Here is a 114,276-nt window from a genome sequence, read left to right as displayed (position 1 = left end):
GGTGCGCATGGAGGTACGCAGCTTAGCGTCCAGGTTGGACAGAGGCTCGTCCAGCAGGAAGACTGCCGGGTTACGGACCATTGCACGGCCCAGAGCGACACGCTGGCGCTGACCACCGGACAGAGCCTTGGGCTTGCGGTCCAGCAGGTGCTCGATCTCCAGGATCTTAGCAGCCTCGTGGACACGGCGGTCGATCTCGTCCTTCGGGGTCTTGCGCAGTTCCAGACCGAAAGCGATGTTCTTGTAGACGGTCATGTGGGGGTACAGAGCGTAGCTCTGGAAGACCATGGCGATGTCGCGGTCCTTCGGGGGAACATCGTTGATGAGGCGGCCGCCGATGTACATCTCGCCCTTGGAGATCTCCTCCAGACCGGCGATCATGCGCAGGGTGGTGGACTTACCGCAGCCAGAGGGGCCGACGAAGATGATGAATTCCTTGTCCTGGATCTCCAGGTTGAAATCGGTGACGGAAGGAGCCGTAGCACCGGGGTAGATCTTGTAGATATGCTGGCAGCTGATAGAAGCCATAAAGCTTTTTCCTCCATTGATGTTGTTGCACTCAAAGGCTCAGCTTGACGATGAGCCGTTTCATTGCTATTATAATATCAGATTATTTTGTGTTATAAAATAGCATTTTATTGATTTGAGGTGTCAGATATTGATTTACTCTCCCAGCACGACTGCCGCCCTCGGCATCGTGGAGGATGCCCAGCCGGAAGAGCCCCTCACCCTGCGGGGCGAAGGGCTCTGGGTCTGCCTCATTTCCAGCGGAAAATGTGTCGTCTCGCTGTCCGATCTCGAACTGATGCCGGCAGGTTCTGCCCTGTTGCTGCCGCCCCAGAATGCCGCAGCGGGCCATCTCGTGCTGAGCCGGGGGCCGCTGACCCTCGCGCCGGAAAACGAGTGCCATCTGCTCTGCGTCCAGCTCACCGGGCAGGCAGCTGAACAGTTCCTTGCAGGGCTTTCCGAGATGCCCTTCCTCGCCCGGGGCGAGACCTGCCCGGCGGCGGCAGAGCTGATGGGGCGCCTTGCCGAAGAGCAGGACGCCTCGGAGCGGGTACGCAGTCAGCTGGCCTTCGCGCTGCTGTGCGAGCTCTCAGACGCCGACAGCGCCGCCCCTGCCCTGCCTCCGCTGGTGGCCGCCGCCATCGAGGACATCCGCAGGAACTACGCCGGGCTCTACGGCGTGGAAGAGCTGAGCGAGCGGCTGGGCGTCTCCAAGAGCCACCTCGTCCGGGCCTTTACAGCAGCGCTGGGCGTCTCGCCGGGGCGGTATCTCACCAGCGTCCGCATAGAAGCCGCCATGCGTCTGCTGCTCCACCGGGAGTACACGCTGGACGTCATCGCCAGCCTCTGCGGTTTCTCGGGGGCCAACTACCTCTGCCGCGTCTTCAAAAAAACGACCGGCCGATCTCCCACACAGTGGCGGGCGATGGCCGGTCGGGGCGCACTGCCCGAGCTTTCGCCCGAGCAGCAGCGGGTGGGACAGGAATTGTTTATTTAATTTTTTCGCTTCAGCAGGAAGAGGGTCAGGCAGGCCGTGATGGCCTCAGAGGCCGGGGACGCGGCCCAGACGCCGGTCATCCCGAAGAGGGCGCTCAGCACCAGAGAGCAGGCCACGATGGCCACGATGCCGCGGGAAAGCGACGTCGCAGAAGCCTCTGCGGGACGGTCCACCGCGCCCAGATAGCCGGCGGCCACGATATTGAAGCCCGCGAAGAAATAGCCGAGGAAGTAGATGCGCATCCCGCTGAAGGCATACTGCGCCATGAGGGCCGAGTTCTCACTGTTGAAGACCGCGACGATCGGCCCGGTAAACCCGAACAGAACTGCATACAGTGCCGCCGCCAGCGCAAGCGCTGTTCCGCTGCCCAGCAGCAGGAGCTTGCGGGCACCGGCGGCATCGTTTTTGCCGTAGCACCTGCTGACCAGCGGCTGCGCGCCCTGGGCCACGCCGTTGAAGATCGCCGTCGCCACCAGCGCGTAGTTCGCCACGACGCCGTAAGCCGCCACGGCCACATTGCCCGCCAGACGCAGGAGCAGCAGGTTGAAGACGGTGGTGGTCACGCCGGAGGACATCTCTCCCACAAAGCCCGAGACGCCCAGCTGGCAGCTCTGGGCCAGCAGCTTCGGCGAGGGCAGCTGCCGCACAAGGCGGACGGTGCTGCTCTTTTTGAAGAAGTGGCGGCTGCAGATCGCAATGCTCAACACGGGCGAGACTGCCGTCGCCAGCGCCGCGCCGGGCAGACCGAGACCCATGGGGAACATAAAAATGTAGTCGAACACCACATTGAAGAGACTTCCGCAGAGGGTCGCCACCATGGCCAGCGAGGGGTCGCCGTCGTTCCGGACAAAGGCCGAGACGATGTAGTTGCACATGAAGAAGGGCGTGAACAGCAGGAAGATGCGGGCGTACCCCACGCCCAGGGCAACGATCTCCGCGTCGCCGCCCATGAACCGCAGCAGCACCTCGGGGCAGAAGATGCCCGCCAGCATGAAGGGCAGAGCGAACACCAGCGCCCAGAGCAGGGCGTTGGAAAAATAGCACTCCGACCGCTCGTCGCCCTGCGCCCGGAGGATGGCGTAGCGGGTGGCTGCGCCGAGGCCCAGCATGGAGCCGATGGCGAAGATGAAGTTGTAGATGGGCAAGCAGAGGTTCAGCAGAGCCACACCGCTGGTGCCTGCCGCCTGCGAGATGAAATAGGTATCGGCCAGGATGTAGCAGGACGTCCCCAGCAGGCCGAAGATGTTCTGGCTGACGTATTTGAAATACTGTTTGGTAAGGCTCATGTTCTCCTCGTCAAATGTCACATTTTTATCATTCAAATTTCAGATATACTGCCATATTTCGTCAGTTTATCACAATCCGACCGAAGCTGTCAAGCTCTCCATTTGCACAAACGCCCGGATGGGTGTATACTGTAGTTTGTTTTTGAAAACAGGCAGAAGGGAGGGTGCATCATGCCGGGCAAGACTTTATACTGTCTGGGCGAAGCGTGGCTGGAATTGAACAGCACCGCGCCGCTGGCATCGGCAGAGACGTTTTCTCCCCGCATGGGCGGAAGCGCCGCCTCGCTGGCACTGGCTTATGCCGCACAGGGCGGCAGAGCCTCTCTTTTAACGCAGCTTGGCGAGGATGCTTTCGGACACCGCATCGCAGACGCTTTATCTGCTGCCGGTGTGGACATCAGCCGGGTCTGCTTCACCTCCCGCGCCCCCACGCCGCTGCTGTTCGACGGCGGCGGCGAACAGCTAGGCTGCCGCACCCGTTCTTCGGAGCTGCTCTATGCACCCGAACAGCTGGGCGCTGACTGGGCCGCAGATGCTGAAATGCTGGCCTTTTCCAGCGCCTGCCTCGTGGACAGCCCCTGCCGCTACACCCACCTTGCCGCGCTGGACACCGCCCGCACCGCCGGTGTGCCGGTCTGCTTTGTCCCCTCTCTCCGCCCGGCTCTCTGGCCCGGCGAAAAGACTCTGCGGGACACGGTGATGCAGTTTCTCCCCTTCGCGGACATCCTCCTCCTCACCGCCGACGAGATGGAGCTTCTGCTGGACACCCGGGAGTATCAGGTCGGGCTGTTCGCCCTGCTGCGGGGGCATACCCAGCTGGTGGTGCTTGAGACAGAAGAGGGCGTCCACGCCTTTACCCGGGCAGTACACGCATTCCGGCCCGGGCTTTCTGCCCCGCCCGAAGAGCTGGCCGCACGGCTGCTGTATCAAATCTCTCAGCAGGAGCTGACCCTGAAAAAGCTCATGAAATGCAGTGCTCCGGCACTTCAGACACTTCTATAACGCCGGAAAGCCCCCGCCTTTGCAGGCGGGGGCTTTCCGTTTATTCTGTCATCCGGAGGAGAATGAGCTGATCAGTGAATGAACACCGGGCCAAGCGGGTTGGTGATGGGGCTGACGTAGCCTCCCAGCAGCTTGGGGATCGCGAGGCTGATGTCAGGCACGAAGGTCAGCAGCAGCAGAGCGATGAACATGCACAGATAGAACGGGAGAGTAGCCTTGACGACCTTCTCCATGGGGCGCTTCGCAACGGCAGAGCCGATGAACAGAACCGCGCCGACAGGGGGAGTCAGCAGGCCGATGCCGCAGTTCAGGACCATGATGATACCGAACTGGATGGGGTCGATGCCGATGGAGGTGGCGATGGGCAGCAGGATGGGGGTAGCGATCAGGATGATGGGAGCCATATCCATGATCATGCCCAGCACCAGGATGATGAGGTCGATGAGCAGTGCGATGATGTAGGGGTTGTTGGTGACGCTGGTGATGGCGTTTGCAGCCAGATCAGGCACATGCAGCATGGTCAGGCAGTTGCCGAACACGGCAGAGGTGGCGATCAGGATGAGGACGATGGACAGAGTGTTGACGCACTCATCCAGAGCGTGCCAGACGCCCTTCCAGTCAAGGCCCTTGTAGACAAAGACGGAGACCAGCAGAGAGTAGATAACTGCGATAGCAGCGGACTCGGTAGCGGTGAACACACCGCCGACAACGCCGAACACGACGATGACGACTGCGGCCAGAGCCCAGATGGAGGTACCCAGCTGCTTGATGAAGCCTTTGATGGTGAAGGGAGAGCCCTTGGGGTAATTCTCCTTGACGGAGATGATGTAGGAGCCGATCATCAGGACGATGGCCAGCAGAGCGCCGGGCAGGTAGCCAGCCAGGAACAGGCTGCCCACGGAGATGCCGCCGGCGGTGGTGGCGTAGATGACCATGTTATGGCTCGGGGGGACCAGCAGGCCCTCGCAGGAGGAGGTGATGGTGACAGCGGTGGAGAAGTCGGCGTCGTAGCCCTGATCGACCATCATGGGGATCATGATGGAGCCGATGGAAGCGGTATCTGCGGAAGCAGAACCGGAAATGCCGCCGAAGAAGTAGGAAGCAACGATGTTGACCATTGCCATGCCGCCGCGCATCCAGCCGACGCAGGCATCAGCCAGAGCGATCAGCTTTTCGGAGATGCCGCCGCTGCCCATGAGGACGCCCATGGTGATGAAGAACGGGACGGCCATCAGGCTGAAGGACGAGATGCCCTTGACCATCAGACGGCAGACATCGGTCAGTGCCTGGCCCTGCACCATCATGCACAGCACGCTGGACAGACCAACGGCGTATGCGATGGGGAAGCGCAGGAAGATCATGACGAAGAAGCTGACAAGAAGGACAACGATTGCCAGTGTCTGGACTGTCATATTAGTTCTCCTCCTTTACAAAAATGCTCTTGATGTGGTTGTACAGTGCCTCGATCTCGAAGATGATCATGGCGACACCGGCCAGAGGCACGGGGAAGTACATCCAGAAACGGCTCAGCCAGGGCATCGAGACATAGAAGCCGCGGCCGCCCAGGGTGGTGGCGTAGTTCCAGCCCACAACCAGCATGATGAGGCCGAGGATGCAGACCGCCAGATCGGCGAGGATGTCCAGCACCTTGACGGCGATCTTGGGCAGATAGACGTCAAATGCGGTCATGCGGATGTGTGCGCCGCGGCGGATGGCCAGAGCAGCACTCAGCACGGCCATGTAGCTCATGCAGGTCAGAACGACTTCTTCAGACCATGCGGGGTCCGGGATGAACGGGACGTAACGACCAATGACCGACATTGTGGTGATGAGAATATCTGCGATCAGCAGCAGCTTGCAGATAAACAGGACCACTTTGTAGGTGACGTCGTACGCCGGCTTGATCTTATCCAGAGTGGTAAAGATTTTCGGCATAGGATCTCCTCCATACTCTTATAAAAAGCCCGGCGGGTCTGCGGGCGTATCCCGTAGTCCCCCGCCGGGCTATGTACTACTTCAGGATAAAGGCGCTTTTATCAGGCCTTCATATCCAGCAGCTGCTGATACAGCTCAGCCTGATCCGAGGTGTTCTCGCTGATGACCTTAGCGCAAGCCTCCTGCCAGGGAGTCTTATCGGGGACATCGACGACGTTGCAGCCGGAAGACTTCAGCTCGTCGAGGACCTTGTTCTCAGCGGTCTCGGACAGGTCAGCGTTGAAGGCCTGCGTATCCGCAGCCGCCTCCATGACGGCAGCCTGCTGGTTCTCGGTCAGCTTGTTCCAGGCGTTGTCGGTGATGACAGCCTGCACAGCGCCCAGAGTATGGCCGTCGAGGATCAGGTTGTTAGCGACCTCGGGGAAGGCGTTGGACTTGTAGTTTGCGATGGGCTGCTCAGCGCCATCGACAACGCCGGTCTGCAGTGCGCTGTACAGCTCGCCGAAGGAGACGACGGTGGGGTTAGCGCCCAGACCCTCGACCATGCCGTTCATGACGGGGTCGTTGGACACGCGCAGCTTCAGGCCCTTGAAATCAGCGATGCCGGAAACGGGCTTGACCGTGAAGAAGTGACGGAAGCCCTCCTCGCCGTAGAAGATACCACGAACGGGCAGGCCCAGCTCCTGGGGCTCGTTCAGGAACTCAGGTGCCAGCTCGCTGTTGGCGAAGTTCCAGAAGTGTGCGCGGTTCTCGAAGGTGAAGGGGATGGACAGCAGCTTGGACTTGTTGCAGCCGTAGCTGGTCAGTGCGAAAGCGGAGATACGGCTGATGTCGATGGAGGTGGAGCCGCCGAGGATAGCGTCCAGAACGTCGTTCTCAGAGCCCAGAACGCCGGAAGCCTGCACATCGACGACGACGGAGCCGCCGGTCAGCTCCTCGACCTTCTCCTTGAAGTGAGAACCGGTCTGGCCGACGATGGTATCCAGCGGGTTGACCTCGGCGTAGACCAGAGTCACCTTCGGGTCGGAAGCAGCAGCTGCGGCATCACCAGCGGGAGCGGTGGAAGCTGCAGCAGAGGACGCGGTAGAAGCAGCAGTGCTGTTGCCGGAGCCACCGCAAGCGGTCAGTGCCAGAGCAGCGGCGGAAACACCAGCTGCTGCCAGAAAGCTGCGACGAGAAATCTTCTTCATGATAAAATCCTCCTTAGATTTTCCTCATTCAGGGCGGTGTGCTCTGCACGGGTCGCACACCGTCCGTTCATTTACTGTACACACTTTAGCAAAATTTTTTAGTCAGAACAAGGGCTTATGAAAAATGTCCTGTTTTTCAAAAAAATGTGAGAAACACTTTTGTGCATTTCTTACAAGCCACGGTGCAGTTTGTTCAGCACACTGCCCAACAAGATGAATACAATGTAATATCTCTTGCGCTTTTTCAGGCTTCGCGGATGCGCTGGATGAGGCGGCTCTGCTCCTCAAAAGCCGCGTACATAGGCTCGACTGCCGCCCGGAAGCGGGCTTTCTCGGCGGCGGAGAGGGTCGTCACCTCCACGCCCCATTCCCGCATATGCTTCTCGGCGCTGGCCTCCCGCTCCGCCCAGAGGCGGCGTTCGGCCAGAGCGCTCTCCTTTCCGCAGGCGCGGATGATGTCCGGGAAGCGCTCGTCCAGCTCTGCCAGCTTTTCCATCGCGGCCTCGCTGGCCAGCTGCAGCTCCGGCACACGGGTGTGCTCATCCTTTAAGAAATAGGGGGCCACCTCATAGTGGCCCATGGCCTCATAGCTGGGCCAGTTGTTTTCCGCGCCGTCTATCTCGGCGTTGTGCAGGGCTGCATAGACCCGGCTGTAGACCACCTGCGCGGGCTTTGCGCCGAGGTCCAGTATCATCTCGCTCATCATGTCCGACTCCTGCACCCGGAGCGTCAGCCCCGCGAGGTCCGCCAGCGTCTCCACCTTTTCGCGGGTGTAGAAGCTGCGGACGCCGGCGTCGAACCACGACAGGCCCACGAGGTCTATCGCGCCGAGGCCGGAGAGGAATTCATCGCCGATCTCACCGTCCAGCACCCGCCACATCTGGGGCGCATCGGTATAGAGAAAAGGAAGCTGCAATACGCTCAGGGCCGGCTGATACTCGGACAGCTGGCTCAGAGAGACGCGGGCAAAGTCGATGCCGCCGTACTGCATCTGCTCGATGACGCTCTGTTCGGCCCCCAGCTCCCCGCCGCTGTAGACCACGACTTTGACCCTCCCCTCCGTCCGCTCGGCCACGAGGTCGGCGAAGGCCAGAGCGGCCTGAGTGGTGGGATAATCCTCGGGCTGGTTCTCGGCGTAGCGCAGGATGAGCTCCGGTCCGTTGTACTCTTCCGTCTTGCTGCAGCCCACAGCGCCCAGCGCCGTACAGGCGGCCAGCGCCAGCACACTGCGGCGGGAAATCATCCGCCCGCTCACAGCCCGGCCTCCGGGTCGGCCTTTGCCTTCTGGCCGGCCTGACGGCGGTACTGGGTGGGGGTCATGCCGGTGCGTTTCTTGAACGCCCGGGCGAAGTAGCTGGCATCCTCGTAGCCCACCATCGACGCCACCTCCGCCGAGGAGCGGAAGGGGTCGGCCAGCAATTCCTTTGCCGCGTTGATGCGCAGCTCGGTGAGGCAGTCGAGGAAGTTCATCTTCTGGTATTTCTTGAACTGCGCCGACAGGTAGGCCGGGCTGATGTGCAGGATCTCGCCCACGCTGTCCAGCGACAGATCGAACATATAATTATCCTCGAGGTAGCGGCGGACGTGGGCCATGACAAGGGCCGTCTGGCTGTTCTCGCTCTCCTCGGGGGCGTCTTCCGCCTCTTCTTCGGTCTCCGTCTGCTCCGGCTGGGGCCGGGCAGCGGCCAGCTCTTCCAGCTTCCGCTCCGTCTCGATCTGCCGCATCGCCCGGCGCACCGAGGCTTCCAGCTCGTCGGGGTCCACCGGCTTGAGCAGATAGTCGCAGGCCCCCAGATGCACCGCCTCATGGGCATACTGGAACAGACTGTAGGCTGTGACGAAGATGACCCGGCAGGAAGGCCGCTGGGCCAGCACGGCACGGGCAGCGTCGAGACCGCTCATGCCCGGCATCTCAATATCCATCAGGATGAGGTCCGCGCCCCACAGCACCGCCGTGTCGGCAGCTTTGCGGCCATTTTCCGCCATCTCCAGGACCACTTCCCGCTCAAAACGGCGCTGGACCAGCTCCGCAAGCGCCTCCCGCTCCAGCTTTTCGTCATCCGCGATCAACAAGCGTATCATCGTCCAAATCCTCCTCCAAAAGTTCTACAAGGGGCAGGTACATACTGATGGCCGTACCCCGGCCCGGGTGAGAGCGGATGACCAGCCGCCCCCGTTTATCCAGAAGCCGCAGCCGTGCGGCCACGTTATAGACGCCGATATGCTCCCAGCGCTCCCCGGGCTGGGCCAGCGCGGCTTTCAGCTGGGCCAGCTGTTCGGGCTGGATGCCCACGCCGTTGTCGCAGACGCTGATATAGAGCAGCCCCTTATCCCGCAGCGGGTTGATGCGGATGCGCACCACGCCGCCCTCTTCCTTGGGCGAGATGCCGTGCTTGAAGGCATTCTCCACAATGGGCTGCAAGATGAAGGATGGCACCATCGTCTCCGTCAAATCGAGGGAGTCGGAGATGCGCCACACCATCTTCACCCGGTCGCCGAAGCGGACGTGATAAATGGAGTAATACTCGTCCACGATGCGCACTTCCCGGGCCAGCGGCACCTGCTCGTCGTTGCTCATCAGGCTGTAGCGCAGCAGGTGCGACAGAGCCGTGATGAGGGCCTGAGTGCGGTAGGCTTTTTCCTGTCCGGCGGTCTGTAAAATGACGTTCAGGGTGTTAAAAAGGAAATGGGGGTCGATCTGGCTGCGCAGCTGCTGCAAACGGCTGCGCTCCATCCGGTTCTGTAATTCCAGAGCTTCCGTCTTCTGGCGGTGGAGCTCCCGCTCCATCTCGTTTTTCTCCCGCAGAGTGGTCACCTGCTCGGCCATCGAATGCTTCATGTGGTTGAAAGCTTCGGTCAGCTGGGCCATTTCCGGCTGACGGGGCGCAGGCAGGTCAGGCGAATCGAACTCGCCCCGGGTGACCTCCCGGGAGGCGCCGATCATCTGCTGCACCGGGGTCAGCAGCGTCAGCACCGAGAAGGCCATGACGCAGCCCAGCGCAAGGCAGAGCGCCACCACGACGGTCTGCGCCCATTTCACCCGGTCGCTGAGGGCCGACACGGTGGTGTAAGTCCCCTGGGCGTCGGTGATGGCCGTGTTCAGCAGCTGCTGGGTGTACTGGCGCAGATAGCCGCCGCAGGGTACGATTTTATTATAGTAGAGCTGGGCGGCTTTCGTATCCTGACCGGCGGCCACCGCTTCTTCCAGCTGGTCCACCAGTGCGGTGTAGCTGTCGTAGGTAGTGGAAACGGCATTGTAGAGCAGATACTGCTCTTCACTCACAGTGCCAAGGTCGCTCTCGATGCGCCAGAGCCATGCGTTGGTGACGGAAAAGGCGCTGTGGAGCTCCTCTGTCAGCGCTTTGGCGTCGCCGTACTCCCAGCGGTAATCTTCCATGGCCGAAAGACTCCGCTCCACGCCGTTCTGGAAGCGGCTGATGGCGTTGAAGTTGCCCATCTGGTCGTCCAGTTCCCGCAGCACGGTGCCGGACTGGTAAAAGCTCAAGAATATCTGCCCCGCCAGCGCCAGAAAAAACGCTGCCAGGCAAAGACTGATCTGCCCTTTCAGGGTCATCCTGCGCCCCACGCACCCATCCTCCCTCTCTGTGATATTCTGCCGCGCATCTTCCGCCTTATCCGGCCTGTCCGCCGTCAGAGCGAAAGCTCCATAAACTTTCTTTTTCGTCCTATTTTAGCACATTTTAGGGCATCTGCGCAATATCATCCTTGATTGTTGGAAAATAATATGGTACTATGACCAAAAAGGAGGGTATTTTTATGTCTCAGCCGATCTCCGTTTCCGTCCAGATGGATGCTGCATCCTTCCACGATTTTGCCGCCTTTGACCTGCTGCGCCACCGCAAGGCGTGGCACCGGCCTCTAATGTTCACGGCCATTTTGCTGGTGTCTGCCGGCTTCTGCCTGTCGCAGGTGGGCCAGAAAGACGGCGCAGCCCTGCTCACGGTGGTGCTGGCCGTGGTGGCGCTGGGCGTGCCGGCCGTCTACTTCTGGACGTTTTTCCACTCCCTGAGCCTCCAGATCAAAAAGATGGGCCTGCCCCGCCCCTTCTACCGGCTGCTGCTGGACGACGACGGACTGTCGGTCTGGATGGCCGGCGAGCAGGACAAGCCTGAGGCGAGCCGCAAGTATGCGTGGCACGATATGCATCTGGCCTACCGCACCCCCAACGCCATTTACCTCTATGTCCAGCAGAATCAGGCCTATCTGCTGAACGACAGCCTCGACGCCGCATGGAGCCTGCTGCAAGCCTCCCTCCCGGCAGAGCGCCTGCATGATATGCGATAAGAACGACAAAAGCCCATCGCGCAGCTGTGCGATGGGCTTTTTTTGCGTCAGCAATACAAAAACAGGCAGCGCCGTGGAAAGGAGGAGAAAGCGGCGCTGCCTGTGTATGAGAACTCCTAAACATTTGCGGCTGCTAGGAGGTTGTTGGTAGTCTGTCCGCCGCCGTGGCTATTGCCTCGCATAGGTGGGGGACAGTATTTTTTTAGGGGCGCGGCACCCGCTGCGGGGCTGCGCATGAATCCTGCCTGCATGGCATTTATGGAAAGTCAAAAGCCGGAGATGGGGGATCTCGTTCTTGTCTTCCCGACTGCACCTTTATTGTACCGGATAAAAATGGAGTTTCTTTGAGTTAGTTTTGAACAATCTGCAAACAAGATGTGGAAAGTCTGAGGGCGTTCTTTTCCGTTCTGCTTGACATTCGGCACAGAACGATGTATTGTTAAGTTTATTGTGAAATACCTATGAAATTCCTGCATTTTTGAGGGAGGAGACACTATGGCCGCACCGGCACAGCCGCAGCAGAAAAAGACCCTGCTCATGACCGAGGGCAGCATCTGGAAAAGCATCCTGCTCTTCTCGGTGCCGCTCATCCTGGGCAACCTGCTCCAGCAGCTTTACAACACCGCCGACTCCATCATCGTCGGCAACTTTCTGGGCAGCAACGCTCTGGCCGCTGTGGGTTCCAGCGGCTCACCCATCTACCTGCTCATCGGTTTCAGTCAGGGCGTGGCCGTCGGCGCAGGCGTCGTTGTGAGCCAGTACCTCGGTGCAAAAGATAAAAAGGAAACGCGCATCGCCGTCCACACCTCGCTGGCCATCGCGGCCATCCTCGGCCTCATCCTGACGGTGGGCGGCATCGCCGTCAGCCGCAGCCTGCTGGTCTGGATGAACACCCCCAAAGAAGTCCTCGGCGACGCCGTGACTTATATGAAGCTCTACTTCGGCGGTGTGCTGTTCAGCGTCGTCTACAACATGGCGGCCGGCATCCTCAACGCGGCGGGCAACTCCCGCCGCTCGGTCATCTATCTTGCCTGCGCTTCCATCACCAACATCATCCTCGACCTGGTGTTCATCGCCGGGCTGAAGATGGGCGTGGCGGGCGCCGCCATCGCCACCGACATCAGCCAGCTGGTCTCCTGTGTGCTGAGCCTCCGCTTTCTGATGAAGGTGGACGCCGACTACAAGGTGGAGCTTTCCGCCATCCGGCCCGATCAGCGGATGACCTCCCGCATCATCCGCATCGGCCTTCCCACCGGCATCCAGAACATGGTCATCTCTTTCTCGAACGTGCTGGTGCAGTCCAGCGTCAACAGCTACGGTGCCGCCGCCATGGCAGGCTTTGCGGCCTATATGAAAATCGACGGCTTCAACATCCTGCCCGTCACCAGCTTCAGCATGGCGGCGACGACCTTCGTGGGCCAGAACTATGGCGCAGGCAACCTCAAACGCGTGAAGAATGGCATGTGGGTCACGCTGGGCATGGGTGTGCTCTACACCCTCTGCACCGGCGCTCTGCTGCTGGCGTTCCAGGATCCCATCATGCACCTGTTCACCTCCGACGAGACGGTGGTGGCCTTCGGGTGCAGCGCCATGCACTACTTCTGCCCCTTCTACTTCCTGCTGGCCATCCTCCACGGCATGGCGGGCGCAGTGCGCGGCACCGGCCGCAGCGTGCCGCCGATGGTGGTGCTGCTCATCTCGCTCTGCCTCTTCCGTGTGGTGTGGATCCGGTTCGCCCTCCCCTTCTTTGCGGGCATCGAGGGCGTGTTCGTCCTCTACCCGGTGTCGTGGGCGCTGGGTGCCGTGCTGATGGCCCTCTACGCATGGAAAGGCAGCTGGATGACTTACGAGCATTCCTGACAGGAACCGGGAACCATTCCATTTTTCCATTCGCCTTTTGGGGACGTCTGTGGTATCTTATAGGTAAAGAAACAGCAACCCCGGTATCTCAGGAGGATTCATGCAGACAACAAAACCCGAAACCGCACAGCAGCGCCCCACCAGCGCACGAATGGCCCTGCTGATGCTTCTCTACTTTATTAAAATCGGCGCGTTCACCTTCGGCAGCGGATGGAGCATCATTGCCCAGATGGAGCGGGAGTTCGTGGACGAGCGCGGCTGGATGACCAAGAGCGATCTGCTGGAGCTCATCGCCGTGGGCAAGAGCCTGCCCGGCATCATGGTGGCGAACATCACTCTGCTCTTCGGCTATCAGATGGCCGGTGTGCTGGGCGGCATCTGCGCGGCCATCGGCCTGTGCATCCCCGCCGTCGTCACCCTTACCATCGTGACGGCCATCTACGACGCCATTAAAGATAACTACTGGGTCTGGTCGGCCCTCAAGGGCGTCCAGTGCGCCGTGGCCCCCATCATCGGCGGCGCGGCCATCTCCCTGGGCAAAGATGCTCTGACCAGCGCGATGCCCATCATCATCTGTGCCGTCGCCTTTGTGCTCTGTTACTTTACGTCCATCAGCAATCTGACGCTGGTGGTGGCCGGTGTGGTCATCGCGCTGGTCTGGATGGGGGTGAGCGAACATGGCCATGCTTGAGACCCTCGTTCAGCTCTTCGCCGCGTTTGCGAAGATCGGCTTCACCAGCTTCGGCGGCACCTCCATGATCCCCCTCATCATGGATGAAATGTCCTCCCACGGCTGGATGACGGACGCCGATCTGACGAATCTCATCGCCATCGCCGAGATGACACCCGGCTCTCTGGGCGTCAACGCCGCCACCTTTGCAGGCACCAAGACCGCCGGGATGCTGGGCGGCGTCTTCGCGGTCCTGGGCGTCCTCAGCCCCACCCTGACGCTGACGCTTCTGGCGGCGGCGTTCTTCCAGAAGTTCCGCACCAGCAAGGTCATGAGCTATATCATGAAGATCGTCAAGCCTGTCTGCATCGGCATGGTGCTGGGCGTTCTGGTGGGCCTCTGCCGCCAGACCTGCATCACCGAGGCAGGCGGCATCAGCCTGCCGGGCATCGCCATCGGCATCCTCTGCTTTGTGCTGCTCCAGAAATTCAAGATCAGTGTGCCGAAGGTCATCGGCATCGCGGCAGTGCTGGGGCTGGTGTGCTTCGGGGTGTTTTGACCAGCTTTCCTTCAGCTCTTAGGCTCTCCCAAAGGGAGAGGCATTCGCTCTACTTAAAGCAAAAGCATCCGCAGCACCCTCGCCGGGTGTCTGCCGATGCTTTCTTTCTATATTATTCTTATTATTTTACCGCCAGCGGCGACGGCCTGATACTCACTTCTCCGTGGCAGAGCGCCTCGGTGCGGCCCCCTTCCCGCTGCACGATGAGCCGCCCGGCGTCGTCGATGGCCACCGCCTTTGCGGCGTAGCTCTCCGTCCCGGTGCAGACCGTGACCCAGTGGCCCGGCACAAAGCACCGGGCGCGGTACTCGTCCAGACAGTCGAAGGCCGGGCAGAGGCCCAGCAGTTCCCGGGCGATGGCCCCGGCCAGTGCCGCCCGGCTCACCGGTGCAGGCCCGCCGGGGTAGAGACTGCCCGCGATGGGCCGCAGCTCCTCGGGCCAGTCCTCCGGGCGGGAGGTCAGGTTCAGGCCGATGCCCACCACCAGCCATTCCAGCTGGCCGCTCTCGATGTCGGCTCCGGCTTCCGTCAGGATGCCGCAGACCTTCTTGCCGTTATAATAGAGGTCGTTGACCCACTTGATGCCCAAGTCCAGCCCGCAGAGCCGCTTCACCGCCCGGCAGACGGCCACCGCCGCGCTGACGGTGACGGCCTGCGCCTCGGTCATGGGCAGGCCGGGCCGCAGCACCAGTGAGAGATAAATGCCTTTCCCCGCTGGGCTCTCGAACCGCCGCCCCAGCCGGCCCCGGCCCGCCGTCTGCTGACTTGTCAGCACCATCGTGCCGTGGGGCGCACCCTCGAGGGCCAGCGTCTTGGCCGTGCGGTTGGAGCTTTCCAGCTTGTCGTAGAGGTAGATGGGGGCGTCGTACTCCCCCACCGCCTCGGCGCAGAAGGGGTCGCCGCCCGCCAGCCGATAGCCCCGCCGGGGGGCGGCTTCCAGAGCATAGCCCTGAGCCGCCAGTGCGGCCGCAGCCTTATGGACGGCAGCGCGGCTCACACCCAGCTGCTGCGCCAGCTGCTGGCCGGAGATGCATTCGCCCTGGGCGGCGGAGAGCGCCGCCAGAAGTGCCTGTTTTGTGGCAGAGGCCATCGTGTTTTCTCCTTTGTGAGGTTTGATAAGGCTATTCTACCACATTTTCAAAATTTTTCCCATGATTTTGCAGATTTTGGCCCCGCTGGCTCGTACAGATAGACAGAGCGCTTGAAATGCCGGGCAGAAAGGAGGCGGAGAGCAGCCATTGAATGCACTGGAATTTGACAGGCTGGTACAGAAGTACCAGCCCCTCGTCTACACCATCTGCCGTCAGCTGGTGGCAGATGAGGGCTATGCGCAGGATCTGACGCAGGAAACTTTTCTCTCTGCATGGCGAAGCATGGACCGCTGTCCTGCCGGATACGAAAAGCAATGGCTGGCCCGCATCGCCTCCAACAAAGCCAAGGATTACTTACGCAGCGCCTGGGCGCGCCGGGTGAACACCCCCGGCGACGATGTACTTGCACTTGAGGGCGCACCGCCCGGCAGCGAGCCGGAAGCGCAGGTGCTGGAAGCTCTGGGCGAAGAGGAGCTGACGCAGCGCATCCTCGCTCTGCGGGAACCCTACAAAACGCCCTGCCGCCTCATGCTGCTGGAACAGCACACCGCCGCCGAAGCCGCCCGGCTCTGCGGCAGGCCCCAGAAAACAGTGGAGGCGCAGGTCTTACGGGCAAAAAAGATGCTGGCCGCGCAGCTGAGCGCCGCCGGAAAGGAGGGCTTTTGAGATGGAATTGTTCCGTGAAGACGGCTGTCTGAGCGACGAAGGGCTGCACGCCCTCACCGCCGGGCAGCTGGACGAGCTGGGACGGCTGGAAGCCGCCGAACATCTCGCCTACTGCGACAAATGCACCGACCGTTACACCGCACTTCTGACCGCCGACGCCCTCGCCGACCCGCCCCGGGATGTCCGCCGTACCGTGATGAGCACCATCTGGGTGCGGCTGATGCAGAGCACCTATGGCCGGGCTGCGGTGGCGGGCGTCGCCGCCGTGCTGGCGCTGACCATGTGGCGTACCGGAGCGCTGACCTTCGTCACCGACCACGGCAGCGACCTGCAGGCTCTCCTGCCCACAGTCCAGGTCACCCTGCCGGAAAAACAGCCCCCGAAGCTTCTGCCCGAAAAGCTGGGCAGGCCCGTGACTTCCCGCCCCGGCGAGAACATCTATACCCGCGTTTCCTCTGTGCTGGAAAGCCTGCTGAACGCGGCAGAAAACATAAAATCATAAAACAAGGAGACCGTTATGCTGAAAAATGGATTTTTGACCTTCTGCTGCGCCTTCGTCCCCGGCGCAGGCCAGATGTATCAGGGCTACATGAAGCGGGGCCTCTCCCTCATCCTCACGGCCTGCCTCATCGGGATGGTGAGCTCACTGCTCAACCCGGTGCTGCTCCTGCTGGTGGTGATGTGGATGTACAGCTTCTTTGACACCTTCAACCTCCGGGCGCAGATCATCGCGGACACCGCGCCGGAGGACGACTACCTCATCCACTTCGACCCCCGCGACAGGCGGCTGGCCCGGGCTCTGCTGGACAGCCACAAGCTGGTGGGCTGGCTGCTCATCGCCTTCGGTGCGCTCATCGCCTACCAGAACCTCATCATGAACACTCTCGGCGACCTCGTTTACCGCTGGGGCCACTCCTCCCCCGTTTTCCGCGCCCTCTATCTCGTCATGGACAGCCTGCCGGATGTGGTGGTCTGTGTGGTCCTCATCGTTTGCGGCGTCTGGCTGGTGAAAGGCCCCCATCCGGCCAAAAAGCCGGATGCTTCCAAGGATGTCCCCGAGGATGCCGATTTCTGCGAGTATCACGCCGACGAGCCGGACAACGCCGCTCTGCTCTCCTCTCCTGTGGTGAATGAAAACGAGGTGCCGGATGATGGAACAGAACACGACGAATAAACCCCTGCGTCGGGTGGGCACCCTGACGCTGGGCGTCTGCCTCATCGCGGCAGGTGTGCTCTTCCTGCTCTGCCGCTTCCTGCCCGGCCTGCCGTGGCTGGTCATCTGGCAGGTGCTACCGGCGGCGGGGCTCATCCTGCTGGGGTGCGAGGTACTCTACTACTCGGCCCGGCCCGGCGCATGCCGGTGCGACTTCGGCTCGGTGGTGCTCTGCCTGCTGATGATGGGTGGGTGCTTCGGCGTCTCGACCCTTATGCTGCTGGCCCAGATGCTGGGCCGCGGCTGCACCATCCACCTGTGAACACAAGAAAGCCTGTGCAGCCTCCCGCCCCGGGAGGGTCTGCACAGGCTTTTTCGTTTGAAGAGAGAGGCTTACTGTACGCCGGTCAGCTCAGCCAGCTTGTGGTAGATCTCGGTGTTGTCGAAGACGCCGCGGAACTTCTCCGCGCCGACGCCCAGCGCATAGATGTTGACCATCGCGCCGGTGTGGGCATAGGTGGTGTGGTCCATGCCGGACTTGTGGTTGATGGTGTGGCAGATGGCCATGCTGAAGGGGATGTAGGTGCCGTAGAGCTCATAATCCTGCTGGCTCATCTCCTTCTGGGAGGCAGCGCCGACTTCCAGCGTCCGCTCGTAGGCCTTGCGCAGATTCTCCACCTCGTAGTCGGTCAGCAGCAGCTTGCCTGCACTGGCAGCATCGGGGTCGGTGGGCAGGGTCAGGCCGAAGTTTGCCTTCACGTCGGCCATGGCGGCCTCGAAGGGAGTCTTGTTGGCGATATAGCCCTTCACATAGGTGGAGTCGAACTTGGCGTAAGACATCTTCTGGTGGGTGAGGTTGGTCAGGAAGGTGTCGTAGTTGGTGGTCTTGTAGCCGATGGCCATGCCGCCCGTCTCGTGGTCTGCGGTGACGAGGATGAGGGTATCGTTGGGGTGGGCGTTGTAGAAGTCCACAGCGGCCTGCACGGCGTTGCTCATCTCCAGCACATCGTGGATGGAAGCGGCGGCATCGTTGGCGTGGCAGGCCCAGTCGATCTTGCCGGACTCGGTCATCAGGAAGAAGCCCTTCTTGTTGTCCAGCAGCTCGATGCCCTTCCTGACGTAGTCGGTCAGCTGCCACTCTCCTGCGGCGGCGTCCATGGCGTAGTTCATGGCCTTGCCGTCGGCCAGTGCCTCGGCGATGATGAGGGTCTTGCCTGCACCGGCCTTGAGGGCGGCGGCGTCTGCCTGACGGGTAACGACGTTGTAGCCGTTCTGGGCGGCGATCTCGTGGTTGTTGGGGCCGGTGCCGTCACCGTTCACCTTCTGGAACTCGCCGCCTGCGAAATACTCGAAGCCGGAGACGGCCAGCTCTTTGCCGATGGCGTAGTAGTTCTTGCGGGTCTTCTGGTGGGCGTAGAAGGCAGCGGGGGTGGCGTGGTCGATGTTGACGGTGGACACGACGCCCACCTTGTAGTTCTTCTGGGCATGGAGCTTCTCGGCGATGGTCTCATAGGGCACATCGCGGGTCCACGGGCACATATTGATGACGCCGCTCTCGGTCTTGTGACCGGTGGCGATGGAAGTGGCAGTGGAAGCGGAATCGGGGCAGAAAGAAGTGCTGTCGTAGGTAGTCACACTGCCCACCTCGGGGAACTGGGTGAAGCTCAGCTCGCCCTCGACGACAGCGCCGTTGTTCTCCACCGTACCCTTATAGAATCGGGCGGACTGGATCTGGGCCGTACCCATGCCGTCGCCGATGAAGAGGAAAACATACTTGGGTTTGCCGCCGAATACGCCTAGCAGTCCGTTCTCTTCCTCTGCTGCGTTGGCGGCATTGGGGGCAGCGGCGTTGGCGGCGGCAGGCGCTGCGGCCAGCATACCGGCGGCGGATGCAAAGGCACCGGCCTTCAAAAAGCTGCGGCGGGACATTTTATTCTCTTTCATGCGAAAGTCCTCTCTTTCCATGAGCCTCATGGCTCCTTCTCTCTTTTTCGATTTACCGGGAACGGCCTTATTCTACCGCCGCAGCCGCCCGCCCCGAAACCATGCGGGCGCAAAATCGGCGTAAAACCCCGGCGGCGGCTTTGGGCCGTCTGTAAAAAAGAAGACTTCTGCTGCACAAAAAGCGCCCCTCCGGTAAAACGGAGGGGCGCTTTTGTATGTTGCAGGTCAATTATGCGTTGAACTTTTCCTCGTCCAGCAAGCCCTCGCTCTTGGCCACGCAGATGCTGGCCACAGCGTCGCCCACCACGTTCAGGGAGGTGACGAGCATCTCGATGGGGCGGTTGATGGCGAGGATGAGGGAGTAGGCCAGCAGGGCGCTGTCATTCACGAAGCCCGCACCGGACAGGATGGTGAAGAGGATGACGGCCCCTGCGCCGGGGGCGGCAGGCGTCCCCACCGAGGCCAGCAGAGCCAGCAGAGCGACCACGACCAGCTGGGCGGGAGTAACGGTGTAACCGGCGCAGCCTGCGATGAAGACGGTGGCCACCACCTGCATGATGGCGGTGCCGTCCATGTTGATGGTCATGCCCAGAGGCAGGACGAAGGAGGCGATGGACTCATCGACACCGAAATCCTCGGTGCAGACCCTGATGTTCAGGGGGAGAGTGGCTGCGCTGGAAGAGGTGGAGAAGCCGAAGACGGCCACGTTGGCGATCTTTTTAATGAAGGTGATGGGGTTCTGCTTTGCGCCCAGCGCCACCACCAGAGGATAGGCCACCAGCAGGAAGACAAAGAGCAGGACCACCGTGACCACCACATACACCAGAGCGGGCTTGAGGTAATCAATGCCGTAGATGGCGAAGGTGCGGGTCAGCAGCACGAAGACTGCAAAGGGCGCGAAGTTTGTGACGACGAAGTTCAGGAAGACCACCACCACGTCGTTCACCTCGCCCAGCAGGCGGCGGAGGGTGGAAGTACGGCTCTCACCCAGCACATTCATGCTCAGGCCCACAGCCACCGCGAGGAAGACGGAGGAAAGAACAGCGTTGTTGCTGCCGAAAGCCGTGACGATGTTGGAGGGGATGACATTCAGCACCACGTTCAGGGGGTTGGAACCGGTGGAGCCGGAGGCTTCCGTCAGGCCCTCGATGTGAGCGTTGAAGAGACCCATGGAATAGGTGGCGTAGCCCACGCATCCGGCCAGTGCCAGCGCCATAAAGGAGCAGAGCAGGAACCAGAAGAGAGTCTTGGCCGAGATGCGGCCCATGGTGCTGATATCGGCAATGCTGCCGATGGCCAGCGCGATGGAGGTGAAGACCATCGGGATGATGACCAGCTGCAGTGCTTTGATGAAGAGCTGTCCGATGATGTAGAAGAGGCCGAGCGCACGTTCCGCGCCCTCTGTGGTGATGTCCTGGAAGAGCAGGTCGTTGATGGTCTGCCAGATGCCGCTGTTGCCGGAAGCCACGAGCTTTTCGCGCAGCATCATAAAGGCAAAGCCTGCCGCCAGACCGCAAACCAGAGACACCGCCATCTTTCTTGCCAGTGCCGCGCCGCTGTTCTTATTTTTTTCCATACGATTTTCCTCACTTTTGTCCATTTCCCAGTGTGTTTCGTTCACATTCGACCTATCCTACCACGGCAAACTGTTGGACGCAAGGGAAAAATCGGCTTTTCAGGCGATTTTTTCGCAAAAGTATGACGCATGAAAATTTGATGTGAAAATTACGTTTTGGATAAAAAGAAGCCTCTCCGTCACGCCGTAGGCGTGACGGAGAGGTTTTCTTTTATGTATTGTCTGCGCCCAGCTCTGCGGCTTCCAGCACCTTGATGCCTTCGGCCTCGAACGCGGCACGCAGAGCCTCGGCAAAGCCGGGGCGCGGCACCTTGTTCTTGACGCAGAGGGTGATGATGCCATGCAGGCTGGTGCATTCCAGACCGATGGAAGCGCCGTCCGCCGGCACCCAGGTCTGGAAGTCCTCGATGTACCGGGTCAGCTCCGGGCTGGACGGGGCGAAGGGGTCGCCCAGATAGCTCACCCAGAAGTCCGCCGGGAAACCGCTGATGTACTCGCCCATCTGGAAGATGCGCTTTTTGATGCTGAGGCTGGCTTTCTGCTGGTAGACCCGGTAGACCCAGCCCATCTGCTCCGCGATACGGAACAGTTTTCGCTCAGCGGAAAGGTTCTCTTTCAGGTCAGCGTCCACGCCCACGGCCACTTCGGCCAGCGGGGCATCTGCCGTCAGCGGCAGCTTGCGCTGGAAGGATGCCACGCAGTTGTAGAGGGCGTTCGGCGCACCCAGCGCGTCGCGGGCGTCTGTCGAGTAGCTGTAGAGCACCTCGTCCTTGTCCAGATACGTCCGCACCGCCTTACAGAGCAGAGCCGTGAGGGTACTGAAGGGCTTGACGCCGCAGCGGAGGGCGGCGTCCACAAGCCCCGCCTTTTCCAGCCGGATGCGGCAGCAGGTGGGCGTCTCTTCAAAGGTCTGCACCACGGGGCGCTGCATATCGTTGGCCACCTGACTCTCGGGGTACTTTGCAAGGATGTCCTCGATGTCGTAGGCAGGGTCCGTCTCAAGGGTCCGGCCCTCGAAAGCCGTGCCGTACCGCAGGTTGCAGTAGAACTGCAGCACCATGGTCATGAAGGGTGCTATGCCCCGGCCATCGGTCAGGAAGTGGAACCAGTCGAAGTAGACGACTTTCCCCTCATAGCTCAGGGCAACCGTAAAGCCGTTCTCGTCCGGAAATTCGGGCTTTGCGCTGCCCTGCCGCACCGGGCAGGGGGCGTCCGACGGCTCGAGGTGGAGCAGCTTTTTCTCCCACACCGGCTTCTGGAAATAGTAGGGTGCCTTTGCCCGGGCCGCATCCAGAGCCTGCTGCAAAAGCGCACCGTCCACGGCGTCCTTCAGCGTGACCTGATAGCGGCAGTTGACCATGTTTTCGCGGTAATAGTAAACGATACCCTGAAAAACAGAGCGCTGTTCGGCATCCATTCCTTATTCCCCCGCGTGTGCGGCCAGATAGTCGGCCAGATCGCTGACGGTGACGAAGTTGCGCAGCTCCTTTTCGGGGATGCGCAGGCCGAAAGTCTCCTCCAGGTCGGCGACGACGGTCAGGATCTCCATGGACGACAGGTCCAGATCGTCCATCAGGACGCTGTTCTCGTTGACATCCTCGGGGGAAATTTCTGCAACATCTTCCAGAATTGCAAGGATCTGGGACACGATCTCAGTTCTTTCCATAGTTTGAATCTTCCTTTCGTAGTTCCATTAAAGGCGGCTGCGGCTCTTTTCCAGTATTCCGCAGCCTGCCCGGTTTATTCTTACTTGCGCATCAGCTTGCCGGTGCCGGTGCGGGGCAGAGGCTCGGTGCTGAACTCCACGGCGCTCATCCGCTTGTAGAGCGGCAGGGTGCGGTTGGTCTCGGTGATGAAGTCGCGGACGGTCTGCTGGTCGGCCTCGCCGCAGTAGATGACGGCACAGATCTTCTTGCCCTTCTCCCTGACGATGCATTCCTTGACGGCCTCGCACTTGGACAGCAGATTTTCCAGTTCTTCGGGGCTGACGTTCTCACCGTTGTCGAGGATGATGATATTCTTCTTGCGTCCGGTAATGTAATAGAAGCCGTCCTCGTCCACACGGGCCAGGTCTCCGGTGTGGAACCAGCCGTCGGCGTCGAGGACTTCTGCGGTGGCCTCGGGGTCCTTGTAATAGCCCAGCATGACGCAGCCGCCGCGGATGCAGATTTCGCCCGTCTCGTCCAGCTTGTACTCGGCGTGGTCGTCGGGCTTGCCCACGGCGCGGATGTGCTTTTCGTCCTGCTCGTAGTTGATGATGCCGTCGCCGCAGGTCTCGGTCATGCCGTACACCTGAGTGATCATCATGCCCTGCTGTGCCAGCTCGGCCAGCATGGCGCCGTCAAACATGGCAGAGGAGCCGCAGGGGTTCCAGACGCCGTTCAGGCGGGCGCGGCGGCCCCGCTTGACGTCTTTGTAGATGGCCTCCATCAGCATGGGAGCCACAGCGATGGCATCGCTGTGCATCAGGCCGAGGTCGCGGTAGAAGTCGCGGATGTCGGCGGAGAGGTTCAGCGCCCAGCCCTTGCAGGCCCAAACGAAGAGGCAGATGAACGTACCCAGATGGAACAGGGGCAGGATGGCAAAGTTGCTCAGGACGTCGTTTTTGTCCTCGGGCATATGCTCGTGCTTATAGTCCAGCATGGCGTCGCCGAATTTGACCTGGCACTCCACAGTGGTAAAAAAGTTGCGCTCCGAGAGCATGACGGCCTTGCTGCGGCCGGTGGTGCCGGAAGTGAACATCAGCACCATCAAATCATCATGGCCCACGCAGTCAACAAGCTCTGCAGGCGCGCTGTCCCTGAAGGCGTCCATCGGACGGAGTTTATCGCCGTAGGCGGCCTCGATGTCGGGGCGGCAGCCATAGTCGATGCCGTCGTTGACGATGAGGGAAGGTTCGACAAGGCCCAGCTCATATTCCAGCTCGGGCCAGGTCTTTTTCTGGTTGATGGTCACGACGACTGCCCCGGCGAGGATCGCGCCGAAGCTGTTGACGCCGTACTCATAGCAGTTGCGGCTCATGATGCCGACACGCTTGCCCTTGATGTCGGGGATATTCTCCTTAAAATAAGTAACGGCCCTGCGGATGTCCTGCACATACTGGGCGTAGGTCTTTTCCACCACAGTCTTGCCATCGGCGGCCACATAGCGGAAAGCCACCCGGTCGGGGTACTGCTTCGCCATGACGTCTGTGATGAGCTCATATACAGTATTTATCATTTTTGTCGCTCCTTGCTGTTTTTCTTTCTTGCAGCGAAACGCCGGCAGCTGACATTTTCTGCCTCAACGTAATAATACCTGTTTCGACAGAGAAATGCAACTACGCGGCGTGTCCTTTTTCGCTGTTTTATTGTTTATTTGCGCAGCAGCTTGCCCAGAGCGTTGCGGGGCAGGGGCTCAGCGGTGAACTCCACAGCACTGATGCGCTTATACAGCGGCAGGCTGCGGTTGGCCTCGGTGACGAAGGCTCTGACCTCTTCCTGCTTATCCTCAGGGCAGTGGATGACGGCACAAATTTTCTGGCTCTTCTCCTTCACGATGCACTCGGTGATGGCCGGGCAGAGGGCCAGCTTCTTTTCCAGCTCTTCGGGGCTGACGTTCTCGCCGCTGGCGAGGATGATGAGGTTCTTCTTGCGGCCGGTGATGTAATAGAAGCCTTCCTCATCCATCCGGGCCAGGTCGCCGGTGTGGAACCAGCCGTCGGCGTCGATGACCTCTGCCGTGGCCTCGGGGTCCTTGTAGTAGCCCAGCATCACGCAGTCGCCCTTGATGCAGATCTCGCCGGTCTCGTCCAGCTTATACTGAACGTGGTCGTCGGGCTTGCCCACGGCACTCATCTGCTTTTCGACCTGCGTAAAGTTCAGGATGCCGTCGCCGAAGGTCTCGGTCATGCCGTAGCACTGGTTGACGACGAAGCCGTTCTGAGCCAGCTCCAGCAGCATCCTGGGGTCGAGGGCAGCGGAAGAGCAGCACAGGTCCCACAGGCCGTTCAGGCGGCTGACGCGGCCACGCTTCATGTCGTTGTAGATGGTCTCCACCAGCATGGGGGCCGAGGCCATGACATCGCTGTGCATCAGGCCCAGGTCGCGGTAGAAGTCGCGGATGTCGCCGCAGAGGTTCAGAGCCCATCCGGCAGGCGGGTAGGACATGACGCAGACGAAGCAGGCCATGTGGAAGAGGGGCAGCAGAGTCATATGGCTCAGCGGCAGCTTCTGGCCTGCCGGGAGGCGGTTGGTGATCCAGTTCTCTGCCACCTCCGAATAGGTGTGCAGGCTGGCGCACATATTCCGCTCCGAGAGCATGACGCCCTTGCTGCGGCCGGTGGTGCCGGAGGTGAACATCAGCATCATCAAATCATCGTGGCCCACGCAGTTGGTCAGCTCGCCGGGGGCAGTCTCTTTATAGCAGTCCATGGGGCGGAGCTTCGGGCCGTAGGCGGCTTCCAGCTCGGCGCGGCAGCCGTAGTCGATGCCGTCGTTCAGGATGAGGGCAGGCTCCACGAGGCCCAGCTCATATTCCAGCTCGTCCCAGGTCTTTTTCTGGTTCAGGGTCACGAGGACGCCGCCGGCGAGGATGATGCCGAAGGACGCCACGCAGAATTCATAGCAGTTCCGGCTCAGCAGAACGATGCGCCGGCCCTTGATGTCCGGCACTTCGGCCTTGAGATAGGCCGTCATCCGGCGGATGTCCCGCGCATACTCGCGGTACTTCTTCTCCACGACGGTCTTGCCGTCCTCGGCCACATAGCGGATGGCCACATGATCGGGGAACTCCTGCTCCATGCAGCGGGTCACCATGTCGTATACGCCTGCGGGTACTTTGATGTATTCAGCCATCGGTCTTTCTCCTTTTTGTCAAATTTTCAGCTCTGCACTTTTTTCATTCACTTTCCAGAGTCATTCCGAATCTCTGGCAGTTCGAGGAAAACTTTGGCACGGCTCCTCATGGCAACAGTATACCGCAAGCAGAGCGTAAACGCAAGATTTAATTGCACAAATATGCAACTTGAGCTTGCATTCGATTTGTGCAGGCAGATGTAATTCTTTCCTTTTGTTGCGATGCGCGAAAAGCTGTGATACACTTTTTTTCGTCAGGACGAAACTTCACCCGGAGGTCGAGTCCTTATCAAATTGACAGCAAGCCCAAAAAGCATTATACTGTTTATATCATTTAGCAAAAAAGCTCCCCGCCGAGCTTCATATTTTTATTTATCGCGCCTAAAACACGGCCTTCCGGGGCCTCCGGGACGAATGGCGCACAAGGAGGACCCTTTTCATGGAAGGCACCAAGCCCCGCACTGTAAGCAGCCTTGGCATGTTCGACCTGCTGAAAGGCATCGGAATGCTGGCCATTGTCTTTGCCCACACGGCAGAGCTTTACCCACTCGGCACCAACGACGTCACCCCTTTCGCGTTCGCGCTGTTCGCTTACCGCGAAGCGCTGATGGCTGCCTTTTTTATCGCCAGCGGCTACGGCTTCCGCAAGCGCTCCATCCACAAATGCATCGAGCAGCAGCTCAAGACCCTGCTCAAGCCTTACCTTTATACTGCACTGGCCACTACGGTGCTCCACGCTTTCCTTCACCACGCAGCTTTCGGCTCGTGGGATGCCGCCATCTCAGAATCGGCTAAGGTCTTAGGCGGTTTTCTGTTGGGCCTGCCCCACACGGCCACTTACTTCGGGCAGCAGTTTTTCTCCTGCGGACCCATGTGGTACTTAGTGGCCCTGATGCTGGCGTGGGTGCTTCTGGACGTGCTGCTCGAGATCTTCCCCGAGCGGTACATAACCCCCGCAGTCGTCGGCGTCACCCTGCTTGGCTGGGGCATCACGCTGGTGTGGGAGGCTCCTTTCTGCATCGCACAGGGCATGGTGTCGCTGCCCTACCTTTACATCGGCTATCTGGCCAAGAAGCGCCGCCTTTTCGAAACTCCCCTTTCCGGCAGAGCCAGAGCCGGACTTATCGTGTCCGCGCTGGGCGTCGTCGCGGGCGTTTTGCTGACCCAGAGCACCGACTGCGTTTCGCTGGGTGAGTGGACGATGGGGCCGCTGAGCATCCTGCTGGATGGCGCAGTGGGCTACGGCATCATCCGGCTCTTTTTGAAATGGCAGCGCCGAGTGGACGGCCCCATCTCCCATGCCATCGAGTGGGTGGGCCGGCGCTCGCTCTTCATCTTCTGCATCCACACTGTGGAGCTGACGGCCATCCCGTGGTATCTGATGGCTGCAAAGTATGCTGACCATCCGGTGCAGGGGATGCTGCTGCAGTTCGTGTTCTCGCTTGTGTCCATCTTCGCCGTCACCGAACTTCTGATGCGCCGCAAAGAGCTTGGCCGGAAGCTTCGGGGCGGCAAGCCTGCGGACAAGCCCCGGCAGCGGAGCAGGACCCGCCGCTATGCGGCAAAACACTGAAATTCCTGCGCTTTGGTATCCCGCCATTTTGAGGGCAGACTATAGTTACTTTTGATGCATGGGCTTGCAGCGCGGGTTGTACGCCTGGCGATAAATCGGAGGAGGCCCCGGTAATGATGAACGAAACTCCTGAAGCGGCTCTGCGCAGCCGCATTGCGGACCTTGAACAACAGCTCAAACTTGCAGACGAAGGCACTTCGCGGCTGGCCCAGCGCTGCCTCGAGCTGGAAAAGCAGCTGCAGACCTTCTATGCTGCCCACCCCCAGAAAGAGAGGCAGACCGACTCGCCTGCTCTGGTGCAGCCGCTGCTTTACTATGATGCCGGGTTCGGCTTTTCCCAGAAAGACACCGTTAAAGCCCCGGACTACGAATACGACGAGCTGAACGGCATGGTGACAGCGACCTTCGAGCTGCCGGAGACCGCGTTCAATCTCCGTTTCGACCCCGGCGAACTGCCCTGCTGCATCACTGATTTCGTCTTCTCGGATGACCGCATCCTCTGCCGCCCGGTGAACGGTGTGCCGCTCCACGGCGACGGCATCCTGTTCCTCAACGACGACCCGAATTTCATGCTGGAAGGTCTGAACCGTTTCCCCGCCGGGATGGAGCTGGGCGTGAGCTACTGCTACTTCCCGCTGGAGCCGCTGGCGGACGACCCATTGTTCGCCGCCGTTCTCGAGGGCGTACAGTATTTCCAGAAGACCCGCGTCTGCGAGCAGAAGCACCTCGACCAGCTGGAAAAGACTACAGCTGACCAGAAGCAGACCATCGAGGCCCTGCAGAAGAATCTCTCCGAGCTGCATCAGGCCAACGCCGAGCTGTGCGCCCGGAGCAAAGCCTACGAGAACTCGCTGGAAAACATCCTCTCTTCCAGCAGCTGGAAACTCACGCTGCCCCTGCGCCGCCTGCTGGGGCTGTTCCATCGCAGCTATTGAGCCTGCCTGCGGAGAGGAGGATACGATGTACAGCAGTTATACCACTCTGCAGCGGGCTCAGCTCGCCAAACAGGAATATCTCGACACCCAGGAAGTTTTTCTCGGCGTCTATGCGCCGGGACGGAACGCCTCCCTGAAAGCTTCCCTGCAGGACCAGCTCCACCGCAAATTTTTATTGACGGACAGCCTCCGCCCCGAAACCCTTGGCAGCGCCGTCGGTGTGCTTCTGGTCAGGGAAGACCTTTTCCTGATGCCCACGGCCCTTTCCTGCTTTGCGGACGCACTGCGCAGCGGCGCAGACTACGTCACCAGCGACGCCGTCTTCGGCTACTCGGGCGTCACCACCCTCTACCACAGTCAGGGCTTTGCAGCCTGCCCGGGCTGCGCCCTCGTCTCCCGGGAGCTGCTGCGCCGCTGTCAGGCGGAAGCCCGCGACCCGGAAAATCCCGTCGAACTGCTGACGCTGGCGGCGAAGCTCCGCCGCAGCCACGTCTGTCTCCCGCTGGCGCTGGCCCACTATGAGCGGGACATCTGCGCCGAAGACGTCTGGTCTGTAAAGGGGAAGCGCGTCTTTATCATGAGCCACCTGCTGGACATGACCGGTGCGCCCATCGTGCTGGTGAGCGCCGTGCCGGTGCTGCGCAGCATGGGCTACGAAGTGGTCGTCCTCGGCCCTGAGGACGGCGGCTCCATGCCGCTTTTCCTCGAGGCGGGAGCTACCGTCATCACCCGCAAGGGCTGTGTCCAGTCGCCCCTGCTCTGGGGGCTGGCCCTCTGCGCCGACCTCGTTCTGGCCAACACCGTCGTGGAGGCCCGGGCCGTCCGCGCCCTGAGCGGTGCGCGGGTGCCGGTGCTCTGGTGGCTCCACGATGCCTTTGCAGGCTACCCCCACATCGCCCACCAGATCCCCAGAGAGCTGGGCGAAAACATCCGGCTCTACTCCGTCGGCAGCCACGCCGCCAACGCCATGCACTCGGTGCGGCCGGAGTTCAACATCCGGCCCCTCATCTACGGCCTGCCGGACTACGCCGCCGAGAAGTTCTCCCACTACGATCTGAGCTATGCGGGCGGGCGGCCTCTGTTCGCCACCGTGGGTTCCTTCGAGAACCGGAAAGGCCAGGACATCTTCTGCAAGGCCATCCGGCTGCTGCCGCCTGAGACCATGAAGAAGGCATCCTTCCTCTTCGTGGGCAAGGCCGCAGAGGCTGAGATGATGGACGCCGTGCGGAGCCTGACCGCTGACTGCCCCGACAACGTCTTTTACGTCAAGCGGCTCACCCGCGACGAGATCAAGAGCCTGATGGCCCAGTGTACCTGCCTCGTCTGCGCCTCCCGCGACGACCCCATGCCTACTTTCGTCACGGAGGGCCTCATCTTCGGCAAGCCCGCCATCGTGTCGGAGCACACCGGCACCGCCGGGCTCATCACCGAGGGCGTGGACGGTTTCGTCTACGAGGACGACGACCCCGAAAAGCTGGCCGAGCGGCTGGCCTGGGCCATCGAGCACCCGGAAAAGCTTGCTGCCATGCGCCCCGCCTGCCGTGAGCTTTACGAGAGTCATTACTCCAAGCAGGCGTTTTCCGATAGTTTACAACAAGCTGTAAAGGAGCTCACCGGCGAATAAGCTCCCCGTTCTTTATCATTCTGCCGAAACTGAGGCAAAAAATTTGGCAGTTGTTCACAAACACACCTCCGGACTGTGATATACTCTCCCAAGAGTTTATCCCAGTCCGTTTTTTGTTGAAATTCGAAAGGAGTCCCTGCATGAGTTCGTCCGCCTCCCCCGCCCCTTCGCGCCGAAAGACCCTGCTCTCGCTGGGCGTTCTGGCCCTGCTGACCGGCATCGTGGTGTTCATCTTCCGGGAGCACTGGGCCGAGATCTCCGAGGCGCTGAGCCGGCTCACCCTCGGACAGGGGCTGCTGGCACTGGCCGTGGGCCTGAGCTACCCGCTTCTCGAGGGCGTATCCAGCTGGCTCATCGTCCGCAGCCGTCTGCCCCATTTCCCGCTGCGGCAGGGCATCGACAACGCATGGATGGGGACCTTCGGCAATGTGGTGGGCCTCGGCGCAGGGTCGGTGCCGTTTCAGACGTGGTATCTCCACCGGCGCGGACTGGACGTCGGCCCCGGCGTGGGGCTGATGACCCTGCAATACGTCTTCCACAAGACTGCCGTCCTGCTTTACGCCACCGTGCTGCTTCTGGCGGGCCGTCCCTGGATGGCGGCCCACTCCGACGGCGTGCTGCGGTATCTGCCCGGGGCCTACGCTGTCGTGGCGGGCGTCATCGTGGGGCTCATCGCCCTCTGCGCCCTGCCGGTGGTGCAGCGTCTGGCCCGCTGGCTGCTGCATTTTCTGCCCGACACGGGCCGCTGGGCCGAGCGCCGGGAAAGCTGGCTGGAGCAGCTGGACACCCTGAGCACCGAGAGCCGCCATCTGCTGGCGGACAAGCCCCGCTGTGCCGCCATTCTGGGCGTGCATCTCGTCAAGCTGTTCCTGCTCTTCTGCCTGCCCTGGATGGGGCTGCGGTTCATGGGGCTGGATACCGGACTGGCCTTCTGGCAGGTGCAGCTCCTGACGTCGCTGACCCTCTTCGTCTCCAACGCCCTGCCCAACGTGGCGGGCATGGGCTCGGTGGAGACGGCCTTCCTGCTGGTGTACAGCAGCTTCCTCCCCGATGCTTCGTCCATGAGCCTGCTGATGTTCTACCGGCTGGCCAGCTATTACGCCGTCTTTGCGGCAAGCGCCGTCGGCTTTGGGCTGGCGCAGAGAAGATTATCTCGTGAATAACAAAAAACCAGTGCATCTTTGATGCACTGGTTTTTGCTTTTACAATATCAGCCCTTCATGGGGACAAAGCCCACGAGGTCCTTCACCACCTCGCCGCCGATGATGAGGCCCACGACCGACGGGACAAAGGCGTTCGAGCCGGGAACAGAGCGGCGGATGGTACACTTGCGCTGGGTACCCGGAGGGCAGATGCAGTGGTCTTTGCAGCTGATGGAGTCATCCTCGATGGGAGTCATGACAGGCTCCCGGGAGTAAACGACTTTCAGGTGCTTGATGCGGCGCTTGCGGCACTCGGTGCGCATGACCTTGGCCAGCGGGCAGACGGAAGTCTTATAAATATCCGTGACCTCGAAGCGGGTAGGGTCCATCTTGTTGCCTGCACCCATGGAGCAGATGATGGGGACACCCGCCTCCTTGCACTTCATGACCAGCGCAATTTTACCGGTGACAGTGTCGATGGCGTCCACCACGTAGTCGAACTGGCTGAAATCGAAGCTGTCCTGCGTCTCGGGGCCAAAGAAGGTCTTGTAGGTGGTGACCTTGATGTTGGGGTCGATGTCGTGGACGCGCTCTTCGGCCACATCCACCTTGAACCTGCCCACCGTCTTGTGGGTGGCGATGATCTGGCGGTTCAGGTTGGTGAGGCAGACTTTGTCATCGTCGATCAGGTCGAGAGCCCCCACGCCGCTGCGGGCCAGCGCCTCGACGGTGTAGCCGCCCACGCCGCCCACGCCGAACACGGCTACGCGGGAATCGTGCAGTTTGGTCATTGCTTCCGCGCCCAGCAGCATCTGGGTGCGGGAATACTGGTCTTGCATATCATTTCTCCTTTAGGTTCTGCTTTTTACAGTCACGGGCTTGCCCTCTCAGTCACCTTCGGTGACAGCTCTCCCAAAGGGAGAGCCAGAATGCAGCGGTCAGGCAATAGGCTCTGGCGCGAAGCGCCTGAGAGGGCCGGGCCGCTCCCCCTTATCCCTTCGCCACCTGTGTAATGGTGCCGCCTCCGAGGACGACATCGCCCTGATACAGCACGACGGCCTGCCCCGGGGTGGGGGCGCGCTGAGGCTGGTCAAATTCCAGACGGAAGCTGTCCGGCCCTGCCGGGTAGACGGTGGCAGGCTGTTCGGTCTGATGATAACGGGTGCGGGCCGTCACCCGCAGGGGGCCTTTCAGCTCCGGGATGGCGATCCAGTTCACTTCGTTCGCATAGACGATGGTATCGAACAGCTCCGACTCCGGGCCGACCGTGACCGTGTTGGCCTGCATATCCTTGGCGCAGACGTAGACCGGTGCGCCCATGGCGAGGCCCAGACCCTTCCGCTGGCCGATGGTGTACCGCACAGCGCCGCTGTGGGTGCCTACCTTTCTGCCGCCGATGTCGAGGAAATCGCCCGCCGGGTAGTGCTTGCCGGTGAAATCCTCCATAAAGCGGGCGTAGTCGCCGTCCGGCACGAAGCAGATGTCCTGACTGTCGTGCTTGCGGGCGTTCACGAAGTGCTGCTGCTCGGCGATGGCGCGCACTTCGCTCTTGTGCAGACCACCCAGCGGCAGGCGGACATGAGCCAGCTGCTCCTGCGTGAGGTTGTAGAGCACATAGCTCTGGTCTTTGTTCTCGTCCAGACCCTTTTTGAGCAGCCAGCGGCCCGTGGCCTCGTCCTGCTCCACCCGGGCATAATGGCCCGTGACCACATAGTCCAGCCCGTGCGCTTCCGCCCAGCGGAGCAGGTGATCGAACTTCATATATCTGTTGCAGTCGATGCAGGGATTGGGCGTACCGCCGGCCTCGTAGACCCGGATGAATTTGTCGATGATCTTTTCCTGAAAGTCTGCCGTAAAATCCAGCACCTCGTAGGGAATATCCATCGCATAGGCCACCTCGGCGGCGTCCTCAATGTCCCGCTCCGAGCAGCAGGTGTGCAGACCCTCGGTGTTCACGGCCTCGTTGCGGGTGAGGCGCATGGTGACGCCGGTGCAGTCGAAACCGTCCCTCTGCATGAGCCATGCCGCCACCGAGCTGTCCACACCGCCGCTCATGGCGATGAGCGCCCCGGGGCGGCGGGAAGTGTTCTGTGTTTCTGTCATTCTGTTCCTCTTCTGTTATAACATACTAAAACAGTAGTATAATACTACCGCAGCTTCTTTCTCTTGTCAAGACGCAGAAAATTTGGCCGCAAAGGCCAGAAGTTCCGCTTTTTCGTTGAGCAGCCGCCCGGTGATGACCTCTTCCAGCAGCGCTTCCAGCACGCGGCGCAGGCCCGGCCCGGGCGCGACGCCCGCCGCCATCAGATCGCGGCCATTCACGGCCAGCTGGGAGACGCGGCAGCAGGCGCTTTGGGCGGTCAGCGTCCCGGCCTCTTTTTGTAAGGCGGTAAATTCATCTTTTCTTTCCGGTCGAAGAGCGCTCCAAAGGGCAGCCAGCTGCTGCACGGTGTGGAGGTCGTATTTGCCGAGAAGTCGTTTGGCTTGAAGCGGCAGCGCAGGAGTGCGGGGAGCTTTCTCCTTCACAAGTGTTGATACTCCATCTATCACAGCATTGGAGCATTTCAAGCGTTTCAGCGCCTTTCGTGTTCCATCCTCCCCCAGCGGCAGAAGCAGCGCCGCCCAGCGGGCGGTCACTTCCTCTGCTCCTGCCGGAAGGGCATCTATGATCTCACGGGCTTCCGACAGATCGTCGGGCGGCAGTTCCGGCAGGACGAAGGCCAGCACCTCCGGCTCCAGATACGCCCCCGGCTTCGGGGCGGACAGAAGCTTGTTCAGCTCTTCTTCGATGCGCTCCACCGACACGCAGTCGAGGTGGGCGGCCAGCTGCTTCGCCGCCGCTTCGGTGGCCTCGTCGATCACAAAACCGAACCGGGCCGCAAAGCGGTAGAGACGCAGGATGCGCAGAGCGTCTTCTTCAAAGCGGCGCAGCGGCTCGCCGACGGCCCGCACCACCCCCCGGGCCAGATCTTCCTGCCCGCCAAAGGGGTCGCACAAGCCCTCTTCGGCGCTGTAGGCCATGGCGTTGATGGTGAAGTCCCGCCGGGCCAGGTCCTCCCGGACGTCGGGTACAAAGGCCACGCTGTCGGGGTGGCGGCCATCGGAATAACTGCCCTCGGTGCGGAAGGTGGTGATCTCGTAGAGCCTGCCGTCCCGCTTCACAGTCACGGTACCATGCTGCAAGCCGGTGGGGATGCACTGCTTTTCTCCGAACAGCTCCATCACCTGCTCCGGGCGGGCGGCGGTGCAGAGGTCCCAGTCGTGGGGCGCAAGGCCCAGCAGACTGTCCCGGATACAGCCGCCCACGGCGTAGGCCGCAAAACCTGCCCGGTGCAGCGCGTCCAGCAGGGCGGAGGCGCCGGGTTCTATGGTGATGTTCATTCTTCGGCCTCCTCATATTGCAGGGTGATGCTCTTGCCGTCATAGCCGCACTCTGCCGCCGGGAAGAGGCTCTGCGCCTGGGCCAGCTCTTCTTCCGGGTCGGTGATCATGGGCGAATAGTGGACGAGCCAGAGCCGCTTCGCGCCCGCTTTGGCGGCGAGGGCTGCGCTCTGCCCGAAGGTGCTGTGGCCGTACTGTTTGGCCTGCGCGGCCTGCTCCGGCAGAGCATAGGTGGAGTCGCAGAACAGAAGGTCCGCACCCGCTGCGGCCTTTTCCAATGCCGGACAGGGGGCGGTGTCGCCCGAGAAGACAAAACTCAGCCCCTGCCGGGCCGGGCCGAGGACGGCTTCCGGCCGGATGACACGTCCACCGTCCAGCGTGATGCTCTCGCCGTGCTGGAGCGTCTTCCACTGCTTTACCGGTACGCCCAACGCCCGCGCCTGTTCGGGTGAGAACCGTCCGGCCCGGGGCAGATCGAGTCGGTAACCCTGACTGACGACACGGTGGCGGGTCGGCACCGGCGTGAGCTTCGCGCCCTGGGGCCAGCCGCCGAATTTTTCGCAGAGCGCCGCCGGGGCGTCCAGCACCTCGGGGCAGACCGGGTACGGCAGAGGCCCCGTCAGCACCCGCAGGGCCGCCCAGACTTCGCCGAGCCCCTTCGGCCCGTACAGCGCCAGCGGGCGGGTGCGGCCCTGACAGCCCAGCGTCTGCAGCAGCCCCGGCAGGCCGAAGATGTGGTCGCCGTGGTAATGGGTCAGGCAGACGGCGTCCATCTTCATCAGATTGACTCCGGCCCGGCGGGCGGCAGTCTGGGTCCCCTCGCCGCAGTCGAACAGGAGGCTGTGTCCTCCGCATTCGGCCACCGCCGCCGTGAGGGCGCGGTCGGGCAGGGGCATGGTGGCCGCTGTACCCAGCAGTGTAATGGTCAGCATAAAGTTTCTCCGTATCACAAAAAATCTCGATGGCTATAGTGTACCACACTCTTCGGCCCGGCACAATCGCACAGCCGCACCCTGACAGGCATAAGATGGCCCAAACCACAAAAGGAGGGGTCTTGTATGCAGCGTCAGCGGCCCGGGCATCGCATTTGGTCGTTCCACCACCGGGGGCTGCTGCTTCTGGCGGCGGCAGTGGCGGTGATGCTCTTTTTTCTCTACGGCTGCGTGGCAGGGGCGGCGTACAGCCCCCGGGGGCGGCTGGTGTTCATCCCTCTCGCACAGGTTTCAGGCAGTAGTACGACTTCGCTTTCCGCTTTTATCTGGAAGAATCGGAGCTGTCCACCGCATGGTACAATGTGCGGGCCGATATGAAAAACAAGCCCGCTCCCCTGCTGAACCCCGGCACCACCGGCAGCGAATAATTCCTGAAACATCCTCTCCCCTCATACCCCCGCGCGGCGCAAGTTGTGCGGGGGTGGTTTTATATAAAACGGAATGACTGCCTGCACACTGAGCCAGGCAGTCATTCCGCAAACAGCAAGCCAGCCGCCCTGCAAGGTAACAGGGCGGCTGGCTGCTATATTATGCAATTCAGGAGAATGGAGGAGAGAATAGCATTTTTATGCTTCCGGGGGACGGAAGTGCCGGAGAATCACTCGCCGCGGACAGCTGCGAAGCCTGCCTCGAGGTCAGCGATGATGTCGTCGATGTGCTCGGTGCCGATGGACAGGCGGATGGTGTTCTGGTAGATCTGCTGCTCGGCCAGCTCCTCATCGGTCAGCTGGCTGTGAGTGGTGGAAGCCGGATGGATGACCAGACTCTTGACGTCGGCCACATTTGCCAGCAGAGAGAAGACCTTCAGGTTGTCGATGAACTTGAATGCTTCCTCACGGCCGCCCTTGATGTTGAAGGTGAAGATGGAAGCGCCGCCGTTGGGGAAGTACTTCTCATACAGGGCGTGGTCGGGGTGATCCGGCAGAGAGGGATGGTTGACCTTCTCGACCTGGGGATGGTTGGCCAGGAACTCGACGACCTTCTTGGTGTTCTCCACATGGCGCTCAATGCGCAGGCTCAGGGTCTCGGTACCCTGCAGCAGCAGGAAGGCGTTGAACGGAGAGATGGCAGCACCGGTATCACGCAGCAGGATGGCGCGGATGTAGGTGACGAAAGCGGCGGGGCCGGCTGCGTCAGCGAAGGACACGCCGTGGTAGCTGGGGTTGGGAGCGGCGATGTTGCCGTACTTGCCGCTGGCCTTCCAGTCGAACTTGCCGCTGTCCACGATGATGCCGCCCAGCGTGGTGCCGTGGCCGCCGATGAACTTGGTAGCGGAGTGGACGACGATGTCAGCGCCATGCTCGATGGGACGGATCAGGTATGGGGTGCCGAAGGTGTTATCAATGACCAGCGGCAGGCCATGCTTGTGAGCGATGGCTGCGATGGCATCAATATCAGGAATATCACTGTTGGGGTTGCCCAGAGTCTCGAGGTAGACAGCCTTGGTGTTGGGCTGGATCGCGTTCTCGACCTCTTCCAGATCGTGAGCGTCCACGAAGGTGGTGGTGACGCCGAACTGGGTCAAAGTGTGCTCCAGCAGGTTGTAGCTGCCGCCGTAGATGGTCTTCTGCGCTACGATGTGGTCGCCGGCCTGAGCCAGCGCCTCGATGGTGTAGGTGATGGCAGCTGCACCGGAAGCAGTCGCCAGAGCAGCCACGCCGCCTTCCAGAGCGGCAATGCGCTTCTCGAACACATCCTGAGTGGAGTTGGTCAGACGGCCATAGATGTTGCCGGCGTCGGCCAGACCAAAGCGGTCAGCGGCGTGCTGGCTGTTGCGGAAGACATAAGAAGTGGTCTGGTAGATAGGCACAGCACGGGAATCGGTAGCGGGATCGGCCTGCTCCTGGCCAACGTGAAGCTGCAGAGTCTCAAATTTATAGTTAGACATAGTATTTTCCCTCTCTATCTGTACTTAAAGTATTATTTTCACTCATAAAAATGCCCGGCAGCGTGGGGAGTTTCACCTTTCGTCTGCCGGGCAAAGAAATCGTTCTCAGCTCAGAGCCTTTTGTCTGTCTCGGGCGTCACATTCGCTCGCACATTCGCGGCATAGAGGGCACCGTACAGCTATGGCTCAGAGTTTGTTTCTCGGCCCGGGCGCTGTACATTCGCCCACAGCGGAAGTTGGCGTGCAGAAGACTTTTCCAAATCAGCGTCATTTGAGTACCCTCCTTTCCGAGTTTCCCACTTACCTACAAGGCGTGTGGTTTTGTTGTCTGCATTATATTCCCTCATACCCATATTGTCAATGGGTTTAATTGAATTTCTTCCAAAAAGGTTTTAAGAGTCATTCTTTTTAGAAAAATGCAAAAAGATTGCATTTTGGTCTTGCATTTCACGCAGAATCCGTGTATACTCTTCCCTGCACCTAAAACGCAACCTATTTGCAATTTAGACAACTAAAGCACTTTTCGTCCCTCTGTTTATTTTGGGTGAAGACGTAAAATGGTGTGGCGGCTGCGCGCGCCGGCGCGGGGCTGGTTTTATTCTTTTGGTCAAATGGCTTGCGCTCCGCGCGGGCCAGAGGCAGAGCTGGTTTTTTCTTTAAGCTGGTTCTCGCGCTGGTGGCGCGGGGCTGGTTTTCTCTTTCAGTCAAATGGCTTTGCGCTCCGCGCGGGCCAGAGATAGGGAGGGGTGTTTCGAATCCCCCCTCCCTACCTCTGGACTCCACTCTCCCCGCAACGAGTTAAGAGCTGCTCGCCCTTAACAATTCCAAAGAAGTGGGCTCCAACTCAAAATGCTGGAGATTCACGCCATTCGGCGTGAAGATCTCTTAACCGCATTTTGAGCCTCCGCCGTTTTACGGCTTCGCCGAAGATTTCAGGCTTTCGCAGAACTTTACCGTCAGCAGAGAGGTAACACCAGCTGCGGAGCAGCAAATCGGAGAAGTGAGAAAAATGCGTTAAGCGAAGCGACTAGCATTTTTCCACTTCGACTTCCCCTTCGGGGTCTGAAAGGGGCGAGCAGCCCCTTTCTCGTGGGTCCAGCGCGTCGAAATCGCTGGTGGTTTTCTGGTTCTCTTTTGGCACGCAAAAGAGAACTTAGCCCCGCGTAACCGCGCTCTACCCCCGCGCCACCGGCGCGAGAACAAACTTTATCTTCACTTTATTTTATATCACGAGGTATCAAACAATGGAACTTTTTCTGGATGTACTGAGCGAAACTCTGGTGGACACCGCCAAGATGCTCCCCTTCCTGTTTTTAGCCTATCTCTTTATTGAATATGTCGAGACCCGCCACGGTGAGCGCATCGAGGCCCTGCTGGCGGGCGGCGGCCGCTGGGGTGCGGTGCCGGGCGCGGTGCTGGGCTGTGTGCCGCAGTGCGGCTTCTCGGCCATCGCCTCCAACTTCTACGCCTCCCGCGTCATCACGCTGGGTACGCTGATGGCCGTCTATCTCGCCACCAGCGACGAGGCTATCCCCCTGCTGGTGTCCATGCCCGCTTACTGGGATAAGCTGATCCTGCTGATGGTCATCAAAGTCGTGTACGCTGTCTTTGTGGGCTTTCTGCTGGACTTCGTCCTCCGCAAGGCCCTGCCCCGCAGCCTGCGCGGCGGCTACACCGGCCACGCCGACGAGGTGGACTGCCACGAGGAGCACAGCGACGAAGAGGGCCATCCCCAGCCCATCTGGAAGGCCGCGCTCCGCCACACCCTCGAGATCTTTGTCTTTATCTTCGCGTTCAGCCTCGTGTTCGGCCTCATCGTCGAGGGCGTCGGCGAGGATGTCTTCGCCTCGGTGCTGGGCCGGATGGGCTTCTTCCAGCCGGTGGTGGCCGCACTGGTGGGCCTTGTCCCCAACTGTGCCGCCAGCGTCCTGATGACTCAGCTCTACGTCGAGGGCGCACTCCGCTTCTCGAGCCTCGTGGCCGGTCTCTGCACCGGCGCGGGCGTGGGTCTCGCCGTGCTGTGGCGGGTGAATCCCTCCTGGAAGCAGAACCTCTTCATCACCGGCCTGACCTGGGCCTGCGGCGCCGCTGTGGGCGTGGGCATCCAAATCGTGGTGGCCTTCATCGCCTGAGTATTTGCAAAGCACCTGCACCTTTTCTTCGGAGAAGCGTGCAGGTGCTTTTTATTTTGGAGACAAAGCCTCCATTTTGTGATATACTCAGCTTATATATAGATATAAGGAGAACACCATGCAATATAAAATTCTCGCAAGCGATTACGACAACACCCTCGTCCCCTTCGGGGAAAAACAGCCCCGTCCGGCCATGGTCAAGGCCGTGAAGAAGCTTCAGGCCGCCGGGGGAAAATTCGTGCTCAGCACAGGCCGGGCCTGGTCAGCCATCAACCGGAAAGGCCAGCTGGGCGGCATCCGGTTCGACTATGCCATCACCTGCAACGGTGCCTGCGTCGTGGACAAGAACGGTGCCATCGTGGCAGAGCACCCAATGACCAGTGAAGAGATGTACGCGCTGGTGGATTTCTGTGAGGACTACAACTACCCGCTGCAATTTAACTTCAAGGATGCATACTATGTTTACTGCGAGTATGACATCCTCCACAAGCACTACGATCGGATGAATAGCGTCGGTCTGGACTGCGTGGACGGCGAAGACCAGGACCGCCATCTCATCGATATGCCTCACGCGGCGTTCTGCCTCTTCCCCGAGGGGGCGCTGGAGCGGTTCAACGAAAAGTACGGCCACCTCGGCCTTCACTTCATGCAGACGGGCGGCCAGCTGCCCGACGGCTCCCACTTCTATGACATCGTGCGGGGCGGGATCGACAAGAGCACGGGCCTCGCAGACCTCTGCGAAAAGATGGGCCTCTCCCTCGCCGAGGCCGTGGCGGCAGGCGACTCCGCCAACGATGTGGGGATGCTGAAAGCGGCGGGCCTCGGCTGCTGTATGTCCAACGGCACCGACGAAGCCAAAGCCGCCGCTGACCGCATCATCGGCGATGTGCGGGAGGACGGACTTGCTGCCCTTATTGAAGAGCTGTGGTTCGACGGCCCGAAGGCGGAGCCCTCCGACCGCAGCTTCGGCTCTGCATGGGAGACGATGGAACGATGAGCTTCGCACCCGTTTACTCTGAAAACAGCCGCGCCCTCATCCTCGGCACATGGCCCAGCCCCAAAAGCCGGGAGATGGCCTTCTACTACGGCCACCCGCAGAACCGTTTCTGGCCCATGATGGCGGCTCTCACCGGCGAGCCTGTCCCCGCCCGGGAGGACATCGAGGCCAAAAAGGGCATCATCCTCCGCCACGGCCTCGCCCTGTGGGACACGCTGGAAAGCTGCACCATCACCGGCGCGTCGGACGCCTCCATCCGGGACGTGGTGCCGAACGACATTGCATCTCTTTTGGCAAAAGCGCCCATTGAGGCAGTGTTCTGCAACGGGGCCACGGCCCACCGCATTTATACCAAATATCTGCTGCCGGTCTCCGGCATTCCGGCGGTCAAGCTGCCCAGCACCAGCCCCGCCAACGCCGCCTGCCGCCCCGAAACCCTGCGCGAGGTCTGGGGCGAGGCCCTCAAAGATTATATAACCGTTTCCAACCTGTAAATTATTCATGAAACACTTGCGTTTTGTGGATAAAAGGATTTATTATGGAAGAGTACAAGGGGCGGTGCGCCTCTTCGGGAAAGGAGAAAATGCATGAGCAAAGTTATCCGCACCCAAAAGCCCAGCGTCCTGCCGTGGTATGCGGCGGCGCTGGTGTTCGCGGTGCTGTGCGCGGCGCTGCCAGCATATAAGCTGTGGGCGCTACTGATCGCGCTGGGCGGCGCAGCCGTGATGTTCGGCGCGGCAAAGAAGGTCTGCCTGCCCCGGGTGGTGGAACATGAAGTGCCTTTCCACACCGGCAGCGGCGATGTGGACGAGATGCTGGCCGACATCCAGCAGAAGCTGGATGCCCTCCACGCGCTGAACGAGGCCCTGCCCGACCCGGAGCTTTCCGCCGCCATGACCCGGATGGAAAAGGCAGGCCGCTCCATCGTGGAGACGGTGGAGGCCAGCCCCGCCAAGGCAAAGCAGGTACGCCGCTTTGCAAACTACTATCTGCCCGACGCGGTGAACGTACTGGAGCAGTACGCAAAGCTGGCCCGCCAGGGCGTGCGGGGCGAAAATGCCGCTTCGATCCGGGCAGAGGTGGAGCGGAACGCGGCTTCCATCGCCACTGCATTCGAAAACCAGCTGGATGCACTGTATGCCGCTGAAAGCATGGACCTCTCGGCGGATCTGACGGTGCTCCAAAATATGATGAAGGGGCAGGGACTGAGTTAAAACTGGCTTGCCCTCTCAGGCGCTAACGCGCCAGCTCTCCCAAAGGGAGAGCCTCTGGTGGAAACTTGCAGCATACCGGCCCCCGGAAAAGCCTCTCCCTCTGGGAGAGGTGGCAATGCGAAGCATTGACGGAGAGGGCAAGGCCGTGTATCGATTTGGAAAGGAAGGAATCTCTCATGGCTGATAATACGTTCAATTTTGACTTAGACGCACCCGCTGTCCCCACCCTGACCCTCGACCCGGTGGAAGCACCTGCCGCCGAGGAAAAGCAGCCCGAACCCGCTGCGGCCCCCGAGGCCGAACAGGTCAAGCTCAGCCCCGAGGAGCAGGCGATGGTGGACGCCTTCGCTCAGAAGATCGACATCACCAACAGCCAGCAGGTGCTGCAGTACGGCTCCGCCTGCCAGAAGAAGATCGGTGACTTCTCCGAGGCGGCACTTTCCAAAGTGTCCACCAAAGACCTTGGCGAGGTGGGAGGCATGATCAGCGACCTTATCGGGGAACTGAAGAACTTTGACGCCGCCGAAGAGGAAAAGGGCATCCTCGGCTTCTTCAAGAAAAAGGGCAACCAGCTCGACAACATGAAGACCAAGTACAGCAAAGCGGAAACGAACGTCGAGACCATCCAGTCCGCCCTCGAAAAGCATCAGGTGCAGCTGCTCAAGGATATTGCGATGCTGGACAAGATGTATGAGCTGAACATGGCCTATTTCAAAGAGCTGAGCATGTATATCCTCGCGGGCAAGAAGAAGCTGGCCGACTTCCGCGCCCACGAGCTGCAGCAGGCGATGGACAAGGCAAAGGCTTCCGGCCTGCCTGAGGACGCACAGGCCGCACGCGATCTGGCCGACCAGTGCGAGCGCTTTGAGAAAAAGCTCTACGACCTCGAGCTGACCCGCACCATCAGCCTGCAGATGGGTCCTCAGATCCGGCTTTTGCAGAACAATAACTCCATGATGGCCGAGAAGATACAGTCCACCATCGTCAACACCATCCCCCTGTGGAAGAACCAGATGGTGCTGGCACTGGGTCTGGCCCACAGCCAGCAGGCCATGCAGGCCGAACGTGCCGTCACCGACATGACCAACGAGCTGCTGAAAAAGAACGCCGACGCCCTCAAAATGGGTACCATCGAGACGGCCAGGGAGTCTCAGCGCGGTGTCGTGGACATCGAGACCCTGCAGCAGACCAACAAGAGCCTCATCGAGACGCTGGACGAGCTGAACAAGATCCAGAGCGAGGGCCGCGCAAAGCGTGCCGCCGCCGAGCAGGAGCTCACTCGCATCGAAGACGAGCTGAAACAGAAGATGATGGAGATCCGGAGCTGAAATGGCAAACGCAGATTTTTCCAGACAACAGAATCGACCCACCGGCGGCTTTGACGCTTCCAGCTATCGCGCCGCAGCGCCCGCCGAGGAGGAAGTGCGGCTGACGCCCTTCCAGCAGAAGCTGGCAGGCCTCGAAAAGGCCCTGCCCGCTGCGCTGGGCAAGCAGGCTGTTGCCGCTGCTCTGAGCATCGTGGTGATGCTGGCCTGCTTTTTCGGCTTTGGCGGGGCGAAGCTCCGGGCAAAGTACGACACGGTGAAGAACGGGTTCACCACTGGCGTGGCCGCAGACAGCGGCTATACCCTGAATGAGGAATTGACCACACGGCTCAACACGGCCGCCAACATCATCACCACCGCGTCCAACACACTGGGTGCCGACAGCACCGAAGTGCAGACGGCACAGGCTGCGCTGGACTCTTTTTCCGCCTGCCTCGGGGCGGTGCAGTCCGATGGCAAGATCCACGCACCGGACTCTCTGAGTGTTTACACCGGCGGCAGGATGCAGATGCTCTACCAGTCGAACGAGACGCTTGGCACAGCCATCGGCCAGCTCTACGCAAAATTGCAGGAGCAGGCCGCAGACCCCATGAAGATGGGCGCAGTGCAGGGGCAGTACAGCCAGTTCAACAGTGCGCAGACCATCATCAGCAACCTGCATTATAACGATGCGGTCCAGAGTTACCAGAAAGACGTCGGCGGCTTCCCGGCCAGCGTACTGAGTAAGCTGTTCGGCATACAGGAGGTGGAACTTTTCGCATGAAGACGATGAAAACATTCTCCCGCCGCATTGCGGCACTGCTTCTTGTCGTGACCGTCGGCATCACGGCGCTTGCACCGGCGGCTTCGGCTGCCAACATCCAGCTGCCCAGCCTGCCGAAAGATCAATGCGTGGTGGACGACGCCGGTGTGCTGAGCAACAGCACCACCTCGGAGCTCGAGACCATCAACGCACAGCTCTCTTCCAGCTGCGATGGCGCACAGATCGGCGTGCTGACCGTGGACTACACCGGCAGCGCCACCACCGAGGACTACGCCACTGAAGCGTTTAACACCTGGGGCATCAGCAGTTCCAGCAAGAACAACGGCGTGCTCATCCTGCTGGTGATGCAGTCGGACCAGTACGCCGACGGCGACTACTATCTGACCTACGGTGACGGCTTCCGCAGCACCCTGCTGGCCGATCAGGCAAGCACCCTCGTGCAGACCATGGAGGACGATTTCGCCGCCAAGAAGTACGACGCCGCCGTCCTCACCTGCGCCACCAATGTGGCCAATACCATCGCAGAGGTGTACGGGGTCACTCTGAGCGGCGGGACCATCTATTCCGACGGCTCTGACACCCAGACCACCCGGCCCTCTGTCGAGCCTGTCCCGCCCCAGAAGCACTACTCCATCTGGGAAGGCTTTATCGGCGGCATTTTCTCCATGCTTGCTTATATCATCCTGTTCATCGCAGTTTTCTTTATCTTTATCACCCCTCTCGGCCACTCCTTCGGCTGGTTCTGGGGGCCGTTTGGCTGGTTCGGCGCACGGCGTTGGCACAGAGGCCCGCGCCCTCCCCGCGGCCCTTACGATGACTTCGGCCCCGGCGGTGGTTTCTATGGCGGCCCTCGCGGCCCGAGAGGCCCCCGGGGGCCTCGTCCTCCCCGGGGCGGCGGCTTCGGTGGAAGCGGCTTTGGCGGTATGGGCGGCGGCTCCGGTTTTGGCGGAGCCGGGCGCGGCGGCGGCAGCTTTGGCGGCGGTCGTTCCGGCGGCTTCGGCGGCATGGGAGGCGGCAGCAGCCACGGCGGCGGAGCCGGACGCGGACGCTGATATTATGACAAAAGGGAAGCCCCATCGGACGGTGGGGCTTCCCTTTTGTCTATTTTGTTATTTGATGCAGCTCGAGCAGGGGCTGTAGCCTGCGGCCACGGCCTCATCATAGCTGGAGAAGAGGATCTGGTTCTTCTCCGCCGGGAGGTTGGCGCAGCTGGGCAGATGGAACTTTTTGCTGTTCACGTTGCCGATGTAGGCCTGCTGGGCCGTGCTGGACACTGCCGGGTCGGTGGGGTTCAGCTCAGCGTCGGTGGCGAAGTGTTCGGTGGCCACCGTGTAGTTCTGGCCGTCGCTGCCGATGGTGATGGTGCCTTGCAGGTCGGTGCGGTAGACGTCCACACCGGCGTCCCGCAGGATGCTTAACGTCTCCTCGTGGGGGTGGCCGTACTTATTGCCTGTGCCGCAGGAGATGACGCCCATTTCCGGCAGCACTGCGTTCAGAAACAGGTAGCTGGTGCTGGTGCTGGAGCCGTGGTGGCCCACCTGTAAGACATCCACCTTGAGGTTCGCGCCGCTGTTCACGAGGTCGCGCTCGGCGTCGGCCTCCATATCACCGGTGAGCAGGAAGCTCGTCGCACCGTAGTCGATGCGCAGGACGATGGAGGTATCGTTGGTGTCATCGTACTGCGCCACAGGGCCAAGCATGGTCACAGTGGCGCTGCCCAGCGCCCACTGGGTGCCTGCGGCAGGTACTTCGACCTGTAGGTTCTGCTGCTGGGTGTACTTGACAAAATCGTTGAAGCATTTGGTGCTGCCCTCGGTCACAGGGCTGTAAGCGTGCCCCGCCGGGAATTTTGCCATTACGGCGGCCAGACCGCCCACATGGTCTTCGTGAGCATGGGAGCAGAAGACATACTCCAGCTGCTCGACCCCCTGACTCTGCAAGTAGGAGACTACCAGACTGCCGTCGTCCACATTGCCGCCGTCGTAGAGCATGAACTGTCCGTCACACTCCACCAGCACGCTCAGCGCCTGCCCCACGTCGATGAAGTGCATCTGGAAGGCGGCGTCCTGCCCGTCGGAAGGCGTCGTTTCGGTCTGAGAAGCTGCCGGGTTCGGCATGACGTCACCGCTGCCTCCCGGGACGATGGAAGAGGTGTCACAGCCCACGAGGCCCAGCGCAAGGGCTGCGGCCAGTGCCAGCGCAGCGAGGCGGCTCATGAGCGTTTGAGAGGTCACTTTTTCTTTTTTGAAGTTTTCCACGATGTATTCTCTTTCTGTTGATTGCTTTTCGGTTTACGCGCAGGAGCCGAATGGGGCGCAAAACGCGCGCCGGGGCTGGGCTGACGGCCTGCCGGGCTGCGGCCCGCCGGGGCGGCGGAGTGGCTCTGCGGCTTGCCGCCCTTGCCTCTGGGCCGGACGGTGTAGGTGCCGTCGCCGTGGATGGTCACATCGGCGGCCTCGGCTCTGCGGGCCGAGCGCTGGACCGCAATGCGGCCCTCAGCGGGAACCAGCAGGGGGATGAGGTCTTCGCGGTGGGTCATTTTCAGCGCCTTGATGACCTTTTCGGCGTTGCGGGGCTCATAATACTGGAGCAGGGCGCGCTGAAGCGCCTTGCCCTCCGCGGTCTTTTCCACAAACACCGGCTTCAAGGTATAGGGGTCGAGGCCGGTGTAGAACATACAGGTGCTCACGGTGCCGGGCGTGGGATAAAAATCCTGCACCTGCTCGGGACGCATATGGTTCTTGTAGAGGTATTCGGCCAGATAGACGGCATCCTTGAGGGTGCTGCCCGGGTGGCTGGACATGAGATACGGCACGAGGTACTGCTTTTTTCCTGCCTTCCTGCTCAGCTCGTAGAACTTATCCTTGAACTTGTTGAAGGTCTCGATCGGCGGCTTCCCCATGTAGGCGAGGGTGTTGGGGGCGCAGTGCTCCGGCGCGACTTTCAGCTGGCCGGAGACGTGGTACTCCACCAGCTCCTTAAAGAAAGTGTCATCGGGGTCGGCCATCAGGTAATCGAAGCGGATGCCGCTGCGGATGAACACCTTCTTGACGCCGGGCAGCTCCCGGACGCGGCGGAGGATTTTCAGGTAATCGCTGTGGTCCACGATCATGTGGGAGCAGGTGGTGGGGGCAAGGCAGTGCTTGCCGCCGTTGCACATACCCCGCAGCATCTGCTCGCGGCAGGATGGGAAACGGAAGTTGGCGGTGGGGCCGCCGATGTCGTGGATGTAGCCCTTGAAATCCGGCTCGTGGGTCATCCGCTCTGCTTCGGCCACGATGCTGTCGGCACTGCGGCTGGTGACGCGTCGGCCCTGATGCAGCTGGATGGCGCAGAAATTGCAGCCGCCGAAGCAGCCGCGGTTCTGGATGATGGAGAACTGCACCTCGCGGATGGCAGGCACACCGCCCATGGCCTCGTAGATGGGGTGGTAGCGGCGGGTGTAAGGCAGAGCGTAGACCTTATCCAGCTCCCAGCGGACGAGGGGCTTTGCGGGGATGTTCTGCACGAGGTACTTCTCGCTCTGCTTCTGGACGATGATATTGCCGCTGACGACGTCCTGATTGTCCATCTGGATGCGGCAGGCTTTCGCATAGGCCACCTTATCGGAGGCGACCTTCCTGAAGCCCGCGCACTCCACATACCGCTCGGGCAGGTGGTCAAAGTCGGTCAGGTAACAGGTGCCGTCCACATCGGTGATGCTCTCCACCGGCTCCCCTGCCGCCAGACGGCGGGCAATTTCCACGGTCTGGTGTTCCCCCATGCCGAAGCTGATGATGTCCGCGCCAGAGTCCTCGGCGATGCTGGGCAGGACGGTGTCCAGCCAGTAGTCGTAGTGGGCAAAACGGCGGAGCGAGGCTTCCAGACCGCCCAGAATGACGGGCAGGTCAGGGTATGCCTGCTTGGCAAGTCTGGTGTAGACGGTGGCGCTGCGGTCGGGCCGTGCGCCGCCCTTGCCGCCGGGCGAATACTCGTCCTCCGCGCGGGGGATCTTTGCGACGGAATAGTGACTCACCATGCTGTCCACGTTGCCGCCGCCGATGAAGAAGCCGTACTTCGGCTTTCCGAACCGCTTGAAGTCCTCGCAGTCGGTGTAGCGGGGCTGAGCCAGCACGCCCACCTTGTAGCCCTCGGCTTCCAGCAGGCGGCTGATGATGGCGGTGCCAAAGCTGGGGTGGTCCACATAGGCGTCGCCGCCCACCACCACGAAGTCCAGCTGGTCCCACCCCCGGGCCTCCATGTCGGCCCGGCTGATGGGGAGAAATTCGGTGTAATGTTCCATAGTTATCCTTTTTCTTTCATGATGCCTGCCCTATACAGCAGGGCTCTATTGCTTCCGAAATCAAAAATTTTATTCATCCGGCTGATTCATCTGCATTTCCAGCCACTGCTGGCGGCTGATGAGGACAGCGCGGGGCTTTGCGCCTTCGTAGGGGCCGATGATGCCCTTTTCTTCCATCTCGTCCATGATGCGGGCGGCGCGGGCATAACCCAGCTTGCAGCGGCGCTGCAGCAGGCTGGTGGACGCCTGGCCGGCGTCGATGACCACCTCCACGGCCTGCTTGAGCATCGGGTCACTGCCGCCCTCCTCGTCGGAGTCGGCAGAACTGCTGCCCTTCTTGCCGTCCTGGATGGCGTGTTTTTCCATGGCCTCTATCATGGCCTCGTCGTACTGGACGGTGGCGCTCTTCTTGATGAAGTCCAGCACACGGCTGATCTCCTCATCCCGCACAAAGGTACCCTGGATACGGGTGGGCTTGGGTGCGCCCACGGGCATGAAGAGCATATCGCCCATGCCCAGCAGCTTTTCGGCACCGGCACCGTCGAGGATGGTGCGGCTGTCCACCTGACTGGACACGGCGAAAGCGATGCGGCTGGGGATGTTGGCCTTGATGAGGCCGGTGATGACGTCCACGCTGGGGCGCTGGGTCGCCACGATGAGGTGCATACCGGCGGCGCGGGCCTTCTGGGCGATGCGGCAGATGGAGTCCTCGACATCCTTGCCGACGACCATCATCAGATCGGCCAGCTCGTCGATGATAATGGCGATGTAGGGCATCTTCTCGAGGTTCGGGTCCGCTGCCGCCAGCTTATTGAAGGACTTGATGTCGCGGACGTTGTTCTCCGCGAAGAGGTGGTAGCGGCGCTCCATCTCCTGCACTGCGCCGCCCAGTGCGCCGGCCGCCTTGCGGGGCTCGGTGACGACGGGCATCAGCAGGTGGGGGATGCCGTTGTACTCAGCCAGCTCGACGACCTTGGGGTCGATGAGCAGGAGCTTGACATCCTCGGGGCTGGAGCGGAACAGCAGGCTCATGATGATGCTGTTGACGCAGACCGATTTACCGCTGCCGGTGCTGCCCGCGATGAGCAGATGGGGCATCTTGCACAGGTCGGCCACCTGGGCCACGCCGGCGATGTCCTTGCCCAGCGCAATCCCCATCGGCGAGGTCATCCGCAAAAAGCTCTGGCTCTCGAAGACGCTGCGGATGTAGACCGGCGTTTTCTTATGGTTCGGCACCTCGATGCCCACGGCAGGCTTGCCGGGGATGGGTGCCTCCATGCGGACATCGGCCACCGCCAGGTTCAGGGCGATGTCGTCCGCCAGCGAAGTGATGCGGCTTATCTTGACGCCCGCCATGGGCTGGACTTCATACCGGGTGACCGACGGGCCGCGGGAAATATCCAGCACACGGGTGCGGACGCCGAAGCTTTCCAGCGTGTCCACCAGCTTCTGGGCGTTGGCTTTCAGCTCGTCTTCCGCGCCGGAGTCGCTTTCCTCCGGGGCGCGCTCGAACAGCTCGATGGACGGGTACTGATACTGGAAACTCTCCTCCGTCTCGGCCTCTTCGGCGGGGGCGTTCGCGGCCTGCTCCTCGGAGACAGCAGGCTTTTCCATGGCGGCTGCCACCAGCGTATTCAGGTCTTTTTCCTCCACCGGGTCGCTGGTGATGCTGATCCAGCCGTCCTCATCCGGCTCAGAGCGGAACGCCACCGCATTCTCGGCGCTGACCGGCTGCGGGGCCGGTTCCGGAGTCGGGGTCAGATCATAGAGTGGGATGCCGAAGGAGAGCGGCGGCTCAGGCGCGGGCTGCTGTTCCGGCTCTTCTGCCGGGGCGGCGGGCGTGACGGTAGGTGTCACCGTCGGCTCGGGCTGGGCCGTGAAGAAATCCTCGGCGGCGGTATCCACAGCGTCCGGGACGATGGGAGTCACGGTGGCGTGGATGGGCGCACGGCGGAGCGGGTCCATGCCGAAGGTGCCGCCGGGGCCGAGGATGATGGGCTCGATGGGCTCACTGCCGCCCTCGGTGACGGTGGTATGGTCAGGGCCTAGATCAATATCAAAGGGCGCACGGGGCCGGGACTTTTCCACCTGTACAGGGGCAGGCTCGGGCTGAGGCGGGGTCTGCACTTCCGGTGCGGGCGCAGGGGCAGGCTCTGCCTGTTCGCCGCCCTGCATCACCTGATGGCCCCAGTGGAAGACGCCAGCCAGCCAGCCGGGAGGCTGGATATGGAAGGCGGGCGCGGCAGGCTCTTCGCCGCCGCAGCAGTCCTCGCCCGCTTCGTCTTCCGGCAGGTCGTCGTCATAGTCCTCGTATTCCTCTGCCGCGGCCTCCTCGGCGGCGCGTTCTGCCAGACGCTCGGCCCGGCGGGCGGCATTCTGCTCGTGGACGGCAAGGCCCTTTTCGTGGACGCTGCCGCCCACATTGCAGAGCCACTGCCAGCACTCGGCGGGCGTAACGTCAAAAATGTACAGGCTGGCGCAGGCCGCCAGCGCCGCCATGACCAGATTGGCGGCGGGTCTGCCGCAGAGCAGCAGGAGCGTCCCGCCCAGCACAGCGCCCAGCGCACCGCCCGAGAGCCATGCGCTCATACCATTATGATAACAGGCGGCAGTCATCTGCGCGGCGGTCTGGTCGGTGGGGATGTCAGAAAAGACGATGACCGTGCCGCTGGCGAAGATGAGCCCCAGCGTAAGCTTGGCGATATGGGGCAGCAGGTCTTCGCCCCGGGTGTAGAGGATGGCCAGATAACACAGCGCCGCGCCCAGCACGAAGCTTCCGCAGCCGAACACGCCGAACAGGACATCGTGCATCGTGCGCCAGGCCGAGCTGCCCGGCACGAAAGCCAGCGCCATGAGCACCAGCCCCGCAAACAGGGTGATGAGCCCCGCGGGCATCCGGTCCTGTGTCCGGTTCTTGCGGCGCGAGGCTGTGCTGCGCCCGGAGGTCTTGCGTTTTCTCTTTGCCATGTTTCCTAAAACCCGTTCCTTATTTTATATCATGAAGCAGGGCGCGCTCAGGGCGGCTCTGTCGGTGACGATGGAAGAATTTCGATACGACTCGATTCTTTCATTGTACCACGGGAAAAGTCAAATGGCAATTTATTTCCCCTCGATTTCTCGGTAGAGCCATGCCAGCGCATCCGACAGCCCGCCCAGCTCGTCGATGAGCTTTTCCCGCACGGCTTTTCGGCCATCCAGCACGGTGCCGACGTCCATGACCAGCTCGCCCGTGCGCATCATCAGCTCAGTATAGCGCTTCTCCGAGATGCCGCTGTGGGACGCCACAAAGCCGGTGATGCGCTCCTGCATCTGCTCGAACCAGCGCATGGTCTGCGGCACGCCCAGGATCATGCCGGAATGGCGGACGGGGTGGACCGTCATGGTGGCAGTAGGCACGATGAAGCTCCGCTGGGCGCTGACGGCCAGCGGGATGCCGATGGAGTGGCCCCCGCCCAGCACCACCGCCGCACTGGGCTTGGAGATGCTGGCGATGAGCTCCGCCAGCGCAAGCCCCGCCTCCACATCCCCGCCCACCGTATTGAGCAGGACCAGCAGGCCCTCAATGGCGGGGTCTTCCTGCACGGCCACCAGCTGGGGGATGACGTGCTCATACTTGGTGGTCTTCTGGCCCTGGGGCGCTTCCACATGGCCCTCCACCTGGCCGATGACCGTCAGGCAGTGGATGGCGTGAGCTCCCCGGGTGCGGTAAACGCTGCCCATATCCTCGATCTGCTCTTTTTCCAGCCGCTGCTGCTCCACGGGGATGTTCTTCTCTTCCTGTGACATTCTGCGCATCCTCCTTTTTGCTTCATTTCAGCTTGTCCGGCATTCCTGCCGGTTATACTTCGGTAAAGATTTCTTTTCTTTCTCAAAAAAATGTGCCAAATGGTTTGACATTCTCTCTTCGCGCTGTATACTTTATACTAGAGATAAGATTGTCAAATATGTATCATTATTGTACAAGAAAGTACAAATCTTTTGCCGGAGCACCCTGCCGCTGCGCACTTCTCCCCGGCAATGCTGCGGATAAAAAGAAAGGAGACCCCCCTATGAACACTCCCGGCAAAGCTTCTCTGCCCGTCATCAAGCGCCTGCCCAAATACTATCGCTACCTGCGCACCCTGAAGAACGACGGCATCACCAGCATCTCGTCCCGTGAGCTGGCCGCCCAGATGGGTACCACTGCCTCTCAGGTGCGGCAGGACTTCAACTGCATCGGCGACGTGAATGGCCGTCAGGGCATCGGCTACTCGGTGGAGAACCTGCTGAGCATCCTTGAGCATCTGCTCTTTGGCAACGGCGACCTCCTGCCCACCATCCTCATCGGCTGCGGCCGTCTGGGCAAGGCTGTGAGCCGCTTCATCACCACCGACACCAACGGCTACAAGCTCATCGCCGCCTTCGACAACGCCCCCGACGAGGTGGGCAAAGAGATCAACGGCATCCAGATCTTACACATTGATGAGCTGGAAGCTTTCTGCGCCGAGCACCACCCCGAGGTGGCTGTGCTCTGTCTGCCCCGCAGCGGCGCAGAGGAGATCAGCGGCCGTCTGGTGGCTCTGGGCATCCAGGGCTTCTGGAACTTCTCCCACTACGATCTGTCTGTCTCCTACCCCGACGTGGTGGTGGAGAATGTCCACCTCGGCGACAGCCTGATGAGCCTGGGCTACCGGCTGCGCAATCAGGACTGAGCAGATACGATCGATAATACAGGCCCTCTCCGTCAGGCTTTGGCTGAGAGAGTCCTTTCATGAGGAGACTTTTTCGATATGGCAAAGCTTTATTTCCGTTACGGCGCAATGAACAGCGGCAAGAGCACCGCGCTGATGCAGGTGGCTCACAACTACGAGGAGCAGGGGATGCGGGTGCTCATCCTCAAGCCGAAGGTGGACACCAAGGGCAGCGGCGACCTCGTGAGCCGTCTGGGCGTCCGCCGCCCTGCCGACCTGCTGGTGCCGCCGGACATGGACCTGGTGGAGGCCGTCCGGGCCGCCAGCAGCGAGGGCCGGCCTCTGGCCTGTGTGCTCTGTGACGAGAGCCAGTTCCTCACCGCAGAGCAGGCCGAGCAGCTGTTTATGGTGACGGTAGAGCTGAACATCCCCGTCATCTGCTACGGCCTGCGCTCCGACTTCTCCCTCAAGGGCTTCCCCGGCTCCACCCGGCTTCTGGAGCTGGCTCACACCATCGAGGAGATGAAGACCATCTGCACCTGCGGCCGCAAGGCCACCTGCAACTGCCGCAAGGTCAACGGCCGCTTCGTCTTTGAGGGCGAACAGGTAGCCATCGACCTTGAGAACGACGTCCAGTACGTCAGCATGTGTCCCCAGTGCTATTTCCGGGAGCGCAGCGCTTTCTACGCTGCCCGTCGGTGACTCTTTTCCCTGATTTTATGCCGTCCGCACGCCGGACGGCATTTTTGTATCTTTTCTGCATCCGTGATATATCAGTCGCGGCCCGATTCGCGCGTTTTTTGCGCTATTGATATATCAGCTCGGGGCCGGAACTTTCTGTTATCGTCGCTTTTGATGTATACAACGCTCTTTCAACAAATTTTGCCTCGGCTACAAAATTCTTGCAATTCAGGCCAATCTTCTCCTGTTGCATCCCAGTTTTCTATGCAAATCGTTGAAGTATACAAGTTGCACAGTTTTTCGGTCCAAGTTTATTCATTATGGCAATGACGTCAAAAGCGGGCAAAAAATAAGCGCAATATTTGTACGTTTTCTGCCGCTATCACTACAATTTGCATCTTTCTTTTTTTTCTTGCCTTTGGTATTATATTTGTATACAACGGATGCTTTGCAGAGGCGTCCGTGCAAGAAGATGTTTTCTACATAGGAGGAGAACGAAAATGAGCAAGGCAATTTCTCGTCGTGACTTTCTGAAGGTCTCTGGCGCTGTGGGTGCTGCCGGCCTGCTGGCCGCCTGCGGCGGCTCCAGCAACGCTGGTTCTACCGCCACTTCCACCGCTGCTTCTTCCGCAGCAGCTTCCGTGGCCGGCCTGTCTTCTGACCCCGTCACCCTGACCATGAGCTGGTGGGGCGGCGAGTCCCGTCACAACGCTTACCAGGAGGCCATCAAGGCTTTCTCTGCTGAGCACAGCACCATCACCGTCAACCCCACCTTCGCTGCATGGTCCGGCTGGGAGGACACCATGTCCACCAAGTTCGCAGGCGGCGTCGCTGAGGATGTCTGCCAGATCAACTGGAACTGGCTGTACAACTACTCCAAGAACGGCCAGACCTTCATCGACCTGAACAGCGTCTCCGAGTACCTGGACCTGACTCAGTGGGATGAGGCCAAGCTGGCTGCCTGCAACGTGGCAAACGCTCAGCAGTGCGTGCCTGTCTCCATGACCGGCCGTATCTTCTACTGGAACAAGACCACCTTCGACAAGGCCGGCATCTCCTTCCCCACCACTCTGGACGAGCTGATGGCTGCCGGCAAGACCTTCCAGGAGAAGCTGGGCGATGACTACTATCCCCTGCACCTGGGCGCATACGACCGTATGATCCTGATGGTCTTCTACCTCGAGTCCAAGTACGGCAAGGACTGGGCCGACCCCTCCACCTCCACCCTGAACTACGATGCCGACCAGATCGCTGAGGGCATCGACTTCATCAAGAGCCTGGTCGAGGGCCACGTCATCATGAGCCTGCCCACCTACTACGGCTCCAACGGCGACAACGCCGCTCACCAGTCCACCGAGTGGATCACCGGCAAGCTGGCCGGCTGCTTCGAGTGGGACTCCTCCGCTACCAAGTACGCTGACGCTCTGGACGAGGAGAACAAGGCTGGCTTCACCGTGGGCGAGGAGATCAAGTTCGGCGATTACAACGGCGGCTTCTCCAAGGTCTCCATGGGTCTGGCCATCACCAAGACCTGCGAGCATCCCGCAGAGGCAGCTACCCTCATCAACTTCCTGCTGAACGAGACCGCAGGTGCCGAGATCATGGGCTCCGAGTGCGGCATCCCCGCCTCCAAGGCTGGTCTGGCTGCTGCTCAGAGCGCCGGCAAGATCAAGGAGCTGGTGGCTGAGGCAAACGGCAAGGTCATGGCCTTCGTTTCCAACCAGCTCGACCCCCTGTTCGAGTCCAACGACCTGAAGGCTACCGGCACCGGCGTCTATCAGGAAGTGTTCGACACTCTGGATTACGACAATGTTTCCGGCGCTGACCTGGTCGATACCCTGCTGGACGGCATGGAGTCTGTCGGCTACACCGTCTGATTTCCGCCTCATGGACTTTTTGCGGCCCGCACACGCGCGGTGTTGACAACGGGCCGCCCCGCATAAAAGAGTCTTGCAAGGGGCATCCCTTCCACCTACGGACGGATGCCCCTTTTTTGCAAGACGGTGATGACATTTTTTTGACAAAAATGTGTCCAAACGATTGTGCGGCGTACGAGACATATCCTTATAAAAGGAGGATCCCCGGATGAAAGAAAGCAAAGCGCCCTCTCTCGGGCGTACCCCGGCCCAGAAGTTTTTTGACAAATGGCAGGGCCTGTTCTACCTGATCCCCTGGATCATCGGCTTCGTCGTCTTCAAGGCCATCCCGTTCGGCCAGTCTCTGTACTACAGCTTTACGGATATGGACTTCTTCAACGGCATCCATCAGTATGGCATCATGAACTATGTGGACGCCTTCTCCACTCCCAAGATCACCAAGGCGCTCATCACCACCTTCAAGTACAGCTTCATCACTGTGCCTCTGAAGCTGGTCTTCGCACTGTTCATCGCCTACATCCTGAACTTCAAGATCGCCTGCGTGAACGTGTTCCGCACCGTCTACTACATCCCCTCCATCCTCGGCGGCTCTGTTGCGATCGCCGTGCTGTGGAAGGCCGTGTTCCGTGATGACGGTCTGGTCAACACCCTCATCCGTATGCTGACCTTCGGCCACTTCCAGGGTCCTTCCTGGCTGAGCGACCCCAGCTACGCACTGTGGATCATCTGCTTCCTGCGTATCTGGCAGTTCGGCTCCGCCATGGTGCTGTTCCTCGCCGCTCTGAAGGGCGTGCCGGCCGACCTGTACGAGGCCGCCACCATCGACGGCGCTGGCAAATGGAAGCAGTTCTTCTCCATCACCGTCCCGATGATCACCCCCATCATCTTCTACAACCTGGTCACTCAGATCTGCCAGGCTTTCCAGGAGTTCAATGGCCCGTTCATCATCACCAACGGCGGTCCCCGCGGTTCCACCACCCTCATCTCCATTCTGGTCTACAACTACGCATTCAAGTCCAACCAGATGGGCATGGCTTCCGCACTGGCATGGATCATGTTCGTCATCGTCTGCATCCTGACGATCATCGCCTTCACCAGCCAGAAGAAGTGGGTCTACTACTCGGATGAAAGGTAAGGTGTGACAGTATGGGAATGAAAGCTTCTAACGCCATCGCGACGTTTTTCAAGTACTTCGTCCTGATCCTGGTGGGCCTCATCATGATCTATCCCCTGCTGTGGATGATCAGCGCCACCTTTAAGGACAACAGCGAGATCTTTGCAGGCATCGGCCTGTGGATCAAGAACCCCACTCTGGAGGGCTACAAGAACGCGCTGAACAACTTCGGCGGTTCCATCAACATCCTGCAGGCCATGCTGAACACTTACAGCTACGTCCTGCCCAAGGTCATCTGCACCGTGGTCTCCTCCTGCATTGCAGCTTACGGCTTTGGCCGCTTCGACTTCCCGGGCCGGAAGATCCTGTTCAGCATCATGCTGGCCACCCTGTTCCTGCCTCAGGTCGTCCTGAACGTGCCTCAGTTCCTGCTGTACACCAAGTTCGGCTGGGTCAACAGCCCGTTCTATCTGGCCATCTGGGTCCACTGCGCATTCGCAACTGAGACCTACTTCGTCTACCAGCTGGTGCAGTTCATGCGCAACGTCCCCCGCGACCTGGACGAGGCTGCCGCCATCGACGGCTGCTCCTCCTTCCAGACCCTGTACAAGGTCATCGTCCCGATGCTGATGCCCGCTCTGGTGTCCTGCGCACTGTTCCAGTTCATGTGGAGCTGCAACGACTTCATGGGCCCCCTGCTTTACGTCCAGACCCCTGCAAAGTACCCCATGTCCCTGTTCGTCAAGCTGTCCATGGACGGTGATACGGGCTTTGCCTGGAACCGTATTCTGGCCCTGTCCCTGATCTCTATCCTGCCGCAGCTCATCGTGTTCTTCTGCGCACAGGATCAGTTCGTCGAAGGTATCTCCGCCGGTGCTGTCAAGGGCTAAGCTGAAGCCCCCGCCGCTCGGATCATCCTGACAAACATGAATGCCCCCTGTGCCTCTTCCCATAGAGAGGACGCAGGGGGCATTTCTAATGTCAAAGGCTCTCCCCTTGGGAGAGCTGGCGCGTGAGCGCCTGAGAGGGCAAGGACGCTGACAAATATATGCAGGCGCTGCGATAATATCGTTTTAACAAAGAGCCTGCTTATCGCTGCGCAGCGGCTTTATCGAAGCTGGCTTGCCCTCTCCGTCACCTTCGGTGACACCTCTCCCAAGGGGAGAGGCTTTTTCAGGCGGTCACTTTCTGCTCTTCCGGTATTGCAGCGGCCCGACGCCCATCGTCTCCCGGAAGACGCGGCGGAAGTGGGCCGCAGAGGCGAAACCGGTCTGCTCGGCCACGCTGCCGATACTCAGCTCTGTCGTTTCCAGAAGCTTCTGTGCCGCCTCGATGCGGCGGGCGTTGATGTAGTCCACGATGGACTGTCCCGTCACCCGCCGGAACAGCCGGCTCAGATAGTAGGGCGAGATGTAGAACCGCGCCGCCACCTCGGTGAGGGAAAGCTTCTGCTGGTAGTTTGCCGCAAGGTAGGCGCAGATCTGCTCCACCGTCTCGTTGCGGGGGCGGGCGTCGGCGGCGCTCTGCGCCCGGTGCTCCTGCTCCACATAGTGGAGCGTCAGTGCCAGGTACAGCCCGCCGGGATACTCCGGCTCGCCCATGGCGCTCCGCATCATCTCCAGCAGCGTCCGCAGACGGCTGGCCCACTGGACGCTGCCGTAAAGGGCCATCTGGCTTCCCGGTGCAAAAAGGCGGAGGAAATCTTCGCCGGTGGCGTTCTTCATCTCGTGGAGGGCCGCCTGTGGGAAACTGCATCCCAGCATTTCCGGCTGGGTGTGGCCTGCCTGCGATACCGCCCACGCCCCCGGCCCCAGCAGCAGTGCGCAGCCGGGGCTGACCAGGAGCGACGTATCCCCGCACTGGACCGTGCAGCTGCCGCCCGAAAACAGAACGATATGGCACATCTCGGCAGGCAGCTCGAGCCGCCCGCCGGACAGCTTGAGCGCTCCCGCCGTGATCTTCGCGTTGAGTTTTTCCCGTTCGGCGCGCATCCGCCCTTCCCCCTTCTTGCCATGCCTGCCCCGCCGGGGCAGTGCTCTGATATTCTTATCTCCAGTGTACCATGCCCGCCCTCTGCGGGCAAGCCGCAAATCTACGCAAATAACTCAGGAGGCTGTAAAAATGAATCTGTCTCTCATCCGTTCCATGACCCGCAGCGCCGTCTTCGAGCTGGAAAACGGCAAGTGCTTCCGCCCGGAGCACCCCTTCGCCGTGGCTCTGAACGGCAAGACCATTTACGAAAACTGCAACACCAACGTGTTCTCCCTCTTCTCCCTGACTCCGTCCACCGCCTACACTGTGGAGGTGGACGCCGAGGGTGAGCACCTGAAACTGGATTTCACCACCGAGGCCGAGAGCTTCTTTGTGGACGCATCCCGCTACGGCCTCGTCGCCGACGGCGAGACCGACAACACCGGCAGGCTGCAGGCTGCTCTTTCCACCTGCCCCAGGGGCGGCACGGTATATGTCCCCGCTGGCCGCTACCGCACCGCCAGCCTCTTCATGAAGAGCTGCACCACCCTCTACCTCGAGAAGGGCGCTGTGCTGCTGGGCAACAACGACCGCACCCACTACCCCATCCTGCCCGGCGTCATCCCCAGCGAGAACGAAGTGGACGAATACTACCTCACCGGCTGGGAGGGCAACCCGCTGAACAGCTTTGCGGGCCTGCTGAACATCACGCAGGTGCATGACGTCGTCGTCACCGGTGAAGGTACGCTGGACTGCGACGCCCAGAACGGCGACTGGTGGATCGACCCCAAGGTCAAGCGCATCGCATGGCGTCCCCGCGCCGTGGCGATGGTGGACAGTGAGAACGTCTGCCTCCACGGCATCACCGTGCAGAACAGCTACTCCTGGACCATCCACCCCATCTTCGTCAAACACCTCGACCTGCTGAACTTCAACATCAACAACCCCTACAACGCCCCCAACACCGACGGCATCGACCCCGAGAGCTGCGAGTACACCCGCATCATCGGCGTGAACATCCACGTCGGCGACGACTGCATCGCCATGAAGGCCAGCAAGGTCTTCCTCGGCATGAAGCTCAAGAAGAGCTGCGAGCACACCGTCATCCGCAACTGCCTGCTGGACAAGGGCCATGGCGGCATCGTCATCGGCAGCGAGATGAGCGGCGGCGTCAAGGACATGGTGGTCACCCAGTGCCTCATGGACCACACCGACCGCGGCCTTCGCGTCAAGACCCGCCGCGGCCGCGGCAACACCGCCGTCATCGACGGTCTGGTGTTCCGCAACGTGGAGATGCGGGGCGTCAAGGCTCCCTTCGTCATCAATATGTTCTACTTCTGCGACCCGGACGGCCACAGCCCCTATGTCCAGTGCCGCGAGGCTCTGCCCGTGGACGAGTACACCCCGAAGCTCGGCACCCTGACCATGGAAGACATCGTGGCCACCGATGCACAGTTTGCGGGCTGCTACTTTGACGGCCTGCCCGAGCAGCCCATCGAGGGCGTCTCCATGAAGAACGTCACCATCACCTTCGACCCCGACGCCAAGGAGGGTCAGGCTGCCATGGCCGACAACCGCCCGCTGGTCAAGAAGCTGGCCATCTACGCCGAGAACGTCAAGAACATCGAGCTGCACAACGTCAAGATCGAGGGCTACGAGGGCGAGCGCCTGCGCTTTGCCAACGTCGGCCATTTTGAGGAGGACTAAGCCATGACTCATGAAGAGATTTTGTCCATGCTGGGCGATTATGTGGACTACCTTATCGCCAATTCCAGCGCCGAGGCCCCCATGTGGAACATCGAGAAGGTCCGCAGCGGCAAGCCCAACAAGTGGAACTACATCGACGGCTGCATGATCACCGCCTGCCTGAGCCTGTATAAGACTACCGGCGACGAGAAGTACCTGAAATTTTCCAGGGATTTCATCGACTGGTTCGTGCAGGAAGACGGCTCCATCAAGACCTACGACCCGAAGGAGTACAACCTTGACAACGTGAATCAGGGCAAAAACCTGTTCATCCTCTACGACATCTTCGGCGACGAGAAGTACCGCAAGGCCATCGACACCATCCGCAGCCAGCTGCTCACCCAGCCCCGCACCAGGGAGGGCAACTTCTGGCACAAGGACATTTATCCGTGGCAGGTCTGGCTGGACGGCACCTACATGGCCCAGCCCTTCTATATGGAGTACGAGACCCGCTACAACAAGATGCAGGGCTGCATCGACAGCTATAAGCAGTTCATGAACATCAAGAAGCACATGAGGGATGAGAAGACCGGCCTGTACTACCACGGCTACGACGAGAGCCGCCAGATGTACTGGGCCGACCCCGTCACCGGCTGCAGCCCCAACTTCTGGCTGCGGGCCATGGGCTGGTTCATGGTGGCGATGGTGGACGTGCTGGAGCGGATGGACGAGCAGCTCTACAACGAGTACCGCGGCATCATGGCGATGCTCAAGCAGACCATCGAGGACGTCCACAAGTTCCAGGACGAGGAGACCGGCATGTTCTGGCAGGTGATGGACCACCCCGGCGTCGAGGGCAACTACCTCGAGACCAGCGGCACGGCCCTCTTCGCCTACGCGGTGCTCAAGGGCGTGCGTCTCGGCTACCTGCCCAAGCGGATGGCCGCATGGGCCGAGAAAGCCTTCTACGGCACCTGTGACAAGTATCTGAGCAAGAACCCGGACGGCAGCCTGCAGCTGGATGGCATCTGCCTCGTGGCCGGCCTCGGCGGCAAGGACCACCGCGACGGCTCGCTGGCTTACTATTTCAGTGAGCCGGTGGTCTGCAACGACGCCAAGGGCGTCGGCCCGCTGGTGCTGGCCTATACCGAGATGATCGCACGGAAGTGACCTCTTCCCTATAGCAAAAGACCTCCGCCGCCTTTCAGGGCTGCGGAGGTCTTTTTTACATTGGAATTTATTTTTTCTCTTCAGGGCCAAAGAAATGCAGGACCCTCAGCGGAGCCTCCGCATACAGTGTAAATCTTCCCGTTCCAGCGGGGACAAAGAGCTGGTCGGTCTTTTTCAGAGGCAGGCTGCGGCCGTTTGCGCTCAGGGTCCCTGCGCCTTCCAGCACATAGATGCCGCTGCCGCGGGGCGGGCAGTCCACCGTCAGGGTGTCGGAGACCTTTACTTCGTCCAGACGGAAGAGCGGCGTATTGCGATAGCCCACCAGCGTCGTGATGCTTCCGCCCGCCGTTTTCAGCACCGTTTCCGGTTCGATGAACCAGCGGTCGTGGATCTCCTCGCGGCTGTGCGGCTCATAGTGGAAGCATTCGAACATCTTTTCAAAGCCAAGCCCCTGATGGCACATACTGTCGGCCACGGCAAAGCCGCTGGGCGTCGTGCGCTCCACCCGGATCGTATAATCCGTCGGCTCCTGGATCTCCACGAGGAAGCAGCCCGCGCCGATGGCGTGGGGCATCCCGCCCTCGATCAGGATGGTGTCGCCCGGATGCACCGGGTATTTCTGCATCCCGGCCAGCATCCCGGGAATATCCTGTGCGTGGAACAGCGCTTCCCACCGCGCGCGGGTCATGTCCGGCTGGAAACCGTAGTAGATGCAGGGCTCTTCGCCATTCACGGGGTGGCCGCTGAGGATGTGCCAGCACTCGGTCTTGCCGTACTGGCTCTGGAACAGCCGCAGGGCCGTCGGCTTGTCGGGATGCACCTGCAAGGTCAGGCGCTCGGCGCTGTCGATGAGCTTGGTCAGCACGCCGAGGGTGGGCTGCGCTGCGCCTTTGCCGAGATAGCCCTCCGTATCGCTTTCCAGCACCGATTTCAGGGTGACGTCGGTGCCGCGCAGGTGGCTCATACCCTCTTCGGGGAACTGCTCCCGTCCGGCGTTGCGGGCGGCGACGGTGGAAAGTATCCACTCTTCGGGGAAATGCCCGTCCTCGCCGTCGGTGTCACCGTGCAGGGCGTCCAGCATCCGGCCTCCCAGATAGGTGCGCCACGCACGGGGGTTATCCAGCAGGAAAGGGAAATCTGTTGTCGGCTTCATAAAGACCTCCATAAAAGGCACAGAGCCTGCCTTTCCAAGGCAGGAAAGACAGGCTCTGCTTTATTATTTGATAGAAGAATCAGAGAGATGTGGAACGCTTGATTTAAGCACCGTACACGAGGTTCGGCAGGAAGAGCACCGCCTGCGGGAAGAATATCATGAACAGGATGACACACACGATCGCAAGGTAGAAGGGCCAGCCTTTCTTGAAGGTCTCCTCAATGGGACACTCCATGATGTCAGACACGGCATACAGCGCGGTGCCGACAGGGGGAGTCATGACGCCGAAGGTGACGGTGGTCATCATGATCATGCCGAACACGACTTCGTTGACGCCGATGCTGCGCATGACGGGCAGCAGGATGGGGGTCAGGATCAGGGCGATAACGGTGGTCTCCATGAACATACCGCAGATCAGCAGGAAGACGACGACCAGCAGCAGCAGGATCGCGCTGTTGCTGGTGATGCCCAGCAGAGCGTTTGCAATGGTGACAGTGATGTTATCGAACACGATGCCGTAGCCGAACACGCCGGAGAACGCCAGAATGATGGTGATGACGGTGATGTCCTTCACGCTGTCGCGCAGGGTCTGCAGCAGGCTCTCCCAAGTCAGCTCGTGGTAGAACACGGTGCCGACCAGCAGGGCGTATGCGCAGGCAAAGGAGCCGGACTCGGTGGGGCTCATGATGCCGAAGCGGATCAGGACGATCAGCAGGACAGGGAACAGAATGGCCCAGATACTATCCAGCAGAGCCTTCAGGATCTCAGACAGCGGAGCCGGATGGTCATGCTCGGGCTTGTAGCCGAAGCGGCGGGCGCTCCAGGTGACGGCCAGCATCAGCAGCACACACATCAGGATGCCGGGGACCCAGCCAGCCATGAACAGACGGCCAATGGACACCTCGCCGACGGTGCCGTAGATGATCAGGCCCATGCTCGGCGGAATGGTGGCGACGATCAGGCCGGACAGGCCGTTGATGGCGGCAGACCAGCCGCGGTCGTAGCCCAGACGGGTCATCTCAGGTCCGAGGATGCGGCACTCCATCGAAGCATCTGCAACCGCAGAACCGGAGACGCCGCCCATCAGGGTGGACATCAGGCAGGAGACCTGACCGATGTTGCCGTACATATGGCCGGTGCAGGCGTTGGCAAAGCGCATCAGGCGCTTGGTGATGCCGCAGCTGTTCATCAGGTTGCCGGCCAGAATGAACAGGGGGATGGCCAGCATGGTAAAGCTCTGAGAAGTGGAAATGGATTTCTGCACCAGAACGGTCATAGGCAGGTCGCGGATCATAAAGAACGAGAAGCCCGACAGACCGATGGAGAATGCCACGGGCATACCCAGCAGCAGAAACACAAAGAAGATACCGATTGCAATAAACATTAGCCGACGTCCCTCCCTGCTTCGTGTTTGACTTCCTGACCAGCGGGCGTCTTGACGCGCTCAATAATGTTCAGGATGGTGGAGATGAGCATAAAGAAGGAGCCGACAGGCACAGCCATCGTGACCCAGCCGTAGCTGATGTGCAGAGAAGTGATCTGACGTGCCCAGCCGGTGGTGGTCATGCCGTAGCCGTAGTAGATCAGCACGCAGAGGAACGCTGCGATGATGACCTTGAACAGGATGTCCAGAACCTTCTGCACACCGGCGGGGAACTTCTTGACGAACAGATCAACACCGATCAGGCCGGAACCGCGCATTGCGACATCGCTGCCGAGGAAGATCAGCCATGCGAAGGCGATCAGTGCAACGTCCTGTGCCCAGTTCAGCGGATGGCCAAAGGTACGCATCATCGCCGAAACAAAGACGAGGACCGCAATGCCTGCAACCAGGATCAGAGCGATCAGCTCTTCCAGCTTACAGACTTTTTCATAAAATTTCTTCATAGAAAGTCGTCCTTATTCACAATACCTCCTGCACAGCGAGCTGCCATGCAGGAGGACATTTACGTTATGGTCGATTCAGCTTTTTAAGGGATCAGGCCTCGACGCCGGCTTCCTTGTACAGCTGCTCGCGCAGCTCGGTCCAGCCCAGCTTCTCGTATGCGGGCTTGACAGCCTCACGGAAGATGTCCTTATCGACCTCGACGATGGTCATGCCGTTGTCGGTCAGGGTCTTCTCCATGTCAGCCTGAGCAGCGATGATGTCCTGAGCATTGTTGTATGCGCAGTCGTTGAAGTCCTTCTTCATGACTTCCTGATACTCAGCGGGCAGCTTGTCGAACCATGCCTGACCGCAGATGACCATGTTGAACAGGTTGATGTGCTCGGTCTTGCTGACGTACTCGCAGACCTCGTAGATCTTGCTGGAAACAGCAGAGGTGTACTGGACTTCGCAGCCGTCGATGGACTTGGTCTGGATGCCGTTGTAGACCTCAGACCATGCGATGTTGTACGGGGTAGCGCCCATAGCGGAGATGGACTCAACGTACGGGTCAGCACCGGGGGTGCGGATGACAGCGCCCTTCAGATCGGCGGGGGTTTTGTAAGGCTTGTGGCCCATGAAGGAACGAGCACCGTCGTAGTAGTTGTAGCACAGGCCGCAGATGCCGTTGTTGGCCAGGTCAGCGTCCCAGCCCTTGAAGGTGTCGGTAGCCATCAGCTTCATGCCGTCCTCGTAGTTGTCCACGATGTAGGCCATGTTCATGATGCCGATGTCGTTGACGTAGCTGGACAGACGGCCTGCGTCGGTCAGGACGGCGATGCCCATGCCCTGCAGAGCCTGGTCGATCATGTCTTCCTCACCGCCCAGCTGGCTGGAAGGATAGATGGTGACCTTCACATGGCCGTCGGTGTCCTCAGCGACCTTGTCGGCAGCAGCCTGCAGGCCCTGATAGATCATGGAAGTATCGGTCTGGGTGGTGGAGAGCTTCAGCTCAAAGACCTCACCGGATGCAGCAGAACCAGCAGTGGAGCCGGAAGCAGCAGTGCCGGCAGTAGAAGCGGAAGAACCGCCGCAGGCGGTCAGGGCAGCAGTTGCAGCCATAGCGCCGCAGACAGCGAGAAACGAACGACGAGAAATCTTCTTCATGTGATTTTTCCTCCTGATTTTTCCAAACAGATCTTGCTCTTCTCGGATGAGCCTCGCGCAGGCCCATCTGATTTTCATGGCTTTATCATACCATGTTCATGTCCTGTTCACAGCTGTAGAATGTCACAAGCAGAATATGACATTCCACCAAACAAAGCATGACAAATGTCACTTCTTTCGTCAAATAGCCGAATAAAAGCCCGCTTTTATGCAGCAGTTTGCACAAAAGCGGGCTTTCTGCGTGGATTTTTTGTCAGCTTGTCAATGTGACGTCGAGCTGCTGCTGAATTTGCAGCAGCTGCAATTCAAAGTTCTTGTCTGCCGACATGGCCTCGGTGATCAGGCGGTCGGCGCTCTCCATCGCCTGATGATACCGCGCAAAGCGGGGCGTGGCAAGCGTATCCTCCATGATGGTAGGCAGAGTAGACATTCCGCGGGAGGCGGTGTCCTGCGAGTCCAGCTGAAGCAGCCGGGCGACCTCATCCGATTCCGTCACACTGTGCAGGGCGGACACGCCGCTCAACTCGGTGTAGACCATCGTCTGCATCTCCTCCGTGCAGGCAATGGTCTTCAGCAGCTCCCACGCCAGCCGGGAGTGCTCTGTGCGCTGGCTGATGCCCAGCATGAGGGTGCTCAGCCGGGAGTAGTTGCCGCCGCCGACGCTTGTGCCGCTGGGCATGGCGATGCAGTCCCACTCAAAGTTCGACGAGCGCTTGATGCGCCACGGATACGGCTCATAGCTGCGGTACTCGGAAAAGAGCATCGGGCGGAACGCCACTCTGCCCTCGTCGAAGGTCTTTTCGCTCAGATCCGTTCCGGCGTTGAGCTGGTAGATCTTCCGCGCAAACTGCATGGCGGACTCCTGCGCGCTCTGGTTCAGCAGGCAGTGCTGGCCGTCCTCACTGAACAGCGAACAGCCGTTGGCCACCAGCGCCTCTTCCCAGCCGTAATCGTAGACGCCGAACTGGTCAACGATGCCGTCCCCGTCCGTGTCTCTCGTCAGCTGCTCACACAGGCTGTAAAACTCATCCCACGTCCAATCGTTATCCGGGATGCGGATGTGCTCTTTCTGCAAGAGCGTCTTGTTGATGAACATCATCTGCGGCACGCATTCCAGCGGCAGCGCATACTGTTTTCCCTTGTCGGCTCCGGCCTGCAATGCCGCCGGGTAAAAGCCGCTCAGATCCGCTTCCGGGTCTTGCTTCATGAACGGATCCAGCTCCCGCAGGGAAGCTGTATCGCTGAAAATCACAAAGTCCTCGGGAAGGATCACCATCACATCCGGCTCCTGCCCCAGCAGGTACTGGCCGCTGAGCCATTCGGTGTAGTCTTCGACCCGGATGCCGCTGGTGTACTCGACTTTCACGTTGGGGTGCTCTGCCTCAAACTTTTCAATGGCGGCGTCAATAAAGGTATAGTAGTTCTCGCCCGGGACATTCCAATAGCTGTCACACGGGAAGCCGATGTGCAGCACCACCGGACGGCTGGCAGCCGCCAGAATGATGACCGCCGCCAGCAGAAAGGGCAGCGCGGCTTTCCAGTACCGGCTCATACGTCTGCCTCCGGCTGGCTGTTCTGGTTCTGCACCGCCCAGATGGCCAGCTGGGTGCGGTCACGGAGTTCCAGCTTGCGCAGGATGCTGCTGATGTAGTTGCGCACCGTGCCTTCGGAGAGATAGAGTCTGCCCGCGATCTCCTTGTTGGAGAGGCCGCAGCCCACCTCGCGGATGACCTGCCGCTCCATCTTGGTCAGCTCCAGCGCATTCTTTTTGTTCACGCGCACCTGCACGTCGCCCTGTGCCATGCGGGAGAACATCTGCAAGACCTTGGACGCCACATCCGGGGCGATGATGGAGCCGCCCCGCGCGGCCTCCCGCACGGCGTTGGTCAGGCCGTCCACCGAGACGCCCTTGAGCAGGTAGCCGGAAGCGCCGTACCGCAGAGCGTCAAACACATAATCGTCATCGTCAAAGGTGGTCAGGATGATGACCTTGATGCCCGGAAACTCCTGCTTGATGCGGCGGGTACACTCCACGCCGTCCATCTCGGGCATCCGAATGTCCAGCAGCACCACGTCGGGCTGCTTTTCCTCCACGAGTTCCAGCGCTTCACGGCCATTGGCGGCTGTACCCACCATCTCAATGTCTTCCTGCCTGCTCATCACAAAGCTGAGGCTCTGACGGATCAGTTCCTGGTCGTCGGCCAGAAGCACCTTTATCATACCGTTTCCTCCTGTTTCCTCTTTTCACTGCCCGGGGTCTTGCGCAGCGGGATCTCTGCCCGGATGCAGAACCCGTCGCTGTTCTCATACCAGAACGTGCCGCCTAGCATGAGCATCCGCTCCTGCATATGCTGCAGGCCAAAGCCCGGCGTCACGCTCTTGCAGCCGATGCCGTTGTCCCTCACCGACACTTCCAGCACGCCGTCCTCGATATGGCACCGCACCTGGACACGGGTGGCGTGGCCGTGGCGGATGGCGTTGGTGATGCCCTCCTGCACGGTGCGGTAGACGCAGTCTTCCTCATCCTGCGAGAGCGTCAGCCCGGCCAGCGACTCTTCCAGCTGGATCTGCGTGCCGCTGCTCTGCGCCATGCTGGTACACATCTTGTTGAGCGCACCCGAGAGGTTTTCTTTTTCCAGCGAGTCCGGTCGCAGTGCCTTGACCGAGCGCCGGACATCGTTCATTCCGTTGCGGGCGGTGTCGGCTATCAGCTCCATCTGATGCCGTGCCATCTCGGGCGAGTCGTCCATCATCTGGATGCAGGCATCTGCGCCCGCTGTGATGCCCGTGAGCACATGGCCTAACGTGTCGTGGATCTCGCGCGCAAGGCGGTTGCGCTCCTGCACCTGTGCGGTGTGGGCGCTCTCCTCGGCGTAGATGCGCAGCTGCTCGTTGGCCTGCTGCAGCTGCTGGTTCAGGTTCAGGATCTCCTGTTTCTCGCTGGTCTGCTGGCTGATGAACAGCACCATGTACAGAATGAAGAGTATCATTTCCAGCGCCGACAGGCTCTCGATCACCAGCTGCAGGACGCTGCGGGTGTGCAGGCTGTAAAAAGCCAGGTATTGCTTCAGCGTCACGGCATGGAGGGCGCTGGTGGCGGCGTCCATGTTGCAGAAAAGGTACACCACGATCATGGCGCTCAGAAAGCGCTTCTGCCGGAGAGAGCGCGGGTCGTCCACCATATCCACGATCGCAAACAGAGCGATCTTGTCGCAGTTCTGCTGGAAGATCAGCGCCGAGGCACTGTACAGCACGCCCTCCAATAAATATAACTGCCAGCTGCTGCGGGAGAGAAAGCCGCTGTCCACCTCATGGGAGCACTTGCTCAGGATGGTGCCCACCGCTGCCAGCATCACGCCCAGGGCAAGCACACCGGGGCGGTACGGCAGCCATTGCAGCTGCTGCAAAAACGAGTCTGCACGGCCAACTCTCACCGCGTAGAGCGGCGTGATGATCTGCACCGCAAAGATGAGCAGGATCAGAAACACCGTCAGCCACTCAATGGCATGGTAGAGCACCCGGAGACCGATGGACAAATTATCAGTTTTCATTGCCAGCCCTCCGTGCCGTAGCGCAGAATATCCTCCTGCGTGATCTGATTTACCGGCACCACGATGTTGGTCAGGTACGGCTTGCCCTCCAGGATCTCGTACACCACCTCTGCCGCCATCCGTCCGATGCGGAGGGGCGACTGTGCCGAGGTGGCCGTCATCAGCCCTTCGGAGATCAGGGCTTTCGCCTCCGGTGAGCCGTCCACGCTGTAAACCAAAGTGGACGAGAGCACGCCCTTTTCTTCCAGCGCCGCCATTGCGCCCAGGGCCGCCTGCTCGTTGACGGCCATCACGACGTCAATGCGCGGGAATGTCTCCAACAGCTGCACCATCGCGCGCATGGCACGGTTCAGCTCACCGCCGCAGTCCCGCAGCTCCAGGATCCGGTAGTCGTTGCCGCTTTTGGTCAGGGTCTGGCAGAAGCCCGAAAGTCTGTCCCAGCTGGAGAACGAATCCGAGTTGGACAGCAGCACGATGCGGGCGTTCTTGGTCTGGCTGATGAGGTGGCGGGCGTCCAGCAGACCGGCACCGTAGTTGTTGGAGGTGATGGTGCAGGTGACAAGTTCGGGGTCGTCCACCTTGGAGTCGATGAGGATGACCGGCACACCCTTTTCCCTCGCCTTTTCCAGCGCAGGCGTCACGCCCACATAATCCACCGGGTTCACGATGAGCAGCTCAATGCCCTTATTGAGCATATCCTCAATCTCCTGATTCTGCCGCTCCTGGTCTTGCCCCGGGTCGCGCACCAGGAGCAGATCGCCGTTGCTCTTGATCTGCATCTGGATCTCATCGTTGATGGTCTCATAAAATGGGTCACTCAGGGTCGTATACGTCGCCCCGATCATCCGCGTATGAGTCGGCAGACGCACCGCGTCGATAAACTTTCCCTGCACCCAGATGCCCACTGACACCGCAACCACCAGCATCAGCAGCCCCGCCAATGTCCGCCGAAACAGCTCCATCTGCATCCCTTCCTTCCGGCTAATAAGTGGCTTTATTATAGCCCAGTTTCCCGCTGGCGACAAGGGCAAGTTTTTCGGTACACCGTCTCCCCTTCATCTTGACAACCACACGGCGGCAGGGTATGCTTTAACCATCCAACCACATCTGATTTTACAAGAGGGTCTATGAATATTTACGATATTGCACGGGAAGCCGGAGTCTCGATCGCCACCGTCTCCCGCGTGCTCAACCACAAAGATACTGTCCGCGCTGACACCCGCGCCAAGGTGGAAAAGGTGCTCAAGCGCTGCAACTATGCCCCCAGTGCCATTGCACAGGGCATGGTCAGCAAGAGCCTGCACACGGTGGCCGTGCTCACGGTGGACATCCGTGATTCCCACTATGCCCGCACAGCCTACACCATCGAGCGCGAGTTTGGCCGCAGAGGGTACGAGGTCATCCTCTGCAACACCGGCGGCGACCGGGCGGAGACGCTGCGCACGTTACAAGCCGTGGCGCAGAAGCAGGTGGACGGCCTCATCCTGGTCGGCTCGATTTTCAACACCATCTGTCAGGGGGCAGAGATGGAGAACCTTCTGCGCAAAATGCCCGTCGTCCTTGCCAACGGCACGCTGGCTCTGCCGGACGCCTATTCGGTCATGGTCGATGACTGCCGGGGCGTCGAGATGGCCGTGGAGCATCTGGTGAAGACCGGACGCCGGAACCTCTACTATATCAAGGATAAGTCCACCGACAGCGCCGCTGCCAAGGCGAAGGGCTTCCTCTCCGGAATGGCCGCTGCCGGTCTGGACGCAGACGGTCATATTCTCGAAACCGGCGAGACGCTGGAGGACGGCATCCGCGTGGTGCAGCAGCTTTTGGCCGAGGGCATCCGCCCGGACGGCATTCTCTGCGGTGAGGATCTGACCGCTGCGGGTGTGCTGAAAGCCCTGCTCCGGGCGGGCATCCGCGTCCCCGAGGAGACCGCCGTGGTGGGCTATGATAATTCTACCTATGCCCGCCTGTGCGAGCCGGAATTGACCTCCGTGGACAACAAACCGGAGCAGGTGGCCTTGCTCTGCGTCCAGCTGCTGCAGAGCCGCATCGAGCACGGCGAGGACTATTCTTCTGTCACCTTGCAGCCGGAACTCGTTCAGAGGCAGAGCAGTTAAAGTGTAAAATCTTAGGAGTGTGTGTGTTCCTCAAAATGTAAGCGGTTACAAATTCTCTCCGAAAAGTCCGCATTTCTTTTCGAAAACACTTGATTTTTACTTTTGTCATGCTATAATCAAGCAAAGAAAGCGCTTACATTATTCTTTTCAAACACTGCTCAGGAGGAGATTTTCATGAAACGTGTCGCCTACGAAGAAATGGTCGCTCAGTTCACCCGCGTGCTGGAAAAGCACGGCTTCACCCCGGCGGACGCCAAAGACGCCGCTGTGATTTTCGCCCAGAACAGCCTTTCCGGCGTGTACAGCCACGGTCTGAATCGCTTTCCGCGGGTGGTGAGCTACCTCGAAAAGGGCGAGATCGACCCGCTTGCCCGCGCCGAGTGCATCTCCCGCATGGGCAGTATGGAGCGCTGGGACGGCCACCGCGGCTTCGGCCCGCTGAACGCACAGCGCGCAATGGAGCGTGCCTGCGCCCTCGCCAAAGAGAACGGCGTCGGCATCGTGGCATTGGGCAACAACAACCACTGGATGCGCGGCGGCACCTACGGCTGGCTGGCCGCCGAAAACGGCTGCATCGGCATCTGCTGGTCGAACACCGCCCCCAATATGCCTGCTTGGGGCGCCAAAGACTGCCGCATCGGCAATAACCCCATCATCCTCGCTGTCCCCCGCTCCGACGGTCAGCACGTCATGGTGGACTGCGCCTTGAGCCAGTTCAGCTACGGCAAGCTGGAGAGCACCCGTCTGGCTGGCAGGCAGCTGCCCGTACCCGGCGGCTGCGACGAGGACGGCCAGCTCACGACAGACCCCGCCGCCATCGAAAAGAGCGGCCGCGCACTGCCCATCGGCTACTGGAAGGGCAGCGGCCTCTCCATCCTGCTGGATTTGATCGCCACCCTCCTTTCCGGCGGCAATGCCGTCCACACCATCGGGACCTTCGGCGACGAGATCGGTCTGACCCAAATCATGATCGCGATCGACCCCACTAAATTTGGCACCGTCGAGGAAAACGACGCCGTCATCAGCGCCATCCTTGCGGACATCAAGGCCAGCACCCCGGCCAGACCGGATGGCGAAGTCCGCTGGCCCGGCGAGGGAATGCTGCGCACCATCAAAGAAAACCGCGAGCTTGGTGTTCCGGTGGTCGAGGAGATCTGGGAGTCGGTTTTGAAGATGTAAGAAAACCTCCATGTTTTTCACATTTGCTTCTCCTGCGGTGGAAAGTTCTGTCTGTCCGTTTGCAGATCCATAAAAGAAAAAGCCTGAAACTTCTCGGTTTATCAAGAAGTTTCAGGCTTTTCTAATTACAAATTGGAAATTTACTGCTCAATCGGCTTCATCGTGGGGACAGGTCAAGGAAGGCTCACAAATGGCTTTATTTCCCTTTACAAGCCTATCCATGCGGTTTCCTTTTTCCTGCTCCCGTACGTCACCCTACGCAACTCTCCACAACTTACCGGCAATTTGGTGTAAAAGTGGTGTAGTAGTTGGTGTAGTGGATTTCAGACCGAAATGCCCAATTTGCCGTTCAGATTTGCAAAGGAATGGGCTTTGGCTTCCTTGGTGGCTTCCGCGTAAATCTCCATCGTGGTGCTGATGTCCTTGTGACCCATGATGTCCTGAATGATCTTCAGGTTGGTCTCATTTTCGCACAGCCGGGTGCAGAACGTGTGCCGGAGATTATGGCAGGAGAAAGGCGGCAGCAGCTGCGGTTCCCGCTTTTCCTTTTCGGCCTTTTCCAGCTCGGCTTCGTTGTAGGCCACACTGATGCGCTTGATGGCGCGGTTGACCGTCTGCGGATTCTGCGGCTGGCCGAAGCGGTTCAGGAATACGAAGTCCGAGATTCCGTCGATTTCATATTCGCATACCAGTTCCAGCTCCTGCTGGTTGGTGCGCTCCTGCTCCAGCGCCTTCCGCACTTCGGGCAAAATCGGAATTGCCCGCTTGCCTGCGGCAGTCTTGGGGGTGGACATGGTGAAATAGCAGCCGCCCACCTCGTGGTCATGGTACACCAGATTGTGCTGGATGGTGATAAACCCACTCTCAAAGTCGATGTCACCCCAGCACAGACCAACCGTTTCCGAGATGCGGCATCCGGTACCCAGCATGAAGGTAAACATCGGGAGCCAGTGCTGGAACTTCGGCGTTTTCTTGATGAAATTCAGAAACGCCTGCTGCTGGGGCAGGGTCAGAGCGTGTCGTTTGGGCGTTTCGTACTGGTGGGCGGCTTTAATGGCCGTCAGGACACCATCCGTGGGATTCACACGGATGTACTCATCGTCCACCGCCACCGCAAAGACCTGATGGAGAACATTCTGGATGGTTTCCAGCGTGTTCAACGCCATCTTGCCATTGCGGACGATGCCATTGTAGTAGCTGCGGATATCCGACTTGCGAATGTCCTTGAGCTTCATCATGCCGATCTCATCCCGGACGAACCGATTGTACATATAAACGTAATTGGCGAAGGTATGCTCTTTCAAGCCCACCTTGTTCTTACGCCACAGTTCAAACAGGTCATTCAGGGTCAGGCTGCACTCCGGGATGCGGAGGCCATCTGCCAAGTCGTGCTGGATCTTCTCTTCCTTTTCGCGCAGCCCCTCCAAGGTTGCATCATAGATGGTATGGCGTTTTCCGTTTTTCGCAGTCCAACGGTACATATACAGCCCATCGCTCTTGCGGTAGACCTCGCCATCCTTCAAAACACGGCCTTTATTATCTTTACGTCTTTGCATATAAACTCTCCTTTTCATTCACAGAATGTTGAAAAGGAGCCTTACGCCATGAGTATACCATGACGCAAGACTCCCTGCAACATCAAACGGTCAATTTTTGAACCGCATCAGATCGAGAATGCCTTGTCCAGATATTCGTCCAGCTTACGGCGTTTGATCAGCCGTTTGGTTCCGTTCCAAAGGACGAACTTGCATTCATCGCTATCGGTCATTGACCGCAGTTTATTGATACCGATCCCAGAGTAAGCCGCCGCTTCCTCCAAGGTCAGATTACTCTTTTGCCAAATCGGAACTTGTCGGGACTTAGTCCCTCCATCTTGCTGACGCAAGACCGTTCCGTTGCTTAAAGTCCCCACTGGGGACTTCATTGCTTCGCAAACGCAAACTTCTTTCACTTGCACCTCCATATCCTTGTAACCGGGTGCCGGGGCAGAAAGTGCCAGCTTTCTGCTCCGAACTCTCCCGATGAGGTTCAGATTTCCGAGTGCCCCTCCTGTGTGCGGGGTTGTGCCGCTGGTTTGTTTTGTGCCTGTTCTGCCTGCAAGCGGTTCAGCAGTTGCAGAACGGAATCTCGTGCTTTCTCCTTGACCTGCTCCTTGCCCTTCTGCCGGACTTCCGGCTTCAGCAGCTTCTCCTGCAAGCGGGTAGTGGTGGTTTGCATGGTCTTGAGAAACTTGTCCAGCACAGTGTCCAGATGTTTGGCAGTGTACTCCCGTGTAACCTTGGGAGCCTTTCTCTCTGGCGACAGCACCCACTTCTTCGTGTCCTCGATCATCCGCATATCTTCCTTGCGGGTCTCGGTGCGTACCACGTCCGTCACGACCTCCACCGCCTTGTCATAGGCCGCAGCCGAAACATTTTCCAGCAGGGTCTCCATATCCGAAACTTTCAGGGTCAGTTCGTCCAGCTTGCTCTGCTGGGCGGCAAGCTGCTCCTTCTGCTTGGCAAGGATGAAGTCCTGCTTTTCGAGATACTTGCGGTTGCCGTACTCCGCTTCTTCCTCCAATTCCAGACCATGACGTTTGGCGATTTCAAACAGCATCTTCCGGCAGGCTGCATCGAAGGTGATTTTGCGGTTGTTGCGGCGGCTGAGGGGCTTGTCCGGGTCGGGCAGGTTGAAGCCCAACACTTCCAATGCCTTTTCCTGCTGGGGTGCCACCTCGCCGTACTTGTTCTCGCAGTCGAACACATGGCGTTCGTGGATGTGGGGCGTGCTTTCGTCCAGATGCAACGCCCAGTCCAGCACATGAACGTGTTCGCCAAACTTTGCCTTGAATTCCTCGATGAACTCCGTGACGATGTTCAGCAAATCCTCTGCGGAAGCGTGTTCATCCAGCGTTCCAAGCTGGTAGATAGTTTCTTCCGGGCAGGTCTTGCGGCTGGACAGCAGGTCAGGAATGGAGCGGTTACGTTCAGTGTGCCGGATTTTGGCGTTGCGCTCGTTCTGACCTTCGATGAAGGTTGTGTACCGGATCTCGTAAAACTGCCGTTCCACATCCGAGAAGGTTGCCGCCAGATCATTCGGGTCTTGTGGGTCGAGAGCCGAACGGAAGCCATGGAAGCAGTCCCAGTAGATGTTGACCTTGGCTCGTTCCGGGTCGATGTGTTCACTGTTGGCAAGGTTGAAACTTCGGTCATTGTGCTTGGGGTTATAGGTGCCGTGGGCCCCTGCTCGTCCGTTGTGTCGTGTTAATTTCAGATAGACATCCCTCCGTTTCAACAGCTTGGCGGGGAAAGCGCAGCAGCGAAGCTGCTGGATCTGCCGCCGTTTTGCGCCAGATAATACCCAGTAGGATATGACGCACAGCATCATATCACTGGGCAAGGCGTTCCCCCTTGACTCCCTTCAACGGGCCATTTTGGCCCGTTGATTTTGGCAAGCTGGCGGTCAAAGATTTGCGAATCCCTGCCCGCAGCTCGTCCGGCTTTTTCAGTTGGCCAAATTGACCAACTGATTTTGCCTGTTCCCAAAATGGTAACAGGCAGATAGACGGTCTGATAACGGCCATCCCACCCTGATTCCCATTTTGGGGAATTGGGTAGGAGCTGGTAAGTACCGTTTCCCGTCACTTACCACTCTTGGCAAACTGTCAACCTGACACTTTGCCCCCCCTATAAAGGAGAACTTTGGCGTTTTGCTGCGTACGTGCGTACGCAACAGGCGGCTTTCTCTGTACGCACGTACGCAGCGAAAGACCGAAAACGCACCATATAGGGGGATCAAAAGCGGGTCATGTCCGCCAGCTATTGGGGGTGAGGTCGGGCTGCACAAGGGCTTCGATGCCCACAAAGCCCCGGACACGCCGCCCGGACGAGTTGACGATGTTGTTGGTGGATTCCAGATTATACCTGCGCTGGTTGGCGATCAGGGCATCGCTGAACCCTCTGGCCTTGATCGCATTCAGGCTGTTCTCCTCGCACCACATCCTGTAGACCTCATACAGCTCTTTCGAGCTGGTGCAGGCATCCGCCTTCAGGCGGATGTAGCCCTCGGATTCGAGGAAATCAAACACATTGTTGTTGTCCCGCTTCACCAGTTCCCGGTTGCGCTTGGCACGGTCACTCTCGGTGAACTGAAAGCCGTTCTCCACCAGCCGCTGTAAGCCCTCAAATGCCCACAGCAGGATGCCCTCGACTTCTGCCGCCATCTTCTCGGCAATATCCGGGTCGTCCACACGGGACAGGGGCTTGTCCTTGGTGGTCAGAATGAGCTGGCGGCGGTAGAAGCCATCCGAGCGGTCATACAATGCCTGCAAATCGCCGTTGCTGAACGCCAGCAGGCGAGCGTACATCCAGCCCTGATAGCTCTGCTTGCCCTTGCGCTCCAAATCCATCTGCCCCTGTGCGGTCACGATGGACTTGACATAGTTGGTCTGACGCAGGGCTTCCATCCGCATATCATCGTCCACGCAGAGCAGGGTGTGCTCCAAATCGGCACGGGCAAAGCGGTTCTCCGAGATCTTGCCGATGCTGCCATCCTTCATGTTGCAGCCGAACAGCCGGGACAGCACCACGCCGATTTGCGACTTACCTTCACCGCCGCTGCCCTTGATGACCATCATGCGCTGCCCCTTGTTGCTGGGGATCAGGCAGTACCCGATGAACTCCTGCACTGTGGGGATGTCCTCCGGGTAGAGCAGGTCGGACAGAAACTGCAGCCAGTGGACGGGCTGGACGGCTTTCGGGTCATACTTGACAGGCAGGCGGTTGCGCACGATCTCCGGCTTGCCCTCCTGAAAGGTACCGTCCAGATACAGGGTGCCGTTTGCCAGTGCGATGCGGTCGGTGACAGGCGGAAAGTCCTCCACCTGTGCCGCCAGCTTCAGCACGTCCACCACATTGGTGACTTTCTTGGCAAGGTTCGCCCCAACGTATTCACGCATCATCTCGAAGATCTCACACCGCAGGGGCATGGTATCGGTCATGCGGCCATCCGGGGTGAAAAATGCGCCATTCGAGTAAAGCAGCTGGTGGGTACTCAGAAAATCGTCACAGAACAGGGATTCGTTGAAAAAACCTTTCTTGAACCATGCAGGGGTAAAATTACTCATAGGCATTCCGTCCTTTCTTGGCGTTACGGAAAAACGATGTGATCATTTTGATCACATCGTTTTACTCCGCAACTGGGAAATCAACGTCCTGCCGTTCTCCCTGCATGGCTTTCCTGCCCCCCTTCCGGCGGCGTTTTCCGGCTCTCCTTCTCAGGGTCATCGCCGGGTATCCCATGCAGACGGTCATGTGGTTTTCAAGGTGCAACGGGCAAAACGGCAACAAAAAAGCCGTCACAAAACAGACCAGCCCTGCCTTCGCTTTTTCGGAAGGTCTTGCCAGTCGGTTATGTAGCGACTTGAAAAGTCAAAAAAGGGGAGTTGCCCAGCCCCGCAGGTACTGAGCGAATAAGTAAAATATGTTAAATATTAAATTATTTGGATAGATTACCACAAAATCCGGGCTGTGTCAACAAAAACTTTTGAAAACACGCTACTTTCGGCAGAGTGCGAGAAAACATGTGGGAAACTTTGGCAAAAAAAGAGAGGGCTGGACGACGCCTATCCTCTTGACAAGGCAATAATAGTCAAAAAGTTTCGTACCCATCTTCATCCCGGTTTCGTCCCGGTTTGCAGAATGCCCTTGCAATCCGAAAGAAGCCGTGCTATAATGCCGCTGTAATTGAATCATAAATCTTCAGGGCAGGGTGCAATTCCCTACCGGTGGTACAGCCCACGAGCCGTAAGGCATGATTCGGTGAAACTCCGAAGCCGACAGTACAGTCTGGATGAAAGAAGATATCAAGTGCAGAACCCGTACGGTCCTGCGCTTGTGGAGGCTGCTCTGGGATGCGTTTGCATTCTGGAGCTTTCTTTTTGCACAAGGATCCCTTGTGTTTTTCGGCTTGCCCTGAACGTTTTTGTTCAGGGCTTTTTCTTTTGGAGGCAACACGATGAACGACAAAGACTATATGCGTCTGGCTTTGCAGCTTGCAAAAAAGGGCTGCGGGTGGACATCGCCCAACCCGATGGTGGGTGCCGTGGTCGTAAAAGAGGGCAGGATCATCGGACAGGGCTGGCACCAGAAATACGGTCAGGCTCATGCGGAGCGCAATGCGCTGGCATCCTGCACCGAAGATCCGCAGGGAGCGACCCTGTATGTGACATTGGAGCCGTGCTGCCATTACGGAAAGCAGCCGCCCTGCGTGGATGCGATTCTGGACGCGGGCATTCACCGGGTGGTCGTGGGTTCTGCTGACCCGAATCCGCTGGTGGCTGGAAAAGGAATTGCAATCCTGCGTGCACACGGCATAGATGTGACCGAAAATGTTCTGCAAGAGGAATGCGATGCGCTGAACAAGGTGTTCTTCCACTATATCACCACAAAACGCCCCTTCGTTTCCATGAAATACGCCATGACGATGGACGGAAAAATCGCCACATACACAGGCGCTTCCAAATGGATCACCGGGGAAATTGCCCGGACTCATGTTCAACGGCAGCGACACCGATTCCGCGGCATTATGGTGGGAGTCGGAACCATTCTGGCAGATGACCCGCTGCTGACCTGCCGGATAGAGGGTGGCCGTGATCCCGTCCGGATCATCTGTGATACACATTTGCGGACACCGCTGCAATCACAGGTGGTCATGACCGCCAAACAGGTCCCCACCATTCTTGCGACCTGCTGCGGCGACCCAGAGAAGCAGGCGGCATATCAACAGACCGGGTGCCGAGTCCTTTGTCTGGAAGAGCAATGCGGTCATGTGAATCTTCTGCAACTGATGGAACAGCTGGGGCAGGAGCAGATCGACAGCATTCTGCTGGAAGGCGGCGGAACCTTGAACTGGTCTGCACTGGAAAGCGGCATCGTGCAGCAGGTACAGGCTTACATCGCCCCGAAGCTGTTCGGAGGTAGGGATGCCAAAGCACCCATTGAGGGTGCAGGTGTCCCGCTTCCGGATGCTGCATTCCGCCTGAAGAACAGCCGATTGGAACAGCTTGGCGAAGATTTCCTGATCGAAAGTGAGGTGGAGTACCCGTGTTTACCGGAATCGTGGAAGAAGTCGGAACAATAAAATCCATCAATCGGGGACAGCATTCCGCTGTACTGACTGTTCGTGCAAAAACGGTTCTGGAAGAAACCAGGATCGGCGACAGCATCGCCGTCAACGGCATCTGCCTGACCGTCAGGCAGCTCTTCCCGGATAGCTTTGCTGCGGATGTCATGCACGAGACCTTGAACCGCTCTGCGCTTGCGCAGCTCACCGTTGGAAGTGCTGTCAATCTGGAACGTGCCATGCCGGCCAACGGACGTTTTGGCGGACACATCGTAGCAGGCCATGTGGATGGCGTCGGACGCATTGCTAATATCCGAAAAGACGATACGGCCATCTGGTACACCATTCATGCAGATTCTGCGATCCTTCGCTATGTCGTTGAAAAAGGCTCTATCACAATAGACGGTATCAGCCTGACCGTGGCTGCGGTGGAACCTACGGGCTTTTCCGTGTCCACGATACCGCACACCGTCTGTCAGACGAACCTGAACCAGCGGCACAAAGGGGATTTTGTCAATCTGGAAACCGATGTTATCGGAAAATATATCGAGAAGCTGCTTCAACCGGAAGCACCGAAACAAAACACACTCACAAAAGAAATGCTGCTGCGCTGCGGCTTTTAAGGAGAGTTTAGGATGAACTTCAATACCATTCCCGAAGCTTTGCAAGACCTGAAACAAGGAAAAATCATTCTGGTAACGGATGACCCCGACCGTGAAAACGAGGGGGACTTCATCTGTGCTGCCGAATTTGCCACCACTGAAAACATCAACTTTATGGCGACCCACGGCAAAGGTCTGATCTGTATGCCGATGTCCGAGGCTTTCGTCCAGAAGCTGCAATTTCCGCAGATGGTGCAGCATAACACCGACAACCATGAAACGGCATTTACGGTGTCCATCGACCACGTTTCTACTTCTACGGGCATTTCTGCCGCAGAGCGTTCCATTACGGCGATGGCTTGTGTGGACGACCACTCAAAAGCAGAAGATTTCCGCAGACCGGGCCATATGTTCCCCCTTCTGGCAAAAAAGAACGGTGTGTTGGAGCGCAACGGTCACACGGAAGCAACGGTTGACCTGTGCCGTCTGGCAGGGCTGAAAGAATGCGGCCTGTGCTGCGAGATCATGCGGGAGGATGGCACGATGATGCGCACCGCTGAACTGGCAAAGCTGGCAGAGCGTTTCCAAATCAAATTCATCACCATCCGTGATTTACAGGAGTACCGCAAGTGTCACGATAAACTGGTCGATCAGGTGACAGCGGTGAACCTGCCTACCAAGTATGGCACCTTCAAAGCATACGGTTTTGTGAGCCGCCTGAACGGAGAACATCACATTGCACTGGTAAAGGGCGACATTGGCGATGGAAAGGATGTTCTGTGCCGCGTCCACTCGGAATGCCTGACAGGCGATACGTTCGGCTCCTTGCGCTGCGATTGCGGCCAGCAGCTGGCCGCCGCCATGACACAGATCGAAAAAGAAGGCCGGGGCATCCTGCTTTATATGCGGCAGGAAGGCCGGGGCATCGGTCTGATCAACAAGCTGCGTGCCTATGAGCTTCAGGAGCAAGGCATGGATACGCTGGAAGCCAATCTTGCCTTGGGGTTCCATGGAGATGAACGGGAGTATTATCTCGGCGCGCAGATCCTCCGGGAACTTGGCGTAAAAAGCCTGCGCCTGCTTACCAATAACCCGGACAAAGTATATCAGCTCTCCGAGTTTGGGCTGGAGATCTCCGAGCGCGTACCCATTCAGATGACGGCGACCCCGTATGACCTGTTCTACCTGAAAACGAAGCAGGCACGGATGGGACATATTCTGGAATATTAACAACGAAAGAGGTATTTAAGAATGAAAACGTTTGAAGGTAAGCTGGTTTCTCAGAATATCAAGATCGGTATCGTAGCAGCCCGTTTTAACGAGTTTATCACGTCCAAGCTTCTGAGCGGCGCAATGGATGGCCTGCTCCGGCACGATGTGCAGGAGGCTGACGTTCATGTTGCATGGGTTCCGGGTGCTTTTGAGATCCCACTGGTTGCCTCTAAAATGGCAAAAAGCGGAAAGTATGATGCTGTGATCTGCCTTGGTGCCGTGATTCGCGGCTCTACCAGCCATTACGACTATGTGTGCAATGAGGTTTCCAAAGGCATTGCCACGGTTTCACTGGAAAGCGGAGTTCCCGTCCTCTTTGGTGTTCTGACCACCGAAAACATCGAACAGGCCATCGAGCGGGCAGGCACCAAAGCAGGTAATAAAGGCTATGACTGTGCAGTCAGTGCCATCGAGATGGTAAACCTGCTCCGGGAAATGGATACCGCCGCAGAGTAAAATACACGCAGGAGTTTGCCATGATCGTTATAAAGACCCGACAGCCTGACCCGGAATTGGAGCAGAAGATCCGGATGCTTCTGGAACGAGAGCACATCGAGGCAGAGCAAATATCCATTGATTCATGGGAGAAGTTGGTTCTTCCGGGGCTTACACTGGACGGAATGACCCACGAAGTGTCGTGCAACGGCAGAAAAGTCTCCCTTACACGACTGGAGTTCGATTTGCTGCTGATGCTTGCCTCCCACGAAGGACAAATCTTCTCAAAAGAAGAGCTTTTCCGTGCTGTGTGGGGACAAAACTGTGACGACACCTTAAAGGTCGTGGCAAATACCGTTTCCAATCTTCGAAAGAAGCTGGCCGGCTGCGGTAGCTTTATCCGCACTACCCACGGCGGCTATGCTTTTGTAAGCCAAAAGGAGAACGACCCGGCATGACCAGGATCTTATTTATTTGTCTCGGAAATATCTGCCGAAGCCCGATGGCGGAGTATGTGATGAAAGACCTTACGTCCAAGGCAGGACTATCCGAGCAATTTGAAATCGCATCAGCCGCCACCAGTGCATGGGAAATCGGAAATCCGGTCTATCCTCCTGCACGGCAGAAGCTGGCAGAACATGGCATCGACTGCAACGGCAAGACCGCCCGGCAGATGACCCGGCTGGATTATGCACGGTATGATCATCTGATTGGCATGGACGAAAGTAATCTGTGCGACATCCTGCGGCTTGTCGGCGGAGACCCACAGCATAAAGTCTCGCTGCTGATGGCGCATACGGATCATCCCCGTGAAGTGGCAGACCCATGGTTCACGGGAGATTTTGAAGCCACATGGCAGGATATACTGGAAGGATGCACGGCATTGCTTGAGGAACTGCGCTAAATTGGCGTAAATTTTGGCGTATGCCAAATCAGGAGTGTTTGACACTTGCCAACGACAAATTGATTTAACCACAGGAGAAGTTGCCTGTCAGCATAAAATCTCTATACGAAACAAAAAGCGGCAGCTACGTTGTATTTTCGCAACATAGCTGCCGCATTTTTGCGTTTGGGGTTCAGTGTACCTACTACACCAATCCGCCTATTCGATTCTTACACCACACCGCTTTGTAAGGCTCCTTTTCGGGAAAACGTCCCAAAATTGGTGTAGTTGTGGTGTAGTACCGCAGATGTTGCTTGAAATCCGTTCAAAATTTCATCGTACCTGCGTTTTAATTTTGTGTTTTACTGCTCAATCGGCTTCATCGTGGGGAACAGCAGCACGTCACGGATCGAAGCGCTGTCCGTCAGCAGCATGACCAGACGGTCAACACCGAAGCCGAGGCCGCCCGTGGGAGGCAGACCGTACTCCAGAGCGTTGACGTAGTCGTAATCGACCTGTGCCTTGCAGTCGGGCTCGATGGCCTTGCGCTCGGCGACCTGCCGCTCGAAGCGGCCCTTCTGGTCGATGGGGTCGTTCAGCTCGCTGAAAGCGTTGCCGTACTCGGTGCAGTCGATGAAGTACTCAAAACGCTCGGTGAAAGCGGGATCATCCGGCTTGCGCTTGGCCAGCGGGCTGATCTCGACGGGGTAGTCGTAGATGAAGGTGGGCTGGATGAGCTTGTCCTCGACGAAAGCGTCGAAGAACTCGGCCAGGATAGCGCCCTTGGTGGGAACCTCGGGCAGCTCCACATGGTGCTCCTTGGCAGCGGCGATGGCGTCCTCATCGGTCTTCCAGTCGTTGAAGTCAACGCCGGAATACTTCTTGACGGCCTCGATCATGGTCAGACGCTCCCAGTGGCCCATGTCGATCTGCTTGCCCTGATAGGGGATGACCAGACTGCCGCAGATCTTCTGAGCGAGGCGCTTATACAGCTCCTCCACCAGGTCCATCATGCCATGGAAATCGGTAAAGGCCTGGTACAGCTCGATGCTGGTGAACTCGGGGTTGTGCTTGGGGTCCATGCCCTCGTTGCGGAAGATGCGGCCCACCTCGTACACACGGTCCATGCCGCCCACGATGAGGCGCTTGAGGTACAGCTCCGTCTCGATGCGGAGCACCATGTCCATGTTCAGGCTGTTGTGATGGGTGTAGAAGGGACGTGCGGACGCACCAATCTCGAACGGGGTCAGGATGGGGGTATCGACCTCGAGGAAGCCCTTCTCGTCCAGATAAGCACGGATCTCCTTCAGGATCTGGCTGCGCTTGACAAAGGTATCCTTGACCTCGGGGTTTGCGATGAGGTCAACATAGCGCTGACGATAACGCATCTCGGTATCGGTCAGGCCGTGGAACTTCTCGGGCAGGGGGCGCAGACTCTTGGCCAGCAGGGTGATCTCCTCGGCGCGGGCGCTCAGCTCGCCGGTCTTGGTGCGGAACACTTCGCCCTTGACGCCGATGATGTCGCCCACGTCCAGCTTCTTGAAAGCAGCGTAAGCGTCGTCGCCCAGCTCGTCACGGCGGACGTAGAGCTGGATGTCGCCCTTATCGTCGCGCAGATGGGCAAAGCTTGCCTTGCCCATGACGCGCTTGGACATCAGACGGCCAGCCAGTGCGACCTTCTTACCGCTGTCGGTCTCGTTGGGCAGATCCTTGAACTCTTCCTTCAGGTCAGCAGAGTAAGCATCCTGAGGGAACTTGGTCAGGGTAAAGGGGTCGCGGCCTGCAGCCTGCAGGTCTGCCAGCTTCTGGCGGCGCACCTGCACCTGCTCGCTCTCAGACAGGCCCTGTGCGGGGTTCTTCTTCTGTTCTTCCATAATTTCCTCCCGCTTGGCTCAGTTTGCAGAGTGGGTGATGCCCAGCACCTTGTAGTTGACGGTATGGCCGGTGGGCAGCAGGACTTCGGCGGTGTCGCCGACAGCCTTCTCCAGCAGGGCGTGGCCCACGGGGCTCTCGTCGCTGATCTTGCCGTTCAGGGGGTCGGCCTCGGTACGGCCCACGATGTCGTACTCCTCGACCTCGTCCTCACCCTCCATCTGGATGGTGACGTGGGTACCGACAGAGACGTTCTCAACGCTCAGCTCGCTCTCGTCGATGACGACAGCGTTCTTGACCATCTGCTCCAGCTCGGTGATGCGGTTCTCGACCAGACCCTGGGTGTTCTTGGCCTCATCGTACTCGCTGTTCTCGGACAGGTCGCCGTGGCTGCGGGCTTCCTTGATCTCTTCTGCCAGCTCCTTGCGGCGGACAGTCTTCAGGTATTCCAGTTCCTCCTGCATTGCCTTCAGGCCAGCAGCGGACATCTTGATCTCTTGTGCCATTTGGAAATCTCCTTATCTATTTTTTGGGGTACGGCAGAGTGTCATAAAACATAAAACCGCACACGAATGCCATTTTGACCTATTCATTATAATAGCAAGCCGCGACCTTGTCAATAAAAACTGCCGCCCTGCGGGCCAAAAAGGCCGCAAAAAAGCCCCGCCGACAGAGGGAAGTGCCGACAGGGCTTGGAAAATGTCTTATTAAACCTCTCCGTCATCGCTGCGCGATGCCACCTCCCCTACCGAGGGGAGGCCTTGGCATGTCGGGCAGAGATGGCTTCGTCCGGAGACAGCCAGGCGCTGTTCTCATTGGCAGGCTCAATCTTCACCAGACTCGTCCAGGTTGCCCAGCTTCCTGGCCTGTTCGACCACGGCGGGGACCAGCATCTCAGGCAGGATCTCGTAGCGGGCGAACTCGGTAGTGAACCAGCCGCGGCCCTGCGTGGTCTGACGGATGAAGGTGGTGAAGTTGGCCAGCTCAGCCAGAGGCACTTCGGCGATGATGGTCTGCAGGCCGTCCTCGTCGGGCTCCATGCCCAGCACGCGGCCGCGGCGCTTGGTGACGTCGCCCATGATGTCGCCGGTATTGTCGTTGGGGACATGAGCTTTCAGGGTGTGGATAGGCTCGAGGATGACGGGGCCGGCCTCGGGCATTGCGGCCTTATAAGCCAGCTTTGCAGCCATGATAAAGGCCATTTCGGAGCTGTCCACGGGGTGGTAGCTGCCGTCCAGCAGGGTGGCTTTCAGGCCGACCACGGGATAACCGGCCAGCACGCCCTTCTCGGCGGCAAGGCGGACGCCCTTTTCAACAGCCGGGAAGAAGTTCTTCGGCACGCTGCCGCCGAACACCTTCTCTTCGAAGACGACCTGCTCGCTGTCGCAGGGCTCGAAGTTGATGACGACATCGCCGAACTGGCCGTGGCCGCCGGTCTGCTTCTTATGACGGCCCTGCTTCTGGCAGGCCTTGCGGATGGACTCGCGGTAGGCGATACGCGGAGCCTCGAGGCCAATTTCCACGCCGAACTTATTCTTCAGCTTGGCCTTGACCACGTCGAGGTGCTGCTCGCCCAGACCGCCGATGATCTGCTGATGGGTCTCGGCGTTGTTGAGGTAGCTCAGGGTGGGGTCTTCTTCCATCAGACGGGCCAGAGCGCTGCTGATCTTGCCCTCGTCGCCCTTCTTAGCGACGGTGACAGCCATGAACAGGCTGGGCTTCGGGAAGACAGGTGCGGGCAGCTTGACCACGCGGGAAGCGTCGCAGAGGGTGTCGCCGGTCTTTGCGCTGACCAGCTTTGCCACAGCGCCGATGTCACCGGCACCGATGCTCTCGGCCTCAGTCTGCTTCTTGCCCAGGACCGTGAGGGGCTTGCCCATCTTCTCGGTCTCGCCGGTGCGGGCGTTGACGAGAGAAGCGCCTGCGGTGATCTTGCCGCTGACGACGCGCAGATAGCTCAGCTTGCCCACGAAGGGGTCGGCCACAGTCTTGAAAACGTAGGCCACGGTGGGGTCAGCCTCGGAGCAGGTCAGCTCGACGGGCTCGCCGTTGGCATCCTCAGCCAGAACGCTGTTGTGCTCCGGGCTGGGCAGCAGCTTGTGCATATTGTACAGCAGCATATCCAGAGCCTGCTGGTTGACAGCGCTGCCGCAGAAGACGGGGGTGATGAGGCCGTCCTTGACGCCCTTGCGCATTCCCTCGACGATCTCCTCGGTGGTGAATGCCTCGCCGCCGAAGAACTTCTCCATCAGCTCGTCGTCGGTCTCGGCGATGGCCTCGCTCATGGCCTCGATCAGGCCCTGGAAGCGGTGGCCGATGTCGGGCAGGTCCACCTGCACCTGCTTGCCGCCCTCATACTTGAAGGCCTTCTGGCTGAACAGGTTGATGTACACGGGGGTGCCGTCGTCGAGCTTCGCCGGGACGACGCAGGGGCAGACGGTGGCGCCGAACTTGATCTTCATGTCCTCGAGGATCTTGAAGTAGTTCGCGTTCTCCAGATCGCACTTCGAGACGAAGACCATGGTGGCCTTGCCGTTCTTGCGGGCCAGCTGGAAGGCCTTTTCTGCGCCGACGGTCACGCCGCTGCGGCCCGACACGCACACCAGCACGCTCTCGGCCGCCCGGATACCCTCGTACTCGCCTGCCTCAAAGTCGAACAGGCCCGGAGCGTCGATGAGGTTGTACTTGATGCCCTCATACTCCACCGGCACGACCGATGCCGACAGGCTGGCCTTCCGCTTTGCTTCCTCGGGGTCAAAGTCCGAAATCGTGGTGCCGTCCTCGACCCGGCCCATACGCTCGGCAGCGCCCGAAAAATAGACCAATGCCTCGGTCAGCGTCGTTTTGCCGCTGCCGGCATGGCCCGCGATCAAGATATTGCGGATGTTGTTGCTTGCGTATTTCATATCGGTTTTTCCCTCATTTCCGCCGCACGGAGCATTCTCTCCGTTTTTGTGGCATATTTTACAAAGATAATACCACACTTCAAACGATTTTTGAATATTTCATTTGAAATTTCCGGCTTTTACCCTGCCAAACTTCCCGGCTTTGTTTTGTGCATATTGCCTTGAGGGCAAATATTTTATTGTAAAAGCTGCCGTAGCACGCTATAATAGGGCCACCGAACCCAATTTTTATGCAGAACAAGGAGCGTCACACGATGAAACGCACGGATTATATCAACTGGGACGAATACTTCATGGGCATTGCCCTGCTCACGGCCATGCGCTCCAAAGACCCCAGCAGTCAGGTGGGCGCCTGCATCGTCAGCCCGGAAAACAAGATCCTCTCTCTGGGCTACAACGGCATGCCCATCGGCTGCGACGACGACGCCATGCCGTGGGAGCGGGAGGGCGAGCCTCTGAACACGAAATATATGTACGTCTGCCACGCCGAGCTGAACGCCATCCTCAACAGCGCTCACAACAACCTCAAGGGCGCGCGGGTGTATGTCACCCTCTTCCCCTGCAACGAGTGTACCAAGGCCATCATCCAGTCCGGCATCGCCGAGGTCGTCTACTACAGCGACAAGTACCACGACACCGATTCCAGCGTGGCCGCCCGGTTCATGTTCCAAAAGGCCGGCGTCCGGCTCACCCCCTATCAGCCCAGCGGGCGGAAGGCGGAGCTGGAGTTGTAAGATGTAGTCCGTCTGACCATTGAGGTCATGGAGAAGACTTCTCAGAAGAAAAACGATGATAACAAAAAAGATTGACCGCCACAGTGTTCCAAGCCTGACGGTCAATCTTTTTGATTCCGGGATGGAAAGCTGACCCTTGCAGTCAGCGCCCCTTCTGTTTGTAGTATAATCGAATCACCGTTCTTTGTCAAGGAGTTCATTCACACTTGACCACTTCGTTCCTTCGTATTATAATAGAGTCTGTGAAAGTATAAATATTCAAATTTCAGTGCATAGAGAGGAATATATACAATGAGCCTTACGAACCGCAGCTTTTTGAAGCTTCTTGATTACACTCCCGAAGAGATCGAAGGTCTGCTGGACCTCGCCGCCGACCTGAAGGCAAAGAAGAAGGCCGGCATCCGCCACGATGCTCTGCGCGGCAAGAACATCGCCCTCATCTTCGAGAAGACCTCCACCCGCACCCGCTGCAGCTTTGAGGTCGCCGCCCACGACCTGGGCATGGAAGTCACCTACCTCGACCCGTCGGGCAGCCAGATCGGCAAAAAGGAGTCCATCGCCGACACCGCCCGGGTGCTGGGCCGGATGTTCGATGGCATCGAGTACCGCGGCTACGGCCAGAGCATCGTGGAAGATCTGGCCCACTACGCCGGTGTGCCGGTGTGGAACGGCCTGACCAACGAGTTCCACCCCACCCAGATCCTCGCCGACTTCCTCACCATCCGGGAGCACTTCGGCCGCCTCAAGGGCATCAACTTCGTTTACTTCGGCGACGCCCGCTACAACATGGGCAACAGCCTGATGGTGGGCTGCGCCAAGATGGGCCTCAACTTCACCGCCTGCGCCCCCAAAAAGTACCAGCCGGACGCTGCACTGGTGGAGCAGTGCAGGGCCATCGCCGCCGAGACGGGTGCGGCCATCTCCTTCGAGGAAGACCCCGCCAAAGCCGCAAAGGGCGCAGACGTCCTCTACACCGACGTCTGGGTGTCCATGGGCGAGCCGGTCGAGGTCTGGGCCGAGCGCATCAACGACCTGGCCGCATATCAAATCAACCAGAACCTGATGGACATTGCCGGCCCCAAGGCCGTGTTCATGCACTGCCTGCCCGCCTACCACGACCACAAGACCACCGTGGGCAGGGAGATGGGCGAACGCTTTGGCCGCGACGCGATGGAGGTCACCGACGAAGTCTTCGAAGGCCCCCAGAGCATCGTCTTCGACGAGGCCGAGAACCGGATGCACACCATCAAGGCTGTCATGGCGGCCACGCTGGGCTATAACGGCTGATGGGCGGAGGACACGTTTCGCGCCCCGATTTCGGGATGCCGCAGCCCGACCCGGCCCACCCGCTGACGGAGTTTTACTGCCTGCTGCAGCGAGCCTTAGACCGGGAGGGCGTATTTGCCCTGCCCGCGCTGTATGCGCAGTTCCGCGCTCCGGCCCGGCGCATCTACGCCGACGAGGCGGCGGATTTTCTCCCCCTCTCCCCCGACGAAGAGGCAGGTTCTGCCCGTCTGCTGGCCCCGGCGCAGCTGCAGCTGCTCTATTCCTCTCTGCATGTCATGCCGGATGGTGCGCCCGCCGCGCTGCTGCTCACCGAAGAATGCACCCGGACGGTATACGCCGTCCAGCTGCTGCCGCCCTTCGTCTGGGAAGACCCGCTCCCGCCCCTGCCGGACGCTCCGGCGGCGCTGAGCCTCACCCTCACCATGCGGGACGTGGAAGAGATCGACGCCTGCCCCGCCGCGCTGGGCCACCGTCTCGCCTGCGACAAGGCGGGCAAGCGCTGGCTCCACCACCCCCGGGCCGAGACCTATCTCTCCGAGCGGGTAGCCCTCTTCCAGCGGCTCTACCGATAACCGAACAGAAGCTCTCAGGGTCATTTGCCAAAACATGGCGGCAAATGGCCCTTTTGTTTTTGGCGTATTCATGTTATACTTTGGGTACCTTGTGCGATGCCGGGCGGAAGATTTTTCCGCTCTGCACCATAAACTGCAATAATCGGGGCCGCTCATCCGTATACAGGGTGAATGTCCCCCATAAAAGATGATTTTTCCACCGGGTCCTGCTGTACACAGGACATCAAAGGAGCATAGAACTATGGGACAGCTGACCAAAAACGAGATTTTTGCGCTGGCCGTGCAGCGATACAGTGACACGGTGTTCCGAGCTGCCATGCACAACTGCAGCTGCACCGCCGATGCGGAAGATGTGGTGCAGGATGTTTTCGAAAAGCTGCTGTGCTACAATGGCCGCTTCGAGAGCGAGGAACACCTGAAAGCCTGGCTGCTGCGTGTGACCATCAACCGCTGCCACGACCTGACCCGCGCCGCCCGCCAGAAGGACACCGAGCTGGACGAGAATCTGCCTGCTCCGGACCAGATGGAAGACGGCAGCGTGCTGGACGCCGTGCGCGCCCTGCCCGAGAACTACCGCAACGCGGTCTACCTCCACTACTACGAGGGGTACACCGCCGCCGAGGTGGGCCGGATGCTGGGCGCACCCACCAACACGGTGCTCAGCTGGCTTCGCCGCGCCCGCGCACAGTTACATACGATGCTGAAGGAGGAGATCGAAGATGAGGTGGTATGAGTACAAGATGGAGGTAGACGACCTTCACGCTTCGGACGACCTGAAAGCAAAGCTCCTCGCCATGCAGCCGGCAGAAGAGGCACCGAAACCCGCCAGGAAGCCCAAAAAAGCCATCCACTTTCCCCGCAAGACTCTGAGCATCGCCGCCTGCGGCCTGCTCTGCGGCGTTGGTCTGTATGCGGCAGTCCACTCCCCCATCAGCCTGCTGCCTGCGGGCGGCGCGGCCCTCAGCTCTGCCCCTGAGACGGCCTCCTACGCCGCCGCCTACTCGATGGACGACGTGAACAGCGCCCTTGCCGCACCCAAGATGGCCGTCCCGGCCGGTGGAAGCGCCGATGCCATGAGTGACCGCGATGCAGACGGCGCCGGCGCCCTCAGCGCCGAGGCCGCTCAGACGAGCACAAGGCTCATCTACACGGCCAACCTCACCATCGAGAGCAAGGACTTTGACGCCGCCCGCACCGCCCTCACTGACGCCGTGAGCGCCGCCGGAGGCTATCTGGAATCCAGCAACGAATCCTCTTACACCGGCTCGAGCCGCACCCTCTCCCTCACCATCCGCGTCCCGCAGGACAACTACGCGAGCTTCCTCGAAGCCGCCGCGCAGGCGGGCAACCTCGTGGACAAGAGCGAGCAGGTGCAGGACGTCACCACCCAGTATATGGACATCGAGGCCCGGCTCTCCAACCTGACGGCCCAGCGCACACGTTTGCAGGAGCTTCAGGCCAGCGCCGAAAACCTCGCCGACCTGCTGGAGATCGAATCTTCTCTCAGCGACGTCCAGTACCAGATCGAGAGCTGGCAGTCGCAGCTGGACTGGTACAGCCAGCAGGTGTCCTGCTCCACGGTCTACCTCTCGCTGGACGAGGTGAAGGAATACACCCCCACCGAGGAATCCTACCTCTCCCAGCTGTCCAGCGCCCTCCGCAATGGCTGGACGGGCTTTGTCTCCGGCATCCAGCAGCTGACGGTCTGGGTCGTGGGCGTCTGGCCCGTGCTGGTCGTTCTGGCCGCAGCCGCCCTCGTCGTCCGCTTCGTGCGCCGCCGCACCCGCAAGTGATATTCGCTCTGTCGAAGCGCCCCGGAATGGGGCGCTTTTTGTTTCCGGCAGCGGCCTTTTCAAAAAAGTCATATTCTTTTTGAAAAAACGCTTGACAAGTCCCCCGCCTTGTGGTATTATACTTGAGCAGTCAGCAAGAGGCCGACAGCAAAAAGTAAATATCGCGGGGTGGAGCAGTCTGGTAGCTCGTCGGGCTCATAACCCGAAGGTCGTTGGTTCAAATCCGGCCCCCGCAACCACCAAGCATCTTGATTTTATCAAGATGCTTTTTCTTTTGTTTTCACATACGAGAAGAGGGAGCGCACCGCAGTGCGCTCCCTCTTCTTTGCATATTTTACAGCATCCCGTGCCGACGCTGTTCGGCTTCCAGCTCCTGGTTCAGGGCCGCCTTGCGGTGGTCGAGCAGAAGGTCTTTGTTGTACTGGAAATACCGCTCACAGCCGTTTTCGGCAATGAAGGCATGGGCGGCGGGCGAGAGGGTCAGCTCGGTGACGAAGACCACCATCTCCTGACTCTCGGCGAATGCCTGCTCCATGAAGTCGAAGGCCGCTTCCAGCGCGGCGCTGGCCGTCTGCTGGGCGGTGTCCCGGGCATCCGACAGGGTGCCGAACTGGGTGCGCAGCACCTTGAAGGCGGCGTCCGCGTCCGGCGCGGCGGCGCGCAGAAGCTCTTTCTCCCAGCCGCGCAGGGTCTTGGCGGTCTGCAAGCGGGCTTCCAGCGTGGGCTTATCCAGCAGACCGGCGGTGCGCTTTTTCTGGGTCTCGGCCTCGTAGTCGGCGGTCATCTGGTCAAAGAGCTGCGCCCAGCAGTTCGGCTCCTGCGCCAGCTCTGCGGGCATCTCGGCAAAGGCTTTCTTCGTCTCCCGCAGGAAGGCATAGCAGCTGTCGGCCGCAGCGTCTGCCCGCCGGGAGGCAGAGAAGCGCGTCTCGAGGCCGGACAGGATCAGGCTCACGAGGCTCAGCTTCTCGTCGAAGGGGGCCTGCAGCAGCCGCGCAAAAGCGGCAGGCTTGGCCTGACCGGCCAGAATGTCCTCCACGCCGTAGTCGTCACGGTACTTGTAGTAGAGGTCGAGGTAGGCCGAGAAGTCCTCGGCGATCTTCTGGTGCTGGATATACTGGCGGATGAGCTCTTCGTCAGCCTGCAGGCCCAGCGACTCATAGGTATTGAGCAGGTTGGAGAGGTCTTCCCAGCCGCGGGCGGTGACGAACTGGGTGCCGTCCACGTCGGCGTTTATCTGGTAGAAGTTCTGGGGGTGCAGTTCGAGGTAGCTCAGGATCGCACTGTGGATGTGGGCTGCACGGGCGTAGTCCTTCCAGACCGGCAGATCCGGCTCAATGTCCATCCGGCGGACGCGGTCGAGGGTGACAATATCGAAATCGCGGACGGATTTATTGTACTCCGGCGGGTTGCCTGCCGCCACGATGACCCAGCCCGCAGGCACGGCCTGATTGCCGAAGGTCTTGCACTGCAGAAACTGCAGCATGGTGGGGGCCAGCGTCTCGGAGACGCAGTTGATCTCGTCGATGAAGAGGATGCCCTCTTTCAGGCCGGTGGCCTCCATCTTGGCGTAGACACTGGCGATGATCTCGCTCATGGTGTACTCCGTCACAGAGACGTCCCGGCCGCCGTAGTTGCGCTGACGGATGAAGGGCAGGCCCACGGCGCTCTGGCGGGTGTGATGGGTGATGGTATAGGCCACCAGCGCCACGCCGCACTCCCGCGCCGCCTGCTCCATGACCTGGGTCTTGCCGATGCCCGGAGGCCCCATCAGCAGGATGGGGCGCTGGCGGATGGCCGGGATGGCGTATTCGCCCAGAGCATCCTTGGCGAGGTACGCTTTGACGGTATGCTCGATCTCTTCTTTGGCTCGTTTGATGTTCATATTCTTTCCCTCGTTATCACGAATTGTTGAGGTCACGGTAGAGGTCGTCTTCCTCCGCCAGTGCTTCGGACAGGGCCGAGGCGCTGCGGGCGGCCTCACCGGTAAATTCTTCTTCGTCCAGCACCACTTTCATCGCCCAGGGCGGCACATTGGCGTCGTCGAAGCGGTCGCCCAGAAATAGAAATGCCGTGTCGTAAGCCGGGCGTCGGGCCGGGTAAGTCCCCATACCGTCGGTAAAATAGAGCAGGCCCCGGAGGTTCGAGAATTTCTTCTCGGCGCAGAGCCGGCTGACGTACTCGAAAGCGGGCCGGAAATCGGTGCCGCCGCCGCCCCGCAGCTCGAAATGGTTCATGGCACGGATGAGGTCGTCTTCGTTTTTGACGGGAATATCCTGCTGCACCGCGTTGTCGGCCTGGATCAGGTGGAGATTCATCCGATGGAAGAAATTCTCCCTGCCCTTCAGCAGGGTATACGTCTCGGCCAGAAAGGCCCGCACCAGCTCGCCCGAGGTGGAGTAGCTGGTGTCGATGACGAGGGCCAGCTCCTCTATCTTCTTGCTCTCCCGGGTCTCCAGCGGCTCGATGAGGGGCAGGTTGCCGTAGACCGACAGGCCATAGGTGTAAAAATTCAAATCGAACTCGTCCGGGTCGAGGTGGACTTCCTCCCGGGTGACGCAGAACCGGCGCAGGAAGTCGCCGTAGCTGCGGCGGCTGCGGTTTGCGGCTTTGATCTGCTCCCGCATGGCATCCGCGCCCTCACCGGCCTCTTTGTCCCGGAGCTCCAGCTCTGTCTGCATCCGCTCGCCGATCTTCTGCCACGTCTTCTGGGGCAGTGGCGCAGGCATCTGCTGGGGCTGTTCGGGGGCATTTTTGGGCCAGAGGCGGTGGTCGTCGGTGTAGAATTCTTTTTCCAGCTGGCGGAGAACGCCGGGCGTCTGCCGCACCAGCCAGCGGTAGATGGGAGCTGCAGCAGCCACTTTTTCCTGCGCGATGATCTCCTCATAGGCGTGTTGGCGCACCCACGTCAGGGGGCGCTGGACGCTCTTGCGGCCAAGACCGTCGATGACGTTCTCCACCGCAATGTCACACGCAAGGTCCCACAGGCGTTTGTCCCGCTTGCCGCGCAGCCAGAGATGGCGGAAGATGCAGTGGAACACCGTGTGGAGGTAGAGCCGGTTGAGATATTTGGGGTTCTTCTGGTAGAGCCGCAGCAGGGCGCTGGGCTGGTAGCAGAGGATGGTCCCATCCGTCGCCAGCACCCCGCACCGCTCGTCGGCGGTGGGCGTCAGGGCCGAGAGGGCCTGGTCTAAAAAGCGGAAGTCCAGATACAGCCCGCTGCGCACCACGGCCAGCACCTCGCCGCCCATCCGGGCCTGCCACTCTTCGTGAGTCTCGGGCCGGGCCGACTGGAAGGGCTTGCGGGGGTCAAAAAACTTTTCCTTCTCAGAAATCAAAATCATACCTCTTCTTTTGGGGCGCAGCGGCACGCTTTTTGTGCTCTGCATCGGCCAGCAGGGCTGCAGCTTCGGCATTGTCGGCCTTGGCCGCGAGGGCAGCACCCTCGGCAAAGGCATCCGTATCCATCACATCCAGCGCCAGCAGGGCTTTGATGCCCTCGGTGTCCTGCGCCTTGAGCAGACGGGTCAGCACCCGCCCGGTGTTGGTCTTGAGGAAGTCCCGGTAGGCATCCCGGGCGGCATCGCTCAGCTGCCACGGCCAGCGCAGGCGGTCGAAGCAGAGCATCGCCATCACGGAAGCGTCGTCGGCGTCGTGGCCCTGCGGGAAGATGGCGTCGTACTCCGCCGGGAGAAGCTTATTTTCGAGGAAGCACTGCCGGTAGTGGTAGCCCTGCCCCGAAAAGGTGTGGAGCAGGATGTGGGCGGGCGTCTCCTCGATGTCCTCCCAGTAGGCGGGATACCACAACCCCGCCCGGGGTGCGGCCTCCCCCACCGGCCAGAACAGCGCCCGCACGGCCTCGGTGATGCTGCCCACGAGGGCGAACAGGCCGGTGGCCTGCTCGGGCGTGGCGCGGATGATGAGGTCTTCCAGCGCAAAGCAGTTGAGGAAGACATCGCTGCCCATGGTCAGCTCTCCTGTCCCGGCAGTCAGGCGGCGCAGCCTGCGGCAGTTGTAGAATGTGCAGCTGCCGATGACCCGCAGACTGTCCGGCAGGGTGACTTCTTCCAGGAAGTTCCCGCAGATGGGGTGGAGCTCGTCGTCCTGCGCCGGGGCGGCGGGGGCGTCGAAGTCGAAGCTGTACCGCACTTTGCCGCTCACATCCCGGCCAAAAGCGCGGGTCAGACAGAGCGTGCCGTCCTCGGCCCGCTCATAGCGGCAGATCTTTTCCGGCCCGGGCAGACCCCGGGGCTTTTCGGAAAAGCAGTAATCGCCCAGTTCGGTGATGGGCCACTGGCCCTCCCCTTCCGGCGCAGGAACAGCCCCGGGCAGCTTCACGCAGGGCTCGCCGCCGTACACCCGCACAAGGCGGGCCGTGCCGCCCGCCAGCGGCAGAATATCCAGTATCATAAGAACCTCGCTCACAAAAAAGCTGCCGCACAGGCACGCCGTGCAGCAGCTCCGTTCAAAACTTCATCACTGTGCGGCCTGTGCAAGGCAATCGTTCATTGCCGCAAATACCGCGTCGCTGGTCATGGTGCTGCCGGAGACAGCATCCACTCCCACGGTCGAGCCAGCCGCCAGCAGGGAGGCCGACAGCGTCTCTGCCGCCTTGCCGCCCAGCTCCGGCGTCTCGCCGGAAGCATCGATCACAACATTCGTCACCTTGCCGCCGGTGATGGTCACGGTGACGCCCACCTCGCTCAGACAGCCCTGCGCACTGGCGGTGTAGGTACCGTCGGTGTAGGTGTCGGCGTTATCGGCAGCAGGCACGGTGCCGGTGTTGGCGATATAGAGGGCCAGCACGATGCCGAGGATGACGTCCAGCACCAGCATGAGGATAATGTTGCGGGTCATGTGTTTTTTCATGGTCTGTGAAGTGCTCCTTTTGCGATGTTTGGGGTCCGCTCGTTACTTTGCGGGCTTGAAGCTGTCGCGCAGGGTCACGACACGATTGTACACGCCGGGGTTCTTCGAGTCGGGAGTGAAGAAACCGGTGCGCACGAACTGGAACTTATCGCCGGGCTTTGCGTCGGCCAGAGCCTCTTCCAGCTTGCAGCCCTTGCGGACGACAACGCTGTCGGGGTTCAGATAATCCTTGTAGTCGCTGCCCTCGGGGATGGCATTCATGTTCGCCTCGGTGAAGAGCTTGTCGTACAGGCGCACCTCGGCATCCACGGCGTGGGCGGCGCTCACCCAGTGGATGGTACCCTTGACCTTGCGGCCATCGGCAGGGTTGCCGTTGCCGGTCTCGAGGTCGGCGGTGCAGTGGATGACAGCGATGCTGCCGTCGGGGTTCTTCTCGACGCTCTCGCACTTGACGAGATAGCCGCCCATCAGGCGGACTTCGCCGCCGACGGTCAGGCGCTTGAACTTCGGAGGCGGCACCTCGGCGAAGTCCTCGTTCTCGATCCACAGCTCCCGGGTGAAGGCGACCTTGCGGGTGGTGGGGTCGTTGGCTTCACGGTTGGGGTTGTTGGCGATGTCGAAATACTCGGTCTTGTCGGCGGGGTAGTTGTCCACCACCAGCTTGACGGGGTCCAGCACGGCGATGCGGCGCTGTGCGGTCAGGTCCAGCTCGCTGCGGATGCAGGCTTCCAGCTGGCGCATATCAATGAGGTTGTCGGACTTGGAGATGCCGGCCTCCCGCACGAAGGTGAAGATCGAAGAAGCGGTGTAGCCGCGGCGGCGCAGGCCGCACAGGGTGGGCATACGGGGGTCATCCCAGCCGTCCACAATGCCCATCTCCACCAGCTCCCGGAGATAGCGCTTGCTCATGACGGTGTTGGTCATGTTCAGGCGGGCAAACTCGCGCTGCTTGGGGAACTCGGTGCCAAAAATGTTCTCGATGACCCAGTTGTACAGCGGGCGGTGGTTCTCGAACTCGAGGCTGCACATGCTGTGGGTGATGCCCTCGATGGCGTCCTGGATGGGGTGGGCGAAGTCGTACATCGGGTAGATGCACCACTTATTGCCCTGACGGTGATGCTCGGCGTACTTGATACGGTAGATGGCCGGGTCACGCAGATTCATGTTGGGGCTGGCGAGGTCGATCTTGGCGCGGAGGGTCTTTTCGCCCTCCTTGAACTCGCCTGCACGCATCCGGCGGAAGAGGTCGAGGTTCTCTTCCGGGGTGCGGTCGCGCCACGGAGAGGGACGGGAGGGCTTGCCTGCGTCGCTGCCCCGGTACTCGCGCATCTCGTCGCGGGTCAGGTCATCGACGTATGCCTTGCCCTCGAGGATGAGCTTTTCGGCATACTCATAGCACTTGTCGAAGTAGTCGCTGCCGTAGAAGATGCCGCCGTTGGGGTCGGCACCCAGCCAGTGCAGGTCCTCGATGATGCTGTTGACATACTCTTCCCCTTCGCGGGCGGGGTTGGTGTCGTCGAGGCGGAGGTTGAACTTGCCGCCGTACTGGTTTGCGATGGACCAGTTGATATAGATCGCCTTGGCGCTGCCGATGTGCAGGTAGCCGTTGGGCTCCGGCGGGAAGCGGGTGTGGATCTCGCGGATTTTGCCTTCGGCGAGGTCGGCGTCAATGATCTCGGTCAAAAAGTTTTTATCTGCCATAGTGGCGTTCCCCCTGTCAGGGCATAGCAAGCCCGGAATTACACTTTTGATACCCCTTATAATACACTATTTCCCGCTTTCCTTCAAGGTGGAAAGCCGAAGTTCCACCTGTTTTCGGCGTCGTTTTGCGAAAAAGCTTTCCCTGTCTCCCGCTTTTTGCAAAAAAAGCGAAATTCATGCTTGACATTCCGCACAGAATCTTATATAATAATCAAGCATTCAGCGAATGCGGAATATCTGTAGGGGTATAGCTCAGTTGGTAGAGCAGCGGTCTCCAAAACCGCGTGCCGTGAGTTCGAGACTTACTACCCCTGCCACAAGCGCACAGAGAGTACTCTGTGCGTTTTGTTTTTGTATTTTTCCCGGAATGTCGGACTTTCCAAAACTTTTTTGACATTTTCCGAAATTCATGCTTGACAACAGCGCGTTTCTCAGGTATAATAACACACGTTCCGGCGGTCAAACGCCAGAAACGATGCACTTGAGCGATCATGGCCCGGTAGCTCAGTTGGTTAGAGCACCAGCCTGTCACGCTGGGGGTCGTCGGTTCGAGCCCGATCCGGGTCGCCATTTGCTGCTATAGCTCAGTTGGTAGAGCGCATCCTTGGTAAGGATGAGGTCTCCAGTTCGAATCTGGATAGCAGCTCCATCGAGAAAAACCACTTGAATCCTTGAGATTCAGGTGGTTTTTTGTATTTCCGGTCATTTTTACCACCCGGTTTTCTTTTTGCTGCGCAAAAAGGCCCCCCGGCACCATGCGGACGTGCCGGGGGGCTTTGCAATATGGAGGAAGCAGGGCGATGCGGTACGCCCCGCCGGGGTAAGTTAGTGGATCAGCTCGTTATGAGCTGCGCCGTTGATGGTGAGCTGGGCCTCGCCGCCGTTGTGGGCAAGCACAAAGGGGGTAACGTCGGTACCCATGGCCAGCATCTCGTCGATGACAAGGCTGGACTCCCGGCTCCGGGTGCGGAACACCACCACATCGGCACCCTGTGCCTTGATGGCCCGCAGGTCGCCCAGCACAGCGTTGAGGGCGGCATCCTCAGAGGGTACCGCAATGATGTACCGGCCATCCACCACAGAGGTCTCGTAGGTCTCTGCGCCGGTCACGGTGTAGTTGGGGGCCGCAGAGCCGTTTTCCTGAGGCTCCGGTGCGCCGCAGCGGGTGCAGACGCCGTTCTTGTACTCGTGGCCCAGAGGGGCAACGAGGTTGGTGCGCTCACCGGTCTCCTCGTGGCAGACGCTGCACTTCTGTACCGTGTAGCCGCTTTCCGTGCAGGTGGGGGCAACGACGGTCTCGACGAACTGATGGCCCGGAGCTTTAACAATGCTGGTATGCTGACCGGTTTCCTTGCCGCAGCGGCTGCACTTTCTTACCGTGTAGCCATCCTCGGTGCAGGTGGGCTGGACTGTTACCGTCTGGTAATCATGGGACCAAATTCCGGAGTATGGAGCGAGCTCTACCACCTTGGTGATCTCACCGCAGGAGCTGCACCGGTAGGTCTGAGAGCCCTTTTCCGTACAATTCGGGGAGACTTTCTCTGCCGCGTATTCGCCCTTCGAATGCTTGCACTTTTCCGGGGTCTGCTCCGCATTCCCGTCGGTCACCCATTCGCCGTTCTGACGTGTTTGGGTCACCTTGTTCGAGCTGTTATGACCTATATTGGTCATTTCTACTTTTGCACCGTTCTGGATGCTCTTCTCGTCAGTTGTAAATTTATTCTCGCCGTTCTGGACGGAACCACTGCTCCCAGCAGTCGTTCCGCCATCGCCAATGGCAGCGCCCGCGCCATTATTCTCCCAGCTGCCGTGGTGCTCGGCACTGCCGGTGGCCTTGACCTGCGCTTTGCCGCCAATGATTACTTCGCCGGTGCCATTTGCGCCGCCGCCGATGCCGGCACCGCCGCCGTATGCTCTATTTTCTGCCGTTACCTGAGCATTGCCCTGAATGGTGACCTTGGCGTGGCTCTTTTTGCTGCTGCTGCCTACGCCGCCGCCGATCACTGCAAGGCCAGCATCGCTGCCCCCAAATCCATGCTCATATCCATAATCACTTCCGGTATCCACCTTATACGTAGCGTTCACCTGAGCGTTGCCGGAGATGGTAATGCTGGTTTGCCTGCCTTCATTACCTTCATATCCTTCATCAGTGCCTCCGCCGATGCCGCCATTGGCGTTGACCACAGCATCACCTGTGATCACGATATTTTCAGCCGCACCGCCTTTATATCCGCTGCCGATCCGGCCCTGGGTATTTACCGTGCCGCCATTGATCTCAATGTTTTTGGTGCCATGTTGGGAGTCGCTACCCGTATTCCAGCCCCATCCACTTCCGCCAATGGCAGCACCACGGACATCTGCGATCACGTTAAGGGTCTGGTCTTTGTCTTCTGCCGTAATGGTGAGCTTTCCGGTGCTGACATCATCGTTTTTCTGGATGCCGGCACTGTTTCCATATCCGTTCAGGGTGTTATTGCCCTCCACTTTGATCTCCACATCGCCGCTGCCCTGAATATCAATGGCTGCCATGCCACGAGTAGCCGTATCAGCAGCATTCGGCTGGTCGATGGTGGCATCCTTCAGCTTCAGCTTGACCAGCGTGTTAGCGAAGATCTGGATGATGCCTCTGCGTTCTCCCTCGCTACTGCGTTCTCCCTCGCTACTGCGCTCTCCCTCGCCGCTGCTGCGGGCCGGAGCCTTGCGGGGGCCATTGGAGGCGTTAGCAGAGGTGTCGTCAGAGGCGCTGGTGGAAGCCTCGGCAGAGGCCTTGGCCTCTGTGTTGGTCTCCTGCCGCTCCTCATCCTGCCGCTCGCCAGCGGAAGCATTCAGCTCCCCGTTTGCAGGGGCATTGGTGCTCTTATCCTGCTGCTGGGGGGCAGAGAGGTTTTCTTCCGCATCCAGCGCCCGGTATGTATCGCTGGAACTACTGGAACTAGAGCTGCTAGAACTGGAGCTGCTAGAGCTAGAACTGCCGGAGCCGCTGGAGCTCTCCGAGCTGCTGCATACATAGCTGCCGGTGATCTCGATCTCTTCATCATCTTTGATGCTGGTAACTCCGTCCTGACCATCCTGCTTCACGGTGATGCCGCTTTCATCTGCCGTGATCACAAGGCCGCCATTGGAAAGATTAAAGGTGGCCGCAAATGCCGGGGCGGAAAGGGATACCGCCATGCTCAGGGCCACGGCCGCCGCCGCGACTTGCCGGAGCAATTTTTTTCTTCGCATGATTTTTACCTCCCGTTTTGTATTTTGTGGCTTTTCTGCCAAATTTATTATACCCCCCCCCCCCTACTATCTGTGCAATATAACAGTTGGACAATCTTGCTCCACTTTTTTTAGCAAAAATGACAAAAAACGCCGTTGGCCCGCACCTTTTGTGCAGGTCAACAGCGTTATCGTCCATGTATCCCGGTTAAAATATCACGATGGTGCGTTTGCCGCCACTGCTCCGCCGGGCCGGAGCAAACAAAAAAACACCCCGAAGCCTTGATGGCTTCAGGGTGTTCCGAGCTGGAGCTGCTATCCAGATTCGAACTGGAGACCTCATCCTTACCAAGGATGCGCTCTACCAACTGAGCTATAGCAGCACACTCACAGCTCAATTATAATACCATAAACTCTGCCGCATTGCAAGCGTTTTTTGCAAAAAAATCTGGCATTTTGCGTTTTTCTGCCCGGATGCAGAAAAACGGCTGCCGTTTTTCCACGGCAGCCGTCTGCATTGTTGAAACTATCACTCGATAAGGCCGTTCAGCAGGGCCAGGCACTTGCGGCTGTGCAGCTTGCGGATGGCCTTTGCCTCGATCTGGCGGACGCGCTCACGGGTGACGCCGAAGTCGCGGCCCACCTCTTCCAGCGTGCGGGGACGGCCATCGTCCAGACCAAAGCGGAGACGGATGACCTTCTCTTCACGGGGGGTCAGGCTCTTGAGGGCCTGATTGATCTGCTGGGCCACCATGGCGCGGTCAGCCGCCTTTCCGGGAGCCTCGGCGTTCTCGTCGGCGACGAAATCGCCCAGAGAGGAATCCTCTTCCTCGCCCACGGGGCTCTCAAGGCTGGCGGGCTCCTGTGCCATCCGCTGGATCTCACGCACACGCTCGACGCTCATGTCCATGGCCTTTGCCAGCTCTTCCGGGGTGGGCTCGTGGCCGTTCTGGTAGACCAGCTGGTTGGTGGCCTGACGCATCCGGTTGATGGTCTCGACCATGTGCACCGGGATGCGGATGGTGCGGGCCTGGTCGGCGATGGCGCGGGTGATGGCCTGACGGATCCACCAGGTCGCATAGGTGGAGAAGCGGAAGCCGCGGTCGCAGTCGAACTTCTCAGCCGCCTTGATGAGGCCGATGTTGCCCTCCTGGATGAGGTCGAGGAAGGCCAGATTGTGGCCCACGTGCTTCTTGGCGATGGAGACCACCAGACGGAGGTTCGCTTCGCTCAGGCTGCGGCGGGCGTTCAGGCCGTCGCGGCGGGTCTTCAGCAGCTCCTGACGGCGCTCCTCGGTCAGGGGGCCGTTCTCCACAGCCTCCATGGCCTCTTCCTCAGCAGCCTTTTCCTCGGCGTCCACGCTGGGCTTCTCGCTGCCCTCTTCGTCGATGTCCTCGGTGTAGCTGCGGCTGTTCTCGTCTTCCTCGAACGAGAAGCGGGCGCTGTTCTTCTTGATGTACTCGGGCGCACCGTACTTCTGGCGGTCGGCCTGCAGGATATGGGCAGCCTCGGCGCCGGCGTGGATGCGCTTGCTCAGGTCAACTTCCTGCTCCGCGCTCAGCAGAGGGATCTGGCCGATCTGCTTGAGGTAGTTCTTGACGGGGTCGTCCAGCAGCTCATCCATCGCAGCCTTCAGGTCGGCGGGGTTCTCCTCGGCGGCTTCTTCCTCGTCCTCGCCGCCCAGACCCAGCTCGTCGCTGTTGTTCTCGGCGTTTTCCACCTCGGCGATGATGCTGTCCACGTCCAGATTCACATCGGCGTCGGCCTCATCCTCGATGATCTTGATGCCGCGCTCTTCAAGGAGCGTATAGAGCGTTTCCACATCCATCCTGCACTGTGCAGCCAAAGTTTTGGCCTCCTGTGCCGACAGGGTGCCTTCGCCTTTCGTCAACAGTTCCTTCAAAGTCATGCCCATTTCGCTCTCTCCTTCTCACTGCGGGGGAAGCGCCCCGCAAGTGAACTTGTCTCATAGTTTCGGTCTTGCTGCATAGAAGTTGTTTTCATGGCCAGAGTGTGCCGGATGGCCGTAGATTTTTGCCCGCAGACAAGGCGATTTTCCGCAGCAATCCTGACGGATTGCAAGGGAAAGCAACGCAGTATGCAGACAAAAATGTCGGCCAGACGGTGTGCAATGGCTGTGAAAACAGCTTCTTAGATCACAAGACCTCCGTTGACGCCGAACACCTGGCCGGTGATGTAGCCGGCGTCTTCTCCGGCGAGGTACAGCAGAAGCTTTGCCACCTCTTCGGCGGTGCCGAGACGGCCCACAGGGGTCTCTTCGGCCAATGCCGCTTTGTCCTCAGCAGTGAACGAGGCCATCATATCGGTGTCGATGACGCCGGGGGCCACGCAGTTCACGGTGATGCCGCTGGGACCTTCTTCTTTTGCCAGCGCCTTGGTCAGGCCGATGAGGCCCGCTTTGGCGGCGGAATAGTGTACCTCGCAGCTGCCGCCGGTCTGGCCCCACATGCTGCTCACAGTGAGGATGCGGCCCGCTTTGCGGCGTATCATCCCGGGCAGGGCCAGCTGGCAGAGGTTGAACGCACCGGTCAGGTTAACGTCCAGCATCCGCTGCCACTCTTCCGGCGTGATGTCGGTGAACAGCTTCTGCTGGGCGATGCCCGCGTTGCTCACCAGCACATCCACCCGGCCCAGCGCCTGCTCGGCGGCGCGGAAGGCCAGCTCACAGCTGGCCCGGCTGGCCACGTCACACTGGATGGCCAGTACGCCCGGCAGCTCTTTCTGCAGGGCTGCGGCGGCTTCGGCGTTGGTGTGGTAGAACACTGCCACCCGGAAGCCCGCCGCGTAGAATGCGCGGGCTGCTGCTGCGCCGATGCCCCGGTCTCCGCCCGAGATGAGGACGGTGCGGTCCTTCGCCGCCGGGGCAGTGCTCTGGGGCTCTGCCGCAGGTTCCGGCTCGCGTTCCGGTGCCGGTGTGTTCTCCGGCGCAGCGCTGACCGGCGTTTCCCTCGTTTCCTGCACCGGCGGTGCGGCCACAGCCGCTTCTTCCGGCTCGGGCAGGGTCGGCCTGCGCTGTTCTGTCTTCGGCCCGGCGTCTGCAAGGTCAAATGTCAGCTCAAATTCGTCGTTGTACAAGAGTCAAACCCTCCTGTCCACTATTTTCGGCCGCAGCGCCTCTTCGTGTCAAAGCCTCTGCGGCGGGAAAGGAAACAGCTTCCCCCACCCCGCCGGAGCTGCGCTCTGCTCACTTTTTCCGGTCTAGTCCGGCTCTGCGGCGCGCCCGGCGGCATTTGTGTGGTTTCGACAAGTTTCCATTGAATAATATAGCACAATCGGGCGAAAAAATAAAGTGGTCACCGGTGATTTTTTCACGCAGTTCCCACTTTTTTCACAGATTCAGGGGTTCACGGGCGGCTTCCAGCGGGGCTTTGCGGCCCGCCTGGCCCGCAGTGAAACGAAAAATTCCTGCAAAAGCTGCTGTGCCTCATCGGCCCGCAGTCCCTTCTCGATGACGGGGTGATGGTTGAAGGGCTGGGCGAAGAGGTCTGTCACCGAGCCGCAGCAGCCCGCCTTGACGTCGGCGGCACCGTACACCACCCGCTTGATGCGGCTGTTGATGATGGCGCCGCTGCACATGGGGCAAGGCTCCAGCGTCACGAACAGCTCACACTGCCACAGCCGCCAGCCGCCCAGCTTTTTGCAGGCCGCGTCGATGGCCAGCAGCTCCGCGTGGTGGAGGGCGTTTTTCTCCGTCTCGCGGGTGTTGTGGGCGGCAGAGATGATCTCTCCGTCCTTCGCCACGACCGCGCCTACCGGCACTTCGCCCAGCGCAGCGGCCTTCCGGGCCTCTTCCAGCGCCGCGCCCATCAGCTCAAAATCGGTCATCCCATTCCCCTTTCTGCCAGCCGTGCGGCAAACACGAGGCAGTTATTTATAATATGTAACGCACTGCCGGGCCATACGCTCTTCGCTTTCCGGGCCGCCCAGCCGAAGATGAGCCCCATGCCCAGCGCATAGGCCCGGGCCGTCCAGCTGCCGTGCAGGGCCGCAAAAAGCACCGCCTGCACCACCACAGCCCCCGCGCCGCCCAGCGGCTGCAAAAGATAGAGCGCCCCGCCCCGGAAGGCAAGCTCTTCTGCCAGAGGGGTCACAAGGCAGATGCGCAGCGCAGCCCACGCGAGGGCCGCGCCCTCGGGCAGAGCCGTCTTTTCCGCCGGGAGCAGCAGCTGTGCTCCCGCCGCCAGCAGCGCCCAGAGCACGGCCGCCTCGGCCAGGACCCGGCACTGAGCCGGAAAAGACGGCTTTTCCGTTTCCCTTATCAGTCTTTTCACGGCGCACCCTCCTGTCGGCGGACATTGTACCATACTGCCGCCCCGTTTTGCAAGCAGTTTTTCGTTCATTCGAAGAAATTTTACTCAAAAGATTGACATTCCGCCCGGCGTTCTGGTATACTTTGTACGACTTTTTTATGAATTTGTCGTTTTACCAAAGACACACGATGAACGCACCCATGGAGGTACGAGCTATATGATACGCATTCTTACCGATTCCGCATCCGACATCCTGCCCGCCGAGGCCGCGCAGCTGGGTGTGGACGTCATCCCCCTCAACGTCACCCTCGAGGACGGCACCGTCATCCGGGACGGCGTGGACCTGACTCCCAGCGAGTACTACGAGCACATGGCCGGCTGCAAAAAGCTGCCCACCACCAGCCAGCCCAGCCCTGAGCTGTTCGAAAAGTTCTACGCCGAGGCTGCTGCCGCCGGAGACGAGGTCGTGGGCATCTTCCTGTCCCATGAGCTGTCCGGCACCTATCAGTGTGCGAAGCTGGCCGCAGACCTGGCCAACGTGGACAACGTCCTCTTTGTGGACAGCACCAATGTCTGCCTCGGCGAGGGTCTGCTGGTGCGTATGGCCGCACATCTGCGGGACGAAGGCAAGTCTGCCGTCCAGATCGCCGCCACCCTCGAGCACGCCAAGGAGCATCTGCACCTCGTCGCCGCCATCGACGACCTGAAGTATCTGCGCAAGGGCGGCCGTCTGCCCGCCGCCGTCGCCGTGGCCGGCGGGATGCTTGGCATCAAGCCCCTCATCACCATCAAGGAGGGCAAAGTCGCCATGGCCGGCAAGGCCCGGGGTCTGCCCGGCGCATACGTCGCCCTCTTCAAGAAGATCGAGGAGCTGGGCGGCGTCAATCCCCGTTTCCCCTCTCTGGCCGGTTACACCATCAGCACCCGCGAGGTGAACCCCATCCAGACCTATCTGGTGGACAATCTCGGCCTTTCCGAGCCGCTGGTGCGCCAGATCGGCTGCGTCATCGGCACCCACGCCGGTCCCGGTGCGTTTGGTCTGGCCTTCTTTGATAACGGGCTGGTCATCGACTAAGAGTATATAGGAAGAGGCTGCTGTGCATCTGCACAGCAGCCTCTTTTCGTTTTTACTTACAGCATATCCGTGATGAGCTTGCCCAGCAGGAGCACCAGCACCACGAGCATCATGGGGCGGATGAACTTTGCGCCCTTTCTCAGGGCGAAGTGAGAGCCGATGATGTTGCCGACGATGTTGCTGATGGCGCAGGGGATGCCCACCGGAAAGACCACCAGCCCGCTGCTCAGATAGGTGAAGAGGCTGGCGTAGTTGCTGGCGAGGTTGAGCACCTTGGCGTTGCCGTTGGCGGTGCGCAGGTCAAAGCCCATCAGGCTGGTGAAAGCAATAATGGCAAAGGTTCCGGTGCCTGGCCCCACCATGCCGTCGTACAGACCGATGCCGAGGCCGATGCCCAGGGCCAGCAGGGCCTTTTTCAAATTCAGGGTGCCGTCGTCCCGGTTCTCGTCCGGGAGGTTGCGCCGCCACAGGATGACGACTGCCGCGATGGGCAGGATGATGAACATCATCATCTGCAGCACCTCATCACTGAGCATCAGGACGATGTGTGCGCCTAAGGCACTGCCCGCAAAGCTTCCGATGGCGGCGAGGATGCCGACCTTGAGGTTCATCGCGCCGTTCTTGAAGAAACTGGCCGTGGCGAACGTCGTGCCGCAGGCGGCGCTGAATTTGTTGGTGGCGTAAGTATAGTGAGGCGGCAGGCCCGCGAAGAGATAGGCCGGCAGACTGATGAGTCCGCCGCCGCCCGCTGCCGAATCGATAAAGCCTGCAAAGCCGGTCATGAACACCAGAAATGCCATCATCGGCAGGCTGATTTGAATACCCATTGTTATGATTCCCCTTAATATTCCTATTTCTTCCACGATTTTACTTGTACAGCTCACCCTCGCAGGCCAAAATCTGGTCGAGTATCATCCGGGACACCCGGGCGCCGTAGACCATGGAGGGATGGTCATTGTACTCGATGATGTCGTGGAAGTCCTTGTTCATCAGGACGATGACATACTCGCCGTAGGGGGTGTGGACGATGCCGCCGTCGTTGCGGCAGGCGTTCATGCTGCCGCTCTTGCTGGCCACCCAGATGAGTTCCGGCTCGCCGGTCTCCTCGCAGTCGAGATAGAACTGAGGGAAGTCGTGGGTCAGCATGGTATTGTAGTGCTGCTGACGGAAGATGGCCAGCATCTCAGCGCTGGCCTCAGCGCTGACGAGCGTTCCCTTTGCCACCTGCGCAAACAGCGAGGCGTAGTCCCGGGGCGTCGTGGTGCCGAGGTCGTTGTAAATATCAAAGTGGAGCGGGTTGTGCAGGACGGTGTGGGCAAAGCCCATCTCCCGGATGCAGGCGTTGATGGTGGCCAGCCCCAGATAGTCGATGACCATGTTGGTGGCGATGTTGTCGGAGCAGATGATCATCATGGTGGCGGCGTCTTTAACTTTCAGACTTGCACCCACGCCCAGCGCCCGGAGCATCCCGGAACCGTCCACAAAGTGCTCGGGCTTGTAGGTGATTTTTTCCTCGAGGCTGGCTTTGCCCCGGCCGGCCTGCAGATACAGGGCTGCGAGGATATAGGCCTTGATGGTGGAAGCCGTCTCAAATTCCTCGTCAGCGCCGATCTCGACCGTGTGGCCGTGCAGGTCGTCCACAAAAACGCTCATCTTGCCCTGATAGGAATACAGCTCGGCGGCAATACGCTTTTCCAGCGTCATGTTTTTATCCATTTTGGAATCTCCCTGTCGTTTTATACATTATTTAGAGGTTTTCTTCGAAGAACCGCCGGGCGTTGCGGTAGAAGATGGCCTCCACCTCGTCCTCGGTGAAGCCCTCGCGGCGGAGTGCATCGGCCAGCAGCGGGAGCTTGGAACAGTCGTCCATTTCCAGCTTGCCGCCGATGCCGTCGAAGTCACTGCCCAGACCGATGATCTCAATGCCGCCCACCTGTTTGAAGTGGGCCGCGTGCTTTGCCATCAGGGCCGTGGTGCTGCGGCAGAGCTTTTCTTCGGGCTGGTTGTCGAGGAAGCCGCTGCAGTAGTTCAGACCCACGAGGCCGCCCTTGTTGGCGAGGGCGCGGATCATCTCGTCGGTGAGGTTGCGGCAGTGGGGCGCGAGGGCGCGGCAGTTGGAGTGGCTGGCCGCAAAGGGGCGGGTGGAGTGCTCCACAATGTCCCAGAAGCCCTTGTCGGACAGGTGGCTCACATCTGCGATGATGTGCAGACGCTCCATCTCGGCCAGGAACTCGAAGCCCTTCTCCTTCAAGCCCGTCTCGGTGTTGGGGGCGCAGGGCCAGATGTTGTGGCCCCCGCCGGGGACGACGTTGGGGCTGGCAAGCTCGTTCTCGTGGTTCCAGGTCAGGGTCATCATGCGGACGCCCAGCTCGTACATCCGGCGCAGCACGCCGATGCTGCCCTTGCAGCAGCCGCCCTCTTCAATGGTGAGCATTCCGCTGATCTTGCCCTCGGCGGCGTTTTTTCGGATGTCAGAGGGTTGATACACCGGAGCAATATCCTCCGGGTATTTTTTCATGATGCGTTTGAAGACGTCGATTTCTTCCAGCGCCGTCACCAGCGGGTCGGCACCGGGGGTCTTGTCTCCCAGATTGACAAAGGCGGCGAAGCACTGCAGCATATAGTCGCCCTTTTTCAGTTTCTGCAAGTCGATGTGCAGATCATTCTGCGCAAAGCTCTTGGGCGTACCCGCCTTTTCGGCGTAGCGCAGCTCACTCAGGGTGTCACAATGTAGATCAAAGACTTTCATGGTTATCTCCTTTTAGAAAATACTCCCCACCGCATACAAACACTTCACCAGATCCTCCCGATACAACGGGTCATCCGGCTCAAGGCTGTTGATGACCACACCGCCGCTGGCGGCGGCACCGGTGGAGTGGATATACCGCCCTTCGCCCAGATAAAGCGCCACATGGCCGGGGAAGAAGAGCGCATCGCCGGGCTTTTTGTTCTCGAAGGCCACCTCATGCATCGGCCAGCCCTCGATGATCTTTGCGTCGCGGTAGATGAGCACACCACACTGCATATAGGCGCTGCTGACGAGGCCCGAGCAGTCGATGCCCCGGCCCGACTTGCCGCCCCAGCGGTACTCGGTACCCATATACTTCTTTGCCTGCTCACAGACAGCGGCGCGGAAGGCATCTTCGCGGCCGCCGTACCAGCGTGCCACAGCTTCCGGCACGAGCTTTTCCGCCGTCGTGTCCAGCGTCTCGGCCAGCGCGTCATTGAAAGCAAGGCCCTCTCTCTGGGAGAAGACCGCCGTCATCTCATATTTCACCGGCTCCAGCGCCACGTCCCGGACATAGCCTGTCCGGCCATCCGTCAGCAGGACTTTCGCCCAGCCCTTGTGGGCCTCGGCCTCTTCGGCCGTCTCAGGCTGGCGGCGGAGAACGTCTCCCCGCTCCAATTCCATCATCCGGACGCCCTGCACCTTGGGCAGGCTGAGGACATCCGTAGCGCGGCCCACGAGAACGAGGTCTGCCCCCAGATACTCCCACAGCTCCTCCTCGCGGACAAACTGCAATTCCCGCTGATTCACATAGCCATGGTAGCCGTAAAAGCTGACCACTTCGGCCACATCGGGCGGAAGCTGGACGCCCGCAGCGGTCACGCCGCCGGGCGCAGTCCGCACCTGACAGGCCTGCCCATACAGGCCCTCGTCTCCGATGGTGGAGACAAGACCCTCCTCGCCCTCTTTGATGGTCTGGGGCAGGTCATAAATAGTGCCTACTGGCACCGAAAATAATGCGTATTTCATGGTTCGCTCCCTTCCAGCAGCTGCAGCAGCTCATCCGGCCGCATCGAGAGGATGGCACCATCGGCGGTGCCGGTCACGGTGTCGGCCAGCGACTGCTTGGCCTGCTGCAATTCCACGATTTTTTCTTCAATGGTATCCTGTGCAATGAGCTTATACACCTGCACCGGGTTCTGCTGGCCGATGCGGTAGGCGCGGTCGGTGGCCTGATTCTGGGCGGCGACATTCCACCACGGGTCGTAGTGGATGACGATGTCCGCCGCCGTCAGGTTAAGGCCGGTGCCGCCGGCCCGCAGCGAGATGAGGAAAACGCTCACCTCTCCCCCGTTGAACCGCCGGACCAGCTCCGCCCGGACGGGCTTCGGCGTCGAGCCCTGCAGCGTAAAGTGGCTGATGCCCTCGGCGTCCAGACGCTTTGCCAGCAGCTCGAGCATCGAGGTGAACTGGCTGAACAGCAGGATGCGGTGGCCGCCCTCCACAGCGCTGGAGACAAGCTCCGCGCAGGCGTCCAGCTTGGCGCTGCCGCCCTCCCAGTTGTCTGCGATAAGGCGCGGGTCGCAGCAGATCTCCCGCAGCCGCATGAGGACGGCGAACACCGCCATCTTGTCCTCGGGCTTTGCGGCCTGCAGCTTCTCCCGGGCGTCCACCACAGCGGCCAGATAGAGCTTGCGCTGCTCCTCTTCCAGCTCGATGCGGTAGACATTCTCGGTCTTGGGCGGCAGCTCCTTGAGCACATCCGACTTCATGCGGCGGAGGATGAAGGGGCCGGTCAGCTGATTGAGACGCCGCACGGCGGTCCGGTCTTCCTCCTGCACGATGGGCTTCTCGAACCGGCTGCAAAAGCTCTTGTAGGGCGGCAGATAGCCCGGCATCAGGAAGGAGAAGATGCTCCACAGCTCGCCCAGCCGGTTCTCCACCGGCGTACCGGTGAGGGCAAACCGCACCCGGCTGCGCACTTTGCAGACAGCCTTGTATTTCTGGGTGGTGTGGTTCTTGATGGCCTGCGCCTCGTCGAGGATGCAGGCGTAAAACTCCTGCCCCTCGTAAAGCGCCTCGTCACGCCGCAGCAAATCGTAGCTGGTCACCACGAGGTCGGCGGCGGGCCAGCTCTCAGCCAGCTCGGCGCGGTGGGCAGCGTCGCCGTCCACCACCACGCAGGAGAGTTCGTGCGTGAATTTCTGACACTCCTCGGCCCAGTTCAGCACCAGCGAGGCCGGGCAGACGATGAGGCTGGGCAGAGTCTGGCCGTTCTGCTTCATGGCCAGCAGGTAGCTCAGCACCTGCACCGTCTTGCCCAGGCCCATATCGTCGGCGAGGATGCCGCCCATGCCGTAACCGTCCAGCGTCCGCAGCCAGCGGTAGCCGTCCCGCTGATATTTGCGCAGGGTCTTTTGCAGGGAGACAGGCGGGGCATACTCGCTGTCCTTGACGGCGTGGAAGCTCCGGCTGATGCGCCGGAAGGCGTCATCCCGGTTGAAGCGCACACCGGTCTGGCCCGACAGCGCCCAGTCGAGGCTGGGCGCACGGTAAAGCGGAAGCTGCGCATGATTCTGGCCCAGCTTTGCGCCGGAGAGTTCCAGCGTTTCGTTCAGTTCGTCCAACACTTCCAGCGAGTCATCCAGCCGCAGCAATCGGCCATCCCGCAGGCGGTGGTAGCGCTTTTTCTGGTGGAGCGACTTGAGCAGAGCTTTCAGCTCGCTCACCGGGAATTCGCCGGTGTCCACCTCCAGATCAAGCACACTGCCCTGTACCGACACACCCACCGAGATCTTCGGCGGCGCAGCCTGCAAGTCGCGGAATGCATCGCTGAGGTAGACTTCGCCCTCCGCCAGCAGGGCAGGCACACCCTCTTCAAGGAAAGTGACAAGGGTATCCTCGTCGTCTGTGCCATATTCGGCGGGGCTTGAGTCGGTCTGCTGGGTCAGATAAGTTTGGAGCAGCCGCCCGGCCCGACGCTCAGCGCGGGCGTCCCTCAATAAATCGGTCGGGGCCGCAAAAGGCGTCACCCGGTCTTCCCCATACAAAAATTCCGGGTGGGCGCGGACGGCCCCCATGTGGGGCGCATCCAGATAAAACTGCACCACCGGCTCCAGCGGTATCTGATTCAAAAGCAGTCGGTCAGGGTCGTCGATGGTGATCTTCCGGCCCAGCTCCGGCAGCACGAAGCTGCAAAACGACACGGCATCCTTGCTGGTGAAAAAGAGTCCGCTGCCGCAGAGGGCGTTCAACGCGGGCAGCAGACGGGCCGCTTCGGCTCGTTCCAGTTTCCAGATGGTGTCTTCATTATAAAGGTAGCTGTAGTCGAGGCCCTGCAATGTGTACAGACTGGGCTCCACCACGATGTGTACGCCGCCCCTCTTCTTCTCGACCCGCAGCGTCAGCGCGGGCAGACCCTTTCGCAAGGCGTAACCGCCCACCTCGCCCCTCGGCTCATATAACGCCACCAGTTCATCCAGCAGCTCGCCCGACAGCGGCACACTTCCAGCGGGGCCATTTGCGATGCTGCGGGTCGGGCGGCCTGTGGCGGCTTCCACGCTCTTTACCGTGTCCTGCTGGCGGCGGAGCAGCGTCAGAATTTTCTGTGCCTCGGAGGTAAAGGCGTCCCACCGATGGACAAAGGCCAGCGTTTTGCCGTAGCTGACGCTCCGCTCTTTCTCGATAGCCGTCAGCAGTTCCGGGATGCTTTTGACGACATACTGCCGCCCGCCGTCCGAAATGCGGAGGCGCAGCAGCGGCGGTTGTCCGGAGTAGTCGAGGATGAGTTCCGGTTCCAGTTCCGCGAAGCCTCGCTGCTGGCCGTCCGAGGCCGTCAGACTCTCCACCTCGGCCAGCGCGTCCTCCTGATAAGCCCGGAGAAGTTCCTGCGCCTGCACATCCGAGACGGGTTCATCGCCTCGCCATTTCCTGCCGAACAGCATCTCGAGGCCGGAGACATAGCTATCCTTCCGAGCTGCGGCTTCTTTCGCAAATTCTGTCCCGCGCTGCACGCCCGGGATGTCCAGCAGTGCCTTCTTTTCCGGTTTTGACTCCGTCTTTTCTTCCGGCTCATCCACCTCATGCAGCAGCAGCGCACCGATGTGCTTGCAGCAGGGACCTTCGCCGTTTTCATTGAAAGAGCAGGTACAGCTGGCGCTGACGAAACTGCCGTTCTGGCGCAGCCATGCCTGCGTGCGGTAGAGGTTCCGGCCGCTGCCCCGCACGTCGGCGCTCAGATGGCGCACGCCGTTCTCCGCCGTCTCACATTCCAGATCCTGCACCCGGTTCTCGTATGCCTTGGCCCGTGCATAGATCGTGCTGCCCAGCAGATAGCGGATCTCTTCTCTGTCCATGTCTCTGCCCTCCCTCTTGCAAGCGTCCTATTGGTTAAGCATACCGCACCCGCCGACCAGATGCAAGAGCTTTGGACGAAAAAAGCAAAAAGAAAACGCTCCAAGATTTCTCTTAGAGCGTTTTGTTCAAGTCGGCGACTACCTATTTTCACAAGCCGTTTCCAGCTAACTATCTTGGGCACGAATGAGCTTAACTACTGTGTTCGGAATGGGAACAGGTGGAACCTCACCGTCATCGTCACCGACCATATGACTAGCTAAGTATATCATTTCTGATTTACTTTGTCTAGTGTTTCAGAAGGACGTGCCTTCAAAACTGAATAATCACTGCTACTTCTCGTTGACTTGAGATACTCAAGCGAATTGTGGTCAAGCCCTCGACCTATTAGTACACGCTTGCTGAATGGATCGCTCCACTTACACATCGTGCCTATCGACCTTGTAGTCTTCAAGGGGTCTTACCTGATCAAATCAGTGGGATATCTTATCTTTGGGTCGGCTTCACGCTTAGATGCTTTCAGCGTTTATCCGATCCGTACGTAGTTGCCCAGCTATGCTCCTGGCGGAACAACTGGTGCGCCAGAGGTACGTCCGT

At 59.9% G+C, this 114,276-nt stretch carries 97 protein-coding genes, 5 tRNA genes, 2 rRNA genes and 1 riboswitch (1 of these 105 only partly in view); of the genes, 46 read left to right on the top strand and 58 right to left on the bottom strand.

Going from position 1 to position 114,276, the window contains the following annotated elements; all coding sequences use genetic code 11:
* Positions 1-528, bottom strand: partial view of a sn-glycerol-3-phosphate ABC transporter ATP-binding protein UgpC gene (ugpC, locus tag F3G95_RS02000; RefSeq protein WP_149793604.1) — the start only. The gene continues 588 nt to the left of window position 1, outside the view; 528 of the gene's 1,116 nt are visible here — the first part of the coding sequence; the start codon lies at positions 526-528; the stop codon falls past the left edge of the window.
* 130 nt (positions 529-658) lie between these two features.
* On the opposite strand from ugpC, the gene F3G95_RS01995 reads away from it, so the two are divergent.
* Positions 659-1,504, top strand: coding sequence for an AraC family transcriptional regulator (locus F3G95_RS01995; protein WP_243130246.1), 846 nt, complete (start codon positions 659-661; stop codon positions 1,502-1,504).
* Here the strand turns inward: F3G95_RS01995 and F3G95_RS01990 are convergent.
* A complete protein-coding gene (locus F3G95_RS01990) occupies positions 1,501-2,790 on the bottom strand; it encodes an MATE family efflux transporter (RefSeq protein ID WP_149793603.1) in 1,290 nt (429 codons plus the stop codon). The genes F3G95_RS01995 and F3G95_RS01990 overlap by 4 nt on opposite strands.
* Positions 2,791-2,961: 171 nt before the next feature.
* Between F3G95_RS01990 and F3G95_RS01985 the strand changes: the two genes are divergently transcribed.
* On the top strand, positions 2,962-3,792 hold the full coding sequence (locus tag F3G95_RS01985) for a PfkB family carbohydrate kinase (protein WP_149793602.1): 831 nt from the start codon (positions 2,962-2,964) through the stop codon (positions 3,790-3,792).
* A gap of 71 nt (positions 3,793-3,863) precedes the next feature.
* Here the strand turns inward: F3G95_RS01985 and F3G95_RS01980 are convergent, their stop codons facing one another.
* The 6 genes from F3G95_RS01980 to F3G95_RS01955 all read right to left on the bottom strand — a co-directional run bounded on the left by F3G95_RS01980 (position 3,864) and on the right by F3G95_RS01955 (position 10,503).
* On the bottom strand, positions 3,864-5,204 hold the full coding sequence (locus F3G95_RS01980; RefSeq protein ID WP_149793601.1) for a TRAP transporter large permease: 1,341 nt from the start codon (positions 5,202-5,204) through the stop codon (positions 3,864-3,866).
* 1 nt (position 5,205) lies between these two features.
* The gene (locus tag F3G95_RS01975) at positions 5,206-5,727 is read right to left on the bottom strand and encodes a TRAP transporter small permease (protein WP_149793600.1); all 522 of its coding nucleotides are present in this window, start codon (positions 5,725-5,727) and stop codon (positions 5,206-5,208) included.
* A gap of 101 nt (positions 5,728-5,828) precedes the next feature.
* Positions 5,829-6,917 carry a TRAP transporter substrate-binding protein gene (locus F3G95_RS01970; RefSeq protein ID WP_149793599.1) on the bottom strand — a complete coding sequence of 363 codons (1,089 nt, stop codon included), beginning with the start codon at positions 6,915-6,917 and terminating at the stop codon, positions 5,829-5,831.
* Between the two features lie 244 nt (positions 6,918-7,161).
* Positions 7,162-8,172, bottom strand: coding sequence for a TRAP transporter substrate-binding protein (locus F3G95_RS01965; RefSeq protein ID WP_243130245.1), 1,011 nt, complete (start codon positions 8,170-8,172; stop codon positions 7,162-7,164).
* On the bottom strand, positions 8,169-8,999 hold the full coding sequence (locus F3G95_RS01960) for a response regulator (RefSeq protein ID WP_149793598.1): 831 nt from the start codon (positions 8,997-8,999) through the stop codon (positions 8,169-8,171). Before F3G95_RS01960 ends, F3G95_RS01965 begins: the two co-directional genes overlap by 4 nt.
* Complete coding sequence (locus F3G95_RS01955) at positions 8,974-10,503, bottom strand: histidine kinase (RefSeq protein WP_243130244.1); 1,530 nt, start codon at positions 10,501-10,503, stop codon at positions 8,974-8,976. Before F3G95_RS01955 ends, F3G95_RS01960 begins: the two co-directional genes overlap by 26 nt.
* Before the next feature lie 191 nt (positions 10,504-10,694).
* Between F3G95_RS01955 and F3G95_RS01950 the strand changes: the two genes are divergently transcribed.
* From F3G95_RS01950 to F3G95_RS01935, 4 genes are all read left to right on the top strand, one after another.
* Positions 10,695-11,222, top strand: a complete 528-nt coding sequence (locus F3G95_RS01950) for a YcxB family protein (protein ID WP_149793597.1) — start codon at positions 10,695-10,697, stop codon at positions 11,220-11,222.
* A gap of 495 nt (positions 11,223-11,717) precedes the next feature.
* Complete coding sequence (locus tag F3G95_RS01945) at positions 11,718-13,082, top strand: MATE family efflux transporter (RefSeq protein ID WP_149793596.1); 1,365 nt, start codon at positions 11,718-11,720, stop codon at positions 13,080-13,082.
* 100 nt (positions 13,083-13,182) lie between these two features.
* The gene (locus tag F3G95_RS01940; protein WP_149793594.1) at positions 13,183-13,773 is read left to right on the top strand and encodes a chromate transporter; all 591 of its coding nucleotides are present in this window, start codon (positions 13,183-13,185) and stop codon (positions 13,771-13,773) included.
* Positions 13,760-14,311: a chromate transporter gene (locus F3G95_RS01935; RefSeq protein ID WP_149793593.1), complete on the top strand. Its 552-nt coding sequence runs from the start codon at positions 13,760-13,762 to the stop codon at positions 14,309-14,311. Before F3G95_RS01940 ends, F3G95_RS01935 begins: the two co-directional genes overlap by 14 nt.
* Positions 14,312-14,432: 121 nt before the next feature.
* On the opposite strand, the gene F3G95_RS01930 is transcribed toward F3G95_RS01935, so the two are convergent.
* On the bottom strand, positions 14,433-15,401 hold the full coding sequence (locus tag F3G95_RS01930) for a biotin--[acetyl-CoA-carboxylase] ligase (protein WP_149793591.1): 969 nt from the start codon (positions 15,399-15,401) through the stop codon (positions 14,433-14,435).
* Positions 15,402-15,549: 148 nt separating this feature from the next.
* Here F3G95_RS01930 and F3G95_RS01925 point away from each other — a divergent pair, with 148 nt between their 5' ends.
* From F3G95_RS01925 to F3G95_RS01910, 4 genes are read left to right on the top strand one after another with little or no spacing between them, the layout of a single operon-like run.
* A complete protein-coding gene (locus F3G95_RS01925; protein WP_243130243.1) occupies positions 15,550-16,068 on the top strand; it encodes an RNA polymerase sigma factor in 519 nt (172 codons plus the stop codon).
* 1 nt (position 16,069) lies between these two features.
* Positions 16,070-16,570 (top strand): hypothetical protein, encoded by a 501-nt coding sequence (locus F3G95_RS01920; RefSeq protein ID WP_149793589.1) that lies wholly within the window; start codon positions 16,070-16,072, stop codon positions 16,568-16,570.
* A gap of 15 nt (positions 16,571-16,585) precedes the next feature.
* The gene (locus F3G95_RS01915) at positions 16,586-17,242 is read left to right on the top strand and encodes a hypothetical protein (protein WP_149793587.1); all 657 of its coding nucleotides are present in this window, start codon (positions 16,586-16,588) and stop codon (positions 17,240-17,242) included.
* Complete coding sequence (locus F3G95_RS01910; protein WP_149793585.1) at positions 17,217-17,543, top strand: hypothetical protein; 327 nt, start codon at positions 17,217-17,219, stop codon at positions 17,541-17,543. Before F3G95_RS01915 ends, F3G95_RS01910 begins: the two co-directional genes overlap by 26 nt.
* Positions 17,544-17,614: 71 nt before the next feature.
* Here F3G95_RS01910 and F3G95_RS01905 read toward each other — a convergent pair whose 3' ends face one another.
* The 6 genes from F3G95_RS01905 to F3G95_RS01880 form a co-directional block, all read right to left on the bottom strand.
* Positions 17,615-19,165: an alkaline phosphatase gene (locus tag F3G95_RS01905; protein ID WP_243130242.1), complete on the bottom strand. Its 1,551-nt coding sequence runs from the start codon at positions 19,163-19,165 to the stop codon at positions 17,615-17,617.
* 229 nt (positions 19,166-19,394) lie between these two features.
* Positions 19,395-20,741: a dicarboxylate/amino acid:cation symporter gene (locus F3G95_RS01900; RefSeq protein WP_149793584.1), complete on the bottom strand. Its 1,347-nt coding sequence runs from the start codon at positions 20,739-20,741 to the stop codon at positions 19,395-19,397.
* Positions 20,742-20,952: 211 nt separating this feature from the next.
* The gene (locus F3G95_RS01895) at positions 20,953-22,158 is read right to left on the bottom strand and encodes a hypothetical protein (protein ID WP_149793583.1); all 1,206 of its coding nucleotides are present in this window, start codon (positions 22,156-22,158) and stop codon (positions 20,953-20,955) included.
* A 3-nt stretch (positions 22,159-22,161) separates the two neighbouring features.
* On the bottom strand, positions 22,162-22,407 hold the full coding sequence (locus F3G95_RS01890) for an acyl carrier protein (protein WP_149793581.1): 246 nt from the start codon (positions 22,405-22,407) through the stop codon (positions 22,162-22,164).
* Between the two features lie 80 nt (positions 22,408-22,487).
* Complete coding sequence (locus tag F3G95_RS01885; RefSeq protein ID WP_149793579.1) at positions 22,488-23,960, bottom strand: class I adenylate-forming enzyme family protein; 1,473 nt, start codon at positions 23,958-23,960, stop codon at positions 22,488-22,490.
* Positions 23,961-24,094: 134 nt separating this feature from the next.
* Positions 24,095-25,576, bottom strand: a complete 1,482-nt coding sequence (locus F3G95_RS01880; protein WP_149793577.1) for an AMP-binding protein — start codon at positions 25,574-25,576, stop codon at positions 24,095-24,097.
* Between the two features lie 439 nt (positions 25,577-26,015).
* Between F3G95_RS01880 and F3G95_RS01875 the strand changes: the two genes are divergently transcribed.
* From F3G95_RS01875 to F3G95_RS01860, 4 genes are all read left to right on the top strand, one after another.
* Positions 26,016-27,149 carry an acyltransferase gene (locus F3G95_RS01875; protein ID WP_149793575.1) on the top strand — a complete coding sequence of 378 codons (1,134 nt, stop codon included), beginning with the start codon at positions 26,016-26,018 and terminating at the stop codon, positions 27,147-27,149.
* Between the two features lie 113 nt (positions 27,150-27,262).
* Positions 27,263-28,084 carry a hypothetical protein gene (locus tag F3G95_RS01870; protein ID WP_149793574.1) on the top strand — a complete coding sequence of 274 codons (822 nt, stop codon included), beginning with the start codon at positions 27,263-27,265 and terminating at the stop codon, positions 28,082-28,084.
* A 25-nt stretch (positions 28,085-28,109) separates the two neighbouring features.
* The gene (locus F3G95_RS01865) at positions 28,110-29,708 is read left to right on the top strand and encodes a glycosyltransferase (protein ID WP_149793573.1); all 1,599 of its coding nucleotides are present in this window, start codon (positions 28,110-28,112) and stop codon (positions 29,706-29,708) included.
* A 140-nt stretch (positions 29,709-29,848) separates the two neighbouring features.
* On the top strand, positions 29,849-30,871 hold the full coding sequence (locus tag F3G95_RS01860) for a lysylphosphatidylglycerol synthase transmembrane domain-containing protein (RefSeq protein ID WP_149793571.1): 1,023 nt from the start codon (positions 29,849-29,851) through the stop codon (positions 30,869-30,871).
* A 47-nt stretch (positions 30,872-30,918) separates the two neighbouring features.
* Here F3G95_RS01860 and F3G95_RS01855 read toward each other — a convergent pair whose 3' ends face one another.
* The 5 genes from F3G95_RS01855 to F3G95_RS01835 form a co-directional block, all read right to left on the bottom strand.
* The gene (locus F3G95_RS01855) at positions 30,919-31,689 is read right to left on the bottom strand and encodes a tRNA threonylcarbamoyladenosine dehydratase (protein WP_149793570.1); all 771 of its coding nucleotides are present in this window, start codon (positions 31,687-31,689) and stop codon (positions 30,919-30,921) included.
* Between the two features lie 151 nt (positions 31,690-31,840).
* Positions 31,841-32,953, bottom strand: coding sequence for a tRNA 2-thiouridine(34) synthase MnmA (gene mnmA / locus F3G95_RS01850; protein ID WP_149793569.1), 1,113 nt, complete (start codon positions 32,951-32,953; stop codon positions 31,841-31,843).
* A gap of 66 nt (positions 32,954-33,019) precedes the next feature.
* On the bottom strand, positions 33,020-34,231 hold the full coding sequence (locus tag F3G95_RS01845) for a CCA tRNA nucleotidyltransferase (RefSeq protein WP_149793568.1): 1,212 nt from the start codon (positions 34,229-34,231) through the stop codon (positions 33,020-33,022).
* A complete protein-coding gene (locus F3G95_RS01840) occupies positions 34,228-35,163 on the bottom strand; it encodes a ribonuclease Z (protein WP_149793567.1) in 936 nt (311 codons plus the stop codon). Before F3G95_RS01840 ends, F3G95_RS01845 begins: the two co-directional genes overlap by 4 nt.
* A 658-nt stretch (positions 35,164-35,821) precedes the next feature.
* Entirely contained in the window at positions 35,822-37,111 is a 1,290-nt protein-coding gene (locus F3G95_RS01835) for an O-acetylhomoserine aminocarboxypropyltransferase/cysteine synthase family protein (RefSeq protein ID WP_149793565.1), read from the bottom strand.
* Positions 37,112-38,355: 1,244 nt separating this feature from the next.
* On the opposite strand from F3G95_RS01835, the gene F3G95_RS01830 reads away from it, so the two are divergent.
* The 7 genes from F3G95_RS01830 to F3G95_RS01800 all read left to right on the top strand — a co-directional run bounded on the left by F3G95_RS01830 (position 38,356) and on the right by F3G95_RS01800 (position 44,594).
* Positions 38,356-39,243 carry a putative manganese transporter gene (locus F3G95_RS01830; protein ID WP_149793563.1) on the top strand — a complete coding sequence of 296 codons (888 nt, stop codon included), beginning with the start codon at positions 38,356-38,358 and terminating at the stop codon, positions 39,241-39,243.
* Between the two features lie 118 nt (positions 39,244-39,361).
* Positions 39,362-40,240 carry an HAD family hydrolase gene (locus tag F3G95_RS01825; protein WP_149793561.1) on the top strand — a complete coding sequence of 293 codons (879 nt, stop codon included), beginning with the start codon at positions 39,362-39,364 and terminating at the stop codon, positions 40,238-40,240.
* Positions 40,237-40,734 carry a DNA-deoxyinosine glycosylase gene (locus F3G95_RS01820; protein WP_149793560.1) on the top strand — a complete coding sequence of 166 codons (498 nt, stop codon included), beginning with the start codon at positions 40,237-40,239 and terminating at the stop codon, positions 40,732-40,734. Before F3G95_RS01825 ends, F3G95_RS01820 begins: the two co-directional genes overlap by 4 nt.
* A gap of 93 nt (positions 40,735-40,827) precedes the next feature.
* Positions 40,828-41,454, top strand: coding sequence for a 5-bromo-4-chloroindolyl phosphate hydrolysis family protein (locus F3G95_RS01815; RefSeq protein WP_149793559.1), 627 nt, complete (start codon positions 40,828-40,830; stop codon positions 41,452-41,454).
* Positions 41,455-41,630: 176 nt separating this feature from the next.
* Entirely contained in the window at positions 41,631-42,782 is a 1,152-nt protein-coding gene (locus F3G95_RS01810; RefSeq protein ID WP_149793558.1) for a toxic anion resistance protein, read from the top strand.
* Between the two features lies 1 nt (position 42,783).
* Entirely contained in the window at positions 42,784-43,542 is a 759-nt protein-coding gene (locus F3G95_RS01805) for a LemA family protein (protein WP_149793557.1), read from the top strand.
* The gene (locus F3G95_RS01800) at positions 43,539-44,594 is read left to right on the top strand and encodes a TPM domain-containing protein (RefSeq protein ID WP_149793555.1); all 1,056 of its coding nucleotides are present in this window, start codon (positions 43,539-43,541) and stop codon (positions 44,592-44,594) included. The genes F3G95_RS01805 and F3G95_RS01800 overlap by 4 nt, the downstream gene beginning before the upstream one ends.
* Before the next feature lie 57 nt (positions 44,595-44,651).
* Here the strand turns inward: F3G95_RS01800 and F3G95_RS01795 are convergent, their stop codons facing one another.
* From F3G95_RS01795 to F3G95_RS01780, 4 genes are all read right to left on the bottom strand, one after another.
* Complete coding sequence (locus F3G95_RS01795) at positions 44,652-45,800, bottom strand: MBL fold metallo-hydrolase (RefSeq protein WP_149793554.1); 1,149 nt, start codon at positions 45,798-45,800, stop codon at positions 44,652-44,654.
* Complete coding sequence (locus F3G95_RS01790; RefSeq protein ID WP_149793553.1) at positions 45,773-47,824, bottom strand: YgiQ family radical SAM protein; 2,052 nt, start codon at positions 47,822-47,824, stop codon at positions 45,773-45,775. Before F3G95_RS01790 ends, F3G95_RS01795 begins: the two co-directional genes overlap by 28 nt.
* 69 nt (positions 47,825-47,893) lie before the next feature.
* Complete coding sequence (locus F3G95_RS01785; RefSeq protein ID WP_149793552.1) at positions 47,894-50,791, bottom strand: DNA translocase FtsK; 2,898 nt, start codon at positions 50,789-50,791, stop codon at positions 47,894-47,896.
* A 132-nt stretch (positions 50,792-50,923) separates the two neighbouring features.
* Entirely contained in the window at positions 50,924-51,610 is a 687-nt protein-coding gene (locus F3G95_RS01780; RefSeq protein ID WP_149793551.1) for an ATP-dependent Clp protease proteolytic subunit, read from the bottom strand.
* Between the two features lie 263 nt (positions 51,611-51,873).
* Here F3G95_RS01780 and F3G95_RS01775 point away from each other — a divergent pair, with 263 nt between their 5' ends.
* From F3G95_RS01775 to F3G95_RS01755, 5 genes are all read left to right on the top strand, one after another.
* Positions 51,874-52,515, top strand: coding sequence for a redox-sensing transcriptional repressor Rex (locus tag F3G95_RS01775; RefSeq protein ID WP_149793550.1), 642 nt, complete (start codon positions 51,874-51,876; stop codon positions 52,513-52,515).
* A 78-nt stretch (positions 52,516-52,593) separates the two neighbouring features.
* Positions 52,594-53,196, top strand: coding sequence for a thymidine kinase (locus F3G95_RS01770; RefSeq protein WP_015565365.1), 603 nt, complete (start codon positions 52,594-52,596; stop codon positions 53,194-53,196).
* Positions 53,197-53,675: 479 nt separating this feature from the next.
* Complete coding sequence (locus F3G95_RS01765) at positions 53,676-55,052, top strand: ABC transporter substrate-binding protein (protein WP_149793549.1); 1,377 nt, start codon at positions 53,676-53,678, stop codon at positions 55,050-55,052.
* Positions 55,053-55,260: 208 nt separating this feature from the next.
* Positions 55,261-56,187 carry a sugar ABC transporter permease gene (locus F3G95_RS01760; protein WP_149793548.1) on the top strand — a complete coding sequence of 309 codons (927 nt, stop codon included), beginning with the start codon at positions 55,261-55,263 and terminating at the stop codon, positions 56,185-56,187.
* An 11-nt stretch (positions 56,188-56,198) separates the two neighbouring features.
* Positions 56,199-57,056, top strand: coding sequence for a carbohydrate ABC transporter permease (locus tag F3G95_RS01755; RefSeq protein ID WP_149793547.1), 858 nt, complete (start codon positions 56,199-56,201; stop codon positions 57,054-57,056).
* Positions 57,057-57,347: 291 nt separating this feature from the next.
* On the opposite strand, the gene F3G95_RS01750 is transcribed toward F3G95_RS01755, so the two are convergent.
* Positions 57,348-58,157 carry an AraC family transcriptional regulator gene (locus F3G95_RS01750; protein WP_149793546.1) on the bottom strand — a complete coding sequence of 270 codons (810 nt, stop codon included), beginning with the start codon at positions 58,155-58,157 and terminating at the stop codon, positions 57,348-57,350.
* Positions 58,158-58,287: 130 nt separating this feature from the next.
* Between F3G95_RS01750 and F3G95_RS01745 the strand changes: the two genes are divergently transcribed.
* Both F3G95_RS01745 and F3G95_RS01740 read left to right on the top strand, forming a co-directional pair.
* Complete coding sequence (locus F3G95_RS01745; protein ID WP_149793545.1) at positions 58,288-59,844, top strand: glycoside hydrolase family 28 protein; 1,557 nt, start codon at positions 58,288-58,290, stop codon at positions 59,842-59,844.
* 3 nt (positions 59,845-59,847) lie between these two features.
* Positions 59,848-60,993: a glycoside hydrolase family 88 protein gene (locus F3G95_RS01740; RefSeq protein WP_149793544.1), complete on the top strand. Its 1,146-nt coding sequence runs from the start codon at positions 59,848-59,850 to the stop codon at positions 60,991-60,993.
* A gap of 67 nt (positions 60,994-61,060) precedes the next feature.
* Here the strand turns inward: F3G95_RS01740 and F3G95_RS01735 are convergent, their stop codons facing one another.
* From F3G95_RS01735 to F3G95_RS01700, 8 genes are all read right to left on the bottom strand, one after another.
* Complete coding sequence (locus tag F3G95_RS01735) at positions 61,061-62,146, bottom strand: class I mannose-6-phosphate isomerase (RefSeq protein WP_149793543.1); 1,086 nt, start codon at positions 62,144-62,146, stop codon at positions 61,061-61,063.
* A gap of 103 nt (positions 62,147-62,249) precedes the next feature.
* On the bottom strand, positions 62,250-63,530 hold the full coding sequence (locus F3G95_RS01730; RefSeq protein ID WP_149793542.1) for a TRAP transporter large permease: 1,281 nt from the start codon (positions 63,528-63,530) through the stop codon (positions 62,250-62,252).
* A complete protein-coding gene (locus F3G95_RS01725) occupies positions 63,530-64,033 on the bottom strand; it encodes a TRAP transporter small permease (RefSeq protein WP_149793541.1) in 504 nt (167 codons plus the stop codon). The genes F3G95_RS01730 and F3G95_RS01725 overlap by 1 nt, the downstream gene beginning before the upstream one ends.
* A gap of 91 nt (positions 64,034-64,124) precedes the next feature.
* On the bottom strand, positions 64,125-65,177 hold the full coding sequence (locus tag F3G95_RS01720) for a C4-dicarboxylate TRAP transporter substrate-binding protein (RefSeq protein WP_149793540.1): 1,053 nt from the start codon (positions 65,175-65,177) through the stop codon (positions 64,125-64,127).
* A 253-nt stretch (positions 65,178-65,430) separates the two neighbouring features.
* Positions 65,431-66,729 (bottom strand): extracellular solute-binding protein, encoded by a 1,299-nt coding sequence (locus tag F3G95_RS01715; protein WP_149793539.1) that lies wholly within the window; start codon positions 66,727-66,729, stop codon positions 65,431-65,433.
* Positions 66,726-67,397, bottom strand: a complete 672-nt coding sequence (locus tag F3G95_RS01710; protein ID WP_149793538.1) for a response regulator transcription factor — start codon at positions 67,395-67,397, stop codon at positions 66,726-66,728. Before F3G95_RS01710 ends, F3G95_RS01715 begins: the two co-directional genes overlap by 4 nt.
* On the bottom strand, positions 67,394-68,728 hold the full coding sequence (locus tag F3G95_RS01705; RefSeq protein WP_149793537.1) for a sensor histidine kinase: 1,335 nt from the start codon (positions 68,726-68,728) through the stop codon (positions 67,394-67,396). Before F3G95_RS01705 ends, F3G95_RS01710 begins: the two co-directional genes overlap by 4 nt.
* Complete coding sequence (locus F3G95_RS01700) at positions 68,725-69,690, bottom strand: sugar ABC transporter substrate-binding protein (RefSeq protein ID WP_188117496.1); 966 nt, start codon at positions 69,688-69,690, stop codon at positions 68,725-68,727. The genes F3G95_RS01705 and F3G95_RS01700 overlap by 4 nt, the downstream gene beginning before the upstream one ends.
* A gap of 165 nt (positions 69,691-69,855) precedes the next feature.
* Between F3G95_RS01700 and F3G95_RS01695 the strand changes: the two genes are divergently transcribed.
* The gene (locus F3G95_RS01695) at positions 69,856-70,842 is read left to right on the top strand and encodes a LacI family DNA-binding transcriptional regulator (protein ID WP_149793535.1); all 987 of its coding nucleotides are present in this window, start codon (positions 69,856-69,858) and stop codon (positions 70,840-70,842) included.
* 174 nt (positions 70,843-71,016) lie between these two features.
* Entirely contained in the window at positions 71,017-72,021 is a 1,005-nt protein-coding gene (gene yiaK, locus F3G95_RS01690; RefSeq protein WP_149793534.1) for a 3-dehydro-L-gulonate 2-dehydrogenase, read from the top strand.
* A 323-nt stretch (positions 72,022-72,344) separates the two neighbouring features.
* Here yiaK and F3G95_RS01685 read toward each other — a convergent pair whose 3' ends face one another.
* From F3G95_RS01685 to F3G95_RS01670, 4 genes are all read right to left on the bottom strand, one after another.
* Positions 72,345-73,577 (bottom strand): tyrosine-type recombinase/integrase, encoded by a 1,233-nt coding sequence (locus F3G95_RS01685; protein ID WP_113620830.1) that lies wholly within the window; start codon positions 73,575-73,577, stop codon positions 72,345-72,347.
* Between the two features lie 107 nt (positions 73,578-73,684).
* Positions 73,685-73,906, bottom strand: coding sequence for an excisionase (locus F3G95_RS01680; RefSeq protein ID WP_173015371.1), 222 nt, complete (start codon positions 73,904-73,906; stop codon positions 73,685-73,687).
* A 143-nt stretch (positions 73,907-74,049) separates the two neighbouring features.
* A complete protein-coding gene (locus F3G95_RS01675; protein ID WP_149793700.1) occupies positions 74,050-75,390 on the bottom strand; it encodes a hypothetical protein in 1,341 nt (446 codons plus the stop codon).
* A gap of 418 nt (positions 75,391-75,808) precedes the next feature.
* Positions 75,809-77,128 (bottom strand): phage/plasmid primase, P4 family, encoded by a 1,320-nt coding sequence (locus tag F3G95_RS01670; RefSeq protein WP_149793533.1) that lies wholly within the window; start codon positions 77,126-77,128, stop codon positions 75,809-75,811.
* 626 nt (positions 77,129-77,754) lie between these two features.
* A riboswitch (FMN riboswitch) is annotated at positions 77,755-77,869 on the top strand.
* A 149-nt stretch (positions 77,870-78,018) separates the two neighbouring features.
* Here F3G95_RS01670 and ribD point away from each other — a divergent pair.
* The 6 genes from ribD to F3G95_RS01640 are packed head-to-tail and all read left to right on the top strand — an operon-like array spanning position 78,019 to position 82,338.
* The gene (gene ribD / locus F3G95_RS01665) at positions 78,019-79,143 is read left to right on the top strand and encodes a bifunctional diaminohydroxyphosphoribosylaminopyrimidine deaminase/5-amino-6-(5-phosphoribosylamino)uracil reductase RibD (RefSeq protein WP_149793532.1); all 1,125 of its coding nucleotides are present in this window, start codon (positions 78,019-78,021) and stop codon (positions 79,141-79,143) included.
* Complete coding sequence (locus F3G95_RS01660; RefSeq protein ID WP_188117494.1) at positions 79,107-79,748, top strand: riboflavin synthase; 642 nt, start codon at positions 79,107-79,109, stop codon at positions 79,746-79,748. The genes ribD and F3G95_RS01660 overlap by 37 nt, the downstream gene beginning before the upstream one ends.
* Positions 79,749-79,760: 12 nt before the next feature.
* A complete protein-coding gene (locus F3G95_RS01655; RefSeq protein WP_149793531.1) occupies positions 79,761-80,957 on the top strand; it encodes a bifunctional 3,4-dihydroxy-2-butanone-4-phosphate synthase/GTP cyclohydrolase II in 1,197 nt (398 codons plus the stop codon).
* 21 nt (positions 80,958-80,978) lie between these two features.
* Positions 80,979-81,455, top strand: coding sequence for a 6,7-dimethyl-8-ribityllumazine synthase (gene ribE / locus F3G95_RS01650; RefSeq protein WP_149793530.1), 477 nt, complete (start codon positions 80,979-80,981; stop codon positions 81,453-81,455).
* A 20-nt stretch (positions 81,456-81,475) separates the two neighbouring features.
* Positions 81,476-81,892, top strand: coding sequence for a response regulator transcription factor (locus tag F3G95_RS01645; protein ID WP_005944121.1), 417 nt, complete (start codon positions 81,476-81,478; stop codon positions 81,890-81,892).
* Positions 81,889-82,338: a low molecular weight protein-tyrosine-phosphatase gene (locus F3G95_RS01640; RefSeq protein WP_015565338.1), complete on the top strand. Its 450-nt coding sequence runs from the start codon at positions 81,889-81,891 to the stop codon at positions 82,336-82,338. Before F3G95_RS01645 ends, F3G95_RS01640 begins: the two co-directional genes overlap by 4 nt.
* A 341-nt stretch (positions 82,339-82,679) precedes the next feature.
* Here the strand turns inward: F3G95_RS01640 and lysS are convergent, their stop codons facing one another.
* From lysS to F3G95_RS01625, 3 genes are all read right to left on the bottom strand, one after another.
* Positions 82,680-84,191 (bottom strand): lysine--tRNA ligase, encoded by a 1,512-nt coding sequence (lysS, locus tag F3G95_RS01635; protein ID WP_149793529.1) that lies wholly within the window; start codon positions 84,189-84,191, stop codon positions 82,680-82,682.
* Positions 84,192-84,209: 18 nt separating this feature from the next.
* A complete protein-coding gene (gene greA / locus F3G95_RS01630; protein ID WP_149793528.1) occupies positions 84,210-84,695 on the bottom strand; it encodes a transcription elongation factor GreA in 486 nt (161 codons plus the stop codon).
* Positions 84,696-85,013: 318 nt separating this feature from the next.
* On the bottom strand, positions 85,014-87,095 hold the full coding sequence (locus F3G95_RS01625) for an elongation factor G (protein ID WP_149793527.1): 2,082 nt from the start codon (positions 87,093-87,095) through the stop codon (positions 85,014-85,016).
* Positions 87,096-87,349: 254 nt separating this feature from the next.
* Between F3G95_RS01625 and F3G95_RS01620 the strand changes: the two genes are divergently transcribed.
* From F3G95_RS01620 to F3G95_RS01595, 6 genes are all read left to right on the top strand, one after another.
* On the top strand, positions 87,350-87,829 hold the full coding sequence (locus tag F3G95_RS01620; protein ID WP_015565333.1) for a dCMP deaminase family protein: 480 nt from the start codon (positions 87,350-87,352) through the stop codon (positions 87,827-87,829).
* Positions 87,830-88,120: 291 nt separating this feature from the next.
* On the top strand, positions 88,121-89,116 hold the full coding sequence (argF, locus tag F3G95_RS01615) for an ornithine carbamoyltransferase (RefSeq protein WP_149793526.1): 996 nt from the start codon (positions 88,121-88,123) through the stop codon (positions 89,114-89,116).
* A complete protein-coding gene (locus F3G95_RS01610) occupies positions 89,116-89,688 on the top strand; it encodes a hypothetical protein (protein WP_149793525.1) in 573 nt (190 codons plus the stop codon). The genes argF and F3G95_RS01610 overlap by 1 nt, the downstream gene beginning before the upstream one ends.
* A gap of 241 nt (positions 89,689-89,929) precedes the next feature.
* Positions 89,930-90,421 (top strand): sigma-70 family RNA polymerase sigma factor, encoded by a 492-nt coding sequence (locus tag F3G95_RS01605; protein ID WP_149793524.1) that lies wholly within the window; start codon positions 89,930-89,932, stop codon positions 90,419-90,421.
* Positions 90,408-91,481 (top strand): DUF4349 domain-containing protein, encoded by a 1,074-nt coding sequence (locus F3G95_RS01600; protein ID WP_149793523.1) that lies wholly within the window; start codon positions 90,408-90,410, stop codon positions 91,479-91,481. Before F3G95_RS01605 ends, F3G95_RS01600 begins: the two co-directional genes overlap by 14 nt.
* A gap of 162 nt (positions 91,482-91,643) precedes the next feature.
* A tRNA-Met gene (locus tag F3G95_RS01595) sits at positions 91,644-91,720 on the top strand.
* Between the two features lie 95 nt (positions 91,721-91,815).
* Here the strand turns inward: F3G95_RS01595 and F3G95_RS01590 are convergent.
* The 5 genes from F3G95_RS01590 to F3G95_RS01570 all read right to left on the bottom strand — a co-directional run bounded on the left by F3G95_RS01590 (position 91,816) and on the right by F3G95_RS01570 (position 98,048).
* Positions 91,816-93,363 (bottom strand): AAA family ATPase, encoded by a 1,548-nt coding sequence (locus tag F3G95_RS01590; protein WP_149793522.1) that lies wholly within the window; start codon positions 93,361-93,363, stop codon positions 91,816-91,818.
* A 16-nt stretch (positions 93,364-93,379) separates the two neighbouring features.
* Positions 93,380-94,822, bottom strand: a complete 1,443-nt coding sequence (locus F3G95_RS01585) for a VWA-like domain-containing protein (protein ID WP_149793521.1) — start codon at positions 94,820-94,822, stop codon at positions 93,380-93,382.
* A complete protein-coding gene (locus tag F3G95_RS01580) occupies positions 94,806-95,888 on the bottom strand; it encodes a leucine-rich repeat protein (RefSeq protein ID WP_149793520.1) in 1,083 nt (360 codons plus the stop codon). The genes F3G95_RS01585 and F3G95_RS01580 overlap by 17 nt, the downstream gene beginning before the upstream one ends.
* A gap of 66 nt (positions 95,889-95,954) precedes the next feature.
* A complete protein-coding gene (locus tag F3G95_RS01575; protein WP_149793519.1) occupies positions 95,955-96,347 on the bottom strand; it encodes an FMN-binding protein in 393 nt (130 codons plus the stop codon).
* Between the two features lie 42 nt (positions 96,348-96,389).
* Positions 96,390-98,048: a glutamine--tRNA ligase/YqeY domain fusion protein gene (locus tag F3G95_RS01570; protein ID WP_149793518.1), complete on the bottom strand. Its 1,659-nt coding sequence runs from the start codon at positions 98,046-98,048 to the stop codon at positions 96,390-96,392.
* Between the two features lie 241 nt (positions 98,049-98,289).
* Between F3G95_RS01570 and F3G95_RS01565 the strand changes: the two genes are divergently transcribed.
* The 3 genes from F3G95_RS01565 to F3G95_RS01555 all read left to right on the top strand — a co-directional run bounded on the left by F3G95_RS01565 (position 98,290) and on the right by F3G95_RS01555 (position 98,697).
* A tRNA-Trp gene (locus F3G95_RS01565) sits at positions 98,290-98,365 on the top strand.
* Positions 98,366-98,541: 176 nt separating this feature from the next.
* A tRNA-Asp gene (locus F3G95_RS01560) sits at positions 98,542-98,618 on the top strand.
* Between the two features lie 3 nt (positions 98,619-98,621).
* Positions 98,622-98,697, top strand: a tRNA-Thr gene (locus tag F3G95_RS01555).
* 176 nt (positions 98,698-98,873) lie between these two features.
* Here the strand turns inward: F3G95_RS01555 and F3G95_RS01550 are convergent.
* The 6 genes from F3G95_RS01550 to F3G95_RS01525 all read right to left on the bottom strand — a co-directional run bounded on the left by F3G95_RS01550 (position 98,874) and on the right by F3G95_RS01525 (position 105,544).
* On the bottom strand, positions 98,874-101,273 hold the full coding sequence (locus F3G95_RS01550) for a hypothetical protein (protein ID WP_149793517.1): 2,400 nt from the start codon (positions 101,271-101,273) through the stop codon (positions 98,874-98,876).
* A 286-nt stretch (positions 101,274-101,559) separates the two neighbouring features.
* Positions 101,560-101,635 (bottom strand) — tRNA-Thr (locus tag F3G95_RS01545).
* Between the two features lie 146 nt (positions 101,636-101,781).
* Complete coding sequence (locus F3G95_RS01540; protein ID WP_149793516.1) at positions 101,782-103,167, bottom strand: RNA polymerase sigma factor; 1,386 nt, start codon at positions 103,165-103,167, stop codon at positions 101,782-101,784.
* A 236-nt stretch (positions 103,168-103,403) separates the two neighbouring features.
* A complete protein-coding gene (fabG, locus tag F3G95_RS01535) occupies positions 103,404-104,348 on the bottom strand; it encodes a 3-oxoacyl-ACP reductase FabG (RefSeq protein WP_188117493.1) in 945 nt (314 codons plus the stop codon).
* A 261-nt stretch (positions 104,349-104,609) separates the two neighbouring features.
* Positions 104,610-105,098: a nucleoside deaminase gene (locus F3G95_RS01530; RefSeq protein ID WP_149793515.1), complete on the bottom strand. Its 489-nt coding sequence runs from the start codon at positions 105,096-105,098 to the stop codon at positions 104,610-104,612.
* On the bottom strand, positions 105,095-105,544 hold the full coding sequence (locus F3G95_RS01525; protein ID WP_243130241.1) for a CPBP family intramembrane glutamic endopeptidase: 450 nt from the start codon (positions 105,542-105,544) through the stop codon (positions 105,095-105,097). Before F3G95_RS01525 ends, F3G95_RS01530 begins: the two co-directional genes overlap by 4 nt.
* 196 nt (positions 105,545-105,740) lie before the next feature.
* Here F3G95_RS01525 and F3G95_RS01520 point away from each other — a divergent pair, with 196 nt between their 5' ends.
* Positions 105,741-106,598 (top strand): DegV family protein, encoded by an 858-nt coding sequence (locus F3G95_RS01520; RefSeq protein ID WP_149793514.1) that lies wholly within the window; start codon positions 105,741-105,743, stop codon positions 106,596-106,598.
* 56 nt (positions 106,599-106,654) lie between these two features.
* Here the strand turns inward: F3G95_RS01520 and F3G95_RS01515 are convergent, their stop codons facing one another.
* The 7 genes from F3G95_RS01515 to F3G95_RS01485 form a co-directional block, all read right to left on the bottom strand.
* Positions 106,655-107,425 (bottom strand): TSUP family transporter, encoded by a 771-nt coding sequence (locus F3G95_RS01515; protein WP_149793513.1) that lies wholly within the window; start codon positions 107,423-107,425, stop codon positions 106,655-106,657.
* 40 nt (positions 107,426-107,465) lie between these two features.
* Positions 107,466-108,314, bottom strand: coding sequence for a serine hydrolase (locus F3G95_RS01510; RefSeq protein WP_149793512.1), 849 nt, complete (start codon positions 108,312-108,314; stop codon positions 107,466-107,468).
* Between the two features lie 31 nt (positions 108,315-108,345).
* Positions 108,346-109,347 carry a dipeptidase gene (locus F3G95_RS01505; RefSeq protein ID WP_149793511.1) on the bottom strand — a complete coding sequence of 334 codons (1,002 nt, stop codon included), beginning with the start codon at positions 109,345-109,347 and terminating at the stop codon, positions 108,346-108,348.
* A 12-nt stretch (positions 109,348-109,359) separates the two neighbouring features.
* Positions 109,360-110,355, bottom strand: coding sequence for a C40 family peptidase (locus F3G95_RS01500; protein WP_149793510.1), 996 nt, complete (start codon positions 110,353-110,355; stop codon positions 109,360-109,362).
* Entirely contained in the window at positions 110,352-113,681 is a 3,330-nt protein-coding gene (locus F3G95_RS01495) for a DEAD/DEAH box helicase (protein WP_149793509.1), read from the bottom strand. The genes F3G95_RS01500 and F3G95_RS01495 overlap by 4 nt, the downstream gene beginning before the upstream one ends.
* Positions 113,682-113,810: 129 nt before the next feature.
* Positions 113,811-113,927: ribosomal RNA gene (gene rrf, locus F3G95_RS01490) — 5S ribosomal RNA — on the bottom strand.
* A gap of 119 nt (positions 113,928-114,046) precedes the next feature.
* Positions 114,047-114,276, bottom strand: a 23S ribosomal RNA gene (locus F3G95_RS01485); the annotation flags it as partial.

The organism is Faecalibacterium sp. Marseille-P9312 (assembly GCF_902497445.1).
In the GTDB taxonomy this organism is placed as follows: domain Bacteria; phylum Bacillota; class Clostridia; order Oscillospirales; family Ruminococcaceae; genus Faecalibacterium; species Faecalibacterium longum.
This window is presented reverse-complemented; position numbering and strand designations above follow the sequence as displayed.

Excerpts from the sequence above, each read along its gene's own strand:
- F3G95_RS01605 (WP_149793524.1), top strand. The coding sequence starts at position 89,930 with ATGGGACAGCTGACCAAAAACGAGATTTTTGCGCTGGCCGTGCAGCGA.
- argF (WP_149793526.1), top strand. The coding sequence starts at position 88,121 with ATGAGCCTTACGAACCGCAGCTTTTTGAAGCTTCTTGATTACACTCCC.
- F3G95_RS01800 (WP_149793555.1), top strand. The coding sequence starts at position 43,539 with ATGAAGACGATGAAAACATTCTCCCGCCGCATTGCGGCACTGCTTCTT.
- F3G95_RS01575 (WP_149793519.1), bottom strand. The coding sequence starts at position 96,347 with ATGAAAAAACACATGACCCGCAACATTATCCTCATGCTGGTGCTGGAC.
- F3G95_RS01915 (WP_149793587.1), top strand. The coding sequence starts at position 16,586 with ATGCTGAAAAATGGATTTTTGACCTTCTGCTGCGCCTTCGTCCCCGGC.
- yiaK (WP_149793534.1), top strand. The coding sequence starts at position 71,017 with ATGAAACGTGTCGCCTACGAAGAAATGGTCGCTCAGTTCACCCGCGTG.
- F3G95_RS01930 (WP_149793591.1), bottom strand. The coding sequence starts at position 15,401 with ATGGCCTCTGCCACAAAACAGGCACTTCTGGCGGCGCTCTCCGCCGCC.
- F3G95_RS01855 (WP_149793570.1), bottom strand. The coding sequence starts at position 31,689 with ATGCAAGACCAGTATTCCCGCACCCAGATGCTGCTGGGCGCGGAAGCA.
- F3G95_RS01975 (WP_149793600.1), bottom strand. The coding sequence starts at position 5,727 with ATGCCGAAAATCTTTACCACTCTGGATAAGATCAAGCCGGCGTACGAC.
- F3G95_RS01825 (WP_149793561.1), top strand. The coding sequence starts at position 39,362 with ATGCAATATAAAATTCTCGCAAGCGATTACGACAACACCCTCGTCCCC.
- F3G95_RS01985 (WP_149793602.1), top strand. The coding sequence starts at position 2,962 with ATGCCGGGCAAGACTTTATACTGTCTGGGCGAAGCGTGGCTGGAATTG.
- F3G95_RS01600 (WP_149793523.1), top strand. The coding sequence starts at position 90,408 with ATGAGGTGGTATGAGTACAAGATGGAGGTAGACGACCTTCACGCTTCG.
- F3G95_RS01755 (WP_149793547.1), top strand. The coding sequence starts at position 56,199 with ATGGGAATGAAAGCTTCTAACGCCATCGCGACGTTTTTCAAGTACTTC.
- F3G95_RS01990 (WP_149793603.1), bottom strand. The coding sequence starts at position 2,790 with ATGAGCCTTACCAAACAGTATTTCAAATACGTCAGCCAGAACATCTTC.
- F3G95_RS01910 (WP_149793585.1), top strand. The coding sequence starts at position 17,217 with ATGATGGAACAGAACACGACGAATAAACCCCTGCGTCGGGTGGGCACC.
- F3G95_RS01610 (WP_149793525.1), top strand. The coding sequence starts at position 89,116 with ATGGGCGGAGGACACGTTTCGCGCCCCGATTTCGGGATGCCGCAGCCC.
- F3G95_RS01785 (WP_149793552.1), bottom strand. The coding sequence starts at position 50,791 with ATGGCAAAGAGAAAACGCAAGACCTCCGGGCGCAGCACAGCCTCGCGC.
- F3G95_RS01740 (WP_149793544.1), top strand. The coding sequence starts at position 59,848 with ATGACTCATGAAGAGATTTTGTCCATGCTGGGCGATTATGTGGACTAC.
- F3G95_RS01620 (WP_015565333.1), top strand. The coding sequence starts at position 87,350 with ATGAAACGCACGGATTATATCAACTGGGACGAATACTTCATGGGCATT.
- F3G95_RS01840 (WP_149793567.1), bottom strand. The coding sequence starts at position 35,163 with ATGCTGACCATTACACTGCTGGGTACAGCGGCCACCATGCCCCTGCCC.
- F3G95_RS01750 (WP_149793546.1), bottom strand. The coding sequence starts at position 58,157 with ATGCGCGCCGAACGGGAAAAACTCAACGCGAAGATCACGGCGGGAGCG.
- F3G95_RS01960 (WP_149793598.1), bottom strand. The coding sequence starts at position 8,999 with ATGATACGCTTGTTGATCGCGGATGACGAAAAGCTGGAGCGGGAGGCG.
- F3G95_RS01500 (WP_149793510.1), bottom strand. The coding sequence starts at position 110,355 with ATGAAATACGCATTATTTTCGGTGCCAGTAGGCACTATTTATGACCTG.
- F3G95_RS01890 (WP_149793581.1), bottom strand. The coding sequence starts at position 22,407 with ATGGAAAGAACTGAGATCGTGTCCCAGATCCTTGCAATTCTGGAAGAT.
- lysS (WP_149793529.1), bottom strand. The coding sequence starts at position 84,191 with ATGGAAGAACAGAAGAAGAACCCCGCACAGGGCCTGTCTGAGAGCGAG.
- F3G95_RS01935 (WP_149793593.1), top strand. The coding sequence starts at position 13,760 with ATGGCCATGCTTGAGACCCTCGTTCAGCTCTTCGCCGCGTTTGCGAAG.
- F3G95_RS01570 (WP_149793518.1), bottom strand. The coding sequence starts at position 98,048 with ATGGCAGATAAAAACTTTTTGACCGAGATCATTGACGCCGACCTCGCC.
- F3G95_RS01695 (WP_149793535.1), top strand. The coding sequence starts at position 69,856 with ATGAATATTTACGATATTGCACGGGAAGCCGGAGTCTCGATCGCCACC.
- F3G95_RS01685 (WP_113620830.1), bottom strand. The coding sequence starts at position 73,577 with ATGCAAAGACGTAAAGATAATAAAGGCCGTGTTTTGAAGGATGGCGAG.
- F3G95_RS01970 (WP_149793599.1), bottom strand. The coding sequence starts at position 6,917 with ATGAAGAAGATTTCTCGTCGCAGCTTTCTGGCAGCAGCTGGTGTTTCC.
- ribE (WP_149793530.1), top strand. The coding sequence starts at position 80,979 with ATGAAAACGTTTGAAGGTAAGCTGGTTTCTCAGAATATCAAGATCGGT.
- F3G95_RS01950 (WP_149793597.1), top strand. The coding sequence starts at position 10,695 with ATGTCTCAGCCGATCTCCGTTTCCGTCCAGATGGATGCTGCATCCTTC.
- F3G95_RS01550 (WP_149793517.1), bottom strand. The coding sequence starts at position 101,273 with ATGCGAAGAAAAAAATTGCTCCGGCAAGTCGCGGCGGCGGCCGTGGCC.
- F3G95_RS01725 (WP_149793541.1), bottom strand. The coding sequence starts at position 64,033 with ATGAAGAAATTTTATGAAAAAGTCTGTAAGCTGGAAGAGCTGATCGCT.
- F3G95_RS01585 (WP_149793521.1), bottom strand. The coding sequence starts at position 94,822 with ATGATTTTGATTTCTGAGAAGGAAAAGTTTTTTGACCCCCGCAAGCCC.
- F3G95_RS01885 (WP_149793579.1), bottom strand. The coding sequence starts at position 23,960 with ATGATAAATACTGTATATGAGCTCATCACAGACGTCATGGCGAAGCAG.
- F3G95_RS01780 (WP_149793551.1), bottom strand. The coding sequence starts at position 51,610 with ATGTCACAGGAAGAGAAGAACATCCCCGTGGAGCAGCAGCGGCTGGAA.
- F3G95_RS01900 (WP_149793584.1), bottom strand. The coding sequence starts at position 20,741 with ATGGAAAAAAATAAGAACAGCGGCGCGGCACTGGCAAGAAAGATGGCG.
- F3G95_RS01790 (WP_149793553.1), bottom strand. The coding sequence starts at position 47,824 with ATGGAACATTACACCGAATTTCTCCCCATCAGCCGGGCCGACATGGAG.
- F3G95_RS01675 (WP_149793700.1), bottom strand. The coding sequence starts at position 75,390 with ATGATGCTGTGCGTCATATCCTACTGGGTATTATCTGGCGCAAAACGG.
- F3G95_RS01845 (WP_149793568.1), bottom strand. The coding sequence starts at position 34,231 with ATGAACATCACCATAGAACCCGGCGCCTCCGCCCTGCTGGACGCGCTG.
- greA (WP_149793528.1), bottom strand. The coding sequence starts at position 84,695 with ATGGCACAAGAGATCAAGATGTCCGCTGCTGGCCTGAAGGCAATGCAG.
- F3G95_RS01775 (WP_149793550.1), top strand. The coding sequence starts at position 51,874 with ATGAACACTCCCGGCAAAGCTTCTCTGCCCGTCATCAAGCGCCTGCCC.
- F3G95_RS01590 (WP_149793522.1), bottom strand. The coding sequence starts at position 93,363 with ATGAACATCAAACGAGCCAAAGAAGAGATCGAGCATACCGTCAAAGCG.
- F3G95_RS01715 (WP_149793539.1), bottom strand. The coding sequence starts at position 66,729 with ATGAGCCGGTACTGGAAAGCCGCGCTGCCCTTTCTGCTGGCGGCGGTC.
- F3G95_RS01655 (WP_149793531.1), top strand. The coding sequence starts at position 79,761 with ATGAACTTCAATACCATTCCCGAAGCTTTGCAAGACCTGAAACAAGGA.
- F3G95_RS01510 (WP_149793512.1), bottom strand. The coding sequence starts at position 108,314 with ATGGATAAAAACATGACGCTGGAAAAGCGTATTGCCGCCGAGCTGTAT.
- F3G95_RS01710 (WP_149793538.1), bottom strand. The coding sequence starts at position 67,397 with ATGATAAAGGTGCTTCTGGCCGACGACCAGGAACTGATCCGTCAGAGC.
- F3G95_RS01640 (WP_015565338.1), top strand. The coding sequence starts at position 81,889 with ATGACCAGGATCTTATTTATTTGTCTCGGAAATATCTGCCGAAGCCCG.
- F3G95_RS01980 (WP_149793601.1), bottom strand. The coding sequence starts at position 5,204 with ATGACAGTCCAGACACTGGCAATCGTTGTCCTTCTTGTCAGCTTCTTC.
- F3G95_RS01760 (WP_149793548.1), top strand. The coding sequence starts at position 55,261 with ATGAAAGAAAGCAAAGCGCCCTCTCTCGGGCGTACCCCGGCCCAGAAG.
- F3G95_RS01815 (WP_149793559.1), top strand. The coding sequence starts at position 40,828 with ATGAGCAAAGTTATCCGCACCCAAAAGCCCAGCGTCCTGCCGTGGTAT.
- mnmA (WP_149793569.1), bottom strand. The coding sequence starts at position 32,953 with ATGACAGAAACACAGAACACTTCCCGCCGCCCCGGGGCGCTCATCGCC.
- F3G95_RS01705 (WP_149793537.1), bottom strand. The coding sequence starts at position 68,728 with ATGAAAACTGATAATTTGTCCATCGGTCTCCGGGTGCTCTACCATGCC.
- F3G95_RS01875 (WP_149793575.1), top strand. The coding sequence starts at position 26,016 with ATGGAAGGCACCAAGCCCCGCACTGTAAGCAGCCTTGGCATGTTCGAC.
- F3G95_RS01730 (WP_149793542.1), bottom strand. The coding sequence starts at position 63,530 with ATGTTTATTGCAATCGGTATCTTCTTTGTGTTTCTGCTGCTGGGTATG.
- F3G95_RS01805 (WP_149793557.1), top strand. The coding sequence starts at position 42,784 with ATGGCAAACGCAGATTTTTCCAGACAACAGAATCGACCCACCGGCGGC.
- ribD (WP_149793532.1), top strand. The coding sequence starts at position 78,019 with ATGAACGACAAAGACTATATGCGTCTGGCTTTGCAGCTTGCAAAAAAG.
- F3G95_RS01700 (WP_188117496.1), bottom strand. The coding sequence starts at position 69,690 with ATGGAGCTGTTTCGGCGGACATTGGCGGGGCTGCTGATGCTGGTGGTT.
- F3G95_RS01870 (WP_149793574.1), top strand. The coding sequence starts at position 27,263 with ATGATGAACGAAACTCCTGAAGCGGCTCTGCGCAGCCGCATTGCGGAC.
- F3G95_RS01865 (WP_149793573.1), top strand. The coding sequence starts at position 28,110 with ATGTACAGCAGTTATACCACTCTGCAGCGGGCTCAGCTCGCCAAACAG.
- F3G95_RS01530 (WP_149793515.1), bottom strand. The coding sequence starts at position 105,098 with ATGACCGATTTTGAGCTGATGGGCGCGGCGCTGGAAGAGGCCCGGAAG.
- F3G95_RS01515 (WP_149793513.1), bottom strand. The coding sequence starts at position 107,425 with ATGGGTATTCAAATCAGCCTGCCGATGATGGCATTTCTGGTGTTCATG.
- F3G95_RS01745 (WP_149793545.1), top strand. The coding sequence starts at position 58,288 with ATGAATCTGTCTCTCATCCGTTCCATGACCCGCAGCGCCGTCTTCGAG.
- F3G95_RS01895 (WP_149793583.1), bottom strand. The coding sequence starts at position 22,158 with ATGGATGCCGAACAGCGCTCTGTTTTTCAGGGTATCGTTTACTATTAC.
- F3G95_RS01540 (WP_149793516.1), bottom strand. The coding sequence starts at position 103,167 with ATGGGCATGACTTTGAAGGAACTGTTGACGAAAGGCGAAGGCACCCTG.
- F3G95_RS01830 (WP_149793563.1), top strand. The coding sequence starts at position 38,356 with ATGGAACTTTTTCTGGATGTACTGAGCGAAACTCTGGTGGACACCGCC.
- F3G95_RS01580 (WP_149793520.1), bottom strand. The coding sequence starts at position 95,888 with ATGATACTGGATATTCTGCCGCTGGCGGGCGGCACGGCCCGCCTTGTG.
- F3G95_RS01670 (WP_149793533.1), bottom strand. The coding sequence starts at position 77,128 with ATGAGTAATTTTACCCCTGCATGGTTCAAGAAAGGTTTTTTCAACGAA.
- F3G95_RS01835 (WP_149793565.1), bottom strand. The coding sequence starts at position 37,111 with ATGTCTAACTATAAATTTGAGACTCTGCAGCTTCACGTTGGCCAGGAG.
- F3G95_RS01905 (WP_243130242.1), bottom strand. The coding sequence starts at position 19,165 with ATGAAAGAGAATAAAATGTCCCGCCGCAGCTTTTTGAAGGCCGGTGCC.
- F3G95_RS01810 (WP_149793558.1), top strand. The coding sequence starts at position 41,631 with ATGGCTGATAATACGTTCAATTTTGACTTAGACGCACCCGCTGTCCCC.
- F3G95_RS01820 (WP_149793560.1), top strand. The coding sequence starts at position 40,237 with ATGAGCTTCGCACCCGTTTACTCTGAAAACAGCCGCGCCCTCATCCTC.
- F3G95_RS01860 (WP_149793571.1), top strand. The coding sequence starts at position 29,849 with ATGAGTTCGTCCGCCTCCCCCGCCCCTTCGCGCCGAAAGACCCTGCTC.
- F3G95_RS01735 (WP_149793543.1), bottom strand. The coding sequence starts at position 62,146 with ATGAAGCCGACAACAGATTTCCCTTTCCTGCTGGATAACCCCCGTGCG.
- F3G95_RS01505 (WP_149793511.1), bottom strand. The coding sequence starts at position 109,347 with ATGAAAGTCTTTGATCTACATTGTGACACCCTGAGTGAGCTGCGCTAC.
- F3G95_RS01940 (WP_149793594.1), top strand. The coding sequence starts at position 13,183 with ATGCAGACAACAAAACCCGAAACCGCACAGCAGCGCCCCACCAGCGCA.
- F3G95_RS01770 (WP_015565365.1), top strand. The coding sequence starts at position 52,594 with ATGGCAAAGCTTTATTTCCGTTACGGCGCAATGAACAGCGGCAAGAGC.
- F3G95_RS01625 (WP_149793527.1), bottom strand. The coding sequence starts at position 87,095 with ATGAAATACGCAAGCAACAACATCCGCAATATCTTGATCGCGGGCCAT.
- F3G95_RS01880 (WP_149793577.1), bottom strand. The coding sequence starts at position 25,576 with ATGGCTGAATACATCAAAGTACCCGCAGGCGTATACGACATGGTGACC.
- F3G95_RS01765 (WP_149793549.1), top strand. The coding sequence starts at position 53,676 with ATGAGCAAGGCAATTTCTCGTCGTGACTTTCTGAAGGTCTCTGGCGCT.
- F3G95_RS01920 (WP_149793589.1), top strand. The coding sequence starts at position 16,070 with ATGGAATTGTTCCGTGAAGACGGCTGTCTGAGCGACGAAGGGCTGCAC.
- F3G95_RS01945 (WP_149793596.1), top strand. The coding sequence starts at position 11,718 with ATGGCCGCACCGGCACAGCCGCAGCAGAAAAAGACCCTGCTCATGACC.
- F3G95_RS01495 (WP_149793509.1), bottom strand. The coding sequence starts at position 113,681 with ATGGACAGAGAAGAGATCCGCTATCTGCTGGGCAGCACGATCTATGCA.
- F3G95_RS01720 (WP_149793540.1), bottom strand. The coding sequence starts at position 65,177 with ATGAAGAAGATTTCTCGTCGTTCGTTTCTCGCTGTCTGCGGCGCTATG.
- F3G95_RS01520 (WP_149793514.1), top strand. The coding sequence starts at position 105,741 with ATGATACGCATTCTTACCGATTCCGCATCCGACATCCTGCCCGCCGAG.
- F3G95_RS01645 (WP_005944121.1), top strand. The coding sequence starts at position 81,476 with ATGATCGTTATAAAGACCCGACAGCCTGACCCGGAATTGGAGCAGAAG.